Source organism: Meridianimarinicoccus aquatilis (genome assembly GCF_004358675.1).
In the GTDB taxonomy this organism is placed as follows: domain Bacteria; phylum Pseudomonadota; class Alphaproteobacteria; order Rhodobacterales; family Rhodobacteraceae; genus Meridianimarinicoccus; species Meridianimarinicoccus aquatilis.
Genome location: NZ_SMZO01000003.1, coordinates 1 through 111,561, shown reverse-complemented (window position 1 = coordinate 111,561; position 111,561 = coordinate 1). Strand labels below are relative to the sequence as shown.

Genomic DNA, 111,561 nt, shown 5'->3' with positions numbered 1-111,561 from the left:
ATATACCCGGCGTGCTTGGCCGGGAATACGATCCCAATCTCTTTCGACGCAGGACCCCGTGTCGATCCCCACCTCAACCTTCAATCTGATCTGGAACTGAGCTGCGGGATCCCAAATCAACACCGTGGCCCGCGGGTCGGCGCGCAGTTCCGCAACCTTTGCCGAAAGCGTGTCTGTGTGAACATATATCTTTCCTGACGTTTGGTCCGCGCCACGCAGCACAACCATTCGCGCCTCTGCTCCGCCATTCTGACCTGCGGTGGCCAAGGCCGCGACGCGCGCGGCGGAGTGACGATTGTGAACGCCGTCTGAAATGGTTTCCCAGACGCGCGTTCGCAGCGTCTCAAGATCGGTCCACCACTCACTCATACCCCGTCATCTCCAGATATCCTTGCCCCTGATGGGTGCCTGTGACCCGAACCGGGCCTTCCCAATAGGGAACGTTCAAATCCATCCAAGCCTGCGTGTTCACCGGCTCTGTTTCGATATCAAGGCCACCGTCTGCCCAGATCACACGCCAATGAGTCGGCACGTCACGTCCTGCCACGCGGGTCGTCTTGATCGGTGTCAGTTCAACATCTCCATCGGGCAGGTAGCGCGCCGCGCCATCTGGTCCAACAAAGCTTGCGGGAATAAAATCCGGGCCGTCTGCATCGCGAAGCCGATAAACCATCAGCTTCGCACCATCCGCCAGATGCAAAGAAAACCAATCCCACCCGGTTTGGCTGGGGGCCAGCGGCTGCGATGACCACTCGCGATCCAGCCAAGCCTGCCCCGTGACAACAACGGGCCCGCCGGGCAAGTGTACCGTTCCCTGAACGTCGTAATGTGGCTGTGAGTAATAATAACTGGCCTGACCGCGCGGGGATTTCACCGAATACCCGTCGAGCCCCTGACGCAGGATTGGCCCCTGGGCCTCCAGCTTCAACGCGTATGAAAAATCCGCGCCGTGGGCCGAAAGATCAAGCCGGTCCAACGCGTCTTGCCCCGGCCCGGCCCGCCCCGTCATGGCCCAATCGTTGATCCAAGCGGCAAAGGGGGCGGCGGTTGCGCCCGCTTGCCCTATGCCGCCGCGCGCAAATGTCTGCGCTGTGAAGTGCTGGTCGGCGTTGGTCAGGCCGGCATGTCCAAACCAAATCTGCGGTGACGCCCAGCCTTTGGCGGTGTCTGCGGGCGCTTCGGGGCGCGTCGCGCTTCGAAATAAAGTCCATTGTATGCCATAGGAACGTCCGTCCTCGGCAGTGAGGTTGGCGGTCACGTACCACCATTCGATCCTGAAATCCGGATGCGGCCCATGATCCTCTGGAAAACTGAACTCCGGGTTCGGGCGCGGGAGGCTGAACCCTTCGGCGTCGGATGCCATCCCGGCAAACCCCTGCGCGCTGGCGGAAAAGGCTGCAAACACAGCAAGCAGCCCCCACACGCACAGATGAACCATTCCTTTAGCGATCATTGGCAAAGACTTTCAGCAAATCGGCGGGGGGGCGTCGGCCAAGCCTGCGTGCGGGCAATGCAGCCGCTGCCAAAGCCGCCAGCAGTGCAAGCGCTGTCAGCCCGACCCAGTCCGATGGGAAGACCTGCATCGGCAGACGCCAGCCAAACGCGGCAACATTGACCACCGCCAGAAGAACCCAAGCCAAGGCAAGCCCAACTGGAATCGCACAAACAGCTGTTCCCAAAGCCAGCAAAGCAGAGCGCAGCAACTCAAGCCGCGCGATCTGGGTGCGCCCAAGGCCCATGGCCCAAATCGGGGCAACCTGTGGCAATCGTTGAGTGGCCAATGTCAAAAGGCTGGTCAGCATCGCAACTGCGGCCACCCCCAACGTCAGTACATTCAACGCGCCGGTCACCGCAAAGGTTCGTTCAAAAATCTCAAGCGACAGGGCTTTCAGAGCGGCCTGATCGCGCATTTGATCGGCGCCGAGCGCGAATTCGTTCTGCAGCGCCTCCACCATCTTAGGGGCGTCTGCGACGGGAAGCCTGACCGCGAAACGCACCTGCGGAACGTTGGGGTGCAGCTGGCTGAACAATCGAAGGCCGACCGCTGCCTCGGCCCCCGGATTTCCGTAGTCGGAATAGACGGCAAGGACAGGCGCGGTCCAGTCGTCCAGCCGAACGACATCGCCGGTGCTGGTCCCGGTGCGGCGGGCGAATTGCTCGTTGATCAGAATGCCTTCGCCGCGTTCCAAAGCATTCCAAACACCAGATGCCGGTGTCAATAACGGCCAGTTGTCACGGTATGTCGCGTGATTTGGCAGGCCCCTGAGTGTGGCAGGCTCGCCACCCAATTCGGCCTCGGTCCAAACTTGCGGCAGGATTGCGTCGACCTGCGGGTCAAGCCATGTGCGGATTTCGTCGGCGCGGTCTTCGGTGCCTGCATCAAGGTAAATCTCTGCGGCCAACCGCTGATCCAGCCAGCCTGTGAACGTCCCACGAAAGCTACCGACCATCGTCGATACGCCGATATTTGCCGCAAGCGCCAGCATCAGCGCCATCAGCGCCAGCGAAAGACCGGGGAGTTGTTGCCGCGTGTCCGCCCAGAACCATTCGGTCAAGGGCGCACGCGCACGCCTTTCAGCAAATGCCAAACCCCGCGCCAATACCCACGGCAGACCCAAGGCTGCGCCCAGCAACAGACCGCCAAGTGCGGTGAACCCGGCAACCAGCCCGTCTGCCAGCCAACCGGCAAAGGCCCCGACGCACAGTATGCCAAGCCCGGCCAAGGCTTGGCGTGTTTGAGACGCACTGCTTGCCAAGGCCCATGCCCGTGGTTGTGCACTTTCCAGCAGTGGAAGGCGTGCCATCCGCCACAAGGCCTGCGCGGCAGCAATCCCCGTGCCAAGCCAAGCCATGGCAAACCCCGCCGCGACCCAACTGGGGCGAAGTGCCAAGGCGCCCGATGCCGGTGCGCCATACAGTCCGCGGAGCGTGGCCGCCACGTCGGGCAACAACGCCGCTGCGATTACATAGCCCAAGCCGACTCCGACTGCCCCGGCCAGTGTTGCGATGATCGCCAGTTCGATTGCAACCAACACCCCCAGCGTGCGCGCTGGTACGCCAAGTGCGCGAATGGTGCGAAACATGCCCCTGCGTTGTTCAAAGGCCAGCCCAATGGCACCGTGCACGATGAACAAACCAACGGTAAACGACAATAACCCAAACGCTGTCAGGTTCAGGTGGAAGCTGCCCGTGAGCCCTGCCATATCAGCGCCTGCCTCGGGTGCGAGTTGTTCCAAGCCCGGCGCGAGTTGGGCAAGGGGCGGCGCGTGTGCGGGCGGGTCTGCGACGACGATCATCCGCGTTATGACGTTTTGCAGCCCAAGCAATTGAGAGACTATGCCGATATCGCCGATTGCTGTGCCGGGTGCGATGTCGGGCGTGTTCAGAACGTCTTGCGACAGCGCGCCGCGCAACCGGGCTGCGGTCTCTGGCGCAGCCATCAATCGGCCTGGCGGCCCGATAAAGGCGATCAGCCCTTCTGTATCGGTCTCAGGAGTTGCGCTTCCCTCTGTCGGCTCAGCGGCGGGCAGAACCGGCGCAGATAACGGATCGATCCCGATCAGTGTTACATCGCGCCCGGCTATGTCTGCGCGTCCTTCAACAACTGGCGCAACCGGCCATCCAGCGCGGCGCAAGGCGACGTAAATTTCCAACGGGATGTCCGCGCCCGATGGGTCGCGAATGACGGGGCGCCCGTTCTGGGTGACGACATCGGCGGCTCGGTCGTAGCTTGCGCGCGCTTCGGCATTGATCGCCTGCACACCCGTCCAAAGGGCTGTTGCCAGCGCAAGACCCAACAGCAAAGTGGCGGTCTGTCCGGGATGGCGGCGCCAGTGGCTTGCCAAAACGCCTGCCGTAGCACGCCACATCAGAACGCGCCGTTCGGTTTTGCGCAGTTGTCGCCGTCTGCGGTCCCGCACAAGAAAGGCGCGTGTGCGCCGCGCCGCGTCATGCGACGCGCCCTCGGCTCAAGTGTACGCGCCGATCAAGGCGCCCGGCCAGCCGTTTAGAATGCGTCACCATCAGTAAGGCGGCACCACTGTCGCGTGACAACTCCAGCATCAGGTCCAGAACCCTGTCGGCCGCAGCTTCATCCAGATTGCCGGTGGGTTCGTCCGCGAGGATCAGGGCAGGGCGCGCGGCAAGCGTTCGCCCGATTGCCACCCGCTGTTGTTGTCCTCCGGAAAGCTGTTCCGGATATCGGTTGCCCAGATCAGACAACCCCAGACGGCCTGTCACCTCTTCCAGCCAAGGCATATCCAGCCGCCCTGCCAGCCTTGCCTGAAAGGCAAGATTGGCCGCAACGTTGAGCGACGGGATCAAGTTGAACTGCTGAAAAACCAACCCAACGGTTGTGCGGCGCAGGGCGGCACGGGCGCTGTCGTCCAAAGCGTTGACCTGTTGCCCGCTCACCATGATCCGCCCCTCATCCGGGGCATCAAGACCGGCGACCAACGTAAGCAAAGTGCTTTTTCCTGACCCGCTTTCACCCGTCAGTGCCAAAGTTTCGCCAGCCGCAAGGTCAAGGTGCAGCCCGTCCAGCACGCGCACGCTGCCTTCTGGCCCGGTAAAGCTTTTTCGGACGCCGTCGATGGTCAAAATCATGGGTGCAGTCTCGTCATGAGCGGCATCTAGTGCGCCGCGCGCGGACGAACAGGGGGTCACTGGCCGGCCTGTGCCACCAACTGGGCCACCTTCGGCCCCACAGCTTCCACGATCAGGGCCACACCGTCCGCATTTGGGTGAATTCCATCCGCTTGCATCAAAGTGCGCATTGCCGTGTCGTCGCCGCTTTCGTCCCGCACAGCTTCGATTGGCGCTAGAAAGCTTGGAATCAGCAAAGTGTCGTGGGTTGCAGCAAGATCGGGATAAATGGCGTCAAACGCTGCCTTGTAATCCGGTCCGAAATTCCCCGGTGCCGTGACGCCGATCAGCAAAACGGGCAGGCCTTGCGCCTTTGCCTTGATCAAAATTGCGTCAAGATTGGCCCGGGAGGTTTCGGGTGGAATACCGCGCAACAGGTCGTTGCCGCCAAGCGAGACAATCAGCGCGCCCACATCATCGTTCAGGGTCCAGTCAAGGCGCGAAAGCCCCCCGGCCGTTGTGTCACCCGATACGCCGGCGTTTAAAATCAGGGCCTGCGTGCCGTTAGCATCCAGCCACGCCTGCAATTGCGGAACGAACCCGTCCTCCTGCACCAGCCCGTACCCTTGGGTCAGGCTGTCTCCCAAGGCCGCGACAGTCACAGGCTGGGCAGCAGCCGCGCTGCCCACCAAGGCGAGCATGATTGCCGCCATCAGGTTGCGGATTCCGCGCGGCGCGCCATATCCAAAGTAGAAGTTGTTCAAAAAGGCCTTTGTCATGGTTGCCGCGTCCGATCCGATTTTATCGCTAAAAGATACCAGCTTGCGCCTCGCAGGGAATGCGGGGCCTGTGGATATCCTGCACGGTATCACACTGGACGTCATGTCTGGTGAGACAGTGGGTCTTGTAGGGCCGTCTGGATCGGGCAAGTCGTCTCTCCTTATGCTCATGGGCGGTCTCGAGACCGCGACCGGCGGGCAGGTGCGTGCGTTGGGGCAGGATCTGACATCGATGAACGAAGACCAACTTGCCCGCTTCCGCCGCGATCATATGGGGGTGGTGTTCCAGTCTTTCCACCTCATCCCGACAATGACCGCGCTGGAGAACGTTGCAACCCCACTTGAATTGGCCGGAAAACCGGATGCGTTTGACAGGGCGGCTGAAGAACTGGCCGCCGTTGGGCTGGCCCACCGTGCCGATCACTATCCATCGCAATTGTCCGGGGGGGAACAGCAACGCGTGGCCCTTGCCCGTGCGGCGGCCCCGCGTCCCGCGATCCTGTTGGCGGATGAGCCGACCGGAAATCTGGACGGCACCAATGGGCAGGCCATTATCGAGATGCTCTTTGGATTGCGCGACAGGCACGGCGCGACGCTGATCATGGTGACGCACGCGCCTGAGTTGGCGCGCCTTTGTGACCGGGTTGTGCCGCTTCGGGATGGGCGCATCGACGAGACCGCAGGGCTGGAGGCCGCAGAGTGACGGTGCAAGCAACTGCAAGTCCGGGCCGATTCCGACTGGCCGCCCGTATTGCCCGGCGCGAATTGCGCGGCGGGGTTCGGGGTTTCCGCATCTTTTTGCTTTGTTTGACGCTGGGTGTAATGGCGATTGCCGCCGTCGGCACGGTCCGCGCCGCGATCGAGGCGGGACTGCGATCCGAAGGGGCGGTGATCCTTGGCGGTGACGCCGAGATCGAGTTTGATTACCGCGCCGCAACGGCGGAAGAACGGGATTGGATCAGTGGCATCGCCGATGCTGTATCCGAAGTGTATGACTTCCGGTCCATGGCCGTATTCGACGGGGAAAACGGGGTTGAACGGGGTCTGACGCAGGTCAAGGGAATTGACGACGCCTATCCTCTGCTCGGGTCCGTCCAGCTTTCGCCGGATATGACGTTGGATACCGCGCTGGACGGGGCAGGCGGGCTGCCGGGGGCAGTGATGCAGCGGGTGCTGATCGACCGGCTCGGGCTTGCCATCGGTGACACGTTCCGGTTGGGCACGGCCGAATTTCGGTTGATGGCGGAACTCACGCGTGAACCAGATGCGTCATCGGCGGGCTTTGCTCTTGGCCCGCGTACCATCGTGCGGGCCACTGATCTGGACGGCGCTGGCCTGCTTGGGTCCGGCACGATCTTCGAGGTGAAGTACAGGCTGGATCTTCCCGAAGGCGCAGACCTTGCCTTGCTCAACGCGCAATCGGATGCGCGGTTTGACGGGACCAGCGCACGCTGGCGTGACAGCCGTAACGGTGCACCCGGCGTGCAGCGCTTTGTAGAGCGGATCGGTGCGTTTCTTGTGCTTGTCGGCCTTGCCGGCCTTGCCGTCGGGGGTGTCGGTATTTCGGCATCTGTGCGCGCCTACCTTGCCGGGAAAAAGGGCGTAATCGCGACACTCAAGACGCTGGGCGCTGATCGTGCGACCATCTTCTTCGTCTACTTGATCCAAGTGGGCGTGCTGACACTCGCTGGCGTGGTCGCTGGGCTGGTTCTGGGCGCGGCTCTTCCGTTGTTTTTTGCGCCCTTGATTGCGGCCAGTTTGCCTGTCCCGGTGGTGTTTGGTATTCACCCGGCGCCCCTTTTGGAAGCGGGTCTTTATGGGCTACTCACAGCTGCGATATTTACGCTTTGGCCGCTGTCCCGCACCGAAGAGGTGCGCGCCGCAGCGCTGTTCCGCGATGGTGGGGATGGCCGGCTTGGGTTGCCGCGGTCGCGCTATCTTGCATTGACGGGGGCTTTGTTGATTGCGCTGGTGGGCATTTCGGCCCTGCTGTCCAGCGTCCCAAGTCTTGCTTTGTGGACGGCAGCGGGAATTTCCGGGGCTTTGGTCGTTCTGGCGCTTGCAGCGTTCGGGCTGCGCCATGCAGCGCGGGTGATATCGCGCAGGCGAGCCATCCGCGGCAAACCCGGATTACGCATGGCGCTTGCGGCGATTGGCGGGCCGGGAAGTGAAGTGGCGTCTGTCGTGTTGTCGCTTGGCCTTGGCCTGACGGTATTGGCAGCTGTTGGGCAAATCGACACCAATTTGCGCAACGCCATCGACAATGACCTGCCTGAAGTCGCACCGTCGTATTTCTTTGTCGATATCCAGCCCGACCAGATTGATGGCTTTCGCGCCCGCCTGGACCGCGATCCGGCGGTAAGCCGTGTAGATGCAGCGCCGATGCTTCGCGGGATCGTGACTGAGGTCAACGGCACGCCCGCCCGTGAATATGCGGATCACTGGGTGCTGCGGGGGGATCGCGGCATCACGTATGCTGCCACTCCGCCAGATACGGTCGAGGTTACGGAAGGCACGTGGTGGCCCGAGGATTACGACGGTCCCCCGCAGATCAGCTTTGCCGCTGAAGAAGCCGAAGAGTTGGATCTGGAACTGGGGGACACCATTACGCTGAACGTCTTGGGGCGCAGTATCACGGCGGAAATAACCAGTTTCCGCGCTGTGGATTTTTCGAATGCCGGCATCGGGTTCATTCTGACGATGAGTCCCGCCGCGCTTCAAGGTGCGCCGCATACGTGGATTTCGACAGTGTATGCAGAAGAAGAAGCAGAAGCCGCGATCCTTCGTGATCTGGCGGGGGCCTATCCCAACATCACCGCGATCCGCGTGCGCGATGCGATCGAGAATGTCGCCACAGTGTTGGACAGCATCGCGGCAGCCACGTCTTATGGTGCTGCAGCGACGCTGCTCACTGGGTTCATCGTTTTGATTGGCGCGGCGGCGGCGGGTGAACGGGCTCGTGTGTACGAGGCGGCGATCCTCAAGACGTTGGGGGCAAGCCGGGCGCGTATTCTGGGCAGTTTCGCTCTGCGTGCGGCGCTCATGGGTGCGGCGGCTGGAATTGTCGCGCTGTTGGCCGGGGCGATTGCGGGCTGGGGTGTCATGACATTCGTCATGGAGGCGCCTTTCCAGTTGGCTTGGGGCAATGCCTTGGCCATCGTGGCGGGCGGCGTTCTGGCCACGCTGATTGCCGGGCTGGCCTTTGCGCTGCGCCCGCTGGCCGCGCGCCCGGCACAGATTTTGCGCGCCCAGGACTGACAGACAAAGACAAAGGGTTTTTAGCATGGTGATTGAAACACAGACGTTGATCTTGGGCGCTGGCCTGACCGGTCTTACAGTCGCGGCAGGTCTGAACCGCTTGGGAGAGGCGCCAGTGGTGCTGGACAAAAGCCGTGGTTTGGGGGGGCGTTTGGCGACCAGACGGGTTGGCGAATGGCGTTTCGATCACGGTGCGCAGTATCTTCGCCCGCGCGGTCCGCAATTGGCCGCATTGCTGGACGCGCTGAAAGTGTCTTCTGCGGTGACGGATTGGGCTGCCGTGGACGACGGCGCACCCGCTTATGTTGGCCTTCCGGGGATGAGCGGTCTTGTGAAGCCGTTGGCCGAGGGTGTGGATGTTCGCAAAGGTGTGAGAATTTCCAGCGCCCGCCGCGAACAAGAGCGCTGGCACTTGTATGATGCGGACGGTGGGCTCGTGGCCAAATCGCGGGTCTTGATCTCAACCATTCCGGCGCCTCAAGCCGCGCAGGTGCTCGCCGGGCATCCGCTTTCGGACAGGATCGCATCGGTGGTCATGGACCCATGCTGGACCTTGATGGCGGCTTTTGACGAACGCCCTGATTTGCCGGATATTAGCCGCGCGCCTGACACCGTGTTGCCTTGGATCGCGCGGGACGGAAGCAAGCCGGGGCGTGGGACCGAGACTTGGGTCGCGCAGGCCAGCGCCGAGTGGACCCGCGACGCAATTGATCTGTCCCGGCAAGACGCGGCGCAGGCTTTGCTGGCTGTTATGCGTGATCGCGCGGGCGGTGCATTGCCAAACGTGCTGCATGCTGATGCGCATCGCTGGTTATATTCACAAGCGCCGAAGCCCTTGGGTCAGCCGTGCCTTGTTGACCGGGATGCCGGGCTGGTGGTGGCAGGGGACTGGTGCCTTGGCGCACGAGCCGAACATGCAGTATTAAGTGGCGACGCGGCCCTTGCAGTGCTGCAAGACTTTGCTGTGGCCGAGGCTGCGGCGCGCTGAGACTGGTTCTTTTGGCACTGTGCCGCTATCCCAAGGCATGATGTACACGCTCACCTCCCTGTCCGATCTTCACACAGCAGGCTTTGACGCGATCATTGATGCGCGCTCACCGGCTGAATTTGCCGAAGATCGTCTGCCCGGTGCCATCAGCCTCCCGGTTCTGGGTAACGATGAACGTGCGGCTGTCGGCACAATGTATGTGCAGGAAAGCCGGTTCGGTGCGCGAAAGATGGGGGCGGCACTGGTTCTGCGAAATGTCGCGGCGCACATTGATGGCCCGCTTGCGGACAAGCCCGGTGGGTGGAGGCCCTTGGTCTATTGCTGGCGCGGCGGGCAAAGGTCCGGAACATTCGGCTGGCTTCTACGCGAAATTGGCTGGCGGGCCGAGACGCTGCAGGGCGGGTATCAAAGCTATCGCCGCCTCGTCGTGAAGGCGCTGTATGACGTTCCCGTGGCGCACCCGATTGTGGTGCTTGCTGGGATGACCTGCACGGCAAAAACGGCGCTCTTGCATCGCCTTTCGGCGGCGGGGGGGCAGGTGCTCGATTTGGAAGGCCTCGCGAAGCATCGCGGGTCTATCTTTGGTGCCCAAGCCGAACGACAACCTGATCAAAAGGCGTTTGAAAGCGACATTGCCATGGCACTTGCGGGCTTCGACCCGGCCCGTCCTGTCGTGGTCGAAGCCGAAAGTTCCAAGGTCGGCGATCTGATTGTGCCGCCCAGCCTGTGGAAAGTCATGTGCGATGCGCCGCGCGTTGTTGTGTCTGCGCCATTGGCGGCGCGCGCGGCATTTTTCCCCAGCGCCTATCCGGATCTTGTCGCAGATCCGGCTAAATTCAGCGCCTTGATTTACCGGTTGCGCCGCTTGCATGGGGCCGCACAGGTCGATGCATGGCAAGCGCAGGTGGCGGAAGGGGATTTTGAAGGCGTCGCCGCTGGCTTGATCGCGACCCACTACGACCCGCGCTATGCTAAATCGCAGGCGCGGTTCTCGGCGAATGTGGTGGCCGAACATGCCTTTGACAGACTTGACCCACAGTCCCTTGATCAAGGCGTCAGTGCCTTGATGGACACATTGCATCGCGCGGTCGAGAGACCATTGGCCGACACGGGCGTTGGCGAAATTTCTTGATCGAGAATTTGGTTCGGTGGCAATCGATGCGCGATGCCGGGCGAGGTCAGGAAAGCTGAATGCGACATGGGCCGTCGGTGATCTGGCCAATTTGCACTGCGCTGTGTCCCTGCCGTTGCAGCCCCTGCACGAGCTTCTTTGCTTCAGCCTGCGGTACAGCAGCAAGAAGCCCGCCGCAGGTTTGCGGATCGAAAAGAAGCGCGCTTGCAGGGGTATCAGTCAGCCCATCAAGCGCCCCAATTGCGGAGGCGCGGTTCGCTGGCGCAAGCGTCGAGGCGATACCGCGCGCGGCCAAGGCTTTTGCACCTGCGTAAACCGGTATCGCATCCAACGTCACTTGTGCGCCGCGCCCGGACGCATTCAGCATCGCCAAAAGGTGCCCGACCAAACCGAAACCGGTAACGTCGGTCATGGCATGGGCCGACAACGCCAAAAGGGCCGCGGCGTCGCCTTGCGGGCGCACCAGTGTGCTGTAAAGCTCGGCCATGTCGGCGCCTTCGGACTGTGCTCTCATTTCGCCGGCGAGCAATGTGCCTGACCCAATGGCCCGCGTTAAGATCAAAGCGTCGCCCGGTTGCGCACCAGCCAAGGTTATCGGTTCATCGACCAGCCCTGTCACGGTGAAACCTATGGTCAGATCGCTGCCTTGCGTCGTATGACCTCCGGCCAGAACGGCGCCGGCCTGTGCCAGAACTTCTTGGGCGCAGTGTGTGATTTCCCGCAAGGTTGCAGCCTGCATCGGTTCTGACATACGCGGCAAAATGATGGTCGCCAGTGCGGCTTGCGGGTGGCCGCCCATTGCCCAAATGTCGCCAAGTGCGTGGATTGCGGCAATCCGTGTCATCAACGCCGGGTCTTCAACAACCGCGCGCAGGTGGTCGGTAGTCAACACTTGCCGTGTCGAGCCAAAGTCGAGGATCGCAGCATCATCGCCGGGGGTGGACAGGACGTCGTCGCGTGTCGAAACAGGCAAGCCAGCAAGCGCAGAGGCAAGCCCGGCCGCGCCGACCTTTGCTCCGCATCCGCCGCACAGTGGGGCGGCCTGTGCCTTGCGCGCGTCACGGGCAACATCACCCTTGATTGCAGGGGCGGGCATTGGGCGCAAGTTGCGGAATTTGTCCATGAAATCGCGGTCGATGCGGTTCTTGAGGCGCCAAAGCCAATCGCCCTGCAGCGTGATCGGTCCCTTTTCCACAAGCGCGGATTTCTCGCCAAGCGAAATCAGTTTGAGGTAGTCTCGTTGCGGATGATAGCGGCGCGGTTGCAGCCCCACGACTGCGGCGCGCAGGTTGCGGGCCAGCACCGGCGCTTGCCGCACGGCATAGACTCCGGCTTTGGGGCGCGGCGCGTGGGTCATGTGGGCACAGTCGCCGACGGCAAAAAGCGTGCGATGTGACGTGCTTCGTAGCATGTCATCCACGTCAATGAACCCGTTTGTAACCGACAGGCCGCTTTGTGCCACCCAGTCATGAGGCCGGGTGCCTGCGGCGCCGACGCAGAAACTGCAAGGCACGCTGCGGCCATCCTCAAGTTCGACCGACGTGCTGGTGACGCTGCATGCAGCGGTCCGCTCGATCAACCGTATCTCGGCGGTGTCGATCGCAGCGCGAAGGTCACGCCGTGCCGCAGCAGACAGCGTAGAAACCATTCGGCCCGCTTCTATCAGCGTCACCTGTGCATCCTGGCAGCCAGCAGTTTTCAACCTGTGCGCCATTGCCATCGCCAGTTCGACCCCGGCGACGCCCGCGCCGATTACGGCGGCTTGTGGTGCGACGTGGCCGGTTGCGGCGTCTGTCACGAATTGCGCCCATCGATCGGCAAACGTGCCAAGCGGTTTGGCCGGGACCCCGTGTTCGGTAAACCCGGGCAGGCCCGGCATTGCCGAAGTTATGCCGACATCCACCGACGCGACATCGTAGGCGATTGGGGCGCGGCCCGGAACGTGCACTTCGCGCGCATCCGGATCGATTGCACTTGCCGCGCCCAGCACCAGACGTGCGCCAGAAAACCGAGCGAGGCGCACCAAATCAATTTCAAGGTCACTGCGCGCGTAGTGCCCTGCGACATGGCCGGGCAACATCCCCGAATAGGCCGCGGTTGCGTTGGGATCGATCAGGGTCAGCCGCACACCTGGCACAGGTGACATTCCCCAAGCTCGGAGGACAAGCGCATGGGTGTGCCCGCCGCCAATCAGAACGATATCGCGGGTCAGGGGGACGGGCATGTGCATGGCGGACCTATGGGCTGCTAAGTGATGGAAGGGCTTGCGTACCGGGGTAATTCTGTCGCACGGTCAACCGATACCGGCGTCAGGCCATCTATGGTACTAAGTCCCCAAGGGGGCACGTGCAACCCTTTGACGATGGTCGCTCACTTGCCGTTTTGGCGCCAAGGTGATCGATGGCTTAGCAAGAGGATACGACGATGAAAAACCCTTATGACATGAGCCAAATGTTTAAGATGTTCGACCCGGACGATGTGCAGAAGTACTTCGACCCGAACCGCATGTTTTCGATGTTTGAACCGGCGAGAGCGAACCCGTTCGACATGTCGGGCGTTTTCGACATGAACCGCAAGAATTTCGAAGCGATGGTTGATGCCAACAAGGCGGCAGCAGCGGCTTATAAAGACCTGCTGGAAAAGCAAATGGAAGTGTTTGGCCAGTTGACCGAAGCAGCGCGCGAGCATGTGTCCTGGGTCGACGAAACAACTGGTCCTGATGCGATGTCCACGCGCACCGAAGCGTATGGAATGGCGGTTGAAAAGGCGCTCGTCCTGATGCGTAAACTGGCCGATACGGCGCGCGATGCCAACGAAGAAGCTTACACGCAGCTTAAGGGCCAAGTGAGCGAAGCGTTGGATGACATCAAGCAAAAGACCAAGTAATCGGGGCAAATCGTGCTTCGGTCTGATCTAGGCCTCTTGAGGCGCTTCGTGTGACTGAGACAGGCTTTTCATGATCGATCACGACCTTCGATACTCGCTCGCCAACGAACTGCATGCGCGGCCTTTTCCATCCTTGGCCGCGCCTTGCAGGGCGATCCATCTTGCAATCAAGCAACCGACAGATGCCGCGTCGCGTGACCGAAAGTTGGACCGCGCGCATCTGATTGACCTGCTTGACAGGTATGGTGCGCAGCATCCGCAGCCGGGTGCGACCCATTATTTCGGACGTGTCGGAAAGAACGACCTGAAATGGGAAAGCCATACAGAGTTTGTCACCTATACGCTGTTTTCGGAAGGGGTGTCGGAACGCCCCTTTGATGGCGCTTCGTTTGACTTGTTTCCCAAAGACTGGCTGGCGGCGGCACCGGGCGTACGGATGACGTCTGTTCTGATCCGGGTCGAAGCCGTGGATGATTTCAGCAGTGTTGAACGTAAAGTGCTGGATTGGTTCGTGCCGGAAAGCGTTGCGGTGAGCAGCGTGGTCGACCGTTCCGCGGTGATCGCGGGCGATTTTCGGATCGACAGCCATGGGCACATGCGCATGGCTGTGTTCACGGCACCTGGCACTGGCAAGAATCGGATCGGGCGGATCGTGCAACGCCTGACCGAGATCGAGACCTACAAGACCGTGTCGATGCTGGGTCTTGCCATGTCGCGCGAACTGAATGGCCAAATGAACCGGATCGAGAGCGATCTATCGGCCATGGTCGGCGATATGAGCAGCGAAACCTCAGGTCCCGAGGAAACGCTGAAAGATCTTTTGTCGATGGCAGCGGACCTTGAAAACCTGTCGACCAAATCGACGTTCCGGTTTGGCGCAACCGGAGCCTATGAGGCACTGGTCAACCAGCGAATTGCCGTTTTGCGCGAGGAACGGTTCGAGGGCCGGCAGACATTCGGCGAATTCATGATGCGCCGCTACGATCCAGCGATGCGCACCGTTAAAGCGGCAGAAACGCGATTGGCCAGTATGACTGACAGAGCCATCCGCGCAGGCGGCCTTTTGCGGACCCGTGTGGATGTGGAACGCTCCGCGCAGAACCAGCAACTGCTGGAAAGCATGGATGAGCGGGCTGATATGCAGCTACGCCTGCAAAAGACGGTGGAAGGGCTGAGCGTGGTGGCGATCAGCTATTATGCCGTGTCGCTTGTGCTGTATATTGTTGCGCCTTTTGGTGAGGTTTTGAACCTGTCCAAGACTGTTCTCAGCGCATTGGTTGCACCGCCTGTTGTTCTGGCCGTGTGGTACATGGTTCACCGTATCCGCAAGGCGATGGAATAAACGGCACGTCAGGCCTGTGCCTTTTGCAAGTCGGGCGTTATGCCCAGCTCCCCCTCGCCAAGGTGGCTACACCACGCTAGGTCTTGATCAGCTCGAGGAGTGTTTCAATGCCGATCAAAAACCGTTTTGCCGAACTTCTGCCAGAGATCACCGCGTGGCGCCGTGATTTTCACGCCCATCCGGAATTAATGTTCGACACTCATCGCACGGCAAGTGTTGTCGCTGATAAATTGCGCGCGTTCGGGTGTGACGAGGTGGTCGAAGGCATTGGGCGCACAGGTGTTGTTGGCGTGATCAAGGGGCGTCATCCGGGGACGGGCGTTGTCGGTCTGCGTGCGGATATGGATGCCTTGCCGATCGAGGAAGCCACAGGGCTGCCCTATGCCTCGACCGTGAAGGGTAAGATGCACGCTTGCGGCCATGATGGGCATACGGCGATGCTGCTGGGCGCTGCGCAATACTTGGCCGAAACACGTAATTTCGCCGGAGCGGCAGTTGTGATTTTTCAGCCTGCGGAAGAGGGCGGTGGCGGTGCGGGTGTCATGGTCGAGGACGGCCTGATGGAGCGTTTCGGAATTCAGGAAGTGTACGGGATGCACAATTGGCCGGGGCAACCTCTTGGCCAATTTGCGATCCGGCCCGGCCCGTTCTTTGCAGCCACGGATGAGTTCAACATCACGGTGTCGGGCCGCGGCGGCCATGCTGCGAAACCTCAGGAGGTTGTCGACCCGATCGTGATGGCCAGTCACTTGGTCCTGGCGTTGCAGAGCATCGTCAGCCGCAATGCCGATCCTGTTGGGCAGCTCGTGGTATCTGTGACTTTGCTGCAAGCCGGCGGCGGCGCGCACAATGTGATCCCGCAGACGGCGACCTTGCGCGGCACCGTGCGCACGATGGATCCGGCCCTGCGTGATTTGGCGGAACGGCGGATGACCGAAATCGCAACCGGCGTTGCGGCGACGTTCGGCGGGAAAATCGACGTCGTGTATAACCGCAGTTATCCGGTCATGGTCAATAGCGGGCCTGAGACAGATTTTGCCGCTGACGTGGCGCGGGACGTAGCCGGAGGATGCAGCGAAGCCCCACTGGTCATGGGCGGTGAAGATTTCGCCTATATGCTTGAAGCGCGGCCCGGGGCATACATTCTGGTGGGCAATGGCGACACTGCACCGGTGCACCACCCGGAATATGACTTTAACGACGAGGTGATCCCGGCAGGATGCTCTTGGTACGCAGGACTTGTTGAGACGAAGCTGAAAGCAAGTTGAGTGTTATTTCAACCGCAGGAGCCAGCAGGAAGGGAACTCTCCCGCCCGTCTTCGACATCTAACGATGCCTCATCCCGTTGGGCCGGGCACCTTCGGTGCGGGTGCGCCCATTGTGACTGCGCCGCTTAACGGAGCCGGCTTCACCTGTGAAACAGGTTTGAGAGAGGTTAGCCGCCGGTATGGCTCATGTGGCGGGACATCTGCCCGTCGGCGCGTTGACGCGAATAGTCGAAGTCGTGCCCCTTTGGTTTAAGGGCGATGGCAGAGCGGATCGCTGTTTCAAGCGCCGTGTCGTCAGTCGGGCTGGCGCGCAATGGCGCACGAAGATCGGCCATGTCTTCTTGGCCAAGGCACATGTAAAGCTCGCCGGTACAGGTCAGTCTGACACGGTTGCAGCTTTCGCAGAAGTTATGGGTCATCGGTGTGATGAAGCCGACTTTTTGCGCAGTTTCCGTGATTTGAATATAGCGTGCTGGCCCGCCGGTGCGTTCGGCCAGATCAACGGTTGTGAAGCGTTCAGCGATGCGGGCGCGCAGGTCCTTCAAAGACCAGTATTGCCCCACACGGTCCTCGTTTCCAAGATCACCCATCGGCATGACTTCGATGAACGTCAGGTCCATGTCGCGGTCTGCGCACCAATCGAGCAAAGGAAATAGTTCGTCTTCGTTGAAGCCCTTCAGCGCCACGGTATTGATCTTCACGCGCAGACCCGCCGCCTGCGCAGCCTCTATCCCGCGCAAGACTTGGGCAAGTCGGCCCCAACGCGTCACGCGGGCGAATTTGTCTTCGTCAAGTGTATCAAGCGAGACATTTACCCTGCGTACCCCGGCATCAAAAAGTTCCTTGGCGAACCGTTCGAGTTGCGAGCCGTTGGTTGTCAGCGTCAACTCGCGGAGCGCGCCGCTTTCCAGATGTCGTGACATGCCGCGAAAGAACGTCATGATGTCGCGCCGGACCAGCGGTTCCCCACCCGTAATACGCAGCTTTTCGACACCCATCCGCACAAATGTCGAACACATCCTGTCCAGCTCTTCGAGGGTGAGCAATTCCTTCTTGGGAAGGAAGGTCATGTTCTCTGACATGCAATAGACACATCGAAAGTCGCAGCGATCAGTGACCGATACGCGCAGATAGCTGATGTCTCTCTGGAATGGATCAACCAGTTTTGGCGTCATTCTGTCCCCCCAACGCTGATCTGCAAGATGGTGCTCCATGCCGGAAATGTCCAGTCGGCGGTTCCCAATGTTTGCGCCGCGCGCTAGATCGCACACAGACATAAAGAAAGGGCGCCCATGGGCACGGTTGTTTTCGATCTTGACGGCACGCTCGCCGATACTTCGGCCGATCTGATCGCCGCTGCGAACCACGTATTTTGCTCGCGTGGGTTGGGCCCATTATTGGACCCGGTGGCAGACGCCCAGATTGCTTTTGCCGGTGGGCGGGCGATGCTGCGGCTGGGATTCAGCCGCGCTGGGGCCAGTTTTGGTGACAACGATATCGAGGCTGGGTACCCCATCTTGCTGGAGGCATATGGTGACAAGATCGACGTGCATACAACGCTCTATCCCAACGCGATGAAGGCGGTGGCGACGCTGAAGAACGCGGGCTACGGGGTTGCGATTTGCACCAACAAGCCCGAGGGGTTGGCCCGGACGCTTTTGACCCGGCTCGGTATTCTGAATGAATTTGCGGCTATGATCGGGGCGGATACACTGCCGGTGCGCAAACCTGATCCAGCGCCATTGCGCGCAGCCGTCGAACGGGCCGGTGGAGATCCATCTAGGGCAGTTCTTATTGGAGATACCATTACAGACAGGGATACGGCGCGAGCCGCAGGTGTACCTTGCATTCTTGTCGGTTTCGGGCCTTTGGGCGCAGGAGTTGCGGCCCTTGAACCGGACGCTTTGCTTGACCATTTTGACGACTTGCATGACATCGTGGCGACGTTGATGCCACTAGCCCCTCGCGGCGCTTGACGCACTTGATGGGATCGGACACCGTTTGCGCATGATAGAAATGTTCGACGGCAGTTTTACCCAGCAGACACCTATCCCGGATGCGGCACAACAAGCTGCGTTGGCTGTCATGCAGTCCGGGCGCCTGCACCGTTATAACCTTGCACCAGGCGACTTTGGTGAGGTTGGCGCACTGGAACGCGAGTTCGCGGCATATGTCGGCGCGCGCTATTGTCTGGCCGTGGCGTCGGGGGGGCAGGGGATGCAGATCGCCCTTCGCGCCGTTGGAGTGGCTCCCGGCGAGATGGTCCTGACAAACGCCTTTACGCTTGCGCCTGTGCCCGGTGCCATCGCCGCAGTTGGTGCACGCCCACTGCTGGTGGATACTGCAGACGATTTGACGATTGATCTTGACGATCTTCAGGCCAAGCTTGGCCATGCCCGTGTTTTGTTGTTGTCGCACATGCGCGGCCATGTGTGTGACATGGATCGGCTGATGGGGCTGTGCAATGCGGCCGATGTCACAGTGATTGAGGATTGTGCGCATACGATGGGCGCGGTCTGGCGCGGGGTGCCGTCAGGGCGTCATGGTATTGTCGGATGCTACAGCACGCAGACCTATAAACACATGAACTCGGGCGAGGGCGGGATCATCGTAACTGACGATGCCGATGTCATTGCGCGTGCCACAGTCCTTTCTGGGTCATACATGCTGCATCAGCGGCATCCGGCCGGGCCGGGGCCTGAGGCGTTTGAAGATGCGATGTGGGATATGCCCAACATGTCCGCCCGGATGGATCACTTGCGCGGGGCGATCCTGCGCCCGCAACTTGCGCAATTGGATGAACGTTGCGCTGCATGGACGGCGCGGTATCGGGTGGTGGAGTCGCACCTGCAAGGTGCGCAATGTGCCCGGCTGATCCCGCGCGCGCCGCACGAGAGGTTCGTCGGATCATCGATTCAGTTCGTGATGGACCCGGCAGATCCCGATCTTGTCACTGACTTCGTGGGGCGATGCGGCGCGAGGGGGGTGGAATTGAAGTGGTTCGGGGCCGATCGCCCTGTTGCCTTCACGTCCCGCTATGATCACTGGCACTTTGCCGCGCCGTCCGTGTTGCCGGGGACCGACAGGCTGTTGTCTGGTCTCTTGGACATGCGCCTGCCGCTGACATTTTCGCTGGATGACTGCGCCCTCATTGGTCGAATTTTGCGAGAGGAGCTTGAAAGAACCACGGCTGGACAAAAAGTAACCCCCGCTGCGGAGTGACCGAAACGGGGGGCATTTCCACGTGGTTTGCTCAGGCCCGAATCATCGCAAGTGCCGCTTCGCGCGTTTCCTTGGTCCGGCGCGTCCAGCCGTTCTTGAACGTGTCCCAGATCCTCAGGCTGCGATAGTGCTCCATCCGACCGTCGCTGAAGCTGGAAACGATATGTTCGGCATCAATCGCTTTTGCAGCGCCAACCGTGATCGGGCCGACCTGACCATCCTGTTCCACATGCACGATCCTTTGAAGGAGTTTCGCTGCGCGGGATACCCCGGCATTCACGCCAAAGTCGAAAACCACCAAATCGACGCCGGATGGTAGGGCATCGCAACTCAGCGCGTTCCAATAATTCGCACGATAGATTTCGCCCGCCTCTTCGCGACTCATATTGCGCACATCATCCCGCGTGACCGGGTTGCCTCGCCAAGCCGCGAGAGTCTTGTGTGTTATACCCATGTTCGTCGCCCCGCCGGGATCGTCCGGATGATCGACATAGCCGCCTTCATGTTTGAAGATCGTCTCAAGAGAGCGCGTAAACTGAAGTGCGTCCTTTCCAGGTTGTTCTGATGCAACAGCTTGAGTTTGGGCGATCTGCTGTGTCGGTGCGACCGGCGCGGGCTGCCTTGTGACCTTGTCCAGAAGTTCGGCTGTTTGCCGGGTTTGCTCGCTGACGATTCTTCGCGTGGCTTCGGCATTTTCGCGTTGCAGCGCAACTGCTGCCGTCTGCGCGTGCGCGGCGGAAAGGTCCTTCCGCCGCGAGCCGTCCGAAGAGCCGAGCCAGAAACTGACCACGGTTGCAAAACCCGCCGTCAAAGCCCCGACGGCGATGTTTACCACCTGAAAGACGACGGGATCGGTTGCCGCCGCCTCAAATCCGCCACGGATCAGGAAGATGAGCGTAATGAAAAAGCCCGCAGAGACGATAACGGACACCACCACCGGCCCCCAGGCAAAGGGACTGGATTCCTTGGCCAGCCCTTCAAAGGTGGATCTCGCGTCCTGCCGGTCGCTCACCCGTGCCGTTAGCTCGCGAAACTCGGCGTCCCTTTTCGCGGCTTCGGCATCCAGACGAGCACGAATCTGGTCCAACTCGTTCTGGCGCTGCGCTTGTTCCGCAGCGTCTTCTTGCGCTTTCTGCGCCGCATCAATTTCAGCGAGCTTGACCCGCAATTCCGCAGTAAGCTCTGCATCCTGAACGCGTAGGCGTGCTTCCTCGGGGTCGTCGGTCTTGAGGACTTCCCGTACGACGGACAGAACAAGATCGGTCGTTTCTGGCTTGGCGCCGCCCGTCAGCCGTTTGGCTAGGTCGGGTAATAGGTTGACTGCAATGCCGATAAGCGGGTTCATGAGATCCTCCCGAAAACATGGTTAACGTAGGGTTCACTCATGGTGATAGCACGTCAAGTCAGGTTGTTGCGGCTTGCTCAAAGCCATAGAACGCTCTGAAAACTCGCCTTATGTGCTGCGTCATTACGGCGCTTGAAGGCCGGTATCGTTCTAACATCTTGAAAGTTATTACACATTCAATAAGCCGAAGTCGCGCATCAGGTTGACCGTAACGCGGCTTAGGTCTACATCCCAGAAATCAAATACCCGACCGCTGGCTCGTGGAGGCTGACGCGCATGGAAGACCTGCTTCGTGAATACTTGCCGATTCTCGTGTTTCTGGGGATCGCAATCGCATTGGGACTAGTCCTGATCCTTGCTGCGGTGCTGGTCGCCGTTCGCAACCCAGACCCTGAAAAGGTGTCGGCATATGAATGCGGATTTAACGCATTCGATGACGCACGAATGAAATTCGACGTTAGGTTCTATCTCGTGTCGATCCTATTCATCATCTTCGATCTTGAAGTGGCGTTCCTGTTCCCATGGGCCGTCGCGTTCAAGGACATTTCGATGGTTGGGTTCTGGTCCATGATGGTTTTCCTTGGCGTGTTGACCGTCGGATTTGCCTATGAATGGAGAAAGGGAGCGCTGGAATGGGAGTGAACGAAACCACCCCGGCCGTCACCGCAGGGGCAAACGGCCTCGCGCCCTACGGCCAAAACTCGGCTGGGCCCGATCTTGAGGTTGCAACCCAAGCGTTGAACCGCGAATTGCAAGACAAAGGCTTCTTGCTGACGTCAGCCGAAGACATCATCAACTGGGCGCGGACGGGATCCTTGCACTGGATGACCTTCGGGTTGGCCTGTTGCGCTGTGGAAATGATGCACACCTCTATGCCGCGCTATGACGCAGAGCGGTTCGGGATCGCCCCGCGTGCCTCCCCTCGCCAGTCTGACGTCATGATCGTTGCAGGTACGCTGACCAACAAAATGGCACCTGCGCTTCGTAAGGTGTACGACCAGATGCCGGAGCCGCGTTACGTGATCTCCATGGGGTCATGTGCGAATGGCGGTGGCTACTACCATTACAGCTATTCTGTTGTGCGCGGCTGCGACAGGGTTGTGCCTGTAGATATTTACGTTCCGGGCTGCCCGCCAACAGCAGAAGCTCTGCTGTACGGTTTGCTGCAATTGCAGCGGAAAATCCGCCGAACCGGCACTTTGGTGCGCTGAGGAACAGGAGCCACGATGACCGAAGCCCTTAAAGACCTCGCCGCCCATCTCGAAGCGACGCGACCCGATTGCATTGTTGCAACTGAAATCGCGTTCGACGAGTTGACCGTTACCGTTACATTGGCCGCTTTGGTGCCCTTTTGTGCGTTTTTGAAGGCTGACCAGACGTGCCGGTTTTCTTCGTTGGTTGATATCACGGCAGTTGATCACCCGGATCGCGAGCGCCGCTTTGACGTGGTTTATCATTTCTTGTCGATGTACCAGAATCAGCGCATCCGCGTCCGGACTGAGGTACGCGCTGACGACATGGTGCCATCGCTGATCGAGGTCCACAAATCCGCCAACTGGTTCGAGCGGGAAGTGTTCGACATGTTCGGCATCCTTTTTTCCGGGCATCCCGATCTGCGCCGCTTGCTGACCGACTATGGGTTCCGCGGATATCCACTTCGCAAGGATTTCCCGACCACTGGCTACACCGAAGTGCGCTATGACGAAGAGCAAAAGCGCGTCGTCTATGAGCCGGTGAAGCTTGTTCAAGAATACCGGCAGTTTGATTTCATGTCCCCGTGGGAGGGTGCAGAGTATGTACTTCCCGGTGACGAGAAAAAGGGCGCCTGAGTGAAGCCGGGTCTGAATATCGGTGACACCGCAAGCTTTTCGCGGGTCATTACGGAACGAGAGGTTGTCCCTGACCTGTTTCCCGATGCCGATGTTCTGCACGGGATGCCACGGGTATTTGCGACGGCATATATGGTCGGGTTGATGGAATGGGCCTGCGTTGAGCAGATCGCACCCTATTTCGAGAGCGGCGAAGGGTCACTTGGGGTTCATGTCGACATGAACCACATTGCTCCAACGCCGCCGGGTTTGACTGTGACGGTCGAAAGCAAGATTGATGCGATCGAAGATCAGGCGATTTGGTTTTCGGTGAAGTTGCGCGATGATGCCGATCTGATCAGCGAAGGGCGCCACAAACGCGCTATCGTGCAATGGGATCGGTTTCAGGCGCGTGTAGATGGCAAACGTGCAGATGCGGGGGCCGTCGCATGAGTATTTTGTGGTTTCTTGTCCTGAGCGCGTTGACCATCGTGCCGTTGTTCAAGCTGTTACCGCAATATGGAATCAACCCCTGGTTTGCGCTAACCGCGCTGTTCCTGCCGGGGCTCATCGTGCTGCTGTGGATCATGGCGGCACGGGTCGAGGAATGAAGAGGGCAAGATGATGGACGGAACGCAATTCGACGACGCCCTGACAGGCGAACAGAAAATCCGCAACTTCAACATCAACTTCGGCCCGCAGCACCCTGCGGCGCACGGCGTGCTTCGTCTGGTTCTGGAATTGGACGGCGAGATCGTGGAACGTTGCGATCCACATATCGGCCTGCTTCATCGCGGGACCGAAAAGCTGATGGAAAGCCGGACATACCTGCAGAACCTGCCGTATTTTGATCGTCTCGATTACGTGGCGCCGATGAATCAGGAACACGCATGGTGCCTTGCCATCGAAAAGCTGACAGGCACCGAAGTGCCGCGCCGCGCTTCGCTTATCCGCGTGTTGTATTCCGAAATTGGCCGTATTTTGAACCACCTGCTGAACGTCACGACGCAAGCGATGGATGTGGGGGCGCTTACCCCGCCGCTTTGGGGCTTCGAAGAGCGCGAAAAGCTCATGGTGTTCTACGAACGGGCTTGCGGCGCACGTCTTCACGCGGCGTATTTTCGGCCCGGCGGTGTCCACCAAGATCTGCCGCCCGCGCTGATCGACGACATTGACGCATGGGCTGATCATTTCCCGAACGTTCTTGATGATATCGACGGCCTGCTTACTGAAAACCGCATCTTCAAACAACGGAACGCCGATATTGGCGTCGTGACCGAAGAAGAGATCCTTGAATGGGGTTTTTCTGGCGTGATGGTTCGAGGGTCCGGTCTGGCATGGGATTTGCGTCGTTCGCAGCCTTATGAATGCTACGACGAATTCGATTTCCAAATTCCCATTGGCAAGAATGGCGACTGCTACGACCGCTACCTGTGCCGCATGGCCGAAATGCGCGAAAGCACGTCGATCATCAAACAGGCCTGTGAAAAGCTGCGGAACGAACCCGGTGAAATTCTGGCACGTGGCAAGATCACGCCGCCCAAGCGCGGTGACATGAAGACGTCGATGGAAGCGCTGATCCACCACTTCAAGCTGTACACCGAAGGGTTCCACGTCCCGGCAGGGCAAGTCTATGCTGCTGTTGAGGCACCGAAGGGCGAATTTGGTGTGTATCTGGTGGCCGATGGCTCCAACAAACCTTACCGCGCAAAGCTGCGTGCGCCCGGCTTCCTGCACTTGCAGGCGATGGACCACATCAGCAAAGGGCACCAATTGGCCGATGTCGCCGCGATCATCGGAACCATGGATGTTGTGTTCGGGGAAATCGACCGCTGACTATGATGCAATCAACGGTCATCACACTTGCGGGCATTGGCGCGCTGATCCCGGCCTATCTGGCCGCGGTGTTTGCGTTCGCGCCGGGGCGAGCGTTTGAACAATCGACGCACCGACCCGAGCTGCTGCCGAATGTTATGGTGAACCGTTATGCAACCTTTGCACCTTTTGCACTGGCGGCTGCTCTGTCCGGGAATATGAACATTATCGCAATCGTGTTTGCGATTCTCGCGGTGCCGGGCCTTGGCGACACCTTGATCTATGCCCGTGCGGGGCATCCCTATGCGAAACATCTGGCTGCTGGGCTGGGAGCACTGCTTGTCAGTGGTCTGGCGATTGCAGTGGCCCAAACATCTACCGGAGTGCTGTAATATGCTGCGCCGTCTTCATCCTGACCAGCCCGAGAGCTTTGCCTTCACATCTGAAAATCTCGCGTGGGCCGAAGCGCAGATGACCAAGTACCCGAAAGGGCGACAGGCATCTGCGATTATTGCTCTGTTGTGGCGTGCACAAGAGCAGGAGGGCTGGCTTACCCGGCCCGCAATCGAACATGTCGCTGAAATGCTCGACATGGCCTATATGCGGGCGCTTGAGGTTGCGACCTTTTACTTCATGTTTCAGCTGGCGCCGGTTGGCAGTGTGGCACATATCCAGATATGCGGCACGACAAGCTGCATGATTTGCGGTGCCGAAGATCTGATCGCGGTTTGCAAAGATAAAATTGCCAGGAATGCGCACGAACTAAGCGCCGACGGGAAATTCAGCTGGGAAGAAGTTGAATGTCTTGGTGCCTGTGCCAACGCGCCGATGGCTCAGATTGGCAAGGACTATTACGAAGATCTGACCACTGAGAGCTTTGCCGCTTTGCTTGACCGTATGGCCGCCGGTGAAGTGCCTGCGCCCGGTCCTCAGAACGGTCGTTTCGCATCAGAGCCAAAAGCCGGCCTTTCCAGCCTTGATGTGGACGGCGACAAGATGCCGTCGAATGCGTCGGTTGGGTTGGCAACGGATATCGGCGATACGCTGAAACGTATTGATGGAACGGAAGTCCCGCTGCTTGCGCCATGGAACCAACCCGCTGATGTGTGATCCGGCGTTTTAGACCGGACAAGACAGAGACCGCCACGGGCGCTAGGATGTCACAAGGGAAAATGATCCCGATGACAATGTGCTCAGGGAGAACTGGAATGAGTTTGGAAAGAAAATCAGGGTTTGCGCTGATCGAAACCGCCATGTTCGCGGGAATGGTGGGCGTTGTGGCCGCAGCCATGCTGATGGTGGTATTCGCCAAAGGCTTGATTGCAGCGATTTTCGCTGGCGGTATCATCGCGTTGATCGTGCTGTTGGGGATGTGGCTCATGACCCGCGGCATGTTGGAAGGTCCACGAGGGCCGGGAAACATCAAGCCGAATCAAACGGCCGTGAGCATGGCTGTAAAGGCTGATGCATCCAGCGCGTCTGCGAAAGCCGCGCCGGTCAAGAAAACGGCGGCGCCCTCTGCGGATGTTGAGGCATCTGATGTCGGCTCCAAGCCCGCGACTCTTTCGGCACCGCGCGGTGCCGCGCCGGACGATCTGAAGCGGATCAAGGGTGTCGGTCCCAAACTGGAAGAACTGATGCATTCGATGGGCTATTATCATTTTGATCAGATCGGTGCATGGACCGAGGCCGAGGTGGCTTGGGTTGATGAGAACCTGATCGGGTTCAAAGGCCGGGTGACCCGCGATGGATGGGTCGAGCAGGCCAAGACGCTTGCGGCAGAGGCATCCTGATCATGACTCAGCGCTCATCCGATGACATTGCTTTGCAGACAGCCAAACAAGCGCGCACAGCGTCGCTTGTGATGGCGGGCACGGCCTTGTTGTGGATGGGCGCCCAATTTCTTGGTGGCGCGCTCGGTTTGCCCGCGCGTTACGCCTTTTTGTTCGATTTCGCCGCGCTTGCAGGTCTGTTCTGGGCGCTGGTTGTAACCTATCAAGTTTGGCGCAAGCGCCGCATCGCCCGTACAGGCGAAGAGTGAGGAGATGGCAATGCTGAAAGATGAAGATCGCATCTTTACCAATATCTACGGCATGCAGGATCGCACGCTGAAGGGCGCGCAGTCCCGTGGTCAGTGGGACGGCACCGCCAAACTGATCCAGAATGGCCGCGATTGGATCGTGGACCAGATGAAAGCATCGGGTCTGCGTGGTCGTGGCGGCGCTGGCTTTCCGACCGGTCTGAAGTGGTCCTTCATGCCCAAGGGGACCGACGGACGCCCCCATTACCTGGTGGTGAATGCCGACGAATCCGAACCCGGCACTTGCAAAGACCGCGAGATCATGCGCCATGATCCGCATACTTTGATTGAAGGATGCTTGATTGCGTCTTTCGCGATGGGTGCGCATGCGGCGTATATCTATATTCGTGGCGAATACATCCGAGAACGCGAAGCGCTTCAGATAGCAATTGATGAAGCCTATGATGCAGGATTGCTGGGAAAGAACGCGGCCGGGTCCGGCTGGGATTTCGACCTGTACGTCGCGCACGGTGCGGGGGCGTATATCTGCGGTGAAGAGACGGCGCTGATTGAAAGCCTCGAAGGCAAAAAGGGCATGCCGCGCATGAAGCCGCCGTTCCCGGCCGGCGCTGGTTTGTATGGCTGTCCAACCACTGTGAACAACGTTGAATCGATTGCGGTCGTTCCGACGATCCTTCGGCGCGGGCCAGAATGGTTCGCGGGCTTTGGCCGCCCGAACAATGCGGGCACCAAGCTGTTTGCGATCTCGGGTCACGTGAACAACCCCTGTGTCGTCGAAGAAGCCATGTCGATCACCTTTGAAGAGCTGATCGAAAAGCACTGCGGGGGTATTCGCGGCGGGTGGGACAACCTTAAGGCTGTCATCCCCGGCGGCTCATCAGTGCCGTGTATTCGCGGCGAACACATGCGCGAAGCGATCATGGATTTCGATTACCTGCGTGAGCAACGGTCGGGCCTTGGCACCGCAGCGGTCATCGTGATGGACAAGCAAACAGACATCATCAAGGCGATCTGGCGGCTTTCGAAATTCTACAAGCATGAAAGTTGCGGCCAGTGCACGCCGTGCCGCGAGGGCACGGGCTGGATGATGCGCGTCATGGATCGTTTGGTGACAGGCGATGCTGAACCTGAAGAAATCGACATGCTGTTCGATGTGACCAAACAGGTCGAAGGGCACACAATCTGCGCTTTGGGTGACGCCGCGGCTTGGCCGATCCAAGGTTTGATCCGCAACTTCCGCGACGAGATCGAAGACCGTATCAAAGCCAAGCGCACCGGTAAGGTGTCCGCTGTGGCGGCGGAATAAGAGATGCGCATGGTTACGCTTGCTGGACGCGCGAAGCTTGCAGCGCTGGTTGTGTTTTCTGGGGTGGGTTTGTCGGGGTGCCTGATGAAGTCGCCGCCGCCTGCGGTGTTCACCGATTACGCAACAAATGTTCAGATCGCGCAGGTTCTTGCAGCGGGTTGCCCGAATGTCGCCGTCGATCAGGCCGGTATGGGGGCAGGCGCGCGGGAACTTGGGACCGCATTGCGCGCCGAAGGGTACACGCCAGAGGACATTTCGGCCTTTCCGGATACGTTGGACGTGGGCGCAATTCAGGCCAGCACGCAAGCTTATCTGACCCAGAATGGAATTGATCCGCAGGACAGCACGACAGTTTGTCCCGTGGCCAAACGTGAAATCGACAACAACACCGCGATTGCTGCATTCTTGGATGCAGTCTGAAGAGTTTGAAACGCGCTGCGGCCCCGATGGCTGCGGCAGACAAAGAGGACAGCACCATGTCTGACCTGCGCAAGATCATCATTGACGACCACGAGGTCGAGGTCGACCCGGCGCTGACGCTGATTCAGGCCTGTGAAGAAGCCGGGATCGAAATTCCGCGCTTTTGCTATCACGAACGGTTGTCCATCGCGGGCAACTGCCGGATGTGCCTTGTGGAAGTCGTGGGCGGCCCACCCAAGCCTGCGGCCTCTTGCGCGATGCAGGTCAAGGATTTGCGCCCCGGCCCCGAAGGCGCGCCGCCCGTCATCAAGACCAACAGCCCCATGGTCAAAAAAGCCCGCGAAGGTGTGATGGAGTTCCTTCTCATCAACCACCCGCTGGATTGCCCGATTTGCGATCAGGGCGGCGAGTGTGACCTTCAGGATCAGGCCATGGCCTATGGTGTGGATTTTTCGCGCTACCGCGAACCCAAGCGTGCCAACCAGGATCTGGATCTGGGCCCGTTGGTTGAAACCCACATGACGCGCTGCATTTCATGCACGCGCTGCGTTCGGTTCACGACCGAAGTTGCCGGCATCACTCAGATGGGGCAGACAGGCCGCGGCGAAGATTCCGAGATCACAAGCTACTTGGGCGAAACGCTCGACAGCAATCTTCAGGGCAACATCATTGATTTGTGCCCGGTCGGCGCGCTTGTCAGCAAACCTTACGCCTTTACCGCCCGCCCTTGGGAACTGACAAAAACCGAAAGCATCGATGTGATGGATGCGCTAGGGTCGTCGATCCGGGTGGACACCAAGGGCCGCGAAGTGATGCGGTTCTTGCCGCGCAACCATGACGGCACCAATGAAGAATGGCTGTCAGACAAGTCGCGCTTTGTTTGGGACGGTCTGCGCCGCCAGCGCCTTGATACGCCCTATATCCGCGACGACGGTCGCCTCCGCCCCGCAAGCTGGGAAGAGGCGTTGACTGCAACTGCCGCTGCGATGAAGGGCAAGAAACTTGCCGGTCTCGTTGGCGATCTGGTGTCCGTTGAAGCTGCCTATGCTCTGAAGCAACTGATCGAAGGACAGGGCGGCAAGGTGGAATGCCGCACAGACGGCGCACGTTTGCCTGCCGGGAACCGGTCCGGCTACGTCGGAACCGCAAGCATTGCTGATATCGACGACGCGAAGTTCATTCAATTGATCGGCACCAACCCGCGTGACGAAGCACCGGTGCTCAACGCGCGCATCCGCAAGGCGTGGCTGGCGGGGGCAAAGGTTGGCTTGGTGGGAGAGCCCGTCGATCTGACCTATGACTACGCGCATGTGGGCACAGACCGCGCTGCGTTGACTGACATGTTGGATCATGACTTCGCCGACATTCTTGATGCACCGTCTATCGTCATCATCGGCCAAGGCGCGTTGCGCGAAGCCGATGGCGAGGCGGTGCTGAGCCAAGCGATGGAGCTTTGCACCAAAACAGGGTCCAAGCTGCTGATCTTGCACACGGCTGCGGGCCGAGTTGGTGCAATGGATGTGGGCGCTGCGACCGAAGGTGGGCTGGCCGCCGCAATGGACGGAGCAGAAGTTGTTTACAATCTTGGTGCGGACGAAGTGGAAATCGCCGCCGGTCCGACCGTGATCTATCAAGGCAGCCATGGCGACCGCGGTGCGCACCGGGCCGATATCATCCTGCCAGCCGCAGCATGGACTGAAGAGCAGGGCCTGTTTGTAAACACCGAAGGCCGCCCGCAGCTTGCCATGCGCGCCGGGTTCCCTCCGGGGGCCGCCAAGGAAAACTGGGCCATACTGCGTGCGCTCAGCCCGCGTCTTGGGTCGCAGTTGCCGTACGACAGCATCGCTGGTTTGCGCCGCGCTCTGGTGGCCGATGTGCCGCATCTTGCTATGGTCGACACGGTTCCGGAAAACGAGTGGCAGCCATTGGAACTGAAGGATCCGGCCAAGGCCGATTTCCGAAATGCCATTGCAGATCATTACCTGACAAACCCTGTCGCGCGGGCGTCAACCCTGATGGCTGAGTTGAGTGCGGCAGCTAAGGCCCGTGCCTCAACTCCGATGGCTGCTGAATGATGGTTATTGCTGCGCCGCGACATCTTCGCACAAGCCTGTGCGCGATGGCTGGAAATGACTGCGGATATACTGTTTATCAACGCGCAGAGGCGAGCCGCCGTGCCGCGCCCGGTCGGGCCGGTTCCCTGACCCCGGAGGACACCGTTCATGGATGATTTCTTTGCGTCGAACCTCGGTATCGGGGTGATCATCGTGGCACAGTGCCTTGCGGTACTGGGTTTCGTGATGGTTTCACTGCTGTTCCTCGTCTACGGCGATCGCAAGATCTGGGCTGCGGTTCAGATGCGCCGTGGTCCGAACGTCGTCGGCCCTTGGGGTTTGCTTCAAACCGTTGCGGATGCGCTGAAATATGTCGTCAAGGAAATCGTCATTCCGGCAGGGTCGGATCGGACGGTTTTCATGCTGGCGCCACTGACAAGTTTCGTTCTGGCGATGATCGCTTGGGCCGTGATCCCATTCGGGGATACATGGGTTCTTTCCGATATCAACGTCGCCATTTTGTACGTTTTCGCGGTGTCATCGCTTGAAGTGTATGGCGTAATCATGGGCGGTTGGGCATCCAACTCCAAATACCCATTCCTTGGTTCTTTGCGCTCTGCCGCACAGATGATTTCTTACGAAGTCTCGCTGGGCCTGATCATCATTGGCGTTGTGATCACTACGGGGTCCCTGAACTTTGGTGACATCGTACGGGCACAAGATGGCAGCTTTGGCTTCTTCAACTGGTACTGGTTGCCGCATCTTCCGATGGTTGTGCTGTTCTTCGTATCGGCCCTTGCAGAGACCAACCGCCCGCCATTCGACTTGCCCGAAGCGGAATCCGAATTGGTGGCTGGCTATCAAGTTGAATATTCTTCGACACCCTTCCTGTTGTTCATGGCTGGCGAATACATCGCAATCTTCCTGATGTGCGCGCTGATGACCCTGCTGTTCTTCGGTGGGTGGTTGTCGCCGATTCCCGGTCTGCCTGATGGCGCGCTTTGGATGGTTGGCAAAATGGCGATCTTCTTCTTCTTGTTCGCCATGGTGAAGGCGATCGTGCCGCGCTATCGCTATGACCAATTGATGCGGATTGGCTGGAAAGTGTTCCTGCCCATGTCGCTGGCGTGGGTCGTGATCGTAGCGTTCCTCGCTAAATTCGAATTGCTTGGCGGGGCCTATGCCCGCTGGGCCGTGGGAGGCTGAAATGACGGCAATCGACTGGACCCGAGCGGGCAAGTATTTCCTGATGACCGACTTCATCCACGGGATGAAGTTGGGTTTGAAATACTTCTTCGCTCCGAAGGCGACGCTGAACTACCCGCACGAAAAAGGGCCGCTTTCGGTTCGCTTTCGCGGTGAGCACGCGTTGCGCCGTTATCCCAACGGCGAAGAGCGCTGCATTGCCTGTAAGCTGTGCGAAGCGATTTGCCCGGCGCAAGCGATTACGATTGATGCCGAACCCCGCGAAGACGGCTCTCGCCGGACAACGCGGTACGATATCGACATGACGAAGTGCATCTATTGTGGGTTCTGCCAAGAGGCGTGCCCGGTTGATGCAATCGTAGAGGGCCCCAACTTCGAGTTTTCCGCCGAAACGCGGGAAGAGCTGTACTACAACAAGGACAAGCTGCTTGAAAACGGGGACCGTTGGGAGGCTGAAATCGCCCGCAACCTCGAAATCGACGCGCCTTACCGATGAGTGAACTTCGCCCACATATCGACACGTATGAGCAAGGAAAAACCTTGTCGGAGCGAGTCAATCCGGGCATGGAAGACGCCTTGCGCGCCCGCTATGAAGCGTTGGTGCCGGGCTTGGCTGAGACAGTTGTCGATGTTGCTTACGGCAAATTCTACGCCCGCGGCACCGTTGACGAAAAGACACGGCTTTTGGCAACCATCGCGGCCCTGACCGCGCTCGGAAGCCAAACGCGCCCTCAGCTTCAGGTGAACATCCAAAGCGCGCTGAATGTCGGCGCGACAGAGGGTGAAATTGCCGAGATCATTTTTCAAATGACTCTCTATGGCGGGTTTCCGGCGATGATAAATGCGCTGAATGCCGCGATCGAAGTCTTTGACCGCCAGGAGACAAACACATGACTGTGGTTGCAATCGCCTTTTACTTGTTTGCCATCTGCGTCGTCGCGGGCGGACTGTTCACAGTGATCTCTCGCAACCCGGTTCATTCGGTGTTGTGGCTGATCCTTGCATTCCTTTCGTCAGCCGGGCTGTTCGTTCTGCTTGGTGCTGAATTCGTCGCGATGCTTCTTGTCATTGTCTATGTGGGCGCGGTCGCAGTGCTGTTCCTGTTCGTTGTGATGATGCTGGATGTCGACTTTGCCGAGCTGAAGGCTGAGATGGCGAAATACATTCCATTGGCATTGCTGATCGGGGTCGTGATCTTGATGCAGCTTACTTTGGCTTTGGGTGCTTGGAACTTTGCACCTGATGCGATGGGGCTGCGTGCCAACCCGACACCAGCCCCTGATGCGGTCACCAACACAGCCGCGCTCGGGATGCTGGTCTACGACAAGTATTTCCTACTGTTCCAGCTTGCGGGTCTCGTACTACTGGTGGCCATGGTCGGCGCCATCGTACTGACCCTGCGCCATCGGACTGACATCAAGCGTCAAGACGTGTTGGCGCAGATGTATCGCGACCCAGCCAAGGCAATGGAATTGAAAGACGTAAAACCGGGGCAGGGGCTGTAACAGCTTTCGCGACCCGACCAAAGACGACGACAAGACTAGCACGGGCGCCAGACCCGGAGGGACATGGATGATTGGACTTGAACACTATCTCGCGGTGGCGGCCACGCTGTTCGTCATCGGCATCTTCGGGCTGTTCCTGAACCGCAAGAACGTCATCATCATCCTGATGTCGATCGAGTTGATCTTGCTCGCAGTGAATATCAATCTTGTGGCGTTCTCTAGCTACCTCAATGACCTTACCGGGCAGGTATTCACCCTGTTCGTGCTGACAGTTGCCGCCGCCGAGGCTGCGATTGGTCTGGCCATTCTCGTCTGCTTCTTCCGCAACCGCGGAACGATTGCGGTCGAGGACGTTAATAACATGAAAGGCTGACCCAGAGATGGAAACGATCATCCTCTTCGCCCCTCTGGTTGGCGCGCTGATCTGCGGTTTCGGCTGGAAGTTCATTGGTGAAAAGGCCGCGATGTACACCGCGACCGGCCTTTTGTTCTTTGCTTGCCTGTTGTCCTGGATCGTCTTTCTCAGCTTCAACGGCGAAACGCGGATCATTGATCTGCTCCGTTGGATCGAAAGCGGCTCGCTCAGCACGTCATGGGGCATTCGGCTTGACCGTCTGACGGCCATCATGCTGATCGTGGTGACCACAGTATCTGCCTTGGTTCATCTTTATAGCTTCGGCTACATGGACCACGACCCGCAGTGGCGCGAAGGCGAAACTTACAAGCCGCGCTTCTTCGCGTATCTGTCATTCTTCACCTTCGCTATGTTGATGCTGGTGACATCCGACAACCTGGTTCAAATGTTCTTTGGCTGGGAAGGCGTGGGCGTCGCATCCTATCTGCTGATCGGTTTTTATTACCGTAAACCCTCGGCCAACGCGGCTGCCATAAAGGCGTTTGTCGTCAACCGTGTCGGGGATTTCGGTTTCGCACTGGGTATTTTCGCGCTGTTTTTCCTCACGGACAGCATCAACTTCGATGTTGTGTTCGCTTCCGGCCCTGAGTTGGCGCAGACGCAACTGTCGTTCTTGTGGCGCGAGTGGAATGCGGCCGAGATTGTAGCGTTCCTGCTTTTTGTAGGCGCTATGGGCAAATCGGCTCAGTTGTTCTTGCACACATGGCTTCCCGACGCGATGGAAGGCCCTACACCCGTGTCGGCACTGATCCACGCAGCGACCATGGTGACAGCAGGCGTATTCCTGATCTGCCGCATGTCGCCGATCATGGAATTTGCGCCAAACGCTATGACATTTGTCACCTTTCTGGGTGCAACCACCGCCTTTTTCGCGGCGACCGTGGGGCTGGTTCAGAACGACATTAAGCGCGTCATTGCCTATTCTACTTGTTCGCAGCTTGGGTACATGTTCGTCGCGGCGGGTGTCGGAGTGTATTCAGTGGCGATGTTCCACCTTCTGACGCACGCTTTCTTCAAAGCGATGTTGTTCCTTGGCGCCGGGTCGGTGATCCACGCGATGCACCATGAGCAGGACATGCGGAACTATGGCGCGCTGCGCAAAAAGATCCCCATGACGTTTGCAGCCATGATGATCGGCACCTTGGCGATTACGGGTGTCGGCATTCCGCTGACGCATATCGGGTTCGCCGGCTTCCTATCTAAAGATGCGGTTATCGAAAGCGCTTGGGCCGGGGCCAACAGCATGTCTGGTTACGCGTTCTGGATGCTGGTTGTCGCTGCTGCCATGACGAGCTTCTACAGCTGGCGTTTGATCTTCATGACCTTCTATGGCGAAGAAAAGGGCGACCATCACACCCACGAGCATGCACACGAAAGCCCACGGGTGATGTTGATCCCGCTTGGCGTGCTTGCAGTCGGGTCGGTTCTGGCCGGGATGGTTTGGTACAATTCCTTCTTTGGCGATCATGACAGTGTGAACGAATTCTTCGGAATTCCGCATCATGTCGAAGCCTCAGCCGATGGCCACGGGTCAACTGACGGTCATGGTGACGATGCAAGTCATGACACCGCGCATGACACACATTCGGCTGTTGCCGATGACGGTCATGGCGAAACCGCACACGCGTCGGCGGCAGAAGGCCATGGCGAGGCAGCGGCGCATGGTGCGACAGAGTTTGGGGCGATTTACATGGCTCCTGACAACCACGTGATGGATGACGCCCACCATGCTCCTAAATGGGTCAAGGTTTCGCCCTTCGTCGCGATGGTTCTCGGGTTCTCGCTGGCATGGCTGATGTACATCCGTCGTCCAGATCTGCCTGGCAAAGTCGCCGCAGCAAATTGGCCACTGTACCAGTTCTTGCTGAACAAATGGTATTTCGATGAAATCTATGACTTCTTGTTCGTGCGTCCGGCGCGCGCCTTGGGTCGGCTTTTGTGGAAGTACGGTGACGGGTCGACCATTGATGGTGGCATCAACGGGCTCGCCATGGGGATCATTCCCTTCTTCACGCGCCTCGCGGGCCGTGCACAGTCTGGCTACTTGTTCCACTACGCCTTTGCGATGGTTCTTGGCATCGCTGTCCTGATTACCCTGATGACGCTCACCGGAGGGGCGGAGTAATGGCAAACCTTCTGTCGATCGTCACCTTTCTGCCTGCCGTCGCAGCGCTGATCCTAGCGCTTTTCCTGCGCGGCGACGATGCCGATGCGCGTCGTAACGCCAAGTGGGTTGCGCTGGCCGCGACCGTGTTGACCTTTTTGCTGTCGATTTTCATCTACACCGGGTTCGATCCGGAAAACACAGGGTTCCAATTCGTCGAAGAGCGGCCATGGATTTTAGGCTTCACCTATAAAATGGGGGTGGATGGCATTTCGGTGCTGTTCGTCTTGCTCACCACATTCCTTATGCCGATCACTATCGCGGCGTGCTGGACGGTCGAGCATCGCGTTAAAGAATACATGATCGCCTTCTTGCTGCTGGAAACGCTAATGCTTGGCGTGTTCTGCGCGCTGGATTTGGTCTTGTTCTATCTGTTCTTCGAAGCAGGCCTTATCCCGATGTTCCTGATCATCGGGATCTGGGGCGGCGCAAATCGCATTTATGCGAGCTTCAAGTTTTTCCTCTACACCTTCCTTGGGTCGGTTCTGATGCTGGTGGCGATGATCGCTATGGCGTCGGATGCGGGAACCACTGATATTCCGACCATGCTGACGCACAGCTTTGGATCGGAAAGCTTCAATGTTCTGGGCGTGCATGTTGTCGGCGGTTTGCAGACCATGCTTTGGCTGGCCTTCTTTGCTTCATTCGCGGTCAAGATGCCAATGTGGCCGGTTCATACATGGCTTCCCGATGCCCACGTTCAGGCCCCAACAGCCGGGTCAGTGGTACTTGCGGCAATTCTGCTCAAAATGGGCGGATACGGGTTCCTTCGGTTCTCGCTGCCAATGTTCCCGGTCGCATCCGATTTGTTGGCACCGATGGTTCTGTGGCTTTCCGCGATTGCGATTGTCTACACGTCGCTGGTTGCACTTGTGCAAACCGATATGAAAAAGCTGATCGCGTATTCGTCGGTTGCGCATATGGGCTACGTTACGGCGGGGATATTCTCGGCCAACCAGCAGGGGCTTGATGGCGCGATCTTCCAGATGATCAGCCACGGGTTTATCTCGGGCGCGCTGTTCCTGTGCGTCGGGGTGATCTACGACCGGATGCACACCCGCGAAATCGCGGCCTATGGCGGCCTCGTGAACCGGATGCCAGCTTATGCGCTGATCTTTCTTCTGTTCACGATGGCAAATGTTGGCCTTCCCGGAACATCGGGCTTTGTCGGTGAATTTCTGACGCTTATGGGCATGTTCCAGGCGAACACATGGGTTGCTGCGGTGGCTACGTCTGGCGTGATCCTGTCGGCGGCCTATGCGCTGTGGCTCTATCGTCGGGTGGTGTTTGGGGATCTGATCAAAGAAAGCCTCAAGTCCATTTCCGACATGAATATCCGCGAGCGGGCGATTTTTGCGCCGCTTGTGGTGATGACCATTCTTCTCGGTGTCTACCCGAGCCTCGTGATCGATATCACAGGCCCGTCTGTCGCCGCGCTTCTTTCCGACTACCAGACCGCTGTACTGGACGCCGCCCCGGCTGTTCATGTCGCGGCAGAGCACTGAGGGCACGCCATGACGTCTGCCGATCTTTCCGTGATCCTCCCCGAGATCGTTCTGGCTGTTTATGCCATGGTCGCTCTCCTTGTGACTGTTTACACCGTCAAAGATGATGGGGCTGTCATTGTCTTGCGCCTTACGACCGGTGTTTTGTTCCTGACCGCCGTTTGGATTGGCTTGCACCATTCCGACACGCGCATCGCATTTGACGGCATGTTCGTCGATGACGGGTTCTCGCGCTATGCCAAGGTGACAATTCTCCTCTCTGCTGCCGCGGTATTGCTGATGAGCGAGAGGTACATGGTTCGTCGTGATCTGCTTCGCTTTGAATATCCGGTGCTCATCGTGCTGGCTGTGATTGGCATGATGGTGATGGTCTCTGCCGGTGACCTCATGGCGCTTTATATGGGGCTCGAACTTCAGTCTCTTGCGCTTTACGTTGTCGCCTCTTTGCGCAGAGACAGTGTGAAATCAACGGAAGCTGGCCTGAAATACTATGTGCTGGGCGCGCTTAGCTCGGGTTTGCTGCTGTATGGTGCATCGTTGACCTATGGCTTTGCAGGCACAACGGCCTTTTCCGGGATCATTCAAACGGCAGTTTCCGGCGAGGTGTCGCTTGGCCTGCTCTTCGGTCTTGTTTTCCTGATCTCTGGGTTGGCGTTCAAAGTATCCGCAGCGCCGTTCCACATGTGGACACCCGACGTCTACGAAGGCTCACCAACTCCGGTCACGGCCTTCTTCGGAACCGCGCCCAAGGTTGCTGCCATGGCCCTGTTCGCGCGTGTTGCCCATGATGCGTTCGGCAATGCCACGGTGGAGTGGGGGCAAATCGTGTCGCTTCTTGCGGTGGCGTCCGTCTTTCTTGGCTCCATCGCCGCGATCGCGCAAACCAACATCAAACGCCTGATGGCTTATTCGTCCATTGCGCATATGGGCTATGCCTTGATTGGCCTTGCGTCGGGCACCGTGTTTGGCGTGCAGGCGATGCTGGTTTACATGGCGATATATGTGACGATGAATGTCGGTACCTTTGCCTTCATTCTTACCATGAGCCGCGATGGCCAGCCGGTGACAGACATAAAGTCGCTCAATAACCTGTCTGAACGGGAACCTGTAAAAGCGCTGGCAATGTTGATCTTGCTGTTCAGCCTTGCAGGTGTACCTCCGCTGGTTGGGTTCTTCGGGAAGTACTATGTTCTCGATGCTGCGGTTCAGGCTGATATGGCATGGCTGGCGGTTGCTGGTGTGATCGCGTCGGTGATTGGCGCATTCTATTACCTGCGTATTGTCTACTACATGTACTTCGGTGCCGAGACAGAGCCGCTCGACAAGATCCAGACCCCGATTTTGACGGGTATGTTGGTGGCCTCTGCTGGGGCGATGGTGATCGGTGTTATTAATCTCTTCGGGATCGAAGGGATTGCGGCTGTCGCGGCGGCGTCGCTTGTCCAGTAACACACTGGTCTGGCCAACTGGCTATGATCGACGGGTGCTGTCTGAGGTAGACAGCACCAATGCCGAAGCCGCTCGCCTCGCTCCGACGTTGGCAGGGCCGACGTGGATACTCGGGTTGCGTCAAACGGCTGGGCGTGGACGTCGCGGACGTGTCTGGTCCGACCCGCCCGGGAATTTCGCTGCAACTCTGGTTATGATGCCCAAGGGCGAGCCGGCTCAGGCTGCCCTGAGATCGTTTGTGGCGGCCCTGGCGCTGGCCGATGCCTTGACCCAAGTTACGGCGCGACCCGAAGCGATCAGCCTGAAATGGCCGAACGACGTGTTACTTAACGGTGCGAAAGTAGCGGGCATCTTGTTGGAAACGACGGGGCAGGGCGGCCAGATGTCGTCGCTGGCTGTTGGGGTTGGGGTCAACCTGACCCATGCGCCGGATCTCGACACACTGGAACCCGGCGCTGTTTCTCCGACTTCCGTGTTGTCCGCAACGGGAGCCAACGTTGATCCTGAAACGTTCCTGTGTCTGCTTGGCAGTGCTTTTGCGCATTGGGAAGATAAGCTGGTGACGCACGGCTTCGCGCCCCTCCGCCTTGCCTTTTTGGACCGTGCCGCGCGGTTGGGCGAGCCGATTACAGCACGAACAGGCAGGGAAACCTTCGTCGGTACCTTTACAGACGTTGATGCTCATGGCGCGCTGGTGCTGACCACAGCAAAAGGGCGTCAAACGGTGCAGGCGGCTGAAATTTTCTTCTGACAAACCGAGAGGCAGGGCCCATGCTGCTTGCGATCGATTGCGGTAACACCAATACCGTTTTCTCCATCTGGGACGGCACGCGGTTCTTGGCCACGTGGCGAACATCGACCTTTCACAGTCGGACAGCAGATCAGTACTTTGTCTGGCTGAACACATTGATGGTTGCGTCGAAAGTGGATGTGACCATTACCGAAGCGATTATTTCATCCACTGTACCGCGCGTGGTCTTCAATTTGCGGGTGCTATGTAACCGCTATTTTGATTGCCGCCCTTTGGTGGTTGGTCGCCCCGAATGTGCGTTGCCAGTGGATGTGCGCGTTGATCCGGGCACGCAGGTGGGACCTGACAGGTTGGTCAACACCGTCGGTGCTTTTGACCTTTTCGGCGGGGATCTGGTCGTTGTCGATTTCGGAACCGCGACCACATTTGACGTCGTGGATAGCGACGGGGCCTACATTGGCGGGGTCATCGCGCCGGGTGTGAACCTCAGTCTTGAGGCTTTGCACCAGGCTGCGGCGGCCTTGCCGCACATTGATATCACCACTCCGACCACCGTTATTGGCAAAAATACCGTTGATTGCATGAAGTCTGGGGTGTTCTGGGGATATGTTGGCTTGATCCGCGAGATTACGACGCGTATCCGCAGCGAACACGGCCGTCCCATGAAGGTGATCGCCACAGGTGGCCTTGCGCCATTGTTTCAGCAGGGCGACGTGTTATTTGACGGGTTTGAAGAAAGCCTGACCATGCATGGCCTCACGGTCATTAGTAATCACAATAAGGACGTTTCACCATGAGCACCGACCGTCTGATTTACATGCCGCTCGGCGGGGCCGGTGAGATTGGCATGAACGCGTATGTCTATGGCTATGGCCCTGTCGGCAAAGAGCGCCTGATTCTCGTCGATCTGGGCGTCGCCTTTCCTGATATGGACAGCTCGCCCGGCGTTGATTTGATATTTGCCGATATCGCGTGGCTTGCGGAACGGTCCGACAGGCTTGATGCGATTTTCATCACCCACGCCCACGAAGACCATGTCGGTGCGGTTGGGCATCTTTGGTCACGGCTTCGCGCACCGGTCTATTGCCGTCCGTTCACAGCGAACATTGCGACACGCAAGATGGAAGAACAGGGCGCGCCGGGCAACAAGGTCAAGGTTGCGACCACTTGGCCAGAGCAGATCAAGGCTGGACCGTTTTCTGTTGGGTTTCTGCCCATGTCCCACTCCATCCCGGAAACATCTGCTTTGGTGATCGACTCCCCCGCGGGACGTGTTGTGCACACAGGTGACTTCAAGCTGGACCGCACGCCGTTGGTTGGAGATCCGTTTGATCCGGCCGCGTGGGAAGAGGTATCGAAAGACGGTGTTCTGGCGCTTGTCTGCGACAGCACGAACGTGTTCAGCCCGAATGCGGGTCGTTCAGAAGCCGTGCTTGGCCCTGACATCACCGAATTGGTGAAAGGCGCGCCCGGCATGGTCGTGGCGACGACATTTGCGTCCAACGTGGCGCGCGTAAAAACATTGGCTGAGGCCGGCGTCGCGGCCGGACGTTCGGTTGTTTTGCTCGGGCGTGCGATGCAGCGAATGGTGCGTGCGGCGCAGGAAACCGATGTGCTGGAAGGGTTCCCGTCCACGATCCCCGTGGAAGAAGCCGGGTCTATCCCGCGTGAGAACCTGATGCTGATCGTGACAGGCAGTCAGGGCGAACGTCGCGCGGCGTCTGCGCAACTGGCACGCGGTAAATATCTGGGTCTGGAATTGAAAGAGGGGGACATGTTCCTCTTCTCGTCCAAGACGATCCCCGGCAACGAACGTGGCGTTCTGCGCATTATCAATGCCTTTTCTGAAAAGGGCGTGGATGTGGTTGATGACAGCTCCGGCCTTTATCACGTGTCCGGGCATGCCAATCGGCCTGATCTTGAGGCCATGCATGAATTGGTCAAGCCGCAGGTTGTTGTCCCAATGCACGGCGAGCACCGGCATCTGCGCGAGCACGCCAAACTGGCCGAAGCGCGCGGGCGCACTGGCGTGCTGGCTCCGAACGGAACGATGGTTGAATTGACCGGGAATGCCCCGCGTATCGTCGAGTATGTCGAGACAGGGCGCACCTATTTGGACGGCTCGGTGCAGATCGGTGCGTTGGATGGTGTGGTGCGGGACCGGATCCGCATGGCGCTGAATGGTCACGTCATGGTCAACATCCTGATGGACGAACAGGACGAACCCCTTGGCGACCCGTGGTGCGAGGCGATGGGCCTTCCGGCAAAGGGGCGGTCAGGAATTGCATTGACCGAAGTTCTTGAGGCGGATCTGTCTCAGATGATGGGTCGTGCGGATGACGCCGTGCTGATCGACGATGACAAACTGAGCGAAGCCATTCGCCGGGTTGTCCGCAATTCAGCCAATGGCGAGATCGGGCGCAAGCCGGAGGTCACCGTTGTCGTTTCGCGTCTGACAGACTGAGATCGGCCCTGAGTTTGGTTTGGGTGCCTTCGGCCCCCGAATCACAAAGGCCAATGGCAAGCCAAACCCGGATGCTGTGGTGGCTTTGTTTTAGCGGGCGACTGCACCGGGCGCGATTGCGCCGGTCGCTGCCCGGCGCTATATGCCGCCCATGTTAGACCGCAGCGCCAACGCCCCGACCCTGCCGCCGGAAATTGCCCGGCGACGTACATTCGCCATCATCTCGCATCCCGATGCGGGCAAGACGACGCTGACCGAAAAGTTTCTGCTTTATGGTGGTGCCATTCAGATGGCTGGTCAGGTGCGCGCCAAGGGTGAAGCGCGGCGCACGCGGTCGGACTTCATGAAGATGGAACAGGATCGCGGCATTTCCGTCAGCGCTTCAGCGATGTCGTTTGATTTTGATGGTTTTCGGTTCAATCTTGTTGACACGCCCGGCCACTCTGATTTTTCCGAAGATACCTATCGCACGCTGACGGCCGTCGACGCGGCGGTTATGGTTATCGACGGCGCCAAGGGCGTTGAAAGCCAGACCCGCAAGCTGTTCGAAGTTTGCCGCCTGCGCGATCTGCCAATCCTGACATTTTGTAACAAGATGGACCGGGAAAGCCGGGACACGTTCGAGATCATCGACGAAATTCAGGAAAATCTTGCGATTGACGTATCGCCAGCCAGTTGGCCCATCGGGACGGGCCGCGATTTTCTGGGGTCCTACGATCTGATCAATGATCGGTTGGAACTTATGGCACGGTCTGATCGAAACAAAGTCGCCGAGAGTATCAATATTTCGGGTTTGGATGATCCCAAATTGGCAGAATATGTGCCTGCGGCGCAACTTGAGCAACTGCGCGAAGAAGTTGAAATGGCGCGCGGGCTTTTGCCAGAGTTGGATCCGCAGGCGGTTCTGGACGGCACCATGACGCCCATCTGGTTCGGCTCTGCCATCAATTCCTTTGGCGTTCGCGATTTGATGGCCGGTATCGCCAAACTTGGCCCTCAGCCCCAACCGCAAACCGCCTCGCCACGCCAGATTAGCCCGGAAGAGCCGAAAGTCACCGGCTTTGTGTTCAAGGTGCAGGCCAACATGGACCCAAAGCACCGCGACCGGGTTGCGTTTCTGCGGGTGGCGTCCGGGCATTTTTCGCGCGGCATGAAGTTGACCCATGTGCGCAGTAAGAAAGTGATGACGGTGTCGTCGCCTGTGATGTTCCTGGCCGCCGATCGCGAGTTGGCGGAAGAAGCTTGGGCCGGCGATATCATCGGCATCCCGAACCACGGCCAGTTGCGCATTGGCGATACGTTGACCGAAGGCGAAGCATTGCGCGTCACCGGAATTCCCAGTTTCGCGCCGGAATTGCTGAACAGCGTGCGCGCGATGGACCCGATGAAAGCAAAGCATCTGGACAAGGCTTTGATGCAGTTCGCTGAAGAAGGCGCCGCAAAGGTGTTCAAACCAATGATCGGGTCCGGCTTCATCGTTGGTGTGGTGGGCGCGCTGCAATTTGAAGTTCTCGCCAGCCGGATCGAGTTGGAATACGGGCTTCCGGTCAGGTTCGAAGGGTCGCAATTCACATCGGCACGCTGGGTGACGGGGCCGAAAGCCAAGGTCGATGCCTTTGTGGATGGCAACAAAGGCCATATCGCCCATGATAATGACGGCGATATTGTTTACCTTACACGGCTTCAGTGGGACATTGATCGTGTTGAACGGGACCACCCGGACTTAAGATTGTCGGCAACGAAGGAAATGATGGTTTGAAGCGGATCGTGCTTTACGACTGCGGGCGGCTCATGGCGCGGGCGAAATCGGCCACGCCCACGGGTATTGACCGGGTCGATCTGCGCTATCTTGACCATTTTCTGAACGATCCCGACACCGAAGTGATCGGCGTAGGCCAAAAGTCAGACAGCCTTGGCATTTATGCTGATGCGGATGTTGCCACGATCCACCGTCTGCTGTGCCGCCGGTGGTTGGACCGCGCCCCGCTGAGTGATGCCGACAAGCGAACTGTCACCCGCACCTATCTGCGCGGGAAGGTTATGAGCCTTGGTGCCAAGCTGGGACGGAAGCTGACAGGCGCGCGGTTTCCCGGTGCGCTGCATCGCCGGTTGGCGGGCCGGGGCGATACGCCGCTGTTCTACTTCAATGGCTCGCACAAAGGCCTGACCAAAGAGCCGCTTTTTGCCGCGATGAAAGCAGAGCTTGGCGCGCAGCTGATCTTCTTCGTGCACGACATGATCCCAGTGGATTTTCCGCAATACGTGCGCCCCGGACATGATGAAAAACACGCAGTCCGTATGCGAATCGCGGCCCGGCAGGGCGATTTGATTGTGTGGAATTCGATCTATTCGAAAGATCGGTTCTATGCCTTTGCGGATCGTGAAGGCATCGCCCACCCGCCCGGTGTCATCCTGCATATCGGGGTAGAGCCGCACTTTCAGGTGTTGCCGACCTCAGATGTAACGGAAGAGCGGCCCTATTTCCTGATCGTGGGCACTGTTGAACCGCGCAAAAACCTCCGCGTTTTGCTGGAGGCTTGGGAATTGCTTCGCGCGCGCGGTGGCCCTGTTCCCGAATTGCGGATTATCGGCAAGCGTGGCTGGGTCACCGAGGCGAACGAAGGGGACGCCGAACGCGCCGCATCGCTGGCGCCCGATGTCGTGGAACTGGACCGGGTCAGCGATGACGCACTGATGGTCCAGTTGTCCGGCGCATGTGCGCTGTTGTTTCCCAGCTTCACCGAAGGCTGGGGAATGCCTTTGGTCGAAGCTGCCGTTATGGGGCTTCCTGCAATTGCGTCGGACATTCCAGCGTTTCACGAAGCCGGGCAGGGATGCGCCCTGTTGCTGTCCCCCGATTCTCCGGAAGCCTGGGCAGATGCCGTCACACGCTATGCGGACCCATCCCTTCCAGACCGGGCGACCGCGCTGGCCGGACTGTTGCGCTTTGCGCCACCTCTTTGGCCCGCGCATTTCGATGGTTTCGAAGTGGCATTGGCCGAATACATGCGAAATGTGGCCGAAAAATAGCTGCAACGCCGCTCTGCGGTGCGTACACATTGACCGAAAGGCTTAAACCGGGTACTAGACGCGCGGCGTGATCGTGCGGATTGCGTTTCGACGCCGGGACGCCCGGAACTATAGCGTCCCCTTCACATGAACAGGCAACCGTGGTTGCCGGAACGGGACTATATGACGACTTTTTCCGAACTGAACCTTGGACCCAAGGTGATGAAGGCCATCGATGAAGCTGGCTATACCACACCGACGCCAATTCAGGCCGGTGCCATCCCTCCCGCGCTTGAAGGCCGTGACGTACTCGGCATCGCGCAAACGGGGACAGGCAAGACTGCATCCTTCACATTGCCGATGATCACCAAGCTGGCCCGCGGCCGGGCCCGCGCACGGATGCCGCGCAGCCTTGTGCTGGCCCCGACGCGTGAATTGGCCGCCCAAGTTGCAGAGAATTTCGACACCTACTCCAAGCATGTCAAACTGACCAAGGCACTTCTGATCGGCGGTGTCAGCTTCAAAGAGCAGGATCAGTTGATCGACAAGGGCGTTGACGTTCTGATCGCCACGCCGGGTCGGCTGTTGGACCATTTCGAGCGCGGCAAGCTGCTTTTGACCGGCATCGAGATCATGGTTGTCGATGAGGCGGACCGGATGCTCGACATGGGGTTCATCCCCGACATTGAACGCATCTTCAGCCTGACACCGTTCACCCGCCAAACCCTGTTCTTCTCGGCCACGATGGCGCCAGAGATTGAACGGATCACCAACACATTCCTGTCGTCGCCAGCACGCGTCGAAGTCGCGCGTCAGGCCAGCGCGTCTGAAACGATTGCGCAGCAGGTTGTCTTGTTCAAAGGCAGCCGCAAAGATCGGCAGGCCAAGGAAAAGCGCAACTTGCTGCGCACGCTGATTGATGCTGAAGGCGATGCGTGCAGCAACGCTATCGTGTTCTGCAACCGCAAGTCGGATGTCGATATCGTTGCAAAGTCGCTTCAGAAATACGGTTATGACGCGGCAGCGATCCACGGGGATCTGGATCAATCTCAGCGGACGGCGACCCTTCAGGGGTTTCGGGATGGCAAGTTACGTTTCCTCGTGGCGTCTGATGTCGCGGCGCGCGGCCTTGATGTTCCGTCTGTAAGTCATGTGTTTAACTTCGACGTGCCAAGCCACGCCGAAGACTACGTGCACCGCATTGGCCGGACCGGCCGCGCGGGTCGCGATGGCAAGGCGCTGATGATCTGTGTCCCTGCGGATGAGAAAAATCTCGCCGACATTGAAAGGCTGATTACAAAGGAAATTCCACGCCTCGAAAGCCCGGTCAAGGCTGAGCCAGCCGCAGTCGCGCCTGCTGAAGCAGCAAGCACGGAGGAAGACGCACCGCGTAAACCTTCGCGCCGCCGAGTTGTGCGCCGCAAGGAAAAGCCTGTTGAAGCCACCAGCGAAGCCCCAGTGGCGGAAGCCGCGCCTGAGGTGCCTCAGAAGGCTGAAAAGCCCGCCAGGGCGCAACGGTCTTCCGAAGACGGGCGCAATGGTGGAAAATCACGTGGCCGTGCGGGTGGTCGTGGTCGCCGTGACGACAACGTGGTTGGAATGGGCGATCACCTGCCCAGCTTTATCGCGCTTAGCTTTGAAGAACGCCGCGCGGGGTGAACCCGCGACACGGCGACATCATTGGGCGGCGGCTTAGACGCCATCGCCCGCCCACACCTATGGAGCCGCAAAATGCGCCCCCACATAGTCCCTAACCGGACATCCCGCCAATGATCGCGCGACCTGCGTTCCAGATCGGTGGCCAGCTTGTTGCACCTGGTAAACGCCGCACCATCAACCTTCCTGTCAGCGTCTTGAGTGACCACACACCAGTCACGATGTCTGCCCATGTCATCCATGGCCGCAAACCCGGTCCGGTGATTTGCATAACGGCCGGCGTGCATGGCGACGAAGTGATCGGCGTCGAAATCGTTCGGCGCGTGTTAGGTCTTCCCCGCCTTGATGGCTTGGCTGGAACATTGATCGTTGTGCCGATCGTGAACGCCTATGGCTTCATGAATCATTCCCGTTATCTGCCCGACCGGCGGGATCTGAACCGTTGTTTCCCCGGATCGCCGGGCGGGTCATTGGCGGCACGTCTTGCGCACATACTGATGACCGAAGTGATCGGTCGCTGCGATATGGGCATTGATTTGCACTCAGCGGCGGTGCACCGGACGAACCTCCCGCAGGTACGCATTGCGCCGGACAGCCCCGAATTGTTGCGCCTTGCGCGTTTGTTTGGTGCGCCTGTTGTTTTGCGGTCCAAGCTGCGCGAAGGCTCTCTGCGCATGGCGGCGGGAGAGAAGGGTATCAACATCCTGCTATATGAGGCGGGCGAAGGCTTGCGTTTTGACGAGATGGCGGTGCGCGCCGGTGTGACAGGTATTCTGCGGGTGCTTGTCGATCAGGGGGTCATTCCGGCAAAGGGTGTCCCAAAGGCGCGAAGCCGACCAATGCTGTGCAAATCCAGCCAATGGTTGCGTGCGCCGCAGGGCGGGTTGTTGCGCACTTTCCGGTCTGAGGGCGATGTCGTGGCCGAGGGGGATGTGCTGGCGATCGTGTCCGACCCGTTTGGCGAAGTCGAAGCGGAAATCACTGCGCCGGGCGAAGGTGTCATCGTTGGCCGCGCTGTTCTGCCCATCGTAAACGAGGGGGACGCTTTGTTTCACCTGGCCACGATCAGTTCCGTGGGAGAGGCTGAAGAAACCGTAGAATCGCTGGCGACTCAGCTTGGCGAAAGCTCCCTGTTCGATGAAGACGAAATCATCTGAACGGCATTTCGTGGTCTTCGCAGTAGATTTAGTCCCAACCGTTAGTGGCCAGATGATTGGAACGGCAGGCAGGGTGGCGGGCCACGCAGGCCCACCACCAAGTCATTAGCCCATCATCATCTGATAGCTTGCGGGAACATAGCGGAAGCCGTCGCCGCGCGTTTCCACATACCCCATTGCCGGGAATGGCATATGGTACCCGATGAAGGGCACTTTGTCGGTTGCCAGCATGCTGAGTACGCGGCGGCGCGTCGCTGCTGCTGCGGCTTTGTCCATGTCGAACAGAACCTCCCAATCAGGGTAGGCGAGGGACCAGACATAGTGGTTGGCCAAGTCAGCGAACAGCATCAACTGCTGGCCGTCGCTTTCCAGCATGTAACCCATGTGACCCGGCGTGTGGCCGAACGCCGCCATTGCGGTCACGCCCGATGCAACGCTTCCGCCATCCTCGAGGAATGTCATCTTGTCGTTCAGCGGCGCAACTTTTGCATCAAAGCCATCGCTTCCTGCGCCTGACCAATGGTTATGTTCTGTCGAACCGGTCACGTAGCGCGCATTGGTGAATGTCTCGCCCGCGTCGCCAGTCAGCCCGCCGATGTGGTCGCCGTGCATGTGGGTCAGAACGACTGTGTCGACTTGGTCGGGGCTGTAGCCTGCCGCGCCAATCACATCGGTGGTTGCGGCTGCGTTCAGGCCAGTGTCGAACAAGATCAATTCAGACCCGGTATTGACCAGCGTGGGCGTGAAGAAAAACTGTGTCTTATCGGTGGGAATGAAATTCTCAGCCGAAACTTCTGCGAAGTCTTCGCTGCTGACATTCATCCCGAAAATACCTTGCGGCTCGTCACGTGTCGCGGTGCCACCCAGCAGGGCGGTGACTTCAAAGCCACCCAGTTTGAAGCGATTAAAGCGCGCCGAAGATGCCCCTTTCATTTCAGCGGCGGCGTGGCCTTGCGTTGCAAGACCGGCGGCAACCGGCATAGCCGCTGTTGCGGCGAGGGCTTGTCTGCGGGTGAATCGTGTCATGGTAGTCTCCTTGTTGTCCCTACCGGGAGGTAGCCCGTTGTAACCCCAAGGCGATAATGTCGCAGTAAATTTCTTGTCAGCTTACCCAACGGCGTCAGGATCACTCCCACCAGCGATCTATGCGTGCAATGTCATCGTCGGACCACCCCATGTGATGAGCCAGTTCGTGCACAACGACATGCGTCACCAGATCGCCGAGCCCGATAGTCCCGCGCGATACCCATTCATCCACAATTGCGCGCCTAAACAGCCAAATCACATCAGGCCCAGTTGGTTGGTCCATGACCGATTTTTCGGTCAGGGGGAGTCCATCGTAGAGGCCGGTCAGGGAAAACGGGTCATCAATGCCAAGATCGTCCAGCATCGCGTCACTGGCCAAATCCTCCACCCGCAAGACGATGCCTTGTGCCGCCTTGTCGAATGGTTCGGGCAAGGCGTCGAAAGCGGCACGAGCCAACGTTTCGATCAAGGCAAGGTCGGGGGGGAGGGCGCTTGTCCAGTCATCTGTCATGCCCCTGATATGGACAAAACCACGCGCCTGTGAAAGACGCCACGCGAAGAAGGAGACGCCCATGACCACGACCCGTTTCGCCCCGTCACCCACTGGATACATCCATGTTGGCAACTTGCGTACTGCACTGTTCAACTATTTGATCGCGCGTCAGGCGGGCGGCACCTTCATCTTGCGCATTGATGATACTGACCCAGAACGGTCCAAGGAATCCTATGTGGATGCGATCAAGGAAGATCTTGATTGGCTCGGGCTGCACTGGGATCGGGTCGAGCGGCAGTCCGAACGGCTGGACCGGTATGTTGATGCGGCGGACCGTCTGCGCGAGATGGGGCGTTTTTACGAAGCGTTCGAAACCCCGACAGAGCTTGATCTGAAGCGCAAGAAGCAACTGAACATGGGTCGCCCGCCCGTCTATGACAGGGCCGCGCTTGCGCTGAGCGATGCAGAGCGTGAAGCCCTGCGCGCTGAGCGCGGGCAGGGTCATTGGCGTTTCAAGCTGAACCAGACCCGCATCGAATGGACCGATGGCATCTTGGGTGATCTGTCGCTTGATGCGGCCAGCGTTTCGGACCCTGTGCTGATCCGCGGGGATGGGCAGTTCCTGTACACGTTGGCATCTGTGGTGGATGACACCGAAATGGGTGTCACGCATGTTGTGCGCGGCTCCGACCATGTGACCAACACCGCCACCCAGATTCAGATCATCGAAGCGCTTGATGGTGCCGTGCCCAGCTTTGCGCACCACTCGCTGCTGACCGGCCCTCAGGGCGAGGCTCTGTCGAAGCGGCTCGGCACGCTCAGCTTGCGCGATCTGCGGGCCGCGGGTGTGGAGCCGATGGCACTGCTGTCGCTGATGGCGCGCCTCGGATCGTCGGACCCTGTGGAGCTGCGCAGCTCGATGGATGAACTGATCGAGGGGTTCGATATCAGTCATTTCGGGTCTGCACCGACTAAGTTCGACGAAAATGACCTGTTCCCGCTCACGGCGCGGTATTTGGGCGGCCTTCCGCATAGCGCCGTCGCAGCGCAGATTGCAGATGCTGGCGTTCCGGCGGACTTGGCAGAGCCTTTCTGGAAGGTCGTGCGCGAGAATATCACGACAACGAACGACATCGCCGGTTGGTGGAAAGTTCTGTCAGAAGGCGCAGAGCCACAGATTGATCCGGAAGATGCAGAGTTTATCGCGACAGCATTCGATTTGATGCCAGACCTGCCCTTTGACGGCAGCACGTGGTCATCCTGGACCGCTCAGGTCAAAGAGAGTACGGGTCGCAAGGGCAAAGGGCTGTTCATGCCGCTGCGCAAAGCGCTTACAGGGCAGGCGCGCGGGCCTGAGATGGCCGAATTTCTGCCGCTGATGCAGGCAAAGCCGAAGCTGCCGTAAGTACGCGTCAGCTTTTGGGGACTTTGGTCACGCCTAACCGGTCAAGGTGGCGATCGACTGCCGCGAGCTCTGCTTGGTCCAGCGTTTGGTGGCGTGGATAAAGCGGGGCGGTGCGGTCGTCGATCACTGGGCGCGCCCATCCATCCGTGCTGTCAAAAAATGCAGCAGCGCCCTCTTGGCCGAAATGGTGCAAGAACCCTTGCACCACCACATCAAGGTAGCTCAACAAGATCGGGCTTTCGTCCTGCGCGTGTTGGTTTTCGGCAGGAACCGCATAAACCTGTACGCGCGTGTCTTTGTGCAGATCATGAACGACGTCATCCGCGAGCGAGTGCCGACGATAGCCCATTTCACGCCGATCAAGGGCGGTCCAATCCTGATCGGGCACAGCGGCGACCAATCCGTCAATGACCCCGTCCCCGGTCTGATGGGCCGACAAGAATGCTTGTGGCGCAAGCGGAGTGCCGCGCCAAACCCTGCGCCAGCCATGCAACCGGGCAGGGCGCCCGTCAGGGTAATCGTGGGTGCGTTGATTGACCAGCGACCCATAGCCGAAGAAATAATGACGGTGCATGGTGGCTCCTTCCTCTGACGCGGGCTCACTGCCAATTCGAGCCGCGTGATGCAAGCCGGTTTAAGCCTGTCTTCACCCTTCGTAGCTAGCGTTCTGGCAACACCGCTTCGCGAGGACAGATATGAAAGACAAGAACGCGCTGGCGCCAATAATCATCAAGCGCAAGAAAGTTATTGCAGCCGATGGCCACCACGGCGGGGCCTGGAAAGTTGCCTACGCCGACTTTGTAACGGCTATGATGGCCTTCTTTTTGCTAATGTGGTTGCTGAATGCCACGACAGAAAAGCAACGCAAGGGGCTTGCAGATTACTTCTCTCCCGTGATTCCCGTGAACCGCATCTCGGGTGGTGGGGAAGGGTCGTTCTGGGGGGACAGTGTCTTTGCCGAGGATGTTCTCGCCCAGAACGGCACTGGTGCCACCATGCTGCATTCCGCCGAGTCGGCCCAGGCACGCGGCGATGCTGGGGAAGTTGGCGCGCAGCGGGCCGAAGAGAATGAAAAAAAGGCCGTGCAGGACTTGATGCGCGTGATGGCCGCCCGAAGCGGCGAAAGCATGGCGCAGCTCGAAAATATGCCCCATGTTATTACCCGTGTGTCTGACACCGGAATGGTGATCGACATTTTTGAATTGCCAGAGGGACGATTATTTGATCCGGTCACCGGAAAGATCACCCGCAGATTGGAAGACACACTTCGGCTGATCGTGAGCGCTGCGGATATGGTGACCAACCAAATATCGGTCGAGGCGCATGTCCCCGCCCGCCCGCTGGTGGTGGCTTCTAACCCGGTTTGGGATGTGTCGACCCAACGGGCGCAGATGGTTCAGACAAAGCTAGACCAGATCGGCTTCGCCCCGGACCGTTTGTTGCGCATCACCGGGTACGCAGACCGTAGACCGGCAGACCCCGGCACCCCCATGAGCCTGCGTAACAGCCGCGTTGTTGTCACCATTCTTCGTGATGACGTATAAGCCGTCTGTGCGGTGCCCTTACCGGCCTGCTTTGACAGCGATGCTTGACACCATTGTCCGATGGGTCTAGTGGCACATTTCCGGTTCGCCGGACGACAAATTGGTGTTGGTGGCCCCCGCGAGGGGATGCCTGTCGGCCAAACCAGTGCAAACTGGCGCGGCGAAGGACAACGCCCTTCACATCAGGGGGTTTCCCCGCAAGAAGGAGATCAGCCGTGACCAAACGCACAGCTGCCAAGTACAAAATTGACCGCCGTATGGGCGAGAACATCTGGGGCCGTCCGAAAAGCCCTGTGAACCGCCGTGAGTATGGCCCCGGCCAGCACGGTCAGCGTCGTAAAGGCAAAGTTTCCGATTTCGGTCTTCAGCTGCGTGCCAAGCAGAAGTTGAAAGGTCACTATGGCGACCTGACCGAAAAGCAATTCCGCAAGATCTTTGCCGAGGCAGAGCGTGTACGCGGCGACACTGGTGAGTTGCTCATCGGTCTGCTTGAAAGCCGTCTTGATGCGGTTGTATACCGTGCAAAGTTCGTGCCGACCATTTTTGCTGCGCGTCAGTTTGTGAACCACGGTCATGTCACTGTAAACGGCAAGCGGGTCAACATCCCATCCTACCGGGTCAAAGAAGGCGACGTTGTTGAAGTTCGCCAGAAGTCCAAGCAGTTGGCCGTCGTACTTGAAGCCGCACAATTGGCCGAACGTGACGTGCCCGATTACATTGAGGTCGACCATTCCAAGATGATCGCAACTTTTGTGCGTCGTCCCGGTCTGGGTGATGTTCCGTACGCCGTGCAGATGGAACCGAACCTCGTCATCGAATATTACGCACAGAACTGATCCCGTTCGGAGCAGTCTGCGAAAGGCCGCGCCGGGCAACCGGCAGCGGCCTTTTTGTTGTCCGCTTGCCGCTGGAAATGCCCCGTTTCCCCAGTTAAACGGTCTCGGACAGGAGAGCCAAATGACCAGCGCAATCATCCCACAACCCGGCATTCTCGATATCGCGCTCTATCAGGGCGGCAAGGCAAAGATCGACGGCGTCACCGATGTGGTGAAATTATCGTCGAACGAGAACCCGTTCGGTGCGTCGCCACTGGCCATTGAGGCGGCCAAGGCGGCGTCGGCGACATTTCACCGCTACCCTTCGACGGATCACGCGTCGTTGCGCCATGCGATCGGTGAGGTGCATGGCCTTGATCCCGCGCGAGTGATTTGCGGCGTCGGCAGTGACGAGATCATCACCTTCTTGTGCCAAGCTTATGCTGGGCCGGGGGACGAGGTCTTGCATACTGAGCACGGGTTCCTGATGTACGCAATTTCGGCGAAGGCTTCGGGCGCGACGCCGGTGGTTGCGCCTGAAATCGAACGCACGGCCGATGTGGATGCTCTGCTCGCAGCCTGCACGGATCGAACGAAGCTGGTCTTCATCGCCAACCCTAACAATCCAACCGGTACGATGATTGGCGGGAACGAGCTTGCGCGCCTCGCCGATGGCTTGCCGCCCCAAGCGATTTTGGTGATCGATGGGGCCTATGCCGAGTATGTTGACGGGTATGATGGTGGCGCGCGGTTGGCGGATACACGCGACAATGTTGTCATGACGCGAACATTTTCGAAACTTTACGGTCTGGGTGGTTTGCGGATCGGCTGGGGCTATGGTCCTGCGGCGATCATCGATGTGTTGAACCGTGTCCGCGGCCCGTTCAATCTGTCGACTCTGCAACTTGACGCCGCCGAGGCTGCGGTACGCGACCAAGCCTATGCCGAAACCTGCCGCGCCGAAAATGCGCGACTTCGGGATAAGCTGGCTCATGATCTGGCGGCGCTTGGTGTGCCGTCTGACACATCGCAGGCCAATTTCGTGCTCGCGCGTTTCGCATCAGAGCAGGAGGCAATCGCCTGTGACGAGCTTTTGCAATCGCGTGGGGTTCTGGTGCGCCGGGTGGGAAGTTACGGCCTGCCCCATTGCTTGCGCATCACCGTGGGTGACGCGGCATCCTGTGATCGCGTCGTTGCGGGTGTTGCCGCGTTTCAGGACGCAAAGTCATGAGCGTGCTGTACAAGCGCGTTGCGCTGATTGGCTTGGGGTTGATCGCGTCGTCGATGGTTCACGCCATGCGCCGCGCCGGGCTTGCCGATGAAATCGTCGGGACGGCGCGCACTGCTGAAACCCGTGCCATCGCGCGCGAAGACGGTCTTTGCGACAGGGTCGTAGAAACAGCAGCCGAAGCTGTTGAAGGGGCCGATCTTGTTGTTTTGTGCGTTCCCGTGGGCGCAATGGGGCCGCTTGCTGCCGAAATCGCGCCGCACCTCGCACCCGGCGCGACCGTGACCGATGTCGGGTCCGTAAAGGGCGCGGTGATCGCGGCCGTTGCACCGTTTCTGCCAAGCCATGTTAATTTTGTACCGGCCCACCCTTTGGCGGGCACAGAGCATTCTGGCCCGCGGTCCGGTTTTGCGGAACTTTTTGACAATCGCTGGTGCCTTTTGGTGCCGACCGAGGGCACCGACCCGAACGCCACGGCGCGCCTTAGGGCACTTTGGGAAGGCATGGGGTCCTTTGTCGATGAAATGGACGCCGACCACCATGACCTTGTGCTTGCCGTAACCAGCCATGCGCCGCACCTTATCGCGTACACGATGGTCGGTGTGGCCGACGACCTGCGCCGCGTTACTGACAGCGAAGTCATCAAGTATTCTGCAGCGGGGTTTCGTGATTTCACCCGGATCGCGGCATCGGACCCGACGATGTGGCGTGATGTGTTTCTGAACAACAAGGACGCGACGCTGGAAATACTGGGCCGGTTCACTGAAGAGCTTTTCGCCCTTCAACGTGCCATCCGAACCGGTGATGGGGATCATCTGCACGCGTATTTCACCCGGACCCGTGCGATACGGCGCGGCATTATCGAGGCCGGACAAGACACCGCCGCACCGGATTTCGGGCGCAGCGGGAAACCGGTTACCGCAGGATCAGACGGGGCGCCGCGCCCAGCGGAAGAACCCCGCCAAGGCTGATCCGCCCACCGTCAAACCGAAGCGGCACATCCAGCGTGTTTGGGTTGCCGCTGAGCTTGGCCATTTGTGCAAACCCGCCTTCGACCAAAGGACCAAGCTGTTCCGGAATCATCCCGGCAGCCTGTGCAAGGGTCAGCATCTCGCGCCAGTTTGTGGCCTTCACGGTCAACTCGCCAGTGGGCAAGCCGGCAAGGTCTACGTCAAGCGTTCCAGCGATTTTCAGGTCCAATTCGCCCCAACGCGCGCGCGCAAGCCGGAGTTCAATCCGGCGAGGTTGTGGGCGCTGTTGTTCAATTGCACGCCGATCCCATGGCGCATCAAAGACCACTGTCGCGTCCAGTTCCAGCCTCTGCACGGTATCGCCGATCAACGCGCTGCGCGAGAATAGGCCGGTCGCTTCGTCGGGAAGCGTTAAATCCTGCGCGTCGAATGCCGCATCATAGCTGTTCACAGCAGCGGGCGTGCGGCGCAGCGCCAGTTGGCCGCCAGCCAACGCCGACGTCCAGCCAGCAGAAGACGACAGACGGACATCCGAAAATTCGATTGTGGTGCGTTCCAACGTCAGGTCGTTCAAGTCCGCAAGCACTACTGAGCCGCGCATTGTTTCACTCTGAACGTCAATTTTTTGAAGCGGCGTGGCGACCGTCTGCGTGTCCGGCCATACAGCAATAACGTGACCTGGCTTGTAGCTGAGCGCGAGCGTTTGAAAAAATGGTGCGGACCACGCCCACCCTGTCGCTGGATCGGCCAGTTCGACATCACTGATCGTCGTGTCAAACCGGTTGGGGAAGCCGACGGTATGGATATCGGTGTTGCTCACGACCCACCCTTCGGCTGCGCGCGTCGCAAACCAGTCGCGCAGGCCGCGTTCAACTGCGTTTGACCCGATGAACCAGTACCCAGACCATGCCGCGGCTGCCAAAAGGATCACGGCCAGAATTATTCGCATCATAGGGCCTTTTCTGTCAGCTTCTGCCCGTGTTTACAGGGACCGCAGAAAAAGGACCAGATAGATGGCACAGAACGACCCTGCGCTTTGGATATTCGGATACGGATCGTTGATCTGGAACCCGGGGTTTCCCTATGTGGATCGCGTTATTGGCGAGCTTCCCGGCTATGCCCGTTCCTTCTGCATGAGGTCCATTCACCATCGCGGGACAGTCGAAGACCCGGGCCTTGTTCTGGCGCTTGACCCCCATCCGGGGACGCGGTGTTCGGGTGTTGCCTTCGGCGTTGCCGAGGCCGAGGCAGAGTCCACCTTGGATGCGCTGCGCGAACGGGAGTTGGTGTCATCCGCCTATCTGGAAAAAATGCTCCCGCTTGAATTGTCAGACGGTCGGCGCGTGAAGGCGGTCACATACGTGGTCGATCCGGATCATGTGCAGTATTGCGGTGGCCTCGACTTGGAAGAACAAGCCCGGATAATCGCAACAGCGATCGGCGGGCGGGGCCCGAATTGCGAGTACCTGTTCAATACGGCCAGCCACCTGCGTGAATTGGGGCTCGCCGATGCCGATCTTGACTGGTTGGCCACGCGTGTTGCTGAACTGGTCTGAACAGGGCAAAGTTTGTTGGAACACGGCGCAGTACACCCTATGCTCCGAAAAAGTCACGAGAAAGGCACGCGAATGGCATTGCAAGGCGTAGGGCGGCAGACGCCGCAGCGGAGCCGCGAGGTACGTGCGCAATTCTCGCACCCGATACGCCAAATTGTCTTGATGCTGATCGTGATCGGTGCCTTCAGCGCGGGTGCCTATCTCGCCTTTCCCCGGATTGCCCCGGTTTTTGCGTCAAGTCCTTGGCTTAATGGGACAATTTGCGTTGTGTTCGTGGTTGGCGTGCTGGCGTGTTTTTTGCAGGTGCTTCAGCTCATATCGGCCGTGACTTGGATCGAAGACTTCGCCCGCGACCGCCCCGGTTTTGACATCAAGCGCCCGCCAAGATTGCTGGCCCCACTGGCCGCCCTGCTGAGGTCGCGCGGCGCGCGGATGCAGATCGGTGCGTCGTCGTCCCGGTCGATCCTCGACAGTGTCGCGACGCGGCTCGACGAAGCGCGTGATATCACCCGCTACATCACCAGCCTTCTCATTTTCCTTGGTCTGCTGGGCACTTTTTATGGCTTGGCGACTACAATTCCGGCAGTCGTGGACACAATCCGTTCGCTGGCGCCGCAAGATGGCGAAAGTTCGACCGCGATTTTTGGGCGGCTGATCGGTGGGCTTGAAAAGCAACTTGGCGGCATGGGGACAGCCTTTGCCTCGTCTCTGCTAGGGCTTGCCGGGTCGCTTGTGGTGGGATTGCTGGAACTTTTCGCCGGCCATGGCCAAAACAGATTTTACCGCGAATTGGAAGAATGGCTGTCGTCCATCACCCGCGTCGGGTTCAGTTCCGGCGATACGGATATGAGCGCTGAAAGTTCCATGTTCGCGACCCTGATGGATCAGATGACCGAACAATTCGACGCCCTCAACACGACCTTCATCGAAAGCGACCAAAGCCGGTCGGCGGTCGATGAGAATCTTGGTCTACTTGCCGCCTCTGTTGAACGGTTGGCGCAAAAAGTGACCGAAGAAGCCAGCATCAATGCAACGCTGGGCCGGATCGCTGAGGGGCAGGAGAACCTGATCGCAGCGATAAACGCCATTACGACACGGCCCGTGTCCGAAGCAGACGCGCTGGAGGCTGAAACCCGGTCGCGCCTTCGCAGTATTGACGTGCAGCTTTTGCGTGTGCTTGAGGAGTTGACCGCAGGCCGTCAGGAAAGCACGATGGAATTGCGCCGCGATCTTGCCCGGTTGACCCGCGTGATCGAAATCGCCGCAGATCCGTCCGGCGGCCAAGGTCAGGGACGCTAGGCATGGCGCTAAACCGGCGCAGCGGGCAGCGGTTTCAGGCCTCAATCTGGCCGGGCTTTGTCGATGCGATGACGGCCCTGTTGCTGGTGCTGATCTTCGTGCTGACGATCTTCATGGTCGTGCAGTCGATCCAGACGGAAACGATCTCTGGCCAAGAAACGGAGTTGGATCGACTCACACTTGAAATTGACACCCTTGCGACGGCTTTGGGCGCAGAACAACAGCGCAACTTTGAGTTGGAAGGTGACGTCGATGATCTGGGAGCGGCCCTGTCGCGGGCCGAGAACAATGAGGCGTTTCAGAACCGCCTGATCGACACACTGACGGCAGAGATGGAACAGCGCAACGCAGAGCTGGGCGCTGCACGGGGCCAGATCACGGCGTTCGAAGCACAGGTGGCGGCGTTGCTGGCTGACCGCGAAGCCGCGCGAGGGCAGGTGGCAGATCTGCAGCAGAATGTCACCGACCTGTCCGAGGATGTGTCGGATTTGACAGATCGGCGCGACGCCTTGGAAACGGCTTTAGCACAGGCGCGCACCGAGATTGACGCAGGCGAGGAGGCAGCCCGGTTGGCTGCGGCCCGCCGCGAAGCGCTGCAAGCGATGGTTGCCGATTTGCGCAACCAGCAAGATGCGCAGACCGATCAGATCGGGACGTTGCAAGGACAATTGGATGACGCGTCGCAAGCTTTGACAGAGGCACAAGCAGCGCGTCTTGCAGATGCAGAGGCGGCGCGCCTGTTGCGGGCCCGACTTGAAAACGCTGATGCGGAACTGACGGCAATGTCGCTGGCGTTGGAGGAGCAGCGCAAGCAGGCAGAGGACACATTGACGTTGCTGGCTGCTGCTCGTTCAGCCCAAGCCGATTTGGATGAACGTTTGATGGCCGCTCTGTTGGAAGGCGATCAGTCAGAGACAGCGCTAGATGCGGCTCGGGCTGAACTTGAAACGGCCCGCGCACGACTGGAAGACGAAGGGGCAACCGCGCAAGACTTGCGCGAGCGTCTTGCCGATGCATTGGCCGCCCGTGAGATTGCTGAAAGCGATCTGGCGGCAACAATAACGGATGCGGAACGTCAGGCCCAGCTGTTGGCCAGCGCGCAGACCGAGTTGTCAAATCTGTCAGAATCCAGTGCCGACGACAAACGGCGGCTCGCGGCCTTGAATGCGCAACTCGCGGCCCTGCGCGGACAGCTTGGGGAATTGCAATCTCTGCTGGATACTGCGGATGCACGGGACGCGGCGTCAAACGTGCAAATCGAGTTGATGGGCGCGCGGCTGAACACGGCTCTCGCGCGCGTCGCCCAAGAAGAACGTCGCCGGGCTGAGTTGGAAGAGGCTGAACGCAAGCGGCTTGAGGACGAAGCACAGCGCCTTGAAAACTACCGCTCCGAATTCTTCGGCCGATTGCGCGAGATTCTGGGGGAGCAGCAGGGCGTACAGATTGTTGGTGACCGCTTTGTGTTTTCGTCCGAGGTTCTGTTCGCCTCTGGCGCGGCGGATCTGTCGCTGGAAGGGCGCGCAGAGGTGGCCAAGGTCGCACAAACGTTGCAGCAAGTCGCCGCAAGCATTCCAGCGGGCATTGATTGGGTCATTCGCGTTGATGGCCACACCGACGATGTGCCTGTGTCTGGAAGTGGCCCGTTCGCCGACAATTGGGAACTGAGCCAGGCGCGGGCTTTGTCGGTCGTGCGCTTCATGATCGACAATTATGGGTTCCCGGCAAACAGGCTGGCGGCAACAGGCTTTGCTGAATTCCAACCCGTTGATCCGCGCAGTACAGCACAGGCGCGTGCGAGAAACCGCCGGATCGAGTTGAAGCTGACCGAGCGCTAGGCGCGGCACGGCCAACAAATACCCTATGCGGTCTTGATCGCGATTTGTCGGCAGAGGCGTGTTCCGGCGCATTCAGAGTGTTCTTAACTCTGTGTAGTTGGTTCTGCACACATCCGATAAAAGAAGCGCATTTTCAGCGTGTTTTCGCGCTTTGCACGCTGGCACGACGTTGCGGAAGCCCTACCTAAACTCTCCTATGCTGAAGGAGGGAAACAATGGCTGCCGAAGGCTCAATGCCCAACGTACGCAAGAAGCGTGATGCGGCGTCAACGCGCGCGGCAATTCTTCAGGCGGCTTTGGACGAGTTCAGCGAAATGGGCCATGGCGGTGCCCGCGTTGACCGCATCGCGTCGCGCGCCGGTGTTAGCAAGCCGATGATCTACGACTACTTTGGCGGAAGGGATGCGGTGTATGCTGCTGCGTTGCGGGAAGCGATTTTGCGCAACCGCCATCAAGAGGCCGCTTTTGACGCCGATCTTGATGACCCACATGCGGCGCTGCGGGCGCTAGTCGTGTTCTTGATGGATCACTTTCGCCAGAACCCTTGGTTCATGCGAATGCTAAGTGCTGAAAATCTGCTAGGCGCGGAAACGATCCTTCAAATGGGCGACGATATCGGCGGCGCTTCGATTTTAGTGACGCGGCTCGGGGAAATTCTGCAAAGGGGCGTGGATCAGGGGGCATTCCGGGATGATGTGACACCTGTCGAAGCCTATGTTTTTATTGTGTCGCTGTGCTGTTTCCCAGTCTCGAACATGCACACTTTGCGCGCGGCATTCGGGGCGCAAATTGACGAAGCTTGGCTGAAACAACACGCCGACCGTTCTGCTGAGATGTTCTTGTGCTTTCTGAAATCTGAACTGTCCTAGCGTTGCCGCGCTTTTTGACACGCTGATCTTGTCCCCCTGATGGCGTATCCCTTACCCGATGTGGTGCGAAACGGGCAGGGGGCGGCAGCATGGCACTGCTCGATGAAACCGCAATGGGCCTGCGTGACGAGCAGACGATGATCGCACGCCGCGCGGCCCTTCTGGGCCCGGCCTACCGGCTTTTTTACGAACGCCCCCTTCATCTGGTGCGTGGTGCTGGGGTTTGGTTGTTCGATCCGCAGGAAAACGCCTATCTCGACGCCTATAACAATGTGGCCTGTGTCGGGCACAGTCATCCCCGCGTTGTGTCTGCAATCGCAGCGCAGGCAGGCACATTGGCAACGCATACGCGGTACTTGCACACGGCCCCATTGGACTATGCCGAACGAGTGCTGGGCACGCTGCCGGGGGCGATTGACCGCATGATGTTCACCTGTACCGGGTCTGAAGCCAACGACCTTGCGCTTCGTATCGCCAAAATGGCAACCGGAGGGACCGGGGTTGTGGTCACGCAAACCGCCTATCATGGGGTCACTGAGGCGGTTGCAGCGTTTTCGCCGTCGCTTTGTCTTCCGGGTGGGGTGCCGCCGCATGTCAGAACCGTGCCCGCCCCCTGCGCCTATCGCAGTGCCGGCGATCCTGCCATGCGCTTCGCCGCCGATGTCAGCGCCGCCTTTGAGGATATGAAACACTGCGGTGTGACGCCGGCTGTGTTCATTTGTGACAGTGTCTTTTCCAGTGACGGCATCTTGGATGGACCGGCCGGTTTAATAGCGCCAGCAGTGCTGGCCGCGCGCGAGGCCGGAGCTTTGTACGTGGCTGACGAGGTGCAAGCCGGGTTCGGGCGCACCGGCGATGCGATGTGGGGCTTCCAGCGTCACCATGTGGTGCCTGATATTGTGACGATGGGAAAGCCGATGGGCAACGGCTACCCGGTGGCTGGATTGGCCGCGCGGGCGGATCTTATCGACACGTTCGGTCAGAATGTGCGCTATTTCAATACCTTTGGGGGTAACCCTGTCGCGATGGCTGCGGCGGGGGCTGTGCTGGATGTTCTTGAGGACGAAGGGCTGATGGATAACGCCCGTGACACCGGGCTGTATCTGAAAAACCGCCTGTCCGAGATAATGAGTCGGCACACGGTTATCGGCGATGTGCGGGGGGCCGGTCTGTTCATCGGACTGGAGATTGTGAAAGATCGGCGGGAAAAAACCGCTGATCCGGCGCGCGCCGTTGCAATTGTGAACGCCATGCGTGACCGGCGGGTTCTGATCTCGGCGAGTGGTACATCAGGAAATGTGCTGAAGATCCGGCCGCCTTTGGTGTTTTCCAAGGCTGACGCAGATCTGTTGGCCGATACATTAATCGACGTCTTGGGTAACCTGGACTGAGTACCGACCAAAGACAGGCGGCGACCCTTTCGAGCCGCCGCCATAGGCTTTCGTTCCTATCAAATCAGGCGATGTCGAAACGGTCTGCTTCCATAACCTTGACCCAAGCGGCTACGAAGTCTTTCACAAACTTCTCGCGGCTGTCATCTTGGGCATAGACTTCGGCATAGGACCGCAGGATCGAGTTTGACCCGAACACAAGATCAACGCGTGTGGCTGTCCATTTCACCTCACCGGTTGCCCGGTCGCAGATGTCATAGACGGTCTTGCCGGTCGGTTTCCACGTGTTGCCCATATCCGTCAAATTGACGAAGAAATCGTTGGTCAACGCGCCTTCCCGGTCGGTGAACACACCGTGTTTCGTGCCGCCATAGTTGGTGCCAATCACGCGCATCCCACCGACCAGAACAGTCATTTCCGGTGCCGTAAGCCCCATCAGTTGAGTGCGATCCAGCATCATCTCTTCGGTGCTGACGACAAAGTCTTTCTTGCTCCAGTTGCGATAGCCGTCGGCCAGCGGTTCCAGAACATCGAAGCTTTCCGCATCGGTCATTTCGTCAGTCGCATCGCCCCGGCCCGGAGTGAATGGCACGTCGATATCAAAACCGCCGGCCTTGGCGGCCAGCTCAACGCCAAGGTTGCCTGCCAGAACGATGATGTCAGCAACGCTTGCCCCAACTTCGGCAGCGATGGGTTCGAGCACACCCAGCACGCGGGCCAGACGGTCGGGTTCGTTTCCTTCCCACTCTGCCTGTGGTGCAAGACGGATGCGTGCACCGTTGGCACCGCCGCGCTTGTCAGACCCACGGAATGTGCGAGCGCTGTCCCAGGCTGTCGCGACCATATCGGACACGGACAGGCCGCTTTGCGCAATTTTTTCCTTGGCTGCGGCGATATCGAAATCCGTTGGGCCAGCCGGGATCGGATCTTGCCAGATCAGATCTTCGGCAGGAACTTCGGGCCCGTAATAGTTTGGCCGGGGGCCCATGTCGCGGTGGGTCAGCTTGAACCAAGCGCGCGCAAAGGTATCCGAGAAATAGTCCGGGTCCTTGCGGAAGCGATCCATGATCTCGCGGTAAACCGGGTCGACCTTCATGGCCATATCGGCATCGGTCATCATCGGCATCACGCGAATAGAGGCATCTTCCACATCAACCGGTTTGTCCTCTTCTGCGATCTCGACCGGCTTCCACTGCCACGCGCCTGCGGGCGACTTGGTCAGTTCCCATTCATGATCCAGCAGCATGTCGAAATAGCCCATGTCCCACTGGGTCGGGTTCGTCGTCCATGCGCCCTCTGGTCCACCTGTCAGGGTGTTCCGGCCCACACCGCGGGACTTGTGGTTCACCCAGCCAAGTCCCTGTTCGCTGATATCCGCGCCTTCGGGTTCCGGGCTCAGTTCATCCGGGTTGCCGTTGCCGTGGCATTTCCCGACCGTGTGGCCGCCAGCCGTCAGCGCCGCGGTCTCTTCGTCGTTCATCGCCATGCGGGCAAAGGTTTCACGGATCTGTGCGCCAGTTGCCAACGGGTCAGGTTGCCCGTTCACGCCTTCCGGGTTCACATAGATCAGGCCCATCTGAACAGCTGCCAACGGGTTTTCCATCGTCGACGGGTTTGCCACGTCGCCATAGCGCTCGTCGCTCGGCGCCAGCCATTCCTTTTCTGCACCCCAATAGGTGTCCAGTTCAGGATGCCAGATGTCGGCCCGGCCAAAGCCAAAGCCAAACGTCTTCAGACCCATGGATTCATAGGCCACGTTCCCGGCCAACAGGATGAGGTCGGCCCAGCTCACCTGGTTGCCGTACTTGCGCTTGATCGGCCACAGCAGACGGCGCGCTTTGTCGAGGTTGGCATTGTCCGGCCAGGAATTCAGAGGGGCAAAGCGTTGGTTGCCCGTCGCGCCGCCACCACGGCCATCGGCAAGGCGGTAGGAGCCCGCAGCGTGCCATGCCATGCGGATCATCAAGCCACCATAGTGGCCCCAGTCGGCGGGCCACCAGTCTTGGCTGTCGGTCATCAATGCGGTCAGATCGGCTTTCAACGCATCGACATCAAGCTTTTCAAGCTCTTTGCGATAATCAAACTCTTCGCCAAGCGGGTTTGTTTTGGTGTCGTGCTGGCTCAGGATTTCAAGGTTCAACGCATTGGGCCACCAGCTCATGTTGGAATTGCCGCTCGATGTGTTGCCGCCATGCATGACAGGGCATCCGCCTGTTGGGGTATCGTTTCCGTCCATTGTCTTCTCCACTCCTGGCTCTTTTATATCGGTATCTGTATGTGTGGCGGCCGGTTCACGTGTCATGCCAATGCCTATGATCCAATGTAAGATCCTGGCAGCTTGGCTTGGATAACGTTTGACCACCGTTGTTTGGAATCGTTCTATCAAAGCTGACCGATTAGTTTAAGTTGAATTTTCTGATCGGTTGGATAAGAATTTCTGATGAAGAATCTCACGCTCAAACATTTGCGTTATTTCGAAGCATTGGCACGCCATGGTCATTTTGGGCGGGCGGCTGATGCCTGTGCGATCTCCCAGCCTGCACTCTCGATGCAGATCAAGGAACTTGAAGAAACACTTGGCACAGCCTTGTTCGAACGCACAGCGCGGCAGGTTCGGCTTACCGGGTTCGGTGAAGAATTCGCAGAACGTGTTCAAGATATTCTGCGATCCGTGGATGAACTTGGCGATTTGGCCCGCGCGAGTTGCGACCGGCTTGTCGGGCGGCTTCGAATTGGGGTGATTCCAACCATCGCGCCGTATCTGCTGCCGACATTTATCGGCAATCTGTCTCGACTCTATGACGGTCTGGATATTCGCGTACGTGAAACTGTGACACCTAAACTCATTCACGAGTTAACCGAGGGCCGGTTGGACACCGCCATAGTGGCATTGCCCGTGTCAGAGCCTTCCTTTGAAGAGGTTGCACTGTTCGCAGAGGACTTTGTGCTTGTCCGCCCGGACAGCGACGCCAACAAGCCTGTGCCCAGTGCCGAGACCCTGCGGGAGATGCGCCTTCTGCTGCTTGAAGAAGGGCATTGTTTCCGCGACCAGGCCTTGTCGTTTTGCAAGGTGCACGCAGCGCCGCCGCGTGAACTTTTGGATGGAAGTTCCTTGTCCACGTTGGTGCAAATGGTTGGGGCGGGGATTGGAGTCACCCTTATTCCGGAAATGGCTGTGCCAGTTGAGACCCGGTCCGCTGCGGTGTCGATCGCGCGGTTCAGCGCGCCGCAACCACGCCGAACCATCGGAATGATCTGGCGCAAAAGCAGCCCTTTGGCCGATCAGTTGATGCAAATTTCGGATGTGGTGCGGCAATCGGCTGATACGCTTCGGGCTGCTCGCAAAGAGCCGATGATCAACAGCCCGGTCTAAAGGTCAAACCCGGATCTACAAGATTCGTTAACCAATTTACCGGTTAACCCTCTAATTTTAAAAGAATAGCACTGTTTTCGCGATGAGTGCTACCCAGAGGTCAACCGAGGGCTCTGACACTTCCAACTCAATGTCACTCAGCCCGTCGGTAACTTTTGGGCGCACGCGCCGTCGTGAAATGGAGTGATTGAAATGAAGAAATTTAGAAACTGCGCAGCCATTATTGCATTGTCTTTTGGTGTTGTGCCTTTGGCTGGGCATGCCGCAACGTACGACGTTCTGCAGCAGCGTGCGACACTTGCCGATGATGGGACCGAGACAAAGTCGGTTGCTGGCCAGATCAACACTGCAAACCCAACCACTCAGTCCGTGGTCAATACGTCTGCCGGATCATTCCACCTGAAAAAACGTGAAGCTGGCACAACGGATGCCTATGAAGATTTCATCGCTTTCTGCGTTGAGGTCACTCAGTCGATCACGACGAGCACCGGGTCCGCCGTGACCTACACTGAAAACAACTCGCTCTTCTCAAATGACCGTCGTGGATTGATGGCAACCTTGCTGGGGACAGCCTTTGATCCCGCCGGGGACGCGCAGCATCACGCAGCAACGCAACTTGCGATCTGGAAGTTGGGTTATGGCGACATCAGCACATCCGCCGGTGACGCGTTCGACATCACGGCAAACAGCTTTGAGAACATGCCAGGCAGCACGTTTCTTGGGTTCCAATCTGGTCTGACAAATACTTTTGAAGACAACTCCGCCGGCGTATTCGCGCTCGCGCAGGGTTGGTTGAGCAAACTGGACGGCGCCGGGTTGGACGATTGGACCTTGCTGTCCGCTAACCGTGTAACCTTCTTGGAAAACAGCGGCAGCCAGAACCTTGTAACGTACACCGCGCCTGTGCCGGTTCCTGCGGCGGGTCTGTTGCTTGTTGGCGCCCTTGGGGGCTTGGGCTTCGTGCGCCGCAAAGCGGCCTGACACTCCACTTGAGGGGGAATGGAGAACGCCTTTCGGTTGCTACCCGAGAACCAATATTCCCCTTCATATATGAAAAGGACCGCCGGAAACGACGGTCCTTTTTCATGTCAGTTCTCGCAGATACTGCGCAGCTTGAGCCAAGTCGCGTCGCTCAGAAGTGGGCGCGCGGATGGATCAGATTTTTCTGTGACGGTTTGACCGACGGTTTGGCCGGTTGCTGCCGCATAGGGCGCCATCGGTATCCCGAGTTCTGCGAACTGCGCCGAAAGAGCTTCGGGCGGTAGCGGGGCAGGCGGCTCTGTCAAAATCTTGGCAGCATATGCTTGCAACGTCTCGTCCGAGACTGCGCCTTGGGTCAGAAGCTGAAAGGTTGCGGGCAGTCCAGCCGACTGAATAAGCGCCAGAATCGGGTCTTGGTCGGTCGCAAGCGCGGCTTCGGCAAGGATCAGACCAGCGGCAAGTTGCGGGGTGTTCTGCTCTTCGATCACGTCTTTTCGAAGCATGATTATCCGGCCCGGAAGATGCGCTGCCACTGCTGGGCCACCGGGGACAATAACCACAGACCAACCCGGTTCGCTTAGAAGCCGGTTGTGCAACATCGTCAGGGCTTGTGTGCCGCTGCGGCTCGTGCAGGGTTGCCCGGCATAAGGGATCAGTTCTCGTAACAGTCGTTGACCGATTTCGCCGCGTAGCCCACCGGGCATCAAGTCGGCCGTGTGCCGAGTGACCGCGCCGGGAAGCCACCATACGGACAGCCCCACCAATGCGACCGCACTGACCATAAAAATCCCACGCCGGAGCCGTCCGGGATGGGCGCGCGCCTTGCCTAGGGCGCGCCCGACGATTCGCACCGCTTCGATCATGCTCTCGTCATCAAGTTCCAGTAGCTCGTCGGCATCCGCGCCGGGGGTGTACAAAGCCGGCCGTTCGCCGGGATTGATGCGGTGCACCGCAGGCAGGGACCAATGGGCAAGCGCCGTATCGTTCGCGTCCTTGATGACCAATGTCGCCTTGCCCAGTGACACGAACACGTCTTGGCGCTGCGCATCCGGGGCTGGATGCCAGATACCTGCGCATTCAAGACGCTCGTATTTGGATAACACCGTCATGGACGGGGCCTGTTACTGTGCATGTTGTCCTGCCTCGCGCAGAGATTAGGCCAGCGCGACGCGCTGTACAATCGCGCAGTGACAGGTGGTCTTGACGCGGGCCGGGCGCTACGGCCTATGGGGGCATGTCAGAAAGCCAAACCGCCCCCCGACCACTGGCCGCCGTTGCCATGATCCTCACCGCCATGGCGTTGATGGGGCTTGTGGACAATTATGTTGTGATTATCGCGGAAACAGCAGGTCTGTGGCAATTTCAGGTCATCCGGTCCGCCATGGCGCTGGGAATGCTGATCGCGCTGGCAAGGTGGCGCGGCATGCGGTTGCGGCCTCGGCGGTGGCGCCCCGTTATCGCGCGCAGTTTCGTTCTGTCATGCGGATTGATGATCTATTTCGGGGCGCTTGCGGTCTTGCCAATTTCCGAGGCGGTCGCAGGCCTGTTCACTGCGCCGCTGTTCATCTTGTTGCTGTCGATTGCTTTTTACGGTCAGCGCGTGGGCGCGTTGCGTCTGGCTGCGGTTGGGGTGGGGTTTGTCGCCGTTCTGATGGTTCTGCGGCCCGAGGCAGGGCAGGTGGGCTGGTTGACGTTGCTGCCCATCGTGTCCGGCCTGTTTTACGCGCTGGCCCAGATTGCCACCCGCGAATGGTGCGGTGGTGAGGCGGCGCAGACCCTGCTGTTTGGCTTTTTCGCCGCGATGGGTCTTTGGGGGCTCGTGGGCCTTGGTGTTCTGGCTGTGTTTCCGCAGCCGGTGCCTGAGGGCGCAGCAGGATTTATGGTCCGATTCTGGGGACAGATGTCGGCGGCGGCATGGGTCTGGACCATCGCGCAGGCGATTTTCTCGCTCGTCGCAGTTGCGTTGATCATTCGGGCTTACCAACTTGGCGAAGCGTCGTTCATCGCGGTTTATGAGTATGCGCTTTTGCTGTTCGCGGTGTTCTGGGGATATGTGCTGCTTGGGGATCGTGTGGGGCCCGTCGCTTTGGCTGGGATTGCGCTCTTGATCGTGTCGGGCGCTGTCATCGCCTTGCGGGGGCGGCGCGCTTTGGATCAGCCGCCGCAAAGCTAGGCGAGGGCGCGCTTACGCCCCCTCGCTGCTTTTTTGCGATCACTTGCGGCGGGGTGCGCCTAGGCTGCTTTTTTGGCCTCTGGCCCAAACCGACCGTAAAAGCTGTCATCACTTTCCGCCAACTCGCGCAGCAGGCCGGGCGCTTTGAAGCGTGCGCCGTGCACTGCTTCCAGTCCGTCGCAGATTGCGACCGCCTTGCCTGCGCCGATGATGTCCAACCAACTGATCGGACCGCCGGACCAAGGCGCAAAGCCCCAGCCCAAGATGCCTGCCACGTCGCCTTCGCGGATGTCCATCAGCACCCCTTCTTCAAAGGCACGGACCGCTTCCAGCACTTGCGCCATCAAGAGCCGGTGTTGCACTATTGCGAGGTCAGGCTGTGTTTCTGCCGTAGGATACTCTTCGGCGAGCCCGTCCCAAAGACCAGTGCGCTTGCCCTTTTCGTCATAGGCATAGAACCCTGCATTGGCCTTGCGGCCCATACGGCCTTGATCTTCCATCCAAAAGATCACCTCATCGACATCTGTATCAGGGTACGCGTCCCCCATCCCCGCCTTGGTTGCGCGGGCAATCTTTGCCCCCAGATCAATGCTTATCTCGTCGATCAATTGCAGCGGACCAAGCGGCATGCCAACCAGCTTGGCGGCGTTTTCGATCAATGCGGGGGCGACCCCTTCGCGCAGCATGCGGATGCCTTCGTTGGTGTAGGGCAGGATACAGCGGTTGGCGTAGAAGAACCGCGCGTCGTTGACCACAATCGGCGTCTTGCGGATCTGGCGCACGAAATCGAGCGCTTTGGCCACGGCACGGTCGCCCGTGTGTTTGCCGCGAATGATCTCGACCAGCAGCATCTTGTCCACAGGGCTGAAGAAATGAATGCCGATAAACTGCTCTGCCGACCGGCTGGCTTTGGCCAGTTCGCTAATGGGCAGGGTGGACGTGTTGGTGGCGAAGATCGCTGTTTCGGGCAGGTGCGCTTCGGCTTTGGCGGTGGTTTCCGCCTTTACCTTTGGGTCTTCGAACACGGCTTCGACCACCAGATCGCAGCCTTCAAGGGCGGCGAAATCAGGGGTCGCGGTAATGCGTTCCAGAACCGCATCTTTCGTTTCAGCAGTGATCTTGCGGCGGCTTACGCCCTTGTCGAGCAAGGCTTCGCAATGCGCACGTCCCTTGTCGGCAGCGGCTTGGTCACGGTCGATCAGAACGACCTCGATCCCGGCTTTGGCGGACACATAGGCGATTCCGGCTCCCATCATGCCAGCCCCAAGAACACCAAGTTTCTTTACCGTCTCGTCGGGTACGGCAGGCCTGTTCGCGCCTTTTTCCAGCGCGGTCTTGTTGATGAAAAGCGACCGGATCATCGCGCCCGATGAGGGGTTCAGCATCACGGTTGTAAACCAGCGCGCTTCGATTTTCAGAGCGGTGTCGAAAGGCACGAGCGCCCCTTCATAAACAGCAGACAGCAGCGCCTTGGCGGCTGGATAGACGCCTTTGGTCTTGCCGTTGATCATTGCGCTTGCGCCGACAAAGGTCATGAAACCGGCGGGATGATACGGCGCGCCGCCGGGCATTTTGTAGCCCTTTGCATCCCATGGTTTTACGATGTCCTTGTCGCTTGCCGACAGCACCCAATCCTTGGCCGTCTGCAAAAGGGCAGCCGGATCAGTTACTTCGTCGATCAACCCGGCTGATTTTGCCTTCTTGGGATCGCTGAGCTTGCCTTCCAACAAAAAGGGTGCGGCGGCCATTGCGCCCAGTTTGCGCGCCAGACGTGTCGTGCCCCCCGCACCGGGGAAGATGCCAACCTGAATTTCGGGCAGGCCGATCTTGGCCTTGGGATTGTCGGCGGCAAAGATCCGGTGGCAAGCCAGCGGAATTTCGAGCCCGATCCCAAGCGCGGTGCCGGGCAGGGCGGCGGCGATGGGTTTTCCGCCTTTCAGTGTCTTTGGATCCATGCCCGCGCGTTCGATTTTGCGCAGGATGTGGTGGATTTCCATCACGCCGTCGAAGACGCCGCGCGCCGGATCGGCAGCAGTTGCTTCCTTCATTCCCGCGATGATGTTCAGGTCCATCCCGCCTGCAAAGGTGTCCTTGCCCGAGGTGATCACGACCCCTTTGCACGCGTCGTCCGCAAGCGCCCGATCGATCAGGGCGTCCAGATCGGCAAAGCCCTGCTGGCTCATCACATTCATGGATTTGCCGGGAACGTCCCACGTGATGGTCGCCACGCCGTCTGCGTCAAGGTTATAGGTGAAATCGGTCATTATCTGTCTCCCCTGCCGTGAAACGGCGTCGGTAACGTGTCGGTATTACGTCGGTATCGCGTCGGTATTTTCGCGCGATCAATCGGTTGCAGGAACGTATGGGCTGCCGTCCCGGTGGGTGAAATCCGCTGTGCCATTCGTGAGCGTCACTTTCAGATCAACGTCAGAATAGCTCGCGACTTCGTGCGGGGCGCGGCTGCCGACCACCAGAAATCGGGCAACCGTCTGGGACCGGTTCACAAGGCAATGGCCATCGGGCACCCCGGCCGGAAAGGCTGCGCAATCGCCGCGACCCATGTCGGTTTCACCTGCGTCTTCGCACAGGCTTAGCGTGCCTTCGGTTACCATGACGAACTCGTCCTCGTTCAGGTGCCAATGGCGTAACGACGACCTCGCTCCCGGCTCCAGCGTCACAAGGTTGACGCCGAATTGACTCAGCCCGCCCGCTGTGCCCAAACGCTGCGAGCTGCGCCCGGCCATCTGTGCCGCATAGGGTGCGGGATAAATCGATCCGGTCTTTACCGGCACCGTGTCCATATCAAGTTTCGGCATCGCGCAGCTCCCCTTGTCCGATGTTTCGCGGGCTCAGACCCGTTCGATGATCGTTGCCGCGCCCATCCCTGACGCGATGCACAAAGTGGCCAGTCCAACTTCCTTGTCCGACCGCTCCAACTCGTCCAGCAAAGCGCCGATGATGATTGCGCCGGTTGCACCAAGCGGGTGGCCCATCGCAATTGCGCCGCCGTTGACGTTGACGCGTTCCGGGTCGGCGTCGAACGCCTGAAGAAACCGCAGCACCACGGCCGCGAAGGCTTCGTTTACTTCAAACAGATCAATGTCGCCGATAGTCATGCCCGAGTCGCGCAGGATTTTTTCGGTGACGGGTACGGGACCGGTCAGCATGATCGTCGGGTCGGTGCCGATCTTTGCCGTCGAGCGAATCCGCGCTCGCGGTTTCAGCCCGTTGGCTTTGCCGAAATCGGCATCCCCAATCAGAACGGCAGCGGCGCCATCCACGATGCCGCTGGAATTGCCCGCGTGGTGGATGTGGTTGATCCGCTCCAGATGCGGATATTTCATCAGCGCCACAGCGTCAAAACCGGGCATGATTTCGCCCATGTCCTTGAAGGCGGGCTTGAGCGCGCCAAGGCTTTGCATGTCGGTTTCGGGGCGGAGATATTCGTCACGGTCCAGGATGGACAGGCCATTGCGGTCGCGCACTGTGATGACGGATTTGTCAAAGCGACCGTCATCCCATGCCGCCTTTGCCCGCCGTTGGCTTTCGACGGCAAGCGCGTCGGCGTCGTCGCGGCTGAAGCCGTATTCGGTGGCAATGATGTCGGCTGAAATGCCTTGCGGGACGAAATATTTCTCCATTGCGAGGCTGGGATCGACGGCAATCGCGGCGCCGTCGCTGCCCATGGCGACGCGGCTCATCATTTCGACGCCTCCGGCAACATAGGCTTGGCCAGCCCCGGCGCGAACCTGGTTGGCGGCAAGGTTGACCGCCTCCATGCCGCTGGCGCAGAACCGGTTGATCGACAGGCCGGGGACCTGTTCGTCAAAGTCAGAGGCAAGAACAGCAGACCGCGCAAGGCAGCCGCCCTGTTCGCCGACCTGGGTGACGTTGCCCCAGATCACATCTTCGATTGTCTTGGTGTCGAGCCCGTTGCGGTTTTTGACGGCGTTCAAAACCTCGGCTGACAAGCGCAGCGAGGTGACTTCGTGCAGGCTGCCATCTTTGCGGCCCTTGCCGCGCGGGGTGCGTACGGCGTCATAGATAAAGGCGTCGGTCATGGGTTATCCTTTCGCGGTGTCCCGGCGGTTTTCCGGGCGTGCGGGCGTCATCAGGTCATAGGGGTGTTTCCAGCCCGGCAGGCTCTCAAGGCGGCTCAGCCAGGCGTCGATATGTGGCCACGCGGCTCGGTCGAACCCAAAGTTCTCTGGGTAGAACAGATAGCCGCAGCAGCAGAAATCGGCATGGGTTGGGGCGGTGCCAACGATCCACTCACGGCCTGCCAGATGGGCCTCGAGCACGCCATAAGCCGCTTTGAGACGGCCCAGTTGAAATGCGATCACATCGGCGGGGCGTTTGTCTTCGGGCAGAAAGTTCATCAAGAAGCGCGTGTTGCCCGCCACGGATGACAGCTTGTGATTGTCCCAGAACATCCAGCGCAGGACCTCGCGCTGGTCTTCCGGGGATGTGCCGCCGAACCGGCCCGTCTTTTCAGTGACATAAAGCTGGATCACACCGGACTGGGTCAGAACCGTCTCGCCATCCACCAAAACGGGGACTTCGGCCATGGGGTTGAGGGCGCGAAATGCGTCTGTTCGGGCCGCACCGTTGAAGAAATCGACAAAGATCGGTTCCCAATCAAGGCCTGACAGTTCGAGAGCAAGCGCCGCCTTGTAGGCGTTTCCAGATTCTCCGAAACAGTGGAGTTTAAGCGTCATGCGATTATTCCTTTTGCGATCCAAGGCTCGGTGTCGGGGTATCTGAAGCCGATGCTGCGCCGATCACAAGGGGTCGATTATTCGACGTTGCGTTCCGTTAGGCGGTTGCGTGACCAGGGCGTTCACGCGCCCCTAGCCATTGGTGTTCACAATCTGGCCGATGTCACCAACCGCAGCGCGCATGGCGCGCTGCCGGGCCCAACGGGATAAGACATCGGTAGATGTCGAAGACGGGCGGGAGCGCCCCTTCCACCTTCAACACAGCGGTCAGAAGCTTGCGGCTTTGAGGCCCATTACGGTGTCGCCACCCGACTCAATCCTCGTCCTGTGGAGCGCTGTGGCAGGCAGTTGGCGAGCCATGTAATAGCGTCCGGTGGTCAGTTTGGATTGCAGGAACTCTGTATCGCCAGTGCCCGCCTCCAGCTGTTCGGCGGCGACTTTGGCCATCCGCGCCCACATATAGCCAAGGGACACATGCCCGAACAAATGCAGGAAATCATAGGATCCCGACAGCGCATTGGCCGGGTTCTTCATGCCGTTTTGCATGAAATACATCGCGGCTGCCTGAAGGTCCTTGGACGCTGCCTTGAGCGGCTCAAGGAAGTCGTCCTTCAAAGCGTCTTCGCCTTCGTTCTCTTTGATGAACGTTTTGATCAGGTCGAAGAAGGCCATCACGGGCTTTCCGCCTTCGGCAGGCAGTTTGCGCCCTACCAGATCAAGCGATTGCACGCCGTTCGTGCCCTCATAGATCATCGTGATCCGTGCATCGCGCACGAACTGTTCCAGCCCCCAATCGCGTGTGAACCCCGAACCGCCCAAAGTCTGCTGCGCCAGAACCGTTGTTTCGAACCCCTTATCCGTCAGGAAGCCCTTGATGACCGGCGTCAGCAGCGAAATCATTGATTGCGCTTCGGCATCACCCGCCAAATGCGCCTTGTCGATCAGGGTCGCCCCCCACATCGTGAGGGCCCGCGCGCCTTCCACAAAGCTTTTTTGGTCCATCAGATTGCGGCGCACATCAGGATGTACGATAATCGGGTCTGCGGGGCCGTCCGGGTTTTGGGCACCGGTTATGTCGCGGCCCTGAAGGCGGTCTTTTGCAAAGGCGGCGGCGTTTTGATAGGCGACCACCCCTTGGGAATAGCCCTGCAATCCTACACCGATCCGCGCTTCGTTCATCATAGTGAACATGGCGCGCATGCCTTTGTTCAATTCGCCCACCAGATACCCGGTCGCGCCGTCATAGTTCATCACACAGGTGGCATTTCCGTGGATGCCCATCTTCTTCTCCAGCCCGCCGCAGGACAGCGCGTTGCGCGCACCAAGGCTGCCATCCTCGTTCACGAGGAACTTGGGAACGATAAAGAGCGAAATACCTTTGACCCCGGCAGGAGCATCAGGGGTGCGGGCCAGCACGAGATGAATGATATTCTCGGACAAGTCGTGTTCGCCTGCCGAGATCCAGATCTTGGTTCCCGAAACGCGGTAGCTGCCATCGTCCTGCGGTTCCGCCTTCGTGCGGATCAGCCCAAGATCGGTGCCGCATTGCGGTTCGGTCAGGTTCATTGTTCCCGACCAGATCCCGTCGATCATGTTTGGAAGGTACGTCGCCTTTTGCGCCTCAGAGCCATGGGCATGGATCGCCGAATAAGCGCCATGCGTCAGGCCCTGATACATGTTGAACGCCATGTTGGACGACACGAACATTTCGCCAACCGCGCAATTCATGACATAGGGCATGCCCTGGCCGCCGAATTCCGGGTCTGCATCCAGCCCCATCCAGCCCCCGGCGCGCATCTGGTCATAGGCATCTTTGAAGCCCTCAGGCGTTCGAACGACACCGTTTTCCAGTGTGCAGCCTTGCTCATCGCCGACCCCGTTCAACGGGGCCAGCACGTTGACGGCCAGTTTTCCAGCCTCATCCAGCACGGCTGCTGTCGTATCTTCGTCAAGTTCGTCATAGCCGGGCGTGTCAGACCGAGAAATGTTCAGAACATCTTGCAAGACAAATTGTAAGTCGTGCGTTGGCGCCGTGTAGATGGGCATGGTTGTTGGTCTCCCTTGGGGCTGATCGCGCCCCTTGGGGGCACGTTATTCTGCGGCGCGTTTCGCGGCTTCTATCTCTGCCAGTTGTTCGCGGCCGATTTGCAGTTGCTCTTCCAGTTCCTTGATCGCCTCATCCAGAGACGCGCGTTGTGCAATCATCCGTTCCAGATGCCGTTCGCCAATGGTGCAAGCTTCGCTAAGTTGCGGATGAGGGTCTCCGTCAGGTCGGTAAAGATCGAGGATCTGGCGAATTTCTTCCAAGCTCAGTCCGAAGCGTTTCCCGCGCAGGATCAGTGTCAGCCTTGTGCGGTCGCGCCGTGTGAACAGTCGCTTTTGTCCTTGTCGAATTGGGCTTAGCAGCTCCTTTGCTTCGTAAAAGCGCAGGGTGCGCGGCGTTACGTTGTAAGCGTCGCACATTTCCCGGATTGTCATTGTTTCCGTCATGTTTGTGTCCGTTGGTCGTGTGGTTGAGGGGGCCACCGACCGCGAGCGTTCGGTAGATTTATACATTCAAAGTGACGTTCGCGTAAATGGAACGTGGCGTCAGAGGAGTAAAGTACGCGGCGTCATTTTTTATTCACTCCAGCGGCGAAGGACAGACCAAATTTGTTCAGCGAGCGAATTAATTTTCGATCGCATGCACGCCGCTTATCACTTCAGACGTAAGCTCCTTTGATTGAGGGGGGAATGCCCGCGCCGATCACTGTGCTGTGAGCAGGCGATCATTCGTCGGGTTGGCAACTTTTCGCTGCTCTATCCACTGAAATGGGTGAAATTTTTGGCCGGTGGCGTTACATTTCACGCCTTCAGTGCAGCAAACGAACTTACTTCAGCGACTTAGCCACGCTCTCGCGCAGGTCGTGCAATTCGTCGATGGCGCTTTCCAGCTGGGCCTTTTGCTCTGCCAGAGACTGAAGCTGGCGGTCGGCAAGGTCGAGCCACGCCTGCATTTGCGCCTGTGTCCCGGTTTCATCGTAAATCATCAGCCATTGGCGGATATCTTCAAGGCTGAACCCGAATCGGCGGCCGCGCATGATCAGAACCATCCGGGCCAATTCACGCGATCCATAAAATCGCGATCGGCCTTCCTTTTCCGGCTGAAGAAGTTCGATGTATTCGTAATAGCGCAATGTGCGTGGGGTCACGTCAAAGCGGGCGCACATTTCTTTGAATGTCAGGCGCTCTGCCGGTTTTGTGTCTGTCATCGAGCCTGCGTCCTTTGTTCGAGTGACGCGCAGGGAACCCCAAAAATGTCACTAGGTCAACGGATGCCGACGCAACGTCGCGGCGGCGTACTGGACGGGTGCGCGGCCCGGCGTTACGACAAGGGCATTGATCAGAAAGGTTCGGCCCATGACCGACAACAGGATTGCCACGGTACGCGATTTTATCATCGAACTGCCCTACGCACGGGCGCTGCGGCTTGAATTGCGCGGCATCGGCGCGGGCTGGGCGGAGCTTGCAATGCCGTATCACCCGGACCTTGTGGGCGATCCTGCGACCGGTGTCGTGCATGGCGGTGCGGTGTCGGCCTTGATGGACACAACGTGTGGCGGAGCGGTCATGGCGCATCCCGACGCAGGACTGGGAACTGCAACGCTGGATTTGCGGATCGACTACATGCGCGGTGCCACGCCGGGGCAGGCGGTGCGAGCGCGCGCAACCTGCGTCCGGGTCACGCGGTCTATTGCCTTTGTGCAGGCGACCGCCTTTGACGACGATGCGGACGCGCCGATTGCCACGGCTACCGGGGCCTTTACAGTGACCGGAGGCGGCCCTGCGCCGACACTGGCATGAGCCGTCCTTCCAAACCAGAACCGATGCAGGTTGTTAAACAGCGCCGGGATGCCACGCTGGATGCGTTGGTGGCGCGGGTTCCGTTTATCCGCACCTTGGGCGTGGTGTTCGAACGGCGCGGTGACGAATTGACGGCGATCCTGCCGTACCGCGAGATGCTGATCGGCAATCCCATTCTGCCAGCGTTGCATGGGGGCGCGACGGCCGGTTTTCTGGAGGTCGCCGCGCTGATCGAACTGACGTGGACGCAGGTTTGGCCCAATGTCGAAAGCGGTCGGATCACGCCAGAGCAGGTGACGCAAGCCAGTGCGTTGCGCATGCCCAAGACAGTGGATTTCACCATCGACTATCTTCGCTCAGGGTTGCCGCGCGATGCTTATGCACGGGCGCGGGTGAACCGGTCGGGCCGCCGGTATGCCAGTGTTCATGTTGAAGGCTGGCAGGACAATCGCAGCCGTCTGTTTGCGCAGGCGACGGGGCATTTTGTGATGCCTGCTGCGCCGTCTGATGACGGTTGATGTGGGCTGCGCCGCGCCGCAGTTGAACAACCGGCGCGTTTTGCACATCGCCCTTCCGATCGTTTTGTCCAATGCGACCGTGCCGATCCTTGGGGCGGTTGATACGGCTGTTGTGGGTCAGATGGGTCTTGCGGCGCCGATTGGCGCGGTGGGGCTTGGCGCCGTGATCATCTCGGCCCTGTATTGGATGTTTGGTTTCTTGCGCATGGGAACCGCCGGTCTGGCTGCGCAGGCTTTGGGCGCGCGTGATAGCGCGGAGGTCGCGGCCCTTCTGTCGCGGGTGTTGATTGTGGCGGCTGTTGCCGGGGCGGGGATCATCTTGCTGCAATGGCCGCTTTTTGCCGGGGCGTTTCTGGTCGCGCCGGCCTCGGATCAGGTGGAAGGGCTGGCCCGAACCTATTTGTCTATCCGTGTCTGGTCTGCGCCGGCCGCCATCGCGATTTACGGTGTGACGGGGTGGCTGATCGCACAAGAGCGGACCCGCGCGGTTCTGGTTATTCAGCTTTGGATGAACGGGCTGAATATCGGGCTTGATATGCTGTTTGTGCTGGGCCTTGGGTGGGGTGTCGGCGGAGTCGCGGCCGCCACAGTGATGGCCGAATGGGCCGGGCTGGCGGTTGGTCTGTGGTTCTGCCGCGACGCGTTGCGCGCCCCGGCGATGCGGGCGTGGGAGCAGGTCTTTGATCGCGTTCGGTTGATCCGCATGGCGGTCGTCAACGGCGACATCATGATCCGGTCAGTGCTGTTGCAGGGGGTCATGGTGTCTTTCCTGTTCTTGTCATCAGATTTTGGTGACACGCGTCTGGCCGCCAATCAGGTGTTGCTTCAGTTCCTTTATATCACGGCTTATGCGCTGGATGGTTTTGCCTTTGCTGCGGAATCTCTGGTGGGGCAGGCATTGGGCGCGCGGGCGCGAACGGCCCTGCGCCGCGCTGCCCTGCTGACCGGAGCTTGGGGTCTTGGTCTTGGTGTGGCGCTGTCGCTGGGCTTTGCCTTGGTCGGCCCTGCGTTGATCGATGTCATGACCACGGCGCCGGATGTGCGCGAGGCGGCGAAGGAATATCTGCCCTGGATGCTGATCATGCCCATGCTGGGGGCGCTGTCGTGGATGCTGGACGGTGTGTTCATTGGCGCGACACGCACCGCCGATATGCGCAACATGATGGTGCTGAGCGTCGCGATCTATGGGGCGGCGGTTCTGCTGTTGCTTCCGGCATTTGGCAATAACGGGCTTTGGGCGGCGCTGGGCATTTGCTTTGTCGCGCGGGGGCTCACGTTGCTGGCGTGCTATCCCGCGTTGGAGCGGCAAGCGGGCGTCTGACTTACAGCCAGTCGCCCCGCCCGGTGCCGACGGCGTCGGCGACGCATGAAAAGCCATCTTTCGCCAACAGCGCGTCAAGCTCAGTTGCGATACGCGGAACCAGCGACATGCCTTCATAGATCAGGGCAGAGTAGAGTTGCACCGCACTGGCGCCTGCGCGGATCTTCGCATAAGCGTCTGCGCCGCTGCTGATACCGCCAACCCCGATGATCGGCATGCGCCCATCTGTTGCTTGGGACACCTTTGCAAGCACGCGTGTGGAGGTCTCGAACAGGGGCGCGCCCGACAGCCCGCCTTTTTCGGTCCTATGGTGGCTTTTCAGACCCGCGCGCGAAACGGTGGTGTTCGTTGCCACAATGCCATCCACGGAACTGGCCAGAGCAACCTCGGCAATGTCGCCGATTTCGTCTTCGGTCAGGTCCGGTGCGATTTTGACGAACACGGGGATACGGCGGTCAAGTTGCCCGCGCGCATCCATGACCCCTGTCAGCAATGCCCAAAGTGCCGCGCGCCCCTGCAGATCACGCAGGTTTTCGGTGTTTGGCGAGGATACGTTGACGGTTACGAAGTCCACATGTGGCCCGCAGGTGTTGAGCACTTCAACATAATCATGCGACCGGTCGGTGCTGTCTTTGTTCGCGCCCAGGTTCAGCCCGATCACGCAGGTCTTGGGCCGGTGTGCAAGGCGTGTGGCCATCACGTCGGCGCCGGGGCCGTTCAGCCCAAACCGGTTGATCACAGCCTTGTCTTTGGTCAAGCGGAACAGGCGTGGTGTTTCATTGCCCGATTGCGGTTTTGGCGTGACGCCCCCGAGTTCGAGAAACCCGAAACCAGAGCGCGCCAACGGGGCCATCGCTTCGGCGGTTTTGTCAAAGCCTGCGGCCAGTCCGATCGGATTGGGCAGGTCGATCCCTGCGATGGATGTGCGCAGGCGCGGCGTTGTGATTTCGCCGGGCAGGTGTACCAACCCGGCCCGCAACGCGCGAATGGCCAGCCCGTGGGCCAGTTCCGGGTCCAGGCGATGTAGCACCGCAAGCCCAAGACGGTCCCGCACGCTCATGGCAAACCGGGAAGATCATGCCCGTGAGGGCCAAGCAGCATGGGATCGACCGAGATCACCTCGTGGCGCTTCAACGCGCGGTAGAGATGCGGAAACAGGGCGCCGCCGCGCGATGGTTCCCATTTCAGGTCGTCGCCAAAGGTGTCGGACTCCAGTTTGGCAAGAAACAGCCCATCGACACCTGCAAAATGCTTCGCAGCTGTTTCGGCGACCTGTTCGGCGGTTGAAAAATGGATGAACCCATCTGCCAGGTCCACAGGGGCGCCGAGCGTCTCGCCTTCGGCATCCAGTTCGGCCCATTCTTCGATACGGAATATTTTATAGATCAGCATGCGCCCGGTTTGACGCGAAGGTGTGCGCCGGTCAAGCGGTGCGCAAACCGTTTGCGTCTGCGGCAATTCATGCCAAGCTGCGCCATACGAAACGGCTCGCCCATTGAGCCGACAACAGGAGAGACCCCATGAAGCAACGTCTTCTTGCTGCCACTGCCCTTGTCTGCGCCGCAGGTGCTGCACAGGCTGATTTTGACCTGACCATTCTTCACACAAACGATTTTCACGCGCGCTTTGAGCCGATCAGCAAATATGACAGCGGCTGTTCAGCCGAAGATAACGATGCGGGCGAGTGTTTTGGCGGGTCGGCGCGCTTGTCGACCGCGATTGAGGCGGCGCGCGCGCGGGCGGGGACATCGATTCTGGTGGATGGCGGCGACCAGTTTCAGGGCACGCTTTTTTATACCTACTACAAAGGCAAAGCCGCGGCTGAAATGATGAACCGTTTTGGTTATGATGGCATGACCGTCGGCAACCATGAATTTGACGATGGTCCTGAAGTGCTGCGGGGCTTCATCGATGCTGTCGAATTTCCGGTGCTGATGTCCAATGCCGATGTGTCAGGCGAACCCGCCCTGGCCGATGTGCTGATGAAATCCACGGTGATTGAACGCGATGGCGAAAAAATCGGGCTGATCGGGCTGACCCCAGAGAATACAGGCGAATTGGCCAGCCCCGGCCCGAATGTGACGTTCACGGCCCCGGTGGCGGCGGTGCAGGGCGAAGTGGACCTGTTGACCGCGCAGGGCGTCAACAAGATTATCGTGCTGAGCCATTCAGGGTATGGTGTCGATTTGGCCGTGGCCGAGGCGACGACCGGTGTTGATGTGATCGTCGGGGGCCATTCGAACACGTATTTGTCGAACACGTCTGATCGCGCCAAGGGACCGTACCCGACGATGGTCGGCGATACGGCCGTGGTTCAGGCTTATGCCTATGGCAAGTTTCTGGGCGAGTTGAACGTGACTTTCGACGATGACGGAAAGATTGTGTCAGCCACGGGCGAGCCGCTGATCATGGATGCTGCCGTCACCGAAGATGGTGCCGTTAAGGAACGCATTGGCGAACTGGCCGGGCCGCTGGAAGAAATTCGCAACCGTGTTGTTGCGGCATCTGCGGCCCCGATTGAAGGCGACCGGAGCGTTTGCCGTGTGATGGAATGCGAAATGGGCAACCTTGTCGCGGATGCCATGCTTGATCGGGTCAAGGATCAGGGCATCGACGTCGCGTTGGCAAACTCGGGCGGCTTGCGCGCCTCGATCGATGAGGGTGAGGTAACCATGGGCGAAGTGCTGACCGTGCTGCCGTTCCAAAACACGCTGGCCACGTTTCAGGTTAGCGGTGCGACCCTTCTTGAAGCGTTGGAAAATGGTGCAAGCCAACTGGAAGACGTCGCAGGCCGGTTCTTGCAGGTCTCCGGCATGACATTGTCTGTTGACCCGGCGGCAGAGCCGGGCAGCCGGATCAGCGACGTCATGATCGCGGGTGCGGCGCTTGATCCTGAGGCTGTCTATGGCGTGGTGTCGAACAATTATGTGCGCGGCGGCGGTGACGGCTTTGCCATGTTTGTGGATGCGATGAACGCTTATGACTTCGGTCCGGATCTGGCCGATGTCACAGCCGAATACATGGCGGCCAACGCACCTTATCAGCCGTTTACGGATGGCCGCATTTCTATGGCGGAATAAAGCAGGTTGGACCGGTCAGCAGGTTGCGCTGCCGGTCTCTTCTATCCGGCGCTGGCGGATCGCCTCTAGAAGGGCGTCAGCGCCGTCTTGCATTTCTTGCAGGGTGCTGCCGCCATCCGGGTTCATCTCGGGGTCGTTGAAGGCCGTCGCAACGGCAGCGTCGGCTTTGGCAGTGTCACCTGCATCGGTGTAAAGCGCGGCTATGGCGAACTGACCGAACAGCGCCTCGGAAGGTTGATCCGACCCTCCGGCCCGTTCTGCCAGAGCAAGAGCTTGAGTGTTGTTGCATTGGGCTGCCTGATCCAGCGCGGCGATGTTGTCAGGGCCTGCAAGGCCGGACAGCGTGAAATCAGGGCCGCCGCAAGCTGCCAGCAGGGCAACAGCGCAAACGGATACGGCAGAAGATTTAGAAAGTGAGCAGCGCATGGGACACTCCGTCAGGGACAATGTCATTCAAGCTGGGCTTGTGCATCGGCCAAAGTCAACCGCGCCCGAGGCTTGAGCCATGTGTGGCCGGTTTGCGATAACACTCCCTGCGGACGCAATGGCACAGCTTTTTGCAGCCGCGCCGGACAACGCTTTGCCGGAGGTTCCCAATTTCAACGTGTGTCCGACAAATTCCATCCATGCCGTGGTCGCACAAGGCGAAGGGCGGCGGCTGTCCGCCCTGCGTTGGGGGTTCATTCCACGCTGGTACAAGACGCCGTCTGATGGCCCGCTATTGATTAATGCGCGGGCAGAAACCATTGCCGAGAAGCCCGCTTTTCGCGCGGCCTGCCGCGAGCGACGGTGTCTTATTCCGGTGACGGGGTTTTACGAATGGACCAAGGGCGAAGATGGGGCGCGCTTGCCTTGGTATATCCGCAGTGCCCGAGAGCAGCCTTTGGCCTTTGCGGGTGTGTGGCAGGACTGGATCGGTCCAGACGGCGACAGCTTGCGCAGTTGCGCCATCGTGACAACCGGGGCCAATGAGCCGATGCAGGCGATCCATCACCGTATGCCCGTTATAATAGAGCCCGATGATTGGGGGCTTTGGCTTGGTGAAAAGGGCAAAGGTGCCGCAACACTGATGCAGGCTGCACCAGAGGATGCCTTGATCTGGCATCGTGTGGCGCCTGCGGTGAATTCAAACCGAGCGTCGGGCGAGATGTTGATCGAACCGCTATGAGCCTGAGTGTCAGCCCGGCAGCGCGGCCAACAGCTCGATCTCTACTTTGAACTCTGGGCGGGTGAACCCCGATACGATCATCAGCGTAGAGGCGGGTAGGGCGGTCACATCTGCCAGCCAGTCATCGCGCGCGGCCATGTAGTCTGCCATATGCGTGCGATCGGTCACAAAGGCATTGATACGCACCACATGGGTCCGGTCGGCCCCCGCTGCGGCAAGGATGGCGTCGAGATTAGCAAAGCAAAGCTGGGCTTGCGCCTTGGCGCCGGTTGGCACTGTTCCGTCTGCCGCCACGCCGAGCTGACCAGACGTTGCAATGAGGCGCGCGCCCTGCGGCAGAAGAACGCCATGCGAATACCGCGCGAACGGGGGCGCGATGCCAGTTGGTTCAAGGGGGGTCATGTCATGCTCCTGCTTGCGTAGAGGGCTTTGCTATCCCAAGGATGTGGCACTTCGCCCGATGTTTCGCCATTATTTGCAGCACCTCTGCTGATTTTTGACTTTTTATTAGACAATGATGCATGAAGGCGCTGCATAATTGGGCGAGAGGTTAAATTGTTCCGGGTGCAGGCCCGCCGTGACTTTTACAAGCCATGAAGGGCAGGAAAAAACTGCCGCAAACAGGGAAACGGAGAGACACATGATGAAGACTTTCCTTTTGGCGGGCACAGCAGCCGCTGCGATGGCCGGTGGGGCCGCTGCGCAAAACGCGGCTGTCAGTTTTGGCACCAACTGGGTGGCACAAGCAGAACACGGTGGGTTCTATCAGGCGGTCGCCGATGGCACATACGCCGCGTGCGGGCTTGATGTTACCATTGAGCCGGGCGGCCCACAGGTGAACAACCGGGCACTGATGCTGGCTGGACGTATCGACTATCACATGGGCGGCGACATGCTGCAGGCGTTCAACGCTGTGAAAGAAGGTATCCCCGTTGTCATGGTTGCGGCAACGTTCCAAAAGCACCCGCAGGTCATTCTTGCGCACCCCGGTGCGGCCGAGACTTGGGAAGACCTTAAGGACCTGACGTTGCTGATCGGCGACAACGGATATGCGTCGTACTACCAGTGGATGATTTCCGAATGGGGTTTCACCGCTGAACAGCGTCAGCCTTACACATTCAACCCCGCGCCCTTCCTTGCGGATGAGTCGATGGGGATGCAGGGCTATTTGTCGTCAGAGCCGTATCTGGTCATCAAGGAAGGCGGGTTCACGCCCAACGTGTTCTTGATCGCTGATGCGGGGTTCACAAGCTACGCGACCATGATCGAAACGATGGCGGATACAATCGCCGAGAAGCCTGAAGAGGTGAAGTGTTTCGTCGAGGGGTCGATCAAGGGTTGGTACAACTACTTGTACGGTGACAACGCGGCTGCAAACGCCATGATCATTGAAGCCAACCCCGACATGACGCAGGACAAGATCGACTACGCGATCGAACGGATGCTTGCGGTTGGGATCGTCGACAGTGGCGATGCGCTTGAAATGGGTATCGGCGCGATCAATCCCGACGTGGTGGAAGGCTTCTATAACAAGATGGTGACGGCGGGTGTGATCGAAGACGGCATCGACTGGGCCGCATCGTACACCACCGAGTTCGTAAACCAAGGTTTGGGGATGGATCTCAAGCCAGCGAACTAATCCAGTCGCAACATCGAAGAGTTGGGGGCCTCGTGCCCCCGAACCCAATTCGACGAAAGGCCAACATGCCCCTCGTGCCCCTCTCCGAACGCCCTCCCGTGATGGAGTTGGCGGGTATCAACAAGACATTTGCAGGCGGCGTTGTGGCGCTGGATGAAATGTCGCTGGCTGTGAATGCGGGTGATTTCATCTCGCTTCTGGGGCCGTCGGGCTGCGGCAAGTCCACGGCGCTGCGGATCATGGCGGGTTTGACCCAGCCGACCGCCGGCAAGATTGATTGGCCCAGCGGGCAAAAAGCCGGTGACTTGGGCGTGGTCTTTCAAGAGCCGACGCTGATGCCTTGGGCGACCGTGGCGGACAATGTGTTTTTGCCGTTCCGCCTGCGCGGCAAAACTTATAATTCCGTCAAAGATGAGGTGCTGGAAGCACTGCGCCTCGTGGGGCTTGAAAAATTCCAGAAATCGTATCCACGCGAGTTGTCGGGCGGCATGAAAATGCGCGTGTCGATTGCGCGGGCGATGGTGACAAGCCCGCGACTGATTTTGATGGATGAGCCGTTCGCCGCTCTGGATGAAATTACCCGCTTCAAGCTGAACAACGATCTCTTGGCGTTGAAAGAGAAGATTGGCTGTACGGTGGTTTTCGTCACCCATTCGGTGTTTGAAAGTGTGTTCCTGTCAGACCGGATCGTGGTCATGGCCGCACGGCCGGGCCGCGTGGTGCGTGAAGTGACCGTGGACGCGCCCTATCCCCGGACGGAAGAGTTTCGCACATCCGCCGATTACGCCGCCCATTGCCGCGCCGCGTCTGACGCGCTGCATTCAGCGATGGAGGCGGCATGAGCCTGACAGATCAACTCGCACCAGAAAAGATGCCGGGCGCTGGGGCGGTCGACGCAGACGAAGCGCGCCGTCAGGCCCGAATGCGGCGAGAGCGCATTGCCCGCTGGGTTTTGCCAGCCGTCATGTTGCTGGCAACATTGTGGCTGTGGGACCGGATCGTTGTCTGGAACGAAATCCCCCACTACATCCTGCCCGGCCCGGACCGGGTCTGGGCCAGCCTGACCGGCGATTGGGACATCCTGTTTGATGCGGCGCTGCTGACGGGGCGTATTACATTGATGGCGCTGGCGCTTGCGGTGATTGGCGGCGCGGGGCTTGCGATTCTGTTCAATCAATCCAAGATGGTTGAGCTGTCACTTTACCCCTATGCTGTCATTTTGCAGGTCACGCCTGTCGTTTCCATCGCGCCGCTGATTTTCATCTATGTGGAAAGCAAAACGGCTGGCATGCTGCTGTGTGCGTGGATCGTGGCTTTCTTTCCTGTTCTAAGTTCAACAACGCTTGGTTTGAATTCGGTCGATCACAACCTGCGTGATCTGTTCAGAATCTATGGGGCTAGCCGGTGGCAAAAGCTGTGGATGCTGCAACTGCCTTCGGCGCTGCCTTATTTCCTGGGTGGGTTGAAAATCGCGGGCGGTCTGAGTCTTATCGGCGCTGTCGTGGCCGAGCTTGTGGCCGGCACTGGCGGTGTCGGCGCGGGGCTTGCAGCGCGTATTCAAGAGGCCGGTTACCGGCTGAACATCGCCCGGATGTTCGCCGCCCTGTCCATGATCGCCGCGATGGGTGTTTTCATCTTCGCGGCCCTGTCGCTTCTGTCTCATTTGCTGTTGCGCAAGTGGCATGAAAGCGCATTGAAAAGAGAGAATTGATGGATTTCCGCGCCTTGCCCAGCGGCGACTACACCCTGTCCAATGTCACTGTACCGGCCTGCCTTTTGGGGCAGGAAGGGGATCTGATCCGGACGGAATTGTCCATTGTGGACGGCAAGATCGGCCCGGCGCAGGGCGTCGCCGTAGACATGAACGGGGCTATGGTATTGCCCTGTTTCACGGACATGCATACCCATTTGGATAAAGGGCATATATGGGGGCGCGCCCCAAACCCTGACGGAACGTTCATGGGGGCCTTGAACACGGTTCGGGCCGATCATGCGAACTGGTCGCCAGATGATGTGCGGGCACGAATGGATTTTTCCCTGCGCTGCGCATTTGCCCACGGCACCAGCCGGGTCAGAACGCATTTGGATTCCATGAACGGCCAATACGAAAGAAGCTGGCCCGTCTTTGCCGAGATGCGAGAAAAATGGGCCGGCCGCATTGACCTGCAGGCGGTTAGTTTGGCGTCGTGTGAGGGGTTCGAAACGGGTGGTGAGTTTGCGCAGATTGCCGACACCGTGGCGGCGACCGGCGGTGTACTTGGCATGGTCACCTATCCCGTGCCGGATTTGAAAGAGCGGCTTTTAGGCTTTTTCAATATGGCGGCGGACCGCGGATTGGCCGCAGATTTCCATGTGGACGAGACGATGGACCCCGGCAGTGAAACGCTGCGCGTCATCGCCGAAACCGTTCTGGAGACAGGCTTTGATGCGCCCGTCGTCGTTGGGCATTTGTGCTCGCTTTCGACACAACTGGAAGCGCGCGCGCTGGATACTTTGGATCTGGTCGCAAAGGCGGGTCTGAACATTGTGTCGCTGCCGATGTGCAATCTGTATCTTCAGGACCGGACCGCCGGGCGCACGCCGCGCGGGCGGGGGATCACGCTGGTGCACGAGGCCAAGGCACGCGGCATCAATGTGAGCTTTGCCAGCGACAACACGCGGGACCCGTTCTACGCCTATGGCGACATGGACATGATCGAAGTGATGCGCGAGGCGACCCGCATCGGTCATCTGGACCACTGCGAAACGGATTGGGTGACCGCGTTTACCTCAAATCCGGCAAGTGCCTGCGGATTTGATGCTCCTGCCTTGGTGCCTGGCGCGCCTGCCGATCTTGTCATCTGCCGTGCGCGCAGCTGGACCGAGTTTTTTGCCCGCCCGCAATCTAACCGGATTGTGTTGCGCGACGGGCGCGCGATCGACCGGACGCTGCCGGATTATGCTGAACTGGATACTCTGATGAGGACCGAATGACCCCCAATATCGCTGCAGCCAAGGCTGCCTTGTCGCATCTTGATATCGAAGAAAAAGATAGCGCGATAAAAGCGAAGTCGCGCGATTTCTTCTGGTACTCGCCGGTTCTGAAAGACCGGCTTGACCATGTCGTTGCCGATTTTGTTGTATCCCCTCGGTCCGAAGCCGAAGTGATCGAGGTGCTTAAAACCTGCTATGCCCACAATGTGCCTGTTACCACGCGCGGGGCAGGCACGGGCAATTACGGGCAGGCTATGCCGCTGGCGGGCGGGTGCGTCATGCATCTGCATCACATGAATGCCGTGAAGGAAATTCAACCCGGCCGCGTGATCGTGGAGCCGGGCTGCTTGCTCAAGGATCTTGACGCGGCGTGCCGGGCCGACAGCGGGCAGGAACTGCGGATGTTCTCGTCCACGTGGGCGACGGCCTCGATCGGGGGATTCATTGCAGGTGGTTCTGGCGGTGTCGGGTCTTGCACATGGGGCTCGTTGCGCGACCTTGGGAACATCATTCGCCTGCGGGTCGTCACGATGGAAGAAGAGCCGCGCGTGTTGAACTTTCGCGGCGAAGAGTTGGCGCGCGTCAGTCATGCTTATGGCACCAATGGCATCATCACCGAAATCGAGGTGCCGCTCGCGCCAGCCTATGACTGGGTGGAGATGTTTGTTGCCTTTGACGATTTCATGGGGGCTGCAACATTTGCCGAAGAACTGGCCAATCAGGACGGTATTCTGATCAAGTTGGCCAGCGTCTATGAAGCGCCGGTCGCGCACGACTATTTCCAGCGGGTGCGCCCCTATGTGACGGCGGACAAAACGCTGGTCGGGCTTATGGTGGCGCCGCATTCGATGGATGGGTTCGACACCTTTGTGCAGCGACGTCCGCAAGCCGATGTGATTTATCGATCCGATTCCAGCACGTGGGAACGGACGCCCGGCGCAGTATTTGAGTATGGCTGGAACCACACTACTTTGCGCGCGCTCAAAGTGGACCCAAGCATCACTTACCTTCAGGTCCGTTATGGATTTCCCGAGCATCTGGGGCTTGTTGAGAAACTTCGCGAGATGTTCTCGCCCGAGGTATTGCAGCACCTTGAGGTTTTGAAGGAAAACGGGAAAGTCATGTTCGCGGGGCTGAGCCTTGTGAAATTTACCACCGAAGAACGCCTGGAAGAAATCATCCGCCTGCACGAAGAGGCGGGGGCGATGATCTTCAACCCACATCGCTATACGTTGGAAGAAGGCGGGCGGCAGACGGTGGATGATCGTCAGTTGCGGTTCAAAAAGGAAAGCGATCCCAAGGGGCTGCTCAACCCGGGCAAAATGATCTCGTGGGATGATCCGGACTGGGGATATGACCGGATGTATGCCTATCCAAAACTGCAGGCCGCAGACTGAGGGGGCGTGAATGATTTGGCAGAGATGTTGCAGTTGGTTCACCGAAAGCCCTGAGCCTTCCGCATTCCGGTTCGGGACGCGCGGCCTGTTGGGCGTGCCGTCGCTAGGTGCGATCTGCGCGGACGCGCGAAAGCTTGAGCTATGACACGGGCACTGGTTCTTTTTGCCCATCCGTGTCCCGAAAGCTTTTCGGCGGCTTTGCACGACACCGTGGTGAACACCTTGAAAAACCGCGGATGGGAAGTGGATGATTGCGACCTGAACGCCGAGGGTTTCAATCCGGTCTTGTCCGAAGCCGAACGGCGCGGCTACCACGACCCGGGAAATACTGCGCCGGTTCAGGACTATGTCGACAGGGTGCGTGCCGCGGAGGCTTTGATCATGGTCTTTCCGGTCTGGAACTTTGGCTATCCAGCGATCCTGAAGGGGTTTCTGGATCGGGTGTTTCTGCCGGACGTGTCCTTTCGGCTGGAAGACGGCAAGGTAAAGCCGAACCTGACTCAGATTCGCAAACTGGCGGCTGTGACCACCTATGGCGGTGCGCGCACCCGTGCCCTGTTGGTAGGGGACCCACCTCGGCGCTGCGTCACGCGCGCGGTGTGGCACGTGTGCCGCCCCGACCGCATGAGGTATCTGGCGCTGTATGATATGAACCGCGCCGACGACGCCAAACGGGCCGCTTTTCGGGCCCGTGTAGAACGCGAAATGAAGGTACTTTAAACGATGCGCGCCTTGTTGATTTATTGCCATCCCAACCCCGAAAGCTTCACAGCCGCTGTGCGCAATACGGTCGTTGAAAACCTGGAGAATGCGGGCGCCGAAGTTCGGATTATCGACCTGTACGCTGAACCGTTCGATCCTTGTTTGAGTGCACAAGAATTGGCCGCCTATGAGGACGAAGCCGTGAATTGCACCCCGGTTCAGTCTCATGTGGATGCCTTGAAATGGTGTGACACGCTCGTCTTTGTTTATCCGACGTGGTGGTACGGGCTTCCGGCCCGGCTGAAGGGCTGGCTTGACCGTGTGATGGTTCCGGGCATTGCATTTCTTATGCCAGACGAGACTCATTCAGACATTCGCCCCGGTTTGACCAACGTCACCGGGCTGGCCGTATACACGACATGTGGCGCGTCGCGTTGGCTGACCTTTTTGATCGGTGCGCCGGGCAAACGCACGATCCTGCGCGGGGTTCGGGCGATCTGTGCGCGGCGGTGCCGGACAAGCTTTGCGGCGCATTACCTTATGGACAGCTCCACCGCACAAAGCCGCAAGGCACATCTTGCAAAGGTTGCCGCCAAAGTTCGGTCTTTTGCAGGACGCCCTGAAAAGAAACAGGAGCAACCGGCATGATCCCGATCCTCGATTGGTCCCGATTTGAAACGGACCCGGCCGGATTCACGCAAGACCTGGGGCACGCCTGCCGCGACACGGGCTTTTTCCTGCTGTCCGGGCACGGCATCGCGCAGGGCATGATCGACACAGTGTTCACCAAGGCGGATGCGTTCTTTTCGCAGCCTGCCGCCGCAAAGGAACCGTTGTCGATTTTGAACGGGGGTGCCAACCGGGGCTGGACCCCGCCGGGCAGTGAAAACCTTGATGACACCAGCGATAGCATCGACCACAAAGAGGCGTTCAATATCGGGTTGGACCTTGCTGCCGACGATCCACGGGTCCTGCGCGCAGAGCCTTTCCGAGCTGTAAATCGCTGGCCTGACATCCCCGGTTTTGCCGAGACGATGCGCGGCTATTACGACGCCTGTCTTGCTCTCGGCATCGATATGCACCGCGCCTTTGCCCGTGATCTGGGTTTGGAAGAAGACCACTTTGCGTCCAGCTTTCGCGCGCCATTGGCGACTTTGCGGTTGCTGAGTTATCCGCCGGGGTCTGGTGCAAAGGGCGAAATTGGGGCCGGGGCGCACACTGATTACGGGTCTATCACGTTGCTGATGACCGATGGCGAAGCTGGCCTGCAGGTGCGCCCGCGCGGTGGCGACTGGATCGATGTGCCCCATGTGCCGGGTGCGTTCGTCGTGAACATTGCCGATTGCCTGATGCGCTGGACCAACGACATTTACGTGTCCACGCCGCACCGGGTTGTGCCGCCTGCCAATCGGCGCCGATCTCTGGCGTTTTTCCTTGATGCCGACCCGGATGCGGTGATCTCGGCGCTTCCGGGGACGGGGGCTGCGAAATATCCTCCGGTGACGGGGGCAGAGTATCTGCGCAGCCGTCTTGATGCGACCTATGTGACACCGGTGACATGATGACGAGACGGCTTGATTGGGCAGACTACCGAACAACTGAATTCGAAGGACTCGACCCCGAAAAGGTCATCGCAGTCCTGCCCACAGCGGCGATCGAGCAGCATGGCCCACATCTGCCCGTGGGAACCGACACGCTGATTGCGAATGGCATGCTTGATGTGCTTCGCAAGACGTGCCCGTCGGACCTCGATCTCCGTATTTTACCTGTGCAGGCGGTGGGCAAGTCAAACGAGCATCTTCACGCTCCGGGCACCCTTACGTTGACGGCCGAGACCGCGCTGAAGGCCTGGGTGGAAATCGGGCTTTCCGTGGCGCGTGCCGGAATCCGCAAGATCGTCATCGTGAACAGCCATGGTGGAAACCTTGATCTTGTGTCGATCCTGTCGCGCGAATTACGCGTGCGGGCAGGTATGCTGGCGATCAAATGCCAGTGGGGCAGCTTTGGCCACCCTGCCGGGATGTACACCGCGGACGAGCTGCGCTTCGGGATTCATGGCGGCGATGTCGAAACATCGCTGATGCTGTCGTTCCGTCCGCAGACGGTGGATATGAAGGCCGCGATGGATAACCGCTCAAGCGCACAGGCGGGTGGGATTTCACCAATTGGCCCGGTGAGCTATGGCTGGATTTCGTCTGATCTTAACCCGGTCGGAACTGTGGGGGACGCGTCCATCGCGACGGCCGACAAGGGCGCAGCTACAGCCGCGCATCAAGTGGCCGGTTTCATTTCACTGCTTCGGCAGGTGCGGGACACTCCGCTGGGTGTGCTTGCACCGGTGCGGCCAGATTTCTGATTGCCCTTCTTGGCGCGGTTTGGGATGACCGCTGCAAACAGGGGGCTGCAATGGCATTCACAGTTGCGATCGATGGGCCTGCGGCTGCGGGCAAGGGAACCATTTCACGAGCAATCGCAAACCGTTTCGGGTTTGAATACCTGGATACCGGCCTGCTCTATCGCGCGACCGGCGCAAAAGTCGCCGCCGGCATGGCGCCGTTGGAGGCCGCCAGCAGCCTGACACCGGAAGACTTGGCGAGGGGCGATCTCCGTACGGCTGAAGCGGGGCAGGCGGCCAGCCGAGTCGCCGCTATGGCAGACGTCCGCGAAGCGCTTGTGGCGTTTCAGCGCGACTTTGCGCGGCGCGGCACAGGCGCTGTGCTTGATGGCCGCGACATCGGCACGGTCATTTGTCCGGGGGCGGAAGTGAAGCTCTTTGTTACGGCATCCGATACGGTGAGGGCTGATCGTCGCTGGCGCGAATTGGCGGATCCGAGCCTGACGCGTGATGCTGTGCTGGAAGACCTGCGCGCCCGTGACCGCCGGGATCGTGAACGCGCGGCCGCGCCTTTGCGCCCGGCGCAGGATGCCGTGGTGCTGGACACCTCTCAGATGGACATCGATGCCGCCGTCAGTGCCGCCGCCGCCCGCATCACTGCCGCGCTTGGTTAAACGCGTCCAAGGCTTGCCAACAAGGTCACTTTACCCTATAGCGCGCCTGTCAACACGGCGCAAAGTCGGGGCAGAAACACGCGGGCAGGGTCGGAAATCACCGGCCCTTTGCGTTTTTTGCTATCCAACATTCGTCAAGACCAACCCAAGACCGGTGGAGACAACCACCCGGCCAGTAAACTGAAACCGAAGGAAATCTGAAACTCATATGTCGCAAAACGCATCCATGGAAGAATTCGAAGCCCTCCTGCAGGAAAGCTTCGAAATTGACACGCCCGACGAGGGCTCTGTTGTCAAAGGCAAGGTTATCGCAATCGAAGCGGGCCAAGCCATCATCGACGTCGGCTACAAGATGGAAGGCCGCGTTGATCTGAAAGAATTCGCAAACCCCGGCGAAGCGCCCGAAATCTCTGTCGGTGACGAAGTAGAAGTCTACCTCCGTCAGGTTGAGAACGCGCGCGGTGAAGCTGTGATTTCGCGCGAAATGGCCCGCCGTGAAGCGGCATGGGATCACCTTGAAAAAGCTTATGCAGACGAAAACCGCGTCGAAGGCGCGATCTTCGGCCGTGTCAAAGGCGGCTTCACAGTCGATCTTGGCGGCGCAGTTGCATTCCTGCCCGGCAGCCAAGTTGATGTGCGTCCTGTCCGTGACGCGGGCCCGCTCATGGGTCTCAAGCAGCCGTTCCAGATCCTCAAGATGGACCGTCGTCGTGGCAACATCGTTGTGTCGCGTCGTGCTATCCTTGAAGAATCTCGTGCCGAACAGCGCGCCGAAGTTATCGGCAAGCTGAACGAAGGCGACGCGGTTGACGGCGTAGTCAAGAACATCACCGAGTACGGCGCATTCGTCGATCTGGGTGGCGTAGACGGCCTGCTGCACGTGACAGACATGGCATGGCGCCGGGTCAATCACCCGTCCGAGATTCTGGCGATTGGCGAAACCGTCAAAGTTCAGGTCATCAAGGTCAACAAAGAAACGCACCGCATCAGCCTTGGCATGAAGCAGTTGCAGGAAGATCCTTGGGAATCGGTTCAGGCCAAGTTCCCGCTGGAATCCGTGCACACGGGTCGCGTAACCAACATCACCGATTACGGCGCATTTGTTGAGCTGGAAGCCGGTGTTGAAGGCCTGGTTCACGTGTCCGAGATGTCCTGGACCAAGAAGAACGTGCACCCCGGCAAGATCGTTTCGACCAGCCAGGAAGTGCAGGTCATGGTTCTTGAGATCGATCCGGCCAAGCGCCGCGTTTCGCTCGGCCTCAAGCAGACCATGCGCAATCCATGGGAAGTCTTTGAAGAGAAGTTCCCGATCGGCACCGAAGTCGAAGGCGAAGTCAAGAACATCACCGAATTCGGCATGTTCATTGGTCTCGACGACGACATCGACGGCATGGTTCACCTGTCTGACCTGACATGGGAAGGCCGCGGCGAAGACGTCATCGGCAACTACCACAAGGGCGAAATGGTCCGTGCGGTCGTTACCGAAATCGACGCCGAGAAAGAGCGTATCTCGCTTTCGATCAAAGCGCTGGACGGTGATCCCTTCGCAGAAGCGACAAGCGGCGTGAAGCGCGGCACAATCGTGACTGTCGAAGTGACAGCAATTGAAGATGGTGGCATCGAAGTGTCGTATGACGGCGCAAAGTCCTTCATCCGTCGCAGCGACCTGAGCCGTGACCGGGCTGAGCAGCGTCCAGAGCGCTTCCAGGTTGGTGACAAGCTCGACGTGCGTGTAACCAACATCGACCCCAAGACCCGCCGTTTGGGTCTGTCGATCAAGGCGCGCGAGATCGCAGAAGAAAAAGAAGCAGTGGAACAGTATGGTTCGTCCGACAGTGGGGCGTCGCTGGGCGATATCCTTGGTGCGGCACTCAAGACCAACGACTGATCTTCAAGCTTCATTCGCAGGTTGAATTGGGCGCGTCCGGAAACGGACGCGCCCTTTGCGAATCAATCACCGGTTTCGGCATTGCAGCATAGCTGGTTTGAGGATGCCGCAGGGGCAAACGCTCGGTTGCTGGGCTAAAATTCGGTTCTTTATCGCTCGAATGGTGAGATGTTTTGTGTTTATACTTCTCAAAACAGACGATTAGATTATACGTTGGCGATAACTCTTCGCGACAAGAAGAGGCTACCCAAGGGGACTTTGCGATGATCCGGTCAGAATTGATCCAGAAGATTGCTGATGACAATCCACATCTTTACCAGCGCGACGTTGAGCGGATCGTGAACACGATCTTCGAAGAGATCATTGAGGCAATGGCCCGCGGGGATCGGGTCGAACTGCGCGGATTTGGGGCCTTTTCAGTCAAGCAACGTGACGCGAGAGTGGGACGAAACCCCAGAACCGGCGACTCGGTCGAGGTGGAGGAAAAACATGTCCCGTTCTTCAAAACCGGCAAGCTTTTGCGCGACCGGCTGAACGGCAAGTAAGAGGCTCGCATGCGTTTTATCACTTATCTTATTCTGGCGTTGATCGCGCTTGCGTTGGTCATCATTGGCTTCGCAAATCGTGCAATTGTGACGCTGACGCTGTTGCCAGCCGAGTTTGTGCCATTCACGAAATACAACTTTTCCTACGAGCTTCCGCTTTACATGGTTGTATTCGGGGGTATTGCTGCGGGCATCCTGTTTGGTTTCTTTTGGGAGTGGATGCGCGAACATAAACACCGCAGCGAGGCCACCGTGAACCGCCGCGAGCGTGCGCTTCTGGCCCAGGAACTGGAAAAGATCAAAGCCGATCGTCAAAAGGGTAAGGACGAGATTCTTGCGCTTTTGGACGACGGCACCGCCCACACGTCCTGACCCTGCCATGGCAAATCACGTTCGGGTCAAGATCTGCGGACTGACCCGCACCCAGGATGTTTCCGGCGCTGTGGCGGCGGGCGCATCTTACGTTGGGCTTGTTTTCTTTGAAAAATCACCCCGTCATCTGTCGATAGATGCGGCAGCTTCCCTTGCGTTCGAAGTGCCGGTTGGTGTTGCCAAGGTGGCGCTGACCGTGAATGCGGATGATGCGATGCTGGACGCGATGCTGGCGAAAGTCCCGGTTGATATCTTGCAGTTGCACGGGTCGGAAAGCCCTGAACGCGTGGCTGACATACGTGCGCGCACTGGTCTTCCCGTCATGAAAGCCGTAGGAGTTGCCAGTGCTGCGGAGCTGCCTGCGCTGGATGCGTATTCCAGTGTCGCAGACATGCTGTTGGTGGACGCCAAGCCGCCAAAGGGCGCTAGGTTACCGGGCGGGAATGGGCTTGCCTTCGATTGGCAACTGATTGCTGGTCGGCGATGGGCCGTGCCTTGGATGCTGGCTGGCGGATTGACGCCGGACAACGTAGCCGAGGCGGTGCGTCTGACAGGAGCGCGGCAAGTTGATGTGTCATCGGGTGTCGAAAGCGCACCGGGGACAAAGGATGCGGAAAAGATGGCGGCCTTTGTCGCCGCTGCAAAGGGAGTAACGGGATGCCCGACGATCTGATGAACAGTTTCATGACCGGTCCCGACGAGAAGGGCCGTTTTGGCGATTTCGGTGGCCGCTTCGTGAGCGAAACGCTGATGCCGCTGATCCTTGAGCTTGAAGAGTGCTATGAGCACGCCAAGACTGATCAGAGCTTTTGGGATGAGATGAACAATCTTTGGACCCATTATGTGGGTCGCCCATCGCCAATGTACCATGCTGAGCGTTTGTCCGACTATTGCGGCGGCGCCAAGATCTATATGAAGCGCGACGAGTTGAACCACACGGGCGCGCACAAGATCAACAACGTGTTGGGGCAGATCCTGCTGGCGCGCCGTATGGGCAAGACACGCATCATCGCAGAAACAGGTGCCGGTCAGCATGGCGTTGCGACGGCGACAGTCTGTGCCAAATTCGGTCTGGAATGCATCGTCTACATGGGCGCGCACGACGTGGAACGCCAGTCGCCAAACGTCTTCCGGATGAAACTTCTGGGGGCAAAGGTTGTGCCCGTCACATCCGGCCGTGGCACGTTGAAAGACGCGATGAACGATGCGTTGCGCGACTGGGTGACCAATGTAAGGGATACATTCTATTGCATCGGCACCGTTGCAGGGCCGCACCCATACCCGGCCATGGTCCGCGATTTCCAGTCGATCATCGGCAAGGAAGCCAAAGAGCAATTGCAGGAACAAGAGGGGCGTCTGCCAGATACGATCATCGCGGCAATCGGTGGTGGCTCCAACGCCATGGGGCTGTTCTTTCCCTTCCTCGATGACCGAAGCGTCAATATCATCGGAGTCGAAGCCGGTGGGCGCGGTGTGAACGAAAAGATGGAGCATTGTGCAAGTTTGACGGGCGGTCGTCCGGGCGTGCTGCATGGCAACCGGACTTACCTTCTGCAGGACGACGATGGGCAGATCCTAGAAGGTCATTCTATTTCGGCGGGCCTCGACTATCCGGGCATCGGGCCCGAACATTCATGGCTGCACGAAACAGGCCGCGCTCAATACGTGTCGATCACCGATACAGAGGCGCTTGAAGCGTTCAAAGTGTGCTGCGCGCAAGAGGGCATCATTCCCGCGCTGGAGCCGTCACATGCCTTGGCTCACGTCCTTAAGATCGCGCCGGACCTGCCGAGCGATCACATCTTGTGCATGAACATGTGCGGACGCGGCGACAAAGACATCTTTACGGTGGCAAAGGCGCTTGGCGTCGAGATGTAAGTCATCAGGTTTCGGTGCGGGCGTATTGCGTCAGCACCGAGAGGGGCACGATTTCCAGCGCGCGTTCGTGGGTGGCTGACAGGTTCACCTCGGGCGCGCAGCCATCGTCATGAGCTTGCAAAAAACGCCCCGCGCACAAGCACCAGCTATCGCCAGGCTTAAGGCCGGCAAAGCCGAACTCCGGGCGAGGCGTGCTCAGATCATTCCCGACGTATTTTGAAAAGGCGAGGAACTCTGCCGTCATGACCGCGCACACGGTATGACTGCCTTGATCTGCCGCGCTGGTATCGCAACAACCGTTTCGAAAGAAACCCGTCACCGGGTCTGTCGAGCACGATTTCAAAGCATCGCCATTGACGTTGAGGGAGGGGGCTTTGTCCATGCAATTTCCTTTCACTTTCCGGTCAAGGCTAGCCTATTTGAACCTGTCGGCAAGGCGTTGCAGAGGACTGCGCTGATCAACCTTTGCATCCGCGGCGTCAGTGCTTTGGGTCGGCTTGGTGGGTTGTGGCGCGGTGGCCTGAGGACGTTTGGTGCCGGTTGACGGACGCGGCGGGGCGGTGCGCAGGGCGACGGCATTCAAAAACCTCGCGCTATCCCCGGCGGCAAGGTCGGCGGCACCATCGGAAATTCCTCGTAGCAGATCATCCAGCCAATCTTGATCAGCCTTTGCGAAATTCCCAAGAACGTAAGGGGATACGCGGTCTTTGTGGCCGGGATGCCCGATGCCGAGACGGATGCGGGTATAGTCCGGGCCAAGATGGGAATGGATGGACCGCAGACCGTTATGGCCGGCATGTCCGCCGCCAACCTTGACCTTGATCTTGCCGGGTGCGAGGTCGAGCTCATCATGGAAGACAATGATATCGCTGAGCGAAATCTTGAAGAAGCGGGCGGCCTCGGCCACAGATTGACCGGACAGGTTCATGAATGTTTGGGGTTTGAGCAGCATGACCTTGGAGCCACGCAGTGTTCCCTCGGTCAGCAAGCCATTGAATTTGCTTCTGAAAGGCGCAAACCCGTGGTCGTCGGCTATGCGGTCAACGGCCATGAAGCCGATATTGTGCCGCGTGGCGGCATATTGGGGGCCGGGATTGCCCAGGCCAACGAACAGGCGCATCGTGGCCTCCTCTAGGGTATTGATTTTACAAGCGAAATGAGGTCAAACGGGACCAGCCATGGAGGGTAGTATGTATCTGACGATGAACCGGTTCAAGGTCGTGCTCGGACAAGAGGACGCGTTCGAGGAATTGTGGCGGTCGCGCGACAGTCATTTGAAGCAAGTCCCTGGTTTCATTTCATTTCATCTGCTCAAGGGCCATGAGAAAGACGGTTATCGGCTCTATGCGTCGCACACGGCCTGGGCGTCTGAGGCTGAATTCAAGGCTTGGACCAAGTCAGAGGCATTCCGCAAGGCCCATGCCGGGGCAAATTCCAACAAAGACATGTACTTGGGCGCGCCTGAGTTGGAGATTTTCGAGACGGTGCAGGAAATTTCGGTCTGAAAACCCGCCTGTCGGAGTCCTGTAGGTATTCTGTAGGAGTCCCGTAGGAGGGACCGCGCGCTGCCAAAGGGCAGCGTTCACTCTTTTTGCGGATCTTGGTTCGAAGCAAAAGGAGATGCAGATGCCCCGCAAACAGCAAACACAGAACCTTCATCGATCCACGCCTGCGCCGGGGCGCAGCAAAGCCGCGCGGTTGGCGCATGAGCGGTTCATGGGGCAGGTCCGTGATCTGGACTATGATGGGCTTGCCCCGTTTTGGGTGAACGATCACATCCCGGCGGCGTGGGATACGTTGGAGCAGGATGTGGATGTGGTCGAGAAGAAGGTGCAGATCACGATTCGCGTTGATGAAACTGTCGCCAAATTCTATCGCGCCATGGGGCCGGGGTATCAGGCGCGGATCAACAGGGTGCTTGCGACGTTTGCCCAGATGCGGATCGCGCAGGTCAACACGGCTGAGGCGCGTATTGCAGCGTTTCGGGAGGAAGAGCGCCAGAGAATAGAAATAGAAAATAGCTGACGGTTTGCGCTGTCCGGCCTGTGAAGCGTTGAGCACCAGACTTTTTGCCGTTTTCAAAAGTCATTTTGGTGAGGGAAACCTAACTTGTTTCGGATGTTGGCAACTGCTTTCTTACTCAACAAGACTAGGGTCAATGTAGGGCCGAAACGCAGTAAGGATAAATTATGAAACGCGCAATTTTGGTAATCCCATTTCTTTTTGCAAGCGCAGCGCAGGCTGTGGTTGTTTCCGACAACTCCATCGTTGGCGATACGGTCAATGATTTTAACGGTTTGTCGTCAGGGAATGTTGCCGGGACGATTTCCCAGACCGGGGCCACCTATGGGGAGGCGTTCGCAGGTCAGACGGTTTCAACCGCAACGTTCGATACGCTGACGGGCACTCCGACAGCCCCCCTCACGCTGACATCAGCGGCGACCACGGCCAACAATATTGGGATCTACACGTCCGGCAGCCAGACGATCTATGGGGATGTCAGTGGCCAGATTGGCGAAGGGGCGCTGTCGATCCTGTTCAGCACAGTCACTGACGTCTTCGGTCTGGAAGTTGTCGGCGCAAACTCGGGAACTTTCACCGTTGCCTTTTTCGATACGGTCGGCAGTTTGCTGGACAGCATAACGCAAACCGCGACGAACGGTTTCTTTGGTTTCCGGTCATCGTCTGCTGATATTGCAGGTGTGTCGATCACCAATAATGACCCTGCCGGAATTGCGTATGACAATGTGACGTTCAATTCGAATGTGAGTAGTGTTCCGCTTCCTGCGGCTTTGCCGTTGATGGTTGCTGGGCTGGGCGCGCTCGCATTCGCCCGTCGTCGCGCGGTCAAGTAGGCCGTAATGAATGGCCGGAGATGCGCAGCAGTCTGACAGAGCAGCAAGGCGGCGCATTGGCTTTCACGCGGACATGAAGAAGGGGGCCTTTGGGTCCCCTTTTTTTGCATGTCAAATAGACGGTTCGGGCACCACATAGTGGCGTTCCCGCAGGCCCGTTGATGGAAGCCAAGGTATAACGGGGCCGTAATCGAAACGATGTGTGTGCTGTAAGTGTTGCGTCATCGGGTGGGCGCAGCAAGACTTCGTCGAAGTCGTTACATTTGGCTGACGGGTGCCGGACCCTAGTCAACAAAAAACGGGACCCGAAGGCCCCGCTTTTCGTCTGTGCGCGTGTGCGCCAAGATCAGGCTTCGGCTTCCGCCTCGGCTGTGTCTTCTTCGTCGTCGGCACCGGCGGATGCGAGCGCGGACGGGGTTGCGATTGTGGCAACCACGAAGTCCCGATCGATTGTCGGCTTCGCGCCCTTGGGCAGCGCGACATTCGAGATGGTCAGCGTGTCACCAATCGCCGCCTCGGAGATGTCGAGGATGATGTGTTCGGGGATTTCGCCAGCGGTCACAACCAGTTCGACTTCCGGACGTACAAGGTTGAACGTTCCGCCCTTTTTCAGGCCGGGGCAGGTGTCTGCGCCGACAACTTCCACGGGCAGGAAGAGGTTGATCTTGGTGGTGCGGCGCAGGCGCATGAAATCAACGTGAGTCGGCAAATCCTTGACGACATCGCGTTCTACCGCACGGCAGATAATGCGCACGTCGTCGTGGCCTTCGACTTTCAGGTTGAACAGGGTCGCGAGGAAGCGGCCTGCTTTCAGGCGCTTGAGCAGCGCGTTGTAAGGGATTTTGATCGGAAGAGGATCGGCGTCACCGCCATAGACGATGCCGGGAACGTAATTTTCGCGGCGTGTCTGTCGGGCGGCCCCCTTGCCTGTCCCCGTGCGCACTTCGGCGTGAAGATCCGGGATCTCACCTGCCATGATATTTCTCCTTGTTATGGGCATCCTCCAAGGGTGTATGCCCGGTTGAAGCGTGGCCATTACAGGGAAACGAGGCAAAAGAAAAGGGGCCGCAGTGGCCCCCTGTTCCATTGATGTGTTGGCAGGTCAGCCTTTGCGGCGAGCCACGGCCAGAAGGCCAAGTGCGCCGGCGAGCAGTGGGAGGGCGGCCGGGACCGGAACGGTGGTGGTGGTCGGCAATGTGCCCCAGACGAACCCGTCGAGACCCCAAAGGCCGTCGCCGCTGACATTTTCGATGGTGATGACGCTGCGGTTGTCGGCTGCGGTGAAGTGGAACCCTGCGAACAGCGCGCTGTCCCCTGATGCGGCGGTCGTCGAGAAGTTCGTGCCGTCGATCGTGGGGGGGCCTGCGTCGATGTAGAAGACGCCGAAATAGGCCAGCGCTTCGGTGAAGACGAGCGTTGCGATTGGCCCGGTGTCGTTGTCTTGCAAGATCAGGGCGAAGTCTTCGAGTGGGTTGGACCCATTGATCGACCCGTTACCTGTGACGACTGTGAAGTTGAACCCGGTCGAGGCGGGAACGATGCTCATGTTCCCTGTGGAGGACACAACATCGCCTGCTGAATATCCGGTTTCGAAGGTTTCGGTATAGACCGTACCGGCGGCAGGAAGGCCGACAAAAAAGCTGCTGAGGTCGGTGAAGACGGTTTTTGCCTGAACCGGCAATGTAAGAAGCGCCGTGGCAATGGCTGCTGCGGTGAGTGTCTTAAGCATGAAACCTCCAAACAAGTGTCACCGAACGTTAACTAGGTTCTGAACGTTAGGTCAAAAGGTATTTTGGCTTGGATCCAAGGGGGGCATCACACCGCGTAATCGGCCCAACGGGCGAATTCGGCGCGGGTGGAATATTTGACTTCGACGACGGTCTTTTTCTTGAAGCCAAGGAAGGCAGGAACCAGCGTCAGCGCTTCGGCGTATTGGATTTCAAGGGTTGGTGGGCCGTGGTGTTTGTTGCCCGGCCCATCGATGCTGCTGGATGACCCGCCGCGCAGGGTGACCTTGACGGTCGTGCCCAGAACGGCTTCGGAGACGGTTTTCAGTTTGAAGCCGGATGCGACGGTGGGAAGGGCCGCCATGTTGAAGTCTTCCCCTGTGATTTGCTTGAAGTGGTTCATCGCGGTCATCATGTTCCCGCCATCCAGGATCCAGACCTTGCGGCCTTTGGTCTGCGCGGGCTGGCCTGCTTCTGTGATCATCTGTGCGACGGCGGATTGGTTCAATGGCATGGGATGCTCCTGTCCTTGCGCACTGGGCGCAGCGCTGCGTTTCCTGACACTAGGTCAAGTTTGCGCGTTCGGGCCAGTCGGGTGGCCCTTACCTTTGCGCGTGTTCAGGTGCGGTGCCGGGGGTCAGTTTCCTTGCCAGCGGCCTTCGAAGTCTTCGGGGATCAACAGAATGTCGCGGCCCACGTCGTTCAGGTTGCGGTGGCCGCACAGCGCCATGGTGGTGTCGAGTTCCTTGTGCAGAACTTCGAGCGCCTTTTTCACGCCGGGCTGACCCATCGCGCCCAGCCCATAGACCCAGGATCGGCCGATCATCACGCCGGACGCGCCAAGTGCACGGGCCTTGAGGATGTCCTGCCCCGAGCGAATGCCACTATCGAACATCACTTCGATCTGGTCCCCTACGGCTTCGACAATCGCGGGCAGGGCCCGGATGGAGGACAGCGCCCCGTCAAGCTGGCGACCGCCATGGTTGGACACAACGATGGCATCGGCGCCAAGATCCACGGCGCGGCGGGCATCTTCGGGGTCCATGATCCCTTTCAGGATCACTTTGCCGCCCCACATATCCATCAGCTGTTTCACGCGGGTCCAATCCAGCGCGTGATCGAACGCTTCGGCGGTCCAGGATGACAGCGAGGCGGGATTGGTAACGCCCTTGGCGTGGCCCACCACGTTGCCGAAACTGCGCCGCTTGGTTTGCAGCATACCGAGGCCCCAGCCGATCTTGGTGGCCATATTGGCGATGGAGGCGGGCGTAAGTTTCGGCGGGGCAGACAGGCCGTTTTTCAGGTCTTTGTGGCGTTGGCCCTGCACCTGAAGGTCCAACGTGATGACAATGGCCGAGCACCCTGCGTCGCGCGCGCGGCCCATCAGCCGTTCCATGAAGTCGTCGTCTTTCAGGGTGTAGACCTGAAACCAGAACGGGGCCTTGGTATTTTTGGCGACATCTTCGATGGAGCAGATCGACAGGGTGGACAGGGTGAACGGCACGCCGAACTTTTCGGCTGCGCGTGCGGCAAGAATTTCGCCATCGGCGTGCTGCATTCCGGTCAGGCCGACAGGCGCAAGCGCCACCGGCATCGACACGTCCTGCCCGATCATCTGTGTTTTGGTGGTGCGGTTTGTCATGTCCACCGCGACCCTCTGTCGGAAATACAGTTTGTCGAAATCGGATGTATTTTCGCGGAAGGTCTGTTCCGACCAGCTGCCGGTTTCGGCGTAGTCGTAGAACATTTTCGGCACGCGCCGTTTATAGAGCGTTTTGAGATCGTCGATGCAGGTTATCACGGGCATTGGCGCTTTCCCTTATTGGTTAGCGCAGCTTACCAATCTGCGGGCGTTCTCACAAGGTCGCGCGTGGGGGTAGGGCGGCGATCATCCATTGTTTGCTCGCGTCCAGTTCAGGGTTGCTGTCACGGACGCGCCGTCCAGCATGATCCCCACTGCGGACAGTGTCAGGTGATCGCCTTTGAGTGTCACCTCGCGGCGCTGATCGCCGCCAACCCAGTTTTGAAACGAGGCGTGGGTGACGTGGTGCAGCACATGATCGCCGTTGAACGTAAACCGTCCTGCGTATGTGAGGTGCGATTTCATTGCTGCGCTGTCTTCGGCCCGGGTGCCGCCGAACGGGTCCGTTGACGGGGTTTGTGCCCTGTGCGCGCGGGCGATGTGCACAAAGAAGAACCCATCAGCCGAGTAGTTGATATAGCCGGTCGGGGCAGGCCCGAACGGGTGACTGATGCTCCCGTCCGGGTGGGTGTTGGTCCACGAGGCCAAGTGCCACGTTCCCAGCAGTTGGTCTGTCACTATCAGACCCCAAGGCACCACCGCATGACGGCCTTTTGCGCGTGCAGGCGGTTTTCCGCTTCGTCGAAGATCACCGATTGCGGGCCGTCCATGACCGGGCTGGTGACCTCTTCTTCGCGATGGGCGGGCAGGCAGTGCATGAACAGGGCCTGTTCGCCCGCGTGTTTCATCAGCTCTTCGTTCACCTGATAGGGGCGCAACTGGTTGTGCCGCCGTTCGCGTGTCGAAGCCGGGTCATGCATGGACACCCATGTGTCGGTGACGATCAGGTCCGCGCCTTTCACTGCCTTGAACGGGTCACGTTCAAGGGTGATGGTCGCCCCGGCGGCGCGGGCGACGGCGATGGCGTCGGCTTCCGGGTCCAGCGGTTCGGGGCCGGTGAAGGTCAGATCAAAGCCAAACTGCCCTGCGGCATGGATCAGCGACACGCAGACATTGTTGCCGTCCCCGGCCCAGACCACGTGTTTGCCGGTGATTGGCCCACGGTGTTCTTCAAACGTCAGGATGTCGGCCATGATCTGGCAGGGGTGGGTGCGGTTTGTCAGCCCGTTGATGACCGGCACTGTGGCGTATTCGGCCAGTTCCAGCAGGGTGGATTCTTCAAACGTGCGGATCATGATCAGGTCCACATAGCGCGACAGAACGCGGGCCGTGTCGGCGATGGATTCGCCGTGGCCGAGTTGCATGTCTGCGCCGGACAGGACCAGCGTTTCGCCGCCCATCTGGCGCACGCCCACATCAAAGCTCACCCGCGTGCGGGTGGACGGCTTTTCAAACACCAACGCCACAACACGGCCCGCAAGGGCGGCATCGGCGTCAGGCGTGCCGCGCGGAGCCCCGGCACGGGCAGTTTTCATGGCAGCGGCCTGATCGATCATCGCGCGAAGATCGGCGGGGGCGGTTTTGTGCAGGTCGAGGAAATGGTTCATGGGTCAGGGCCTTTTGTCGGACTCCGGGGGGCTGTTCGCCGCACGGACGCCGCGAAGATATGATTTGATCAAAGCTGTCCGCAGGGGGCGGCGCATCTGCGGTGTGGGGTCGGCTGTGCTGGCTTGCCGCGTTCATTGCGGGACCGGCGCCGGGTGTCAGGCGGGTTCATGGGCGGCCACGGCGGTTGCAGCGGCGTGCAGGCGTTCAGTAGCTTCGGCCAGATCGCTGTCGGTGATTGTCAGCGGCGGCAGAAGGCGCACCACGTTATCGGCGGCGGGGACGGTCAACAGGTTTTGAGCCGTGGCGGCGGCGACCACATCGCCGGCCGGCACTTTGCATTTCAATCCCAGCATCAAGCCGGTTCCGCGCACGTGATCGAACACGTCAGGGTGCTGTCCCACCACTCCTTCGATGGATTGCCGGAAGGCGGCCGATTTGCGGGTCACCTCGGCAAGGAAGGCCGGATCGACGATGTGGCGCATCACTTCAAGCCCGACGGCGCAGCCCAGGGGGTTGCCCCCGTAGGTGGATCCGTGGGTGCCAGCCGTCATGCCAGAGGCCGCGTTTTCAGTCGCCAGCACAGCGCCAAGCGGGAAGCCCCCGCCGATGCCCTTGGCCACCATCATGATGTCGGGGGTGATGCCTGCAAATTCATGGGCAAAGAGCCGGCCGGTCCGACCCATGCCGCATTGGACTTCGTCGAGGATCAGCAGCGCGCCGGTTTCGTCGCAGAGTGCGCGCAGACCTTTCAGGCAGGCATCGGGCAGGGGGCGGATGCCGCCTTCGCCTTGCACGGGCTCGATCAGGATTGCGGCGGTGGTGGTCGTTACGGCAGCGTGCAGGGCATCGTGGTCCCCCCACGCCAGATGGGTGAAGCCCGGCAGCAGCGGCGCGAAGCCCTTTGTCATCTTTTCCGACCCCGCAGCGGCGATGCCGGCCGCGGACCGCCCGTGGAACGAGCCATCAAAGGTGATGATGTCGGTCCGGTCTGGCTGACCTTTATCGAACCAGTATTTCCGCGCCATTTTGACCGCCAACTCGCAGCTTTCGGTGCCGGAATTGGTAAAGAACACAGTATCGGCAAAGGTGGCGCCCACCAAGGCATCGGCCAGCGCCTCTTGCTGGGGAATGCGATACAGGTTCGAGGTATGCCACAGGGCCTGCGCCTGATCTGTCAGCGCCTTGACCAGTGCCGGGTGGGCATGGCCGAGCGCGTTGACAGCGATCCCTGCGGTCAGATCGAGGAAGCGGCGACCATCCGCCTCGGTCAGCCAGGCGCCATCCCCCTTCACAAAGGTGAGCGGCGTGCGGTTATAGGTCGGCAAAACGGAGGGGATCATCAGCGTGTCCTCGTCAGGAAGCCCTTTTCGTGCCGCAGGCACGGGGGCGTGTCAATGTTCAGTGGTTGGATTGGTGATGGACAGGCACGGGGGCAGGGCCCCGCGAAGGCGGGCTCAGGCGATTGCGCGGCGGCGTCGGAGAGCGGTGCGTGTGTCCATGCGGGGCTGATAGCAAGGGTCGTGGGTTTTGCAAAGCCTGTTTATGCCGCGGGCCAAGACGTGGACGGGGGCATTCACGCAGGGCTTATCGCCATTGTTCGAGATATGCGAAGAGCCTGACCTTCGGCGTGGCGGAGTCCTCGCAGGTCAATGGGGTGCGCGGGCTGCGTCATACGGCAAGGCGGCCCTTGTCGGGTTTGACGGGGACTTGGACCATTGGGGGCGCTGGTCCATGCGGCCCTGTCGGGCGGGCAAGCTGCGGTTCAGTCGACTGTCAGAATCGGCGCGTCGGGCCGTGCGATAGATTTGCCACTTGGGCATGAGGACAATGTTTGGGTCTCTGACACTTTCGACGCGACGACCCTGTGCGGGGCAGACGCGCCGTTACTGGGGAGATTGCCCTGTGTCGTGTACCGGCCGCCGCAGGCCGCCCGAACGTGCGGTGCAGGACCGGTTTGGTGCAGCAAAATCTGGCAACCGGTGGGGTCTGGGGCGGGTGCATTGGTGCCATGTGAGCCCAGAATCTTGTGGAGTTGCTAGGTTTTGAGTCGCCTCGCTTTGCCCCATCAGGAAAGAACAACGTGCTCACAGAATGAGTTTGCCCCGCAGCGATGATCAGCGGCATTGGAGCCATGTCTGCTGGGTCGGTTTCAGCGGCGATCTTGCAGCTGCTGCCACCGCCGACATTGACGATCGACGGATCGTCGGTCCTTACCGGCCAAATCACAGTTTCCGATTTTGTCGGGTATCAGGGTACGACCGCGTTCGCCTCGGCAAATCCACCGCTGGTCAAAGACGTAACGATCGGATCGACCGCACCGCATGTGATTGTCGATGACGCAACTGTGCCCGATACCGCGACCTTTGATTTTCTGATGTTCGCGTTTCAATTCGATGCAACGGACCCCGACCTGCCACCGATCAACGCGATCTATGCGTCAAATACGCCAAGTTTCATCATCGATCTGCCGTTCTCTTCAAGCACTGGTCAGTTCACCCAAGTGACGACAACAGGGAGTCGGGCGCAGAATGTCTATTACGATCTTGCGCCCTCAGGCGTGGTCGGTACTGCGCCCATCGGTTTGCCGAATGTTCAAATTGCATCGGATGTGTGGGTCGTCTTTCCAACAAGTGCTTTGCTGCTGAACCCGCGATCGTTTCAGCCCCATGGCACCGCCAACGTACCGTTGCCCGCAAGTGGCCTGTTGTTGTTTGGGGCTCTTGCCGTCGCCGCAATTGGTGCGCGGAGATCCGGACAAGCGGCCTAAGCGCCGCCCCTCGCTTGCTGACGCACCCCGACGGAATCGGTTGCTAGCACTCGGGTAAATTGACCGCCAGACCGCCCAGCGAGGTTTCCTTGTACTTCTCGGACATGTCGCGCCCGGTCTGGCGCATGGTTTCAATACAGTTGTCCAGCGGCATGAAGTGTTGCCCATCACCGCGCAGGGCCAGTGACGCCGCGGAAACCGCCTTGATCGCGCCAAGGCCGTTGCGTTCGATGCAGGGCACCTGAACGAGGCCGGCCGCCGGATCGCAGGTCATGCCAAGGTGATGTTCCAGCGCGATTTCGGCAGCGTTTTCGATCTGTGCATTGGTCCCGCCCAGCGCGGCGCAGATCCCGGCAGCAGCCATGGCCGAGGCCGACCCGACTTCGGCCTGACAGCCGCACTCTGCCCCTGAAATGGATGCGTTATGCTTGATCAGCCCGCCAATGGCGGCGGCGGTCAGCAGAAAGTCGCGAATGCCGCCTTGCGTGGCCCCGATACAGTGGTCTCGGTAGTAGCGGATGACCGCGGGCACGACGCCGGCCGCGCCATTGGTGGGCGAGGTGACGACGCGCCCTCCGGCGGCGTTTTCTTCGTTCACGGCCATGGCGTAGACTGACAGCCAGTCATTGACCACGTGGGGTTGGGCAAGGTTGCGTCCTGCTTCAGCAGTCAATTGGTCGTGAATGGTGCGTGCACGGCGGCGTACGTTCAAACCTCCTGGAAGAATCCCGCTTTGGGACAGACCCCGGTCGATCACGCCGTCCATGGTGGCCCAAAGCGCGTCGAGATCGGCATCTAGCGCGCTGTTGGGGCTGTGGGCGCGTTCATTGGCGCGTTTCATCTCGGCGATAGACAGGTTTGAGGCGGCCCCCATGGTCAGCATCTCACGGGCAGAGCCGAACGGGTACGGATAGCCATGCGCGGCCTTTTCGGCGTGCAGATCGTTGGTTGAGGCCTCTTGCTCTGCAAGTTCAGCTTCGGTCAGAACGAAGCCACCACCGACGGAGTAGTAGGTTTGTCGGTGGTACGGGTTTCCGGCCGTGTCCAGCGCAAGCAGGACCAGTCCGTTCGGATGGCCGGGCAGGGGCGGGCCGTAGTCAAAGACGAGGTCCGCGTCCGGCGCAAAGGCAAGCGGTGGGAGGTCCGGCGGTGTGACCTGACCAGCGTTACGAATGGCGGCGAGCGCAGCATCGGCAGCATCTGGATCAAGCGTGTGCGGCTGAAAGCCTTGCAAGCCAAGGATCACGGCGCGGTCTGTGGCGTGTCCTTTGCCCGTGAACGCGAGCGAGCCGTGTAGGGTGGCGCGCAATGCAGCAAGATCGCCTGCGCCTGGCAGCTTTTCAGCACCGCCGCGCAGGTCGTCCAAAAACCGCGCGCCGGCTGTCATGGGGCCCATCGTGTGGGAGGAGGACGGGCCGATACCGACCTTGAAGATGTCGAAGACGCTGAGGAACATGGGTGCGGTTGTCCTTTGAGACGGGGTAGGTCTTATGGCGCTGGGTTGTTTTAGACGGTACTGTGACGCGCCAAGAAGATGAACGCCATTTCCGACGGGGCGGCCTTCATTGGCGACGACTTGTGTGAAGGAAAGGGATGCTCCCGCCCGTCTTCGACATCTGCCGATGCCTCATCCCGTTGGGCCCGGCAGGCTTCGCCTGCGGTGGCTTCATCGGATAGAGGTGTGGCAGCGATACGGGCGGTGTTCGACACCGCTGAGCCAAGGTCCTTTGTCTTGATGGGATCGGTTCGTTAACTACATAAAAAGGATTGCCATGGGGGAATGTACGGGCTCATCAAGGTTGCACCCGCAGGCGAAGCCTGCCACGCCCAACGGGAGGTAGCGGCTGTAAGGCCGCAACGACGGGCGGGAGCTTCTTTTTGCTGTCTTAACGACCACGGGGTTTTGCGCGCAGGGTTGGGTCTGCTTGAGTCGGATCTTCTGGCCAAGGGTGGCGGGGATAACGGGCTCGCATGTCTTTGCGCACATCGGCATAGCTTCCGGCCCAGAAGCCTGGCAGGTCCATCGTCGTCTGCACCGGTTTGTGGGCGGGCGACAGCAGTGTCACGCGCAAAGGCTGCCCACCAACGCGCGGGTGCCGTGTTTCGCCAAACAACTCTTGCAGGCGCAGTGCAATTTCGGGGGCGTCGCCTGAATAGTCGATGGCCACGCGTCTGCCGAGGGGGGTTTCGTAGCTTGCTGGGGCAATCCGGTCCAAAGCCTGTTGCTGGTCATAGTCCAAACTGGCGCGCAGTGCGGGCGTAGGATCGAAACTGCGAAGCTCAGTTGCGGTTCGAATTCCGTTCAGGAACGGCAAGAGCCACGTCTCTGCCGCTTCCAAAAGGGCTTCGGGCGACGGGTCCGGCAAGTCAGGCTGTTCCGCGCGCGCCACCCGCAACCTTGCGCGCAGCAGTGAAAAGGCGCGGGCGCCGCTGAACAGGTCCAATCCCAGATCCCGGACCCCCATCAGTGCTGCGGTGCATAGCATTTCTGGGGGGGCATCTTTCCACGGCTTGTCCGACAGGACCAATGCTCCGAACCGCTCTTGAACGCGGGCAACGACTTTGCGCTCGCGGCGCGACCAGTCTGTCACTTCCACCCTTTCGATTTGGTCGGCGAAGAGGTCCCGCAGGGCGCTTTCCGACAGAGGCGCGGCGCAACGGATCTTTGCTTCACGAGGGTTGCCGTCAAGGTCCGTCACCGCCAGAAGGCGCTGGTTTGCCAACGGGTCGCTTTCCGGCAGAGCGGCCCCTTTGCCGCCGGACATGACAAACCGCGGGGCGTCGCCGGGGCGGTGCAGCGCGATGCGGTCGGGATAGGCCAGCGCGGCCATTTCTCCGGTGCTTAGGGTGTGTTCTTTGGACCTGGCAAGGCGAGACAGGCGCTTGGATTCCGCCGATATTCGTTTGCGCGCTGCCGGATCGGCGTCAGGGCCGCCTCGTAGGGCGCGCAGGCGTAGGTCCAAGTCGCATCCTGCTGGCGTTCGAAGCGGATCGCGGTCCGCCATAAGCGCGGCGAGGGGCGCCGCCTGCGCGCCGGCCCTTTCCAGCATATGGCCCAGCCTTGGGTGCAATGGCAGTGCTGCAAGGGCCTTGCCATGAGCCGTGATGCGCCCCTCAGGGTCTAGCGCGCCCAAGTTTGTCAAAAGCGACTGAGCTTCCGCAAGAGCGGCTGAGGGGGGCGGTGTTAAAAAGGCCAGTTCCCCGGCTTGGGCGCCCCATTGGGCCAGATCAAGGGCGAGCCCGGTCAAGTCTGCCGCTTCTATTTCAGCAGGCGGATAAGCGGCGAAAGCGCCTTCTTCGCCGCGGGTCCACAGCCGATAGCAGGTGCCAGGGGCGACACGTCCAGCCCGGCCTCTGCGTTGTTCTGCTTCGGCGCGGGTGACGCGTTCTGTCACCAGTCGCGACATGCCTGAACCGGGATCA

Annotated in this window: 110 protein-coding genes and 1 pseudogene (1 of these 111 only partly in view); 75 read left to right on the top strand and 36 right to left on the bottom strand. The window is 59.3% G+C overall.

The genetic code is table 11. From position 1 onward, the window contains the following. The 5 genes from E2L05_RS02315 to E2L05_RS02295 all read right to left on the bottom strand — a co-directional run. Window positions 1-369, bottom strand: partial view of a pyridoxamine 5'-phosphate oxidase family protein gene (locus E2L05_RS02315; RefSeq protein ID WP_133341279.1) — the 5' portion only. The gene continues 192 nt to the left of window position 1, outside the view; 369 of the gene's 561 nt are visible here — the first part of the coding sequence; the start codon lies at window positions 367-369; its stop codon lies off the left edge, out of view. Then, a complete protein-coding gene (locus E2L05_RS02310) occupies window positions 362-1,453 on the bottom strand; it encodes a lipocalin-like domain-containing protein (protein WP_133341278.1) in 1,092 nt (363 codons plus the stop codon). Before E2L05_RS02310 ends, E2L05_RS02315 begins: the two co-directional genes overlap by 8 nt. After that, window positions 1,443-3,869 carry an ABC transporter permease gene (locus tag E2L05_RS02305; protein WP_133341277.1) on the bottom strand — a complete coding sequence of 809 codons (2,427 nt, stop codon included), beginning with the start codon at window positions 3,867-3,869 and terminating at the stop codon, window positions 1,443-1,445. Before E2L05_RS02305 ends, E2L05_RS02310 begins: the two co-directional genes overlap by 11 nt. A 79-nt stretch (window positions 3,870-3,948) precedes the next feature. Then, the gene (locus E2L05_RS02300; protein ID WP_133341276.1) at window positions 3,949-4,605 is read right to left on the bottom strand and encodes an ABC transporter ATP-binding protein; all 657 of its coding nucleotides are present in this window, start codon (window positions 4,603-4,605) and stop codon (window positions 3,949-3,951) included. A 56-nt stretch (window positions 4,606-4,661) separates the two neighbouring features. After that, entirely contained in the window at window positions 4,662-5,363 is a 702-nt protein-coding gene (locus E2L05_RS02295) for an arylesterase (RefSeq protein ID WP_133341275.1), read from the bottom strand. On the opposite strand from E2L05_RS02295, the gene E2L05_RS02290 reads away from it, so the two are divergent. From E2L05_RS02290 to mnmH, 4 genes are read left to right on the top strand one after another with little or no spacing between them, the layout of a single operon-like run. Next, entirely contained in the window at window positions 5,362-6,066 is a 705-nt protein-coding gene (locus E2L05_RS02290) for an ABC transporter ATP-binding protein (protein WP_133341274.1), read from the top strand. The genes E2L05_RS02295 and E2L05_RS02290 overlap by 2 nt on opposite strands. Next, window positions 6,063-8,621 (top strand): ABC transporter permease, encoded by a 2,559-nt coding sequence (locus E2L05_RS02285; RefSeq protein ID WP_243721836.1) that lies wholly within the window; start codon window positions 6,063-6,065, stop codon window positions 8,619-8,621. Before E2L05_RS02290 ends, E2L05_RS02285 begins: the two co-directional genes overlap by 4 nt. A 25-nt stretch (window positions 8,622-8,646) precedes the next feature. Further along, complete coding sequence (locus E2L05_RS02280) at window positions 8,647-9,609, top strand: NAD(P)/FAD-dependent oxidoreductase (RefSeq protein WP_133341273.1); 963 nt, start codon at window positions 8,647-8,649, stop codon at window positions 9,607-9,609. Between the two features lie 37 nt (window positions 9,610-9,646). Next, a complete protein-coding gene (gene mnmH / locus E2L05_RS02275; RefSeq protein WP_133341322.1) occupies window positions 9,647-10,741 on the top strand; it encodes a tRNA 2-selenouridine(34) synthase MnmH in 1,095 nt (364 codons plus the stop codon). A 46-nt stretch (window positions 10,742-10,787) separates the two neighbouring features. On the opposite strand, the gene selD is transcribed toward mnmH, so the two are convergent. After that, a complete protein-coding gene (gene selD, locus E2L05_RS02270; protein WP_341776722.1) occupies window positions 10,788-12,965 on the bottom strand; it encodes a selenide, water dikinase SelD in 2,178 nt (725 codons plus the stop codon). Window positions 12,966-13,165: 200 nt separating this feature from the next. On the opposite strand from selD, the gene E2L05_RS02265 reads away from it, so the two are divergent. From E2L05_RS02265 to E2L05_RS02255, 3 genes are all read left to right on the top strand, one after another. Further along, the gene (locus tag E2L05_RS02265; protein ID WP_133341271.1) at window positions 13,166-13,627 is read left to right on the top strand and encodes a phasin family protein; all 462 of its coding nucleotides are present in this window, start codon (window positions 13,166-13,168) and stop codon (window positions 13,625-13,627) included. Between the two features lie 70 nt (window positions 13,628-13,697). Next, on the top strand, window positions 13,698-14,969 hold the full coding sequence (locus E2L05_RS02260; protein ID WP_133341270.1) for a DUF3422 family protein: 1,272 nt from the start codon (window positions 13,698-13,700) through the stop codon (window positions 14,967-14,969). 107 nt (window positions 14,970-15,076) lie between these two features. Further along, entirely contained in the window at window positions 15,077-16,237 is a 1,161-nt protein-coding gene (locus E2L05_RS02255) for a M20 aminoacylase family protein (protein ID WP_133341269.1), read from the top strand. 167 nt (window positions 16,238-16,404) lie between these two features. Here the strand turns inward: E2L05_RS02255 and moaA are convergent, their stop codons facing one another. Then, entirely contained in the window at window positions 16,405-17,412 is a 1,008-nt protein-coding gene (moaA, locus tag E2L05_RS02250; protein WP_133341321.1) for a GTP 3',8-cyclase MoaA, read from the bottom strand. Window positions 17,413-17,529: 117 nt separating this feature from the next. Between moaA and E2L05_RS02245 the strand changes: the two genes are divergently transcribed. Continuing rightward, window positions 17,530-18,213 (top strand): HAD-IA family hydrolase, encoded by a 684-nt coding sequence (locus tag E2L05_RS02245; RefSeq protein WP_133341268.1) that lies wholly within the window; start codon window positions 17,530-17,532, stop codon window positions 18,211-18,213. A gap of 31 nt (window positions 18,214-18,244) precedes the next feature. Further along, the gene (locus E2L05_RS02240) at window positions 18,245-19,459 is read left to right on the top strand and encodes a DegT/DnrJ/EryC1/StrS family aminotransferase (RefSeq protein WP_133341267.1); all 1,215 of its coding nucleotides are present in this window, start codon (window positions 18,245-18,247) and stop codon (window positions 19,457-19,459) included. A 31-nt stretch (window positions 19,460-19,490) separates the two neighbouring features. Here E2L05_RS02240 and E2L05_RS02235 read toward each other — a convergent pair whose 3' ends face one another. Next, window positions 19,491-20,804 carry a glycosyl hydrolase 108 family protein gene (locus tag E2L05_RS02235; RefSeq protein WP_133341266.1) on the bottom strand — a complete coding sequence of 438 codons (1,314 nt, stop codon included), beginning with the start codon at window positions 20,802-20,804 and terminating at the stop codon, window positions 19,491-19,493. 276 nt (window positions 20,805-21,080) lie between these two features. Here E2L05_RS02235 and E2L05_RS02230 point away from each other — a divergent pair, with 276 nt between their 5' ends. From E2L05_RS02230 to E2L05_RS02100, 28 genes and pseudogenes are all read left to right on the top strand, one after another. Continuing rightward, window positions 21,081-21,446: an NADH-quinone oxidoreductase subunit A gene (locus E2L05_RS02230; protein WP_133341265.1), complete on the top strand. Its 366-nt coding sequence runs from the start codon at window positions 21,081-21,083 to the stop codon at window positions 21,444-21,446. Continuing rightward, the gene (locus tag E2L05_RS02225; protein WP_243721835.1) at window positions 21,437-22,015 is read left to right on the top strand and encodes a NuoB/complex I 20 kDa subunit family protein; all 579 of its coding nucleotides are present in this window, start codon (window positions 21,437-21,439) and stop codon (window positions 22,013-22,015) included. Before E2L05_RS02230 ends, E2L05_RS02225 begins: the two co-directional genes overlap by 10 nt. A gap of 15 nt (window positions 22,016-22,030) precedes the next feature. Then, the gene (locus tag E2L05_RS02220) at window positions 22,031-22,633 is read left to right on the top strand and encodes an NADH-quinone oxidoreductase subunit C (protein WP_133341264.1); all 603 of its coding nucleotides are present in this window, start codon (window positions 22,031-22,033) and stop codon (window positions 22,631-22,633) included. After that, window positions 22,634-23,065 (top strand): thioesterase family protein, encoded by a 432-nt coding sequence (locus E2L05_RS02215; protein WP_243721834.1) that lies wholly within the window; start codon window positions 22,634-22,636, stop codon window positions 23,063-23,065. Further along, the gene (locus E2L05_RS20675; RefSeq protein WP_164685165.1) at window positions 23,062-23,223 is read left to right on the top strand and encodes a hypothetical protein; all 162 of its coding nucleotides are present in this window, start codon (window positions 23,062-23,064) and stop codon (window positions 23,221-23,223) included. The genes E2L05_RS02215 and E2L05_RS20675 overlap by 4 nt, the downstream gene beginning before the upstream one ends. A 13-nt stretch (window positions 23,224-23,236) precedes the next feature. After that, entirely contained in the window at window positions 23,237-24,448 is a 1,212-nt protein-coding gene (locus tag E2L05_RS02210) for an NADH-quinone oxidoreductase subunit D (protein WP_133341318.1), read from the top strand. A 2-nt stretch (window positions 24,449-24,450) separates the two neighbouring features. Beyond that, a complete protein-coding gene (locus E2L05_RS02205; protein ID WP_133341263.1) occupies window positions 24,451-24,819 on the top strand; it encodes a hypothetical protein in 369 nt (122 codons plus the stop codon). 1 nt (window position 24,820) lies between these two features. Then, window positions 24,821-25,516: pseudogene (gene nuoE, locus E2L05_RS02200) on the top strand (NADH-quinone oxidoreductase subunit NuoE); the annotation flags it as partial. Between the two features lie 119 nt (window positions 25,517-25,635). Next, window positions 25,636-26,220, top strand: coding sequence for an NADH:ubiquinone oxidoreductase (locus tag E2L05_RS21315; RefSeq protein ID WP_394346528.1), 585 nt, complete (start codon window positions 25,636-25,638; stop codon window positions 26,218-26,220). A 2-nt stretch (window positions 26,221-26,222) separates the two neighbouring features. Next, complete coding sequence (locus tag E2L05_RS02190; protein WP_133341261.1) at window positions 26,223-26,468, top strand: DUF5337 domain-containing protein; 246 nt, start codon at window positions 26,223-26,225, stop codon at window positions 26,466-26,468. A gap of 10 nt (window positions 26,469-26,478) precedes the next feature. Then, on the top strand, window positions 26,479-27,774 hold the full coding sequence (nuoF, locus tag E2L05_RS02185) for an NADH-quinone oxidoreductase subunit NuoF (RefSeq protein ID WP_133341260.1): 1,296 nt from the start codon (window positions 26,479-26,481) through the stop codon (window positions 27,772-27,774). Between the two features lie 9 nt (window positions 27,775-27,783). Beyond that, window positions 27,784-28,194, top strand: coding sequence for a DUF5333 family protein (locus tag E2L05_RS02180; protein ID WP_133341259.1), 411 nt, complete (start codon window positions 27,784-27,786; stop codon window positions 28,192-28,194). A gap of 56 nt (window positions 28,195-28,250) precedes the next feature. Then, on the top strand, window positions 28,251-30,269 hold the full coding sequence (gene nuoG / locus E2L05_RS02175; RefSeq protein WP_133341258.1) for an NADH-quinone oxidoreductase subunit NuoG: 2,019 nt from the start codon (window positions 28,251-28,253) through the stop codon (window positions 30,267-30,269). 147 nt (window positions 30,270-30,416) lie between these two features. Then, window positions 30,417-31,454, top strand: coding sequence for an NADH-quinone oxidoreductase subunit NuoH (nuoH, locus tag E2L05_RS02170; protein ID WP_133341257.1), 1,038 nt, complete (start codon window positions 30,417-30,419; stop codon window positions 31,452-31,454). A gap of 1 nt (window position 31,455) precedes the next feature. Beyond that, on the top strand, window positions 31,456-31,950 hold the full coding sequence (nuoI, locus tag E2L05_RS02165) for an NADH-quinone oxidoreductase subunit NuoI (protein WP_133341256.1): 495 nt from the start codon (window positions 31,456-31,458) through the stop codon (window positions 31,948-31,950). Further along, entirely contained in the window at window positions 31,947-32,348 is a 402-nt protein-coding gene (locus tag E2L05_RS02160; protein WP_133341255.1) for a carboxymuconolactone decarboxylase family protein, read from the top strand. The genes nuoI and E2L05_RS02160 overlap by 4 nt, the downstream gene beginning before the upstream one ends. Before the next feature lie 2 nt (window positions 32,349-32,350). After that, window positions 32,351-32,959, top strand: coding sequence for an NADH-quinone oxidoreductase subunit J (locus E2L05_RS02155; RefSeq protein ID WP_394346529.1), 609 nt, complete (start codon window positions 32,351-32,353; stop codon window positions 32,957-32,959). Between the two features lie 67 nt (window positions 32,960-33,026). Further along, window positions 33,027-33,332 carry an NADH-quinone oxidoreductase subunit NuoK gene (gene nuoK / locus E2L05_RS02150; RefSeq protein ID WP_133341253.1) on the top strand — a complete coding sequence of 102 codons (306 nt, stop codon included), beginning with the start codon at window positions 33,027-33,029 and terminating at the stop codon, window positions 33,330-33,332. A 7-nt stretch (window positions 33,333-33,339) separates the two neighbouring features. Then, the gene (nuoL, locus tag E2L05_RS02145; protein ID WP_133341252.1) at window positions 33,340-35,499 is read left to right on the top strand and encodes an NADH-quinone oxidoreductase subunit L; all 2,160 of its coding nucleotides are present in this window, start codon (window positions 33,340-33,342) and stop codon (window positions 35,497-35,499) included. Beyond that, window positions 35,499-37,043, top strand: a complete 1,545-nt coding sequence (locus E2L05_RS02140) for an NADH-quinone oxidoreductase subunit M (protein ID WP_133341251.1) — start codon at window positions 35,499-35,501, stop codon at window positions 37,041-37,043. The genes nuoL and E2L05_RS02140 overlap by 1 nt, the downstream gene beginning before the upstream one ends. A gap of 9 nt (window positions 37,044-37,052) precedes the next feature. Then, the gene (gene nuoN / locus E2L05_RS02135) at window positions 37,053-38,492 is read left to right on the top strand and encodes an NADH-quinone oxidoreductase subunit NuoN (protein WP_133341250.1); all 1,440 of its coding nucleotides are present in this window, start codon (window positions 37,053-37,055) and stop codon (window positions 38,490-38,492) included. After that, window positions 38,482-39,243, top strand: a complete 762-nt coding sequence (locus tag E2L05_RS02130; RefSeq protein WP_243721833.1) for a biotin--[acetyl-CoA-carboxylase] ligase — start codon at window positions 38,482-38,484, stop codon at window positions 39,241-39,243. Before nuoN ends, E2L05_RS02130 begins: the two co-directional genes overlap by 11 nt. 20 nt (window positions 39,244-39,263) lie before the next feature. Continuing rightward, window positions 39,264-40,040 carry a type III pantothenate kinase gene (locus tag E2L05_RS02125; RefSeq protein WP_133341249.1) on the top strand — a complete coding sequence of 259 codons (777 nt, stop codon included), beginning with the start codon at window positions 39,264-39,266 and terminating at the stop codon, window positions 40,038-40,040. Continuing rightward, entirely contained in the window at window positions 40,037-41,707 is a 1,671-nt protein-coding gene (locus tag E2L05_RS02120) for a ribonuclease J (protein ID WP_133341248.1), read from the top strand. Before E2L05_RS02125 ends, E2L05_RS02120 begins: the two co-directional genes overlap by 4 nt. Window positions 41,708-41,858: 151 nt before the next feature. Beyond that, window positions 41,859-43,466, top strand: coding sequence for a peptide chain release factor 3 (locus E2L05_RS02115; RefSeq protein ID WP_133341247.1), 1,608 nt, complete (start codon window positions 41,859-41,861; stop codon window positions 43,464-43,466). Further along, window positions 43,463-44,737: a glycosyltransferase family 4 protein gene (locus E2L05_RS02110; RefSeq protein WP_133341246.1), complete on the top strand. Its 1,275-nt coding sequence runs from the start codon at window positions 43,463-43,465 to the stop codon at window positions 44,735-44,737. The genes E2L05_RS02115 and E2L05_RS02110 overlap by 4 nt, the downstream gene beginning before the upstream one ends. A 162-nt stretch (window positions 44,738-44,899) precedes the next feature. After that, the gene (locus E2L05_RS02105; protein ID WP_133341245.1) at window positions 44,900-46,375 is read left to right on the top strand and encodes a DEAD/DEAH box helicase; all 1,476 of its coding nucleotides are present in this window, start codon (window positions 44,900-44,902) and stop codon (window positions 46,373-46,375) included. Between the two features lie 110 nt (window positions 46,376-46,485). After that, window positions 46,486-47,529 (top strand): succinylglutamate desuccinylase/aspartoacylase family protein, encoded by a 1,044-nt coding sequence (locus E2L05_RS02100; protein ID WP_133341244.1) that lies wholly within the window; start codon window positions 46,486-46,488, stop codon window positions 47,527-47,529. A 105-nt stretch (window positions 47,530-47,634) separates the two neighbouring features. Here E2L05_RS02100 and E2L05_RS02095 read toward each other — a convergent pair whose 3' ends face one another. Continuing rightward, a complete protein-coding gene (locus tag E2L05_RS02095) occupies window positions 47,635-48,555 on the bottom strand; it encodes an MBL fold metallo-hydrolase (protein WP_133341243.1) in 921 nt (306 codons plus the stop codon). Window positions 48,556-48,655: 100 nt separating this feature from the next. Beyond that, entirely contained in the window at window positions 48,656-49,066 is a 411-nt protein-coding gene (locus tag E2L05_RS02090) for a metallopeptidase family protein (RefSeq protein ID WP_133341316.1), read from the bottom strand. Between the two features lie 61 nt (window positions 49,067-49,127). On the opposite strand from E2L05_RS02090, the gene gltX reads away from it, so the two are divergent. After that, entirely contained in the window at window positions 49,128-50,453 is a 1,326-nt protein-coding gene (gene gltX, locus E2L05_RS02085) for a glutamate--tRNA ligase (protein ID WP_133341242.1), read from the top strand. A 7-nt stretch (window positions 50,454-50,460) separates the two neighbouring features. Here gltX and E2L05_RS02080 read toward each other — a convergent pair whose 3' ends face one another. Continuing rightward, complete coding sequence (locus E2L05_RS02080; RefSeq protein WP_133341241.1) at window positions 50,461-51,027, bottom strand: gamma-glutamylcyclotransferase family protein; 567 nt, start codon at window positions 51,025-51,027, stop codon at window positions 50,461-50,463. 121 nt (window positions 51,028-51,148) lie between these two features. On the opposite strand from E2L05_RS02080, the gene E2L05_RS02075 reads away from it, so the two are divergent. From E2L05_RS02075 to E2L05_RS02060, 4 genes are all read left to right on the top strand, one after another. Beyond that, window positions 51,149-51,997, top strand: a complete 849-nt coding sequence (locus E2L05_RS02075; protein ID WP_133341240.1) for a flagellar motor protein MotB — start codon at window positions 51,149-51,151, stop codon at window positions 51,995-51,997. A gap of 215 nt (window positions 51,998-52,212) precedes the next feature. Next, complete coding sequence (gene rpsD / locus E2L05_RS02070; RefSeq protein WP_133341239.1) at window positions 52,213-52,833, top strand: 30S ribosomal protein S4; 621 nt, start codon at window positions 52,213-52,215, stop codon at window positions 52,831-52,833. A gap of 121 nt (window positions 52,834-52,954) precedes the next feature. Beyond that, window positions 52,955-54,043, top strand: coding sequence for a histidinol-phosphate transaminase (gene hisC / locus E2L05_RS02065; RefSeq protein ID WP_133341238.1), 1,089 nt, complete (start codon window positions 52,955-52,957; stop codon window positions 54,041-54,043). Next, window positions 54,040-55,011: a prephenate/arogenate dehydrogenase family protein gene (locus E2L05_RS02060; protein ID WP_133341237.1), complete on the top strand. Its 972-nt coding sequence runs from the start codon at window positions 54,040-54,042 to the stop codon at window positions 55,009-55,011. The genes hisC and E2L05_RS02060 overlap by 4 nt, the downstream gene beginning before the upstream one ends. Here the strand turns inward: E2L05_RS02060 and E2L05_RS02055 are convergent. Then, complete coding sequence (locus E2L05_RS02055) at window positions 54,956-55,960, bottom strand: DUF2125 domain-containing protein (protein ID WP_165971667.1); 1,005 nt, start codon at window positions 55,958-55,960, stop codon at window positions 54,956-54,958. The two genes, E2L05_RS02060 and E2L05_RS02055, sit on opposite strands and share 56 nt — an antisense overlap. 64 nt (window positions 55,961-56,024) lie before the next feature. Here E2L05_RS02055 and E2L05_RS02050 point away from each other — a divergent pair, with 64 nt between their 5' ends. The 5 genes from E2L05_RS02050 (at window position 56,025) to E2L05_RS02030 (ending at window position 61,961) form a co-directional block, all read left to right on the top strand. Beyond that, window positions 56,025-56,567 (top strand): gamma-glutamylcyclotransferase, encoded by a 543-nt coding sequence (locus E2L05_RS02050; protein ID WP_133341235.1) that lies wholly within the window; start codon window positions 56,025-56,027, stop codon window positions 56,565-56,567. Between the two features lie 72 nt (window positions 56,568-56,639). After that, window positions 56,640-57,866: a biopolymer transporter ExbB gene (locus E2L05_RS02045; RefSeq protein ID WP_133341234.1), complete on the top strand. Its 1,227-nt coding sequence runs from the start codon at window positions 56,640-56,642 to the stop codon at window positions 57,864-57,866. Between the two features lie 2 nt (window positions 57,867-57,868). Further along, window positions 57,869-59,701: a peptidoglycan -binding protein gene (locus E2L05_RS02040; protein ID WP_133341233.1), complete on the top strand. Its 1,833-nt coding sequence runs from the start codon at window positions 57,869-57,871 to the stop codon at window positions 59,699-59,701. A 215-nt stretch (window positions 59,702-59,916) separates the two neighbouring features. Beyond that, a complete protein-coding gene (locus E2L05_RS02035; protein ID WP_133341232.1) occupies window positions 59,917-60,570 on the top strand; it encodes a TetR/AcrR family transcriptional regulator in 654 nt (217 codons plus the stop codon). 89 nt (window positions 60,571-60,659) lie between these two features. Further along, window positions 60,660-61,961, top strand: coding sequence for an aspartate aminotransferase family protein (locus tag E2L05_RS02030; RefSeq protein ID WP_133341231.1), 1,302 nt, complete (start codon window positions 60,660-60,662; stop codon window positions 61,959-61,961). Window positions 61,962-62,025: 64 nt separating this feature from the next. On the opposite strand, the gene katG is transcribed toward E2L05_RS02030, so the two are convergent. After that, complete coding sequence (gene katG, locus E2L05_RS02025) at window positions 62,026-64,197, bottom strand: catalase/peroxidase HPI (RefSeq protein WP_133341230.1); 2,172 nt, start codon at window positions 64,195-64,197, stop codon at window positions 62,026-62,028. 204 nt (window positions 64,198-64,401) lie between these two features. Between katG and E2L05_RS02020 the strand changes: the two genes are divergently transcribed. Both E2L05_RS02020 and E2L05_RS02015 read left to right on the top strand, forming a co-directional pair. Further along, window positions 64,402-65,334: a LysR substrate-binding domain-containing protein gene (locus tag E2L05_RS02020; protein WP_133341229.1), complete on the top strand. Its 933-nt coding sequence runs from the start codon at window positions 64,402-64,404 to the stop codon at window positions 65,332-65,334. 192 nt (window positions 65,335-65,526) lie between these two features. Next, the gene (locus E2L05_RS02015; RefSeq protein WP_133341228.1) at window positions 65,527-66,315 is read left to right on the top strand and encodes a VPLPA-CTERM sorting domain-containing protein; all 789 of its coding nucleotides are present in this window, start codon (window positions 65,527-65,529) and stop codon (window positions 66,313-66,315) included. 107 nt (window positions 66,316-66,422) lie between these two features. On the opposite strand, the gene E2L05_RS02010 is transcribed toward E2L05_RS02015, so the two are convergent. Next, a complete protein-coding gene (locus E2L05_RS02010) occupies window positions 66,423-67,424 on the bottom strand; it encodes a hypothetical protein (protein ID WP_133341227.1) in 1,002 nt (333 codons plus the stop codon). Between the two features lie 125 nt (window positions 67,425-67,549). Here E2L05_RS02010 and E2L05_RS02005 point away from each other — a divergent pair, with 125 nt between their 5' ends. Continuing rightward, window positions 67,550-68,488 (top strand): DMT family transporter, encoded by a 939-nt coding sequence (locus E2L05_RS02005; RefSeq protein ID WP_133341226.1) that lies wholly within the window; start codon window positions 67,550-67,552, stop codon window positions 68,486-68,488. Between the two features lie 59 nt (window positions 68,489-68,547). Here the strand turns inward: E2L05_RS02005 and E2L05_RS02000 are convergent, their stop codons facing one another. The 7 genes from E2L05_RS02000 to E2L05_RS01970 form a co-directional block, all read right to left on the bottom strand. Continuing rightward, window positions 68,548-70,752, bottom strand: coding sequence for a 3-hydroxyacyl-CoA dehydrogenase NAD-binding domain-containing protein (locus tag E2L05_RS02000; protein WP_133341225.1), 2,205 nt, complete (start codon window positions 70,750-70,752; stop codon window positions 68,548-68,550). A gap of 78 nt (window positions 70,753-70,830) precedes the next feature. After that, window positions 70,831-71,304, bottom strand: a complete 474-nt coding sequence (locus E2L05_RS01995) for a cupin domain-containing protein (RefSeq protein ID WP_133341224.1) — start codon at window positions 71,302-71,304, stop codon at window positions 70,831-70,833. A gap of 33 nt (window positions 71,305-71,337) precedes the next feature. Further along, window positions 71,338-72,549, bottom strand: coding sequence for an acetyl-CoA C-acetyltransferase (locus E2L05_RS01990; protein WP_133341223.1), 1,212 nt, complete (start codon window positions 72,547-72,549; stop codon window positions 71,338-71,340). 3 nt (window positions 72,550-72,552) lie between these two features. Next, a complete protein-coding gene (locus tag E2L05_RS01985) occupies window positions 72,553-73,206 on the bottom strand; it encodes a glutathione S-transferase family protein (protein WP_133341222.1) in 654 nt (217 codons plus the stop codon). A gap of 267 nt (window positions 73,207-73,473) precedes the next feature. Next, window positions 73,474-75,252, bottom strand: a complete 1,779-nt coding sequence (locus tag E2L05_RS01980; protein ID WP_133341221.1) for an acyl-CoA dehydrogenase C-terminal domain-containing protein — start codon at window positions 75,250-75,252, stop codon at window positions 73,474-73,476. 45 nt (window positions 75,253-75,297) lie between these two features. Further along, window positions 75,298-75,696 (bottom strand): MerR family transcriptional regulator, encoded by a 399-nt coding sequence (locus tag E2L05_RS01975; protein ID WP_133341220.1) that lies wholly within the window; start codon window positions 75,694-75,696, stop codon window positions 75,298-75,300. Between the two features lie 380 nt (window positions 75,697-76,076). Next, a complete protein-coding gene (locus E2L05_RS01970; protein WP_133341219.1) occupies window positions 76,077-76,457 on the bottom strand; it encodes a MerR family transcriptional regulator in 381 nt (126 codons plus the stop codon). Window positions 76,458-76,605: 148 nt separating this feature from the next. On the opposite strand from E2L05_RS01970, the gene E2L05_RS01965 reads away from it, so the two are divergent. The 3 genes from E2L05_RS01965 to E2L05_RS01955 are packed head-to-tail and all read left to right on the top strand — an operon-like array spanning window position 76,606 to window position 78,888. Further along, window positions 76,606-77,049: a PaaI family thioesterase gene (locus tag E2L05_RS01965; RefSeq protein ID WP_133341218.1), complete on the top strand. Its 444-nt coding sequence runs from the start codon at window positions 76,606-76,608 to the stop codon at window positions 77,047-77,049. After that, window positions 77,046-77,567 carry a PaaI family thioesterase gene (locus tag E2L05_RS01960; RefSeq protein ID WP_133341217.1) on the top strand — a complete coding sequence of 174 codons (522 nt, stop codon included), beginning with the start codon at window positions 77,046-77,048 and terminating at the stop codon, window positions 77,565-77,567. Before E2L05_RS01965 ends, E2L05_RS01960 begins: the two co-directional genes overlap by 4 nt. Continuing rightward, on the top strand, window positions 77,557-78,888 hold the full coding sequence (locus E2L05_RS01955) for an MATE family efflux transporter (RefSeq protein WP_133341216.1): 1,332 nt from the start codon (window positions 77,557-77,559) through the stop codon (window positions 78,886-78,888). The genes E2L05_RS01960 and E2L05_RS01955 overlap by 11 nt, the downstream gene beginning before the upstream one ends. 1 nt (window position 78,889) lies before the next feature. Here E2L05_RS01955 and E2L05_RS01950 read toward each other — a convergent pair whose 3' ends face one another. Then, window positions 78,890-79,948, bottom strand: a complete 1,059-nt coding sequence (locus E2L05_RS01950; protein ID WP_133341215.1) for a quinone-dependent dihydroorotate dehydrogenase — start codon at window positions 79,946-79,948, stop codon at window positions 78,890-78,892. After that, window positions 79,945-80,280 carry a DUF952 domain-containing protein gene (locus tag E2L05_RS01945; RefSeq protein ID WP_133341214.1) on the bottom strand — a complete coding sequence of 112 codons (336 nt, stop codon included), beginning with the start codon at window positions 80,278-80,280 and terminating at the stop codon, window positions 79,945-79,947. Before E2L05_RS01945 ends, E2L05_RS01950 begins: the two co-directional genes overlap by 4 nt. Before the next feature lie 128 nt (window positions 80,281-80,408). Here E2L05_RS01945 and E2L05_RS01940 point away from each other — a divergent pair, with 128 nt between their 5' ends. Next, complete coding sequence (locus E2L05_RS01940; protein ID WP_133341213.1) at window positions 80,409-81,968, top strand: bifunctional metallophosphatase/5'-nucleotidase; 1,560 nt, start codon at window positions 80,409-80,411, stop codon at window positions 81,966-81,968. Window positions 81,969-81,983: 15 nt separating this feature from the next. Here E2L05_RS01940 and E2L05_RS01935 read toward each other — a convergent pair whose 3' ends face one another. After that, window positions 81,984-82,394, bottom strand: a complete 411-nt coding sequence (locus E2L05_RS01935; protein WP_133341212.1) for a hypothetical protein — start codon at window positions 82,392-82,394, stop codon at window positions 81,984-81,986. Window positions 82,395-82,473: 79 nt separating this feature from the next. Between E2L05_RS01935 and E2L05_RS01930 the strand changes: the two genes are divergently transcribed. Next, window positions 82,474-83,136, top strand: a complete 663-nt coding sequence (locus tag E2L05_RS01930) for an SOS response-associated peptidase (protein ID WP_133341211.1) — start codon at window positions 82,474-82,476, stop codon at window positions 83,134-83,136. 9 nt (window positions 83,137-83,145) lie between these two features. On the opposite strand, the gene E2L05_RS01925 is transcribed toward E2L05_RS01930, so the two are convergent. Next, window positions 83,146-83,538, bottom strand: coding sequence for a RidA family protein (locus E2L05_RS01925; RefSeq protein WP_133341210.1), 393 nt, complete (start codon window positions 83,536-83,538; stop codon window positions 83,146-83,148). Between the two features lie 238 nt (window positions 83,539-83,776). Here E2L05_RS01925 and E2L05_RS01920 point away from each other — a divergent pair, with 238 nt between their 5' ends. The 15 genes from E2L05_RS01920 to trpB all read left to right on the top strand — a co-directional run bounded on the left by E2L05_RS01920 (window position 83,777) and on the right by trpB (window position 97,539). Beyond that, window positions 83,777-84,775: an ABC transporter substrate-binding protein gene (locus E2L05_RS01920; protein ID WP_133341209.1), complete on the top strand. Its 999-nt coding sequence runs from the start codon at window positions 83,777-83,779 to the stop codon at window positions 84,773-84,775. A 65-nt stretch (window positions 84,776-84,840) separates the two neighbouring features. Then, a complete protein-coding gene (locus E2L05_RS01915) occupies window positions 84,841-85,617 on the top strand; it encodes an ABC transporter ATP-binding protein (protein WP_133341208.1) in 777 nt (258 codons plus the stop codon). After that, window positions 85,614-86,486 carry an ABC transporter permease gene (locus tag E2L05_RS01910; RefSeq protein ID WP_133341207.1) on the top strand — a complete coding sequence of 291 codons (873 nt, stop codon included), beginning with the start codon at window positions 85,614-85,616 and terminating at the stop codon, window positions 86,484-86,486. Before E2L05_RS01915 ends, E2L05_RS01910 begins: the two co-directional genes overlap by 4 nt. After that, entirely contained in the window at window positions 86,486-87,748 is a 1,263-nt protein-coding gene (locus E2L05_RS01905) for a cytosine deaminase (RefSeq protein ID WP_133341206.1), read from the top strand. Before E2L05_RS01910 ends, E2L05_RS01905 begins: the two co-directional genes overlap by 1 nt. Further along, window positions 87,745-89,145, top strand: coding sequence for an FAD-binding oxidoreductase (locus tag E2L05_RS01900; RefSeq protein WP_133341205.1), 1,401 nt, complete (start codon window positions 87,745-87,747; stop codon window positions 89,143-89,145). The genes E2L05_RS01905 and E2L05_RS01900 overlap by 4 nt, the downstream gene beginning before the upstream one ends. A 141-nt stretch (window positions 89,146-89,286) precedes the next feature. After that, window positions 89,287-89,865 carry an NAD(P)H-dependent oxidoreductase gene (locus E2L05_RS01895; protein ID WP_133341204.1) on the top strand — a complete coding sequence of 193 codons (579 nt, stop codon included), beginning with the start codon at window positions 89,287-89,289 and terminating at the stop codon, window positions 89,863-89,865. 3 nt (window positions 89,866-89,868) lie between these two features. Continuing rightward, the gene (locus E2L05_RS01890) at window positions 89,869-90,495 is read left to right on the top strand and encodes an NAD(P)H-dependent oxidoreductase (protein WP_133341203.1); all 627 of its coding nucleotides are present in this window, start codon (window positions 89,869-89,871) and stop codon (window positions 90,493-90,495) included. Further along, window positions 90,492-91,409 (top strand): isopenicillin N synthase family dioxygenase, encoded by a 918-nt coding sequence (locus E2L05_RS01885; RefSeq protein ID WP_133341202.1) that lies wholly within the window; start codon window positions 90,492-90,494, stop codon window positions 91,407-91,409. The genes E2L05_RS01890 and E2L05_RS01885 overlap by 4 nt, the downstream gene beginning before the upstream one ends. Beyond that, a complete protein-coding gene (locus tag E2L05_RS01880) occupies window positions 91,409-92,203 on the top strand; it encodes a creatininase family protein (protein WP_133341201.1) in 795 nt (264 codons plus the stop codon). Before E2L05_RS01885 ends, E2L05_RS01880 begins: the two co-directional genes overlap by 1 nt. Before the next feature lie 50 nt (window positions 92,204-92,253). Beyond that, window positions 92,254-92,856 (top strand): (d)CMP kinase, encoded by a 603-nt coding sequence (locus tag E2L05_RS01875; RefSeq protein WP_133341200.1) that lies wholly within the window; start codon window positions 92,254-92,256, stop codon window positions 92,854-92,856. A gap of 208 nt (window positions 92,857-93,064) precedes the next feature. Then, window positions 93,065-94,744, top strand: coding sequence for a 30S ribosomal protein S1 (gene rpsA / locus E2L05_RS01870; RefSeq protein ID WP_133341199.1), 1,680 nt, complete (start codon window positions 93,065-93,067; stop codon window positions 94,742-94,744). A gap of 263 nt (window positions 94,745-95,007) precedes the next feature. Further along, window positions 95,008-95,289, top strand: coding sequence for an integration host factor subunit beta (ihfB, locus tag E2L05_RS01865; protein WP_133341198.1), 282 nt, complete (start codon window positions 95,008-95,010; stop codon window positions 95,287-95,289). Window positions 95,290-95,298: 9 nt separating this feature from the next. Next, on the top strand, window positions 95,299-95,661 hold the full coding sequence (locus E2L05_RS01860; protein WP_133341197.1) for a LapA family protein: 363 nt from the start codon (window positions 95,299-95,301) through the stop codon (window positions 95,659-95,661). A 7-nt stretch (window positions 95,662-95,668) separates the two neighbouring features. Next, on the top strand, window positions 95,669-96,334 hold the full coding sequence (locus E2L05_RS01855) for a phosphoribosylanthranilate isomerase (RefSeq protein ID WP_133341196.1): 666 nt from the start codon (window positions 95,669-95,671) through the stop codon (window positions 96,332-96,334). Beyond that, window positions 96,319-97,539 (top strand): tryptophan synthase subunit beta, encoded by a 1,221-nt coding sequence (gene trpB, locus E2L05_RS01850; protein WP_133341195.1) that lies wholly within the window; start codon window positions 96,319-96,321, stop codon window positions 97,537-97,539. The genes E2L05_RS01855 and trpB overlap by 16 nt, the downstream gene beginning before the upstream one ends. 4 nt (window positions 97,540-97,543) lie before the next feature. Here trpB and E2L05_RS01845 read toward each other — a convergent pair whose 3' ends face one another. After that, window positions 97,544-97,921, bottom strand: a complete 378-nt coding sequence (locus tag E2L05_RS01845) for a DUF2237 family protein (RefSeq protein WP_133341194.1) — start codon at window positions 97,919-97,921, stop codon at window positions 97,544-97,546. A 33-nt stretch (window positions 97,922-97,954) separates the two neighbouring features. Beyond that, window positions 97,955-98,659, bottom strand: a complete 705-nt coding sequence (gene pth / locus E2L05_RS01840) for an aminoacyl-tRNA hydrolase (protein WP_133341193.1) — start codon at window positions 98,657-98,659, stop codon at window positions 97,955-97,957. 70 nt (window positions 98,660-98,729) lie between these two features. Between pth and E2L05_RS01835 the strand changes: the two genes are divergently transcribed. The 3 genes from E2L05_RS01835 to E2L05_RS01825 all read left to right on the top strand — a co-directional run bounded on the left by E2L05_RS01835 (window position 98,730) and on the right by E2L05_RS01825 (window position 100,394). Then, window positions 98,730-99,044, top strand: a complete 315-nt coding sequence (locus tag E2L05_RS01835; RefSeq protein WP_133341315.1) for an antibiotic biosynthesis monooxygenase family protein — start codon at window positions 98,730-98,732, stop codon at window positions 99,042-99,044. Between the two features lie 121 nt (window positions 99,045-99,165). Further along, window positions 99,166-99,564, top strand: coding sequence for a BrnA antitoxin family protein (locus E2L05_RS01830; protein WP_133341192.1), 399 nt, complete (start codon window positions 99,166-99,168; stop codon window positions 99,562-99,564). A gap of 164 nt (window positions 99,565-99,728) precedes the next feature. Continuing rightward, a complete protein-coding gene (locus tag E2L05_RS01825) occupies window positions 99,729-100,394 on the top strand; it encodes a VPLPA-CTERM sorting domain-containing protein (RefSeq protein ID WP_133341191.1) in 666 nt (221 codons plus the stop codon). A 346-nt stretch (window positions 100,395-100,740) separates the two neighbouring features. Here E2L05_RS01825 and E2L05_RS01820 read toward each other — a convergent pair whose 3' ends face one another. From E2L05_RS01820 to E2L05_RS01790, 7 genes are all read right to left on the bottom strand, one after another. Then, window positions 100,741-101,370 carry a 50S ribosomal protein L25/general stress protein Ctc gene (locus E2L05_RS01820; protein ID WP_133341190.1) on the bottom strand — a complete coding sequence of 210 codons (630 nt, stop codon included), beginning with the start codon at window positions 101,368-101,370 and terminating at the stop codon, window positions 100,741-100,743. A 126-nt stretch (window positions 101,371-101,496) separates the two neighbouring features. Next, entirely contained in the window at window positions 101,497-102,123 is a 627-nt protein-coding gene (locus tag E2L05_RS01815) for a hypothetical protein (RefSeq protein WP_133341189.1), read from the bottom strand. Between the two features lie 86 nt (window positions 102,124-102,209). Continuing rightward, complete coding sequence (locus E2L05_RS01810) at window positions 102,210-102,635, bottom strand: hypothetical protein (protein WP_133341188.1); 426 nt, start codon at window positions 102,633-102,635, stop codon at window positions 102,210-102,212. 123 nt (window positions 102,636-102,758) lie between these two features. Continuing rightward, a complete protein-coding gene (locus tag E2L05_RS01805; RefSeq protein ID WP_133341187.1) occupies window positions 102,759-103,928 on the bottom strand; it encodes an alpha-hydroxy acid oxidase in 1,170 nt (389 codons plus the stop codon). Window positions 103,929-104,009: 81 nt separating this feature from the next. Beyond that, window positions 104,010-104,441, bottom strand: coding sequence for a lipocalin-like domain-containing protein (locus E2L05_RS01800; protein ID WP_165971666.1), 432 nt, complete (start codon window positions 104,439-104,441; stop codon window positions 104,010-104,012). A gap of 2 nt (window positions 104,442-104,443) precedes the next feature. Continuing rightward, window positions 104,444-105,370 (bottom strand): ornithine carbamoyltransferase, encoded by a 927-nt coding sequence (argF, locus tag E2L05_RS01795; protein WP_133341185.1) that lies wholly within the window; start codon window positions 105,368-105,370, stop codon window positions 104,444-104,446. 156 nt (window positions 105,371-105,526) lie between these two features. Then, window positions 105,527-106,711 (bottom strand): aspartate aminotransferase family protein, encoded by a 1,185-nt coding sequence (locus E2L05_RS01790; protein ID WP_133341184.1) that lies wholly within the window; start codon window positions 106,709-106,711, stop codon window positions 105,527-105,529. 375 nt (window positions 106,712-107,086) lie between these two features. Between E2L05_RS01790 and E2L05_RS21310 the strand changes: the two genes are divergently transcribed. Together E2L05_RS21310 and E2L05_RS01775 are read left to right on the top strand one after the other, a co-directional pair. Further along, window positions 107,087-107,410, top strand: a complete 324-nt coding sequence (locus E2L05_RS21310) for an amino acid synthesis family protein (RefSeq protein WP_133341182.1) — start codon at window positions 107,087-107,089, stop codon at window positions 107,408-107,410. 92 nt (window positions 107,411-107,502) lie between these two features. Then, window positions 107,503-108,138 (top strand): VPLPA-CTERM sorting domain-containing protein, encoded by a 636-nt coding sequence (locus E2L05_RS01775; protein WP_133341181.1) that lies wholly within the window; start codon window positions 107,503-107,505, stop codon window positions 108,136-108,138. A 43-nt stretch (window positions 108,139-108,181) separates the two neighbouring features. Here E2L05_RS01775 and E2L05_RS01770 read toward each other — a convergent pair whose 3' ends face one another. Both E2L05_RS01770 and E2L05_RS01765 read right to left on the bottom strand, forming a co-directional pair. Continuing rightward, the gene (locus tag E2L05_RS01770; RefSeq protein ID WP_133341180.1) at window positions 108,182-109,594 is read right to left on the bottom strand and encodes an L-serine ammonia-lyase; all 1,413 of its coding nucleotides are present in this window, start codon (window positions 109,592-109,594) and stop codon (window positions 108,182-108,184) included. A 430-nt stretch (window positions 109,595-110,024) separates the two neighbouring features. Continuing rightward, on the bottom strand, window positions 110,025-111,561 hold a 1,537-nt coding region (locus E2L05_RS01765), incomplete at its 5' end, for an ATP-dependent helicase C-terminal domain-containing protein (RefSeq protein WP_279512621.1).

What these genes read in the sequence shown, in the direction of transcription:
- E2L05_RS02310 (WP_133341278.1), bottom strand. Translation starts at nt 1,453, where the DNA reads ATGATCGCTAAAGGAATGGTTCATCTGTGCGTGTGGGGGCTGCTTGCT.
- E2L05_RS02305 (WP_133341277.1), bottom strand. Translation starts at nt 3,869, where the DNA reads ATGTGGCGTGCTACGGCAGGCGTTTTGGCAAGCCACTGGCGCCGCCAT.
- E2L05_RS02300 (WP_133341276.1), bottom strand. Translation starts at nt 4,605, where the DNA reads ATGATTTTGACCATCGACGGCGTCCGAAAAAGCTTTACCGGGCCAGAA.
- E2L05_RS02290 (WP_133341274.1), top strand. Translation starts at nt 5,362, where the DNA reads ATGGTTGCCGCGTCCGATCCGATTTTATCGCTAAAAGATACCAGCTTG.
- E2L05_RS02295 (WP_133341275.1), bottom strand. Translation starts at nt 5,363, where the DNA reads ATGACAAAGGCCTTTTTGAACAACTTCTACTTTGGATATGGCGCGCCG.
- E2L05_RS02280 (WP_133341273.1), top strand. Translation starts at nt 8,647, where the DNA reads ATGGTGATTGAAACACAGACGTTGATCTTGGGCGCTGGCCTGACCGGT.
- mnmH (WP_133341322.1), top strand. Translation starts at nt 9,647, where the DNA reads ATGATGTACACGCTCACCTCCCTGTCCGATCTTCACACAGCAGGCTTT.
- selD (WP_341776722.1), bottom strand. Translation starts at nt 12,965, where the DNA reads ATGCCCGTCCCCCTGACCCGCGATATCGTTCTGATTGGCGGCGGGCAC.
- E2L05_RS02265 (WP_133341271.1), top strand. Translation starts at nt 13,166, where the DNA reads ATGAAAAACCCTTATGACATGAGCCAAATGTTTAAGATGTTCGACCCG.
- E2L05_RS02260 (WP_133341270.1), top strand. Translation starts at nt 13,698, where the DNA reads ATGATCGATCACGACCTTCGATACTCGCTCGCCAACGAACTGCATGCG.
- E2L05_RS02255 (WP_133341269.1), top strand. Translation starts at nt 15,077, where the DNA reads ATGCCGATCAAAAACCGTTTTGCCGAACTTCTGCCAGAGATCACCGCG.
- moaA (WP_133341321.1), bottom strand. Translation starts at nt 17,412, where the DNA reads ATGACGCCAAAACTGGTTGATCCATTCCAGAGAGACATCAGCTATCTG.
- E2L05_RS02245 (WP_133341268.1), top strand. Translation starts at nt 17,530, where the DNA reads ATGGGCACGGTTGTTTTCGATCTTGACGGCACGCTCGCCGATACTTCG.
- E2L05_RS02240 (WP_133341267.1), top strand. Translation starts at nt 18,245, where the DNA reads ATGATAGAAATGTTCGACGGCAGTTTTACCCAGCAGACACCTATCCCG.
- E2L05_RS02235 (WP_133341266.1), bottom strand. Translation starts at nt 20,804, where the DNA reads ATGAACCCGCTTATCGGCATTGCAGTCAACCTATTACCCGACCTAGCC.
- E2L05_RS02230 (WP_133341265.1), top strand. Translation starts at nt 21,081, where the DNA reads ATGGAAGACCTGCTTCGTGAATACTTGCCGATTCTCGTGTTTCTGGGG.
- E2L05_RS02225 (WP_243721835.1), top strand. Translation starts at nt 21,437, where the DNA reads ATGGGAGTGAACGAAACCACCCCGGCCGTCACCGCAGGGGCAAACGGC.
- E2L05_RS02220 (WP_133341264.1), top strand. Translation starts at nt 22,031, where the DNA reads ATGACCGAAGCCCTTAAAGACCTCGCCGCCCATCTCGAAGCGACGCGA.
- E2L05_RS20675 (WP_164685165.1), top strand. Translation starts at nt 23,062, where the DNA reads ATGAGTATTTTGTGGTTTCTTGTCCTGAGCGCGTTGACCATCGTGCCG.
- E2L05_RS02210 (WP_133341318.1), top strand. Translation starts at nt 23,237, where the DNA reads ATGGACGGAACGCAATTCGACGACGCCCTGACAGGCGAACAGAAAATC.
- E2L05_RS02205 (WP_133341263.1), top strand. Translation starts at nt 24,451, where the DNA reads ATGATGCAATCAACGGTCATCACACTTGCGGGCATTGGCGCGCTGATC.
- E2L05_RS21315 (WP_394346528.1), top strand. Translation starts at nt 25,636, where the DNA reads ATGAGTTTGGAAAGAAAATCAGGGTTTGCGCTGATCGAAACCGCCATG.
- E2L05_RS02190 (WP_133341261.1), top strand. Translation starts at nt 26,223, where the DNA reads ATGACTCAGCGCTCATCCGATGACATTGCTTTGCAGACAGCCAAACAA.
- nuoF (WP_133341260.1), top strand. Translation starts at nt 26,479, where the DNA reads ATGCTGAAAGATGAAGATCGCATCTTTACCAATATCTACGGCATGCAG.
- E2L05_RS02180 (WP_133341259.1), top strand. Translation starts at nt 27,784, where the DNA reads ATGGTTACGCTTGCTGGACGCGCGAAGCTTGCAGCGCTGGTTGTGTTT.
- nuoG (WP_133341258.1), top strand. Translation starts at nt 28,251, where the DNA reads ATGTCTGACCTGCGCAAGATCATCATTGACGACCACGAGGTCGAGGTC.
- nuoH (WP_133341257.1), top strand. Translation starts at nt 30,417, where the DNA reads ATGGATGATTTCTTTGCGTCGAACCTCGGTATCGGGGTGATCATCGTG.
- nuoI (WP_133341256.1), top strand. Translation starts at nt 31,456, where the DNA reads ATGACGGCAATCGACTGGACCCGAGCGGGCAAGTATTTCCTGATGACC.
- E2L05_RS02160 (WP_133341255.1), top strand. Translation starts at nt 31,947, where the DNA reads ATGAGTGAACTTCGCCCACATATCGACACGTATGAGCAAGGAAAAACC.
- nuoK (WP_133341253.1), top strand. Translation starts at nt 33,027, where the DNA reads ATGATTGGACTTGAACACTATCTCGCGGTGGCGGCCACGCTGTTCGTC.
- nuoL (WP_133341252.1), top strand. Translation starts at nt 33,340, where the DNA reads ATGGAAACGATCATCCTCTTCGCCCCTCTGGTTGGCGCGCTGATCTGC.
- E2L05_RS02140 (WP_133341251.1), top strand. Translation starts at nt 35,499, where the DNA reads ATGGCAAACCTTCTGTCGATCGTCACCTTTCTGCCTGCCGTCGCAGCG.
- nuoN (WP_133341250.1), top strand. Translation starts at nt 37,053, where the DNA reads ATGACGTCTGCCGATCTTTCCGTGATCCTCCCCGAGATCGTTCTGGCT.
- E2L05_RS02125 (WP_133341249.1), top strand. Translation starts at nt 39,264, where the DNA reads ATGCTGCTTGCGATCGATTGCGGTAACACCAATACCGTTTTCTCCATC.
- E2L05_RS02120 (WP_133341248.1), top strand. Translation starts at nt 40,037, where the DNA reads ATGAGCACCGACCGTCTGATTTACATGCCGCTCGGCGGGGCCGGTGAG.
- E2L05_RS02115 (WP_133341247.1), top strand. Translation starts at nt 41,859, where the DNA reads ATGTTAGACCGCAGCGCCAACGCCCCGACCCTGCCGCCGGAAATTGCC.
- E2L05_RS02105 (WP_133341245.1), top strand. Translation starts at nt 44,900, where the DNA reads ATGACGACTTTTTCCGAACTGAACCTTGGACCCAAGGTGATGAAGGCC.
- E2L05_RS02100 (WP_133341244.1), top strand. Translation starts at nt 46,486, where the DNA reads ATGATCGCGCGACCTGCGTTCCAGATCGGTGGCCAGCTTGTTGCACCT.
- E2L05_RS02095 (WP_133341243.1), bottom strand. Translation starts at nt 48,555, where the DNA reads ATGACACGATTCACCCGCAGACAAGCCCTCGCCGCAACAGCGGCTATG.
- E2L05_RS02090 (WP_133341316.1), bottom strand. Translation starts at nt 49,066, where the DNA reads ATGACAGATGACTGGACAAGCGCCCTCCCCCCCGACCTTGCCTTGATC.
- gltX (WP_133341242.1), top strand. Translation starts at nt 49,128, where the DNA reads ATGACCACGACCCGTTTCGCCCCGTCACCCACTGGATACATCCATGTT.
- E2L05_RS02080 (WP_133341241.1), bottom strand. Translation starts at nt 51,027, where the DNA reads ATGCACCGTCATTATTTCTTCGGCTATGGGTCGCTGGTCAATCAACGC.
- E2L05_RS02075 (WP_133341240.1), top strand. Translation starts at nt 51,149, where the DNA reads ATGAAAGACAAGAACGCGCTGGCGCCAATAATCATCAAGCGCAAGAAA.
- hisC (WP_133341238.1), top strand. Translation starts at nt 52,955, where the DNA reads ATGACCAGCGCAATCATCCCACAACCCGGCATTCTCGATATCGCGCTC.
- E2L05_RS02060 (WP_133341237.1), top strand. Translation starts at nt 54,040, where the DNA reads ATGAGCGTGCTGTACAAGCGCGTTGCGCTGATTGGCTTGGGGTTGATC.
- E2L05_RS02055 (WP_165971667.1), bottom strand. Translation starts at nt 55,960, where the DNA reads ATGCGAATAATTCTGGCCGTGATCCTTTTGGCAGCCGCGGCATGGTCT.
- E2L05_RS02050 (WP_133341235.1), top strand. Translation starts at nt 56,025, where the DNA reads ATGGCACAGAACGACCCTGCGCTTTGGATATTCGGATACGGATCGTTG.
- E2L05_RS02045 (WP_133341234.1), top strand. Translation starts at nt 56,640, where the DNA reads ATGGCATTGCAAGGCGTAGGGCGGCAGACGCCGCAGCGGAGCCGCGAG.
- E2L05_RS02040 (WP_133341233.1), top strand. Translation starts at nt 57,869, where the DNA reads ATGGCGCTAAACCGGCGCAGCGGGCAGCGGTTTCAGGCCTCAATCTGG.
- E2L05_RS02035 (WP_133341232.1), top strand. Translation starts at nt 59,917, where the DNA reads ATGGCTGCCGAAGGCTCAATGCCCAACGTACGCAAGAAGCGTGATGCG.
- E2L05_RS02030 (WP_133341231.1), top strand. Translation starts at nt 60,660, where the DNA reads ATGGCACTGCTCGATGAAACCGCAATGGGCCTGCGTGACGAGCAGACG.
- katG (WP_133341230.1), bottom strand. Translation starts at nt 64,197, where the DNA reads ATGGACGGAAACGATACCCCAACAGGCGGATGCCCTGTCATGCATGGC.
- E2L05_RS02020 (WP_133341229.1), top strand. Translation starts at nt 64,402, where the DNA reads ATGAAGAATCTCACGCTCAAACATTTGCGTTATTTCGAAGCATTGGCA.
- E2L05_RS02015 (WP_133341228.1), top strand. Translation starts at nt 65,527, where the DNA reads ATGAAGAAATTTAGAAACTGCGCAGCCATTATTGCATTGTCTTTTGGT.
- E2L05_RS02010 (WP_133341227.1), bottom strand. Translation starts at nt 67,424, where the DNA reads ATGACGGTGTTATCCAAATACGAGCGTCTTGAATGCGCAGGTATCTGG.
- E2L05_RS02005 (WP_133341226.1), top strand. Translation starts at nt 67,550, where the DNA reads ATGTCAGAAAGCCAAACCGCCCCCCGACCACTGGCCGCCGTTGCCATG.
- E2L05_RS02000 (WP_133341225.1), bottom strand. Translation starts at nt 70,752, where the DNA reads ATGACCGATTTCACCTATAACCTTGACGCAGACGGCGTGGCGACCATC.
- E2L05_RS01995 (WP_133341224.1), bottom strand. Translation starts at nt 71,304, where the DNA reads ATGCCGAAACTTGATATGGACACGGTGCCGGTAAAGACCGGATCGATT.
- E2L05_RS01990 (WP_133341223.1), bottom strand. Translation starts at nt 72,549, where the DNA reads ATGACCGACGCCTTTATCTATGACGCCGTACGCACCCCGCGCGGCAAG.
- E2L05_RS01985 (WP_133341222.1), bottom strand. Translation starts at nt 73,206, where the DNA reads ATGACGCTTAAACTCCACTGTTTCGGAGAATCTGGAAACGCCTACAAG.
- E2L05_RS01980 (WP_133341221.1), bottom strand. Translation starts at nt 75,252, where the DNA reads ATGCCCATCTACACGGCGCCAACGCACGACTTACAATTTGTCTTGCAA.
- E2L05_RS01975 (WP_133341220.1), bottom strand. Translation starts at nt 75,696, where the DNA reads ATGACGGAAACAATGACAATCCGGGAAATGTGCGACGCTTACAACGTA.
- E2L05_RS01970 (WP_133341219.1), bottom strand. Translation starts at nt 76,457, where the DNA reads ATGACAGACACAAAACCGGCAGAGCGCCTGACATTCAAAGAAATGTGC.
- E2L05_RS01965 (WP_133341218.1), top strand. Translation starts at nt 76,606, where the DNA reads ATGACCGACAACAGGATTGCCACGGTACGCGATTTTATCATCGAACTG.
- E2L05_RS01960 (WP_133341217.1), top strand. Translation starts at nt 77,046, where the DNA reads ATGAGCCGTCCTTCCAAACCAGAACCGATGCAGGTTGTTAAACAGCGC.
- E2L05_RS01955 (WP_133341216.1), top strand. Translation starts at nt 77,557, where the DNA reads ATGACGGTTGATGTGGGCTGCGCCGCGCCGCAGTTGAACAACCGGCGC.
- E2L05_RS01950 (WP_133341215.1), bottom strand. Translation starts at nt 79,948, where the DNA reads ATGAGCGTGCGGGACCGTCTTGGGCTTGCGGTGCTACATCGCCTGGAC.
- E2L05_RS01945 (WP_133341214.1), bottom strand. Translation starts at nt 80,280, where the DNA reads ATGCTGATCTATAAAATATTCCGTATCGAAGAATGGGCCGAACTGGAT.
- E2L05_RS01940 (WP_133341213.1), top strand. Translation starts at nt 80,409, where the DNA reads ATGAAGCAACGTCTTCTTGCTGCCACTGCCCTTGTCTGCGCCGCAGGT.
- E2L05_RS01935 (WP_133341212.1), bottom strand. Translation starts at nt 82,394, where the DNA reads ATGCGCTGCTCACTTTCTAAATCTTCTGCCGTATCCGTTTGCGCTGTT.
- E2L05_RS01930 (WP_133341211.1), top strand. Translation starts at nt 82,474, where the DNA reads ATGTGTGGCCGGTTTGCGATAACACTCCCTGCGGACGCAATGGCACAG.
- E2L05_RS01925 (WP_133341210.1), bottom strand. Translation starts at nt 83,538, where the DNA reads ATGACCCCCCTTGAACCAACTGGCATCGCGCCCCCGTTCGCGCGGTAT.
- E2L05_RS01920 (WP_133341209.1), top strand. Translation starts at nt 83,777, where the DNA reads ATGATGAAGACTTTCCTTTTGGCGGGCACAGCAGCCGCTGCGATGGCC.
- E2L05_RS01915 (WP_133341208.1), top strand. Translation starts at nt 84,841, where the DNA reads ATGCCCCTCGTGCCCCTCTCCGAACGCCCTCCCGTGATGGAGTTGGCG.
- E2L05_RS01910 (WP_133341207.1), top strand. Translation starts at nt 85,614, where the DNA reads ATGAGCCTGACAGATCAACTCGCACCAGAAAAGATGCCGGGCGCTGGG.
- E2L05_RS01905 (WP_133341206.1), top strand. Translation starts at nt 86,486, where the DNA reads ATGGATTTCCGCGCCTTGCCCAGCGGCGACTACACCCTGTCCAATGTC.
- E2L05_RS01900 (WP_133341205.1), top strand. Translation starts at nt 87,745, where the DNA reads ATGACCCCCAATATCGCTGCAGCCAAGGCTGCCTTGTCGCATCTTGAT.
- E2L05_RS01895 (WP_133341204.1), top strand. Translation starts at nt 89,287, where the DNA reads ATGACACGGGCACTGGTTCTTTTTGCCCATCCGTGTCCCGAAAGCTTT.
- E2L05_RS01890 (WP_133341203.1), top strand. Translation starts at nt 89,869, where the DNA reads ATGCGCGCCTTGTTGATTTATTGCCATCCCAACCCCGAAAGCTTCACA.
- E2L05_RS01885 (WP_133341202.1), top strand. Translation starts at nt 90,492, where the DNA reads ATGATCCCGATCCTCGATTGGTCCCGATTTGAAACGGACCCGGCCGGA.
- E2L05_RS01880 (WP_133341201.1), top strand. Translation starts at nt 91,409, where the DNA reads ATGACGAGACGGCTTGATTGGGCAGACTACCGAACAACTGAATTCGAA.
- E2L05_RS01875 (WP_133341200.1), top strand. Translation starts at nt 92,254, where the DNA reads ATGGCATTCACAGTTGCGATCGATGGGCCTGCGGCTGCGGGCAAGGGA.
- rpsA (WP_133341199.1), top strand. Translation starts at nt 93,065, where the DNA reads ATGTCGCAAAACGCATCCATGGAAGAATTCGAAGCCCTCCTGCAGGAA.
- ihfB (WP_133341198.1), top strand. Translation starts at nt 95,008, where the DNA reads ATGATCCGGTCAGAATTGATCCAGAAGATTGCTGATGACAATCCACAT.
- E2L05_RS01860 (WP_133341197.1), top strand. Translation starts at nt 95,299, where the DNA reads ATGCGTTTTATCACTTATCTTATTCTGGCGTTGATCGCGCTTGCGTTG.
- E2L05_RS01855 (WP_133341196.1), top strand. Translation starts at nt 95,669, where the DNA reads ATGGCAAATCACGTTCGGGTCAAGATCTGCGGACTGACCCGCACCCAG.
- trpB (WP_133341195.1), top strand. Translation starts at nt 96,319, where the DNA reads ATGCCCGACGATCTGATGAACAGTTTCATGACCGGTCCCGACGAGAAG.
- E2L05_RS01845 (WP_133341194.1), bottom strand. Translation starts at nt 97,921, where the DNA reads ATGGACAAAGCCCCCTCCCTCAACGTCAATGGCGATGCTTTGAAATCG.
- pth (WP_133341193.1), bottom strand. Translation starts at nt 98,659, where the DNA reads ATGCGCCTGTTCGTTGGCCTGGGCAATCCCGGCCCCCAATATGCCGCC.
- E2L05_RS01835 (WP_133341315.1), top strand. Translation starts at nt 98,730, where the DNA reads ATGTATCTGACGATGAACCGGTTCAAGGTCGTGCTCGGACAAGAGGAC.
- E2L05_RS01830 (WP_133341192.1), top strand. Translation starts at nt 99,166, where the DNA reads ATGCCCCGCAAACAGCAAACACAGAACCTTCATCGATCCACGCCTGCG.
- E2L05_RS01825 (WP_133341191.1), top strand. Translation starts at nt 99,729, where the DNA reads ATGAAACGCGCAATTTTGGTAATCCCATTTCTTTTTGCAAGCGCAGCG.
- E2L05_RS01820 (WP_133341190.1), bottom strand. Translation starts at nt 101,370, where the DNA reads ATGGCAGGTGAGATCCCGGATCTTCACGCCGAAGTGCGCACGGGGACA.
- E2L05_RS01815 (WP_133341189.1), bottom strand. Translation starts at nt 102,123, where the DNA reads ATGCTTAAGACACTCACCGCAGCAGCCATTGCCACGGCGCTTCTTACA.
- E2L05_RS01810 (WP_133341188.1), bottom strand. Translation starts at nt 102,635, where the DNA reads ATGCCATTGAACCAATCCGCCGTCGCACAGATGATCACAGAAGCAGGC.
- E2L05_RS01805 (WP_133341187.1), bottom strand. Translation starts at nt 103,928, where the DNA reads ATGCCCGTGATAACCTGCATCGACGATCTCAAAACGCTCTATAAACGG.
- argF (WP_133341185.1), bottom strand. Translation starts at nt 105,370, where the DNA reads ATGAACCATTTCCTCGACCTGCACAAAACCGCCCCCGCCGATCTTCGC.
- E2L05_RS01790 (WP_133341184.1), bottom strand. Translation starts at nt 106,711, where the DNA reads ATGATCCCCTCCGTTTTGCCGACCTATAACCGCACGCCGCTCACCTTT.
- E2L05_RS01775 (WP_133341181.1), top strand. Translation starts at nt 107,503, where the DNA reads ATGTCTGCTGGGTCGGTTTCAGCGGCGATCTTGCAGCTGCTGCCACCG.
- E2L05_RS01770 (WP_133341180.1), bottom strand. Translation starts at nt 109,594, where the DNA reads ATGTTCCTCAGCGTCTTCGACATCTTCAAGGTCGGTATCGGCCCGTCC.